Raw genomic sequence first — 114,090 nt, 5'->3', positions numbered from 1 at the left:
AGGACGGGACCCTGTGGTTCTTCACCCGCGCCGATTCCGAGAAGGTGTCCGAACTCGACCGCCACTGGCGCGTCAACCTCGCCTACGCCGACCCTGACAAGGAGGACTACGTCTCGCTGTCCGGCATCGCCGAGGTGGTGCGCGACCGCGACAAGATCCGCTTCCTGTGGCGCGACATCCTGTCGACCTGGTTCCCGCAGGGGCCGGACGATCCCGAGATCGCCCTGCTGAAGGTCAGCGTCGACCAGGCCGAGTATTGGGACAGCCCGTCGAGCGCGATGGTCTACGCCTATGGCTATGTGAAGGCCAAGATCACCGGCGAGGCGCCCGATCCGGGCGAGAACGTCAAGATCGCCTTCCAGTAAGCCCGCAAGGGCTCAGGCCAGCAAGCCCTTCAGCCCGTGGCGTCGTGGCGGGCGCACCAGCGCCGCCACAACGCCCGGTAGACCCGTTCGAACTGCCGGGCCTTCAGCCGCCCGTCGAGGAAGGAGGCGGCCTCCATCCGGCCGCGCAGCCCCGCGCGCAGGTCCGACAGCCGCGCCGGATCGGCGGCGAGGTCCGTCGCGATGCGGACATAGCCGTCGGGATCGACCGCGATCAGATCGGGCAGACCGATGGCCGACAGCAGCGAGGCCGACCAGCGGCTCATCATGTTGCCGCCCGGCAGCGTCACCACCGGCACCCCCATCCACAGCGCCTCGAAGCTCGTGGTGGCGCCGCAGAAGGGAAAGGGGTCCAGCGCGATGTCGACGCCGTTGTAGAGCGCCAGATGATGCTGGCGCTCCTGCACGGCGGCTGGCGTCAGCAGGCGGGCGGGATCGACGCCGGCGGCCTCCACGATCCGCCGCGCCCGTTCCGCCAGCGCCGGGGCCGCATAGAGATTCTTGTATTTCAGGACCAGCCGGGAGCCCGGCACCGCCGCCAGCACCCGCGCCCACAGGGCCAGCACCTCGTCGGATTGCTTGGCCGGGTTGTTGAAGCTGCCGAAGGTCACGCCACCATGCGCGAGGTGTGGCGGCGGCACGACCGGCGGGGCGTCGGCGATCGGCGCGTAGGCGAACAGCGTCGGCAGGCGGATGGGACGCTCGGCGAAGCGTTCCGGGCCATGGCGCGGCGTCATCACCCGGTCGGTCAGGATGGCGTCGATCGCCGACAGGCCGCTGGTCGCCGCGTCGTAGAGGCTGATCTGGACCGGAGCGGGACGATGGGCGGCCACCAGCGGCCGGTTGGCGTCGAACCGGCCGGCGAGGATCACCAGCACGTCGATGCGGTCGGCCCGAATCCGCTCGGCGACCGTCCGATCGTCCAGCCCGCCGATGGAACGCCAATCCTGGACATGGGCGCGGAAGCGGTCCGTCACCGCGTCGGGCCGGGCGACGTCGGCGTAGGCGGTGACATGGACGCGCTCGCGGTCGTGGTTGGCGAGGATCGGCTCCAGGTTGCGGGCGACCGGATGTTCGCGGAAATCCGCCGACAGATAGCCGACGCGCAGCCGGCGCCCCGGATCGGGATCGCAGGCCGGCGGCTTGGCCTGGGCATAGAGGGGAAGGGCGTGCAGCGCCTCGAAGCGGCGGTGCTCGGCGTAGCGCATCGCCTCGCTCCAGCCGGGATCGTAGAGGATCGAGGACAGCAGGTTGCGGTGCGACGCCACGCTGGCCGGCTGGATCGCCAGGGCACGGCGGTAACCGGCCGTCGCCTCCGCGTAGCGGGCCGACGCTCGCACGAGGCTGGCGAGGCTGCACAGCGCGTCGACATGGATCGGGTCAAGCGCCAGCGTGTGGCGGTAACCGTCGGCGGCCTCGGCGATGCGTCCGAGTTCCTGAAGGTCGAGCGCCCGGTTGAACGCCGCGGCGCCGTCATCCGGGCGCAGGATGATCGCGCGGCGGTAGGCGGCGACGCCGTCGGACGCCCGCTCCAGCCTGCGCAGCGTGTGGCCGAGATTGTACCACGGCTCCGCCAGATGCGGTCGCAGGGCCAGCACCATCCGCAGCGGGCTCAGCGCCTCCGCCAAGCGGCCGGCGGCGATCCGCAGCAGGGCGAGGTTGACCCAGGGACGATGGTCGGTCGGAAGCAGCCGCGCGGTGCGGCGGTAGGCGGTCTCGGCGAGGTCGATGTCGGTGCCGGTGCCGGTGCCGGCCTCGGCCTGCGCGGCGGCGACGGCCAGCGCGAACTGCGCCTCCGCGTCGTCCGGCTCGGCGACCGACCAGCGCCGGAAGGCGGACACCGCGCCCGCCGCGTCGCCGGCCGCCAGCCGGCAGGTGCCGAGCGCGTTCCACAGCACGGGCTCCCCTTCGCCATGGCGGAGCGCCTCGGCAAAGGCGTCGGCCGCATCGCGCGGACGGCCCTGCCGGTGCAGCTCCTGCGCCAGCCCGCGCCAAGCCCCGGTCTGCGTCGGATCGATCCGCAGCGCGTGGCGGTAATGACGGGCCGCCACGTCGGTGTCGGCGGCCTCCTGGGCGTGGTTGGCGAGGTTGACGTGCGCGCCGGCCAGCGACGGATCGCCCAGCACCGCCAGCCGGAGCGAGGCGGCGCTCTCCCGGCTCCGGCCGAGCGCCGACTGCGCCAGCGACCGGTGGTACCAGGCGGCGCCGAAGCCCGGATCGGCGCGGCCGGCCTGGGCGAAGCTGTCGATGGCCTCCTCGACGCGTCCCAGCGCGCGGAGCGCCAGCCCCCGGTTGTTGGCCGCCGCCGCGTGCCGCGGATCGGCCTCCAGCGCCCGCCCGTAGGCGATGGCCGCGGCGTCGCGCCGCCCCAGCCGGTCGAGCACGACGCCCAGGTTGAACAGCGTGTCGGCGTGGCCGGGCGCGAGTTCCGCCGCCGCCGCGTAGGCGCCCGCCGCATCCTCGGTCCGCCCCAGCCGGTCGAGCGCCATGGCGTGGTGGCGGTGGTACTCGGCGATCCCCGCATTGTGGCGGATCGCCTGGCCGATCAGATCGGCGGCGGCCTCGAAGGCGCCGCACTGCGCCGCCAGCACCCCGAGCCGGTGCAGGACGGCAGGATTTTCGGGGTCGGCCTCCAGGATGCGCCGGTAGAGCGTCTCGGCCTCGGCGAGGCGGCCCGCCTGATGATGGTCGGTGGCGATGGCGAGCGCTTCGGCGATGGTAGCCATGGAGGGGCTTCCTTGCGGTCCGGCCGGTCGGGGCTGCCGGCGTCACGAGATACACGCAGACACGCGGGGATTGCACGGATTTTGTGCCCCGGCGTCCCCACGCGCCGCGCCGGAATTCGCCACAGGCGCTTTGACTCGGGCTCCGGATGGGTGCAAGGTCGCGCCGCTTTTTCCCAGCGCTGACCGTCAGGACGTCACCCCATGAGCAACCAGCAGCCCGCCGTCACCTTCGAGGAAATCCGCGCGCTCTTGCGCAATCTGCCGGGTCCGGATCTGGATGCCGGCACGGCGGCCTTGCAGCGCGAACGGCAGCTCACCAAGCCGGCCGGCGCCCTCGGGCGGCTGGAGGAGCTGGCGCAATGGGTCGCCACCTGGCAGGGCCAGCACCCGCCCGACATCCGTCGCCCGCGCGTCGCCGTCTTCGCCGGCAACCACGGGGTCGCCGCGCGCGGCGTGTCGGCCTATCCGGCGGCGGTGACGGCGCAGATGGTCGCCAACTTCCAGAATGGCGGCGCCGCCGTGAACCAGCTCTGCGAGACGGCCGACGCCGATCTGCGCGTCTACGAGCTGGATCTCGACAACCCGACCGCCGACTTCACCCAGGGTCCGGCCATGGGCGAGGAGGAATGCTGCCGCACCATGGCCTACGGCATGATGGCGGTGGAGATGGGTGTCCAGATTCTGGCGCTGGGCGAGATGGGCATCGGCAACTCGACCTCGGCGGCGGCGCTCTGCCTCGCGCTGTTCGGCGGCGAGGCGGCCGACTGGACCGGGCGCGGCACCGGCGTGGACGACGAGGGGCTGGCCCGCAAGGTCGCCGCGGTCGAGGCCGGCCTGGCGGCCAACCCGCAGGCCAAGGAGGATCCCCTGGAGGCCTTGCGCCGCCTCGGCGGCTACGAGCTGGCGGCGATCGCCGGCGCCATCCTGGCGGCGCGCGTGGCGCGGGTTCCGGTTCTGCTCGACGGCTTCGCCTGCACGGCGGCGGCGGCGGTCCTGTTCAAGGCCGACCGGCGCGCGCTCGACCATTGCGTCGTCGCCCACCGCTCGGTCGAGCCGGGCCACGGCCGTCTGCTGGAAGCGCTGGGCAAGGAGGCGCTCCTCGACCTCGGCATGCGGCTGGGCGAGGGGTCGGGGGCCGCTCTGGCGATCAACATCGTGAAGTCGGCCGTCGCCTGCCACGCGGGCATGGCGACCTTCGCCGACGCCGGGGTCAGCAACCGGGAGGGGTGAAACGGCGCGGCGACCGCGCGAAACACCACCAAACGCCGCTGTATCTTTGCCGGCCCATGGGCCATGATCGGCGGCGCGGGGCCGGCGCGCGATCCGAACAGGCGCGCGCCCTTCGCCGTTCCCGCTTCCGGAGCCGTGCCGCCGATGCCAGTCGCCACCTTCGCCCTCACCGCCACCGGACGGATCGCCGGACGGACCGACGTCGGTCGCGCCCGCGCGCGCAACGAGGACAGCCTGCACGTCGATCCGGCGGGGCGCTTCGCCATCGTGTGCGATGGGATGGGGGGCCACGCCGGCGGCGACGTCGCCAGCCGCAAGGCGGTCGAGGTCATCGCCGGCCTGCTGGAGGACGCCGCCTCCGCCCCACCATGCGATTTCGGCGGGGTGGAGAGTGACGGTCCGGACGGCGGCGACACGGTCAGGACGCTGCCGGAACCGGCTCGGGAAGAGGCTGCGATCCGCGGCGCTCTGGGCCTCGTGCGATCGGCGGTGCGGCGGGCCAACGCCCGCATCCATGCGCTCAACCGGCAACGCGGCTTCGCCGACGGGCGCGGCATGGGGACGACGGTCGTCGGCTGGTGGCTGGTGCCGGACAGCAACCGGATCGTCGCCTTCCACGCGGGGGACAGCCGGCTCTACCGGCTGCGCGGCGGCGAGTTGCAGCCCCTGACCCGCGATCACAGCCTCTACCAGCTCTGGCTCGACAATGGCGGAAACGGCACGGCTCCCCACCGCAACATCATCCTGCGCGCGCTGGGCACCGGCGAGGAGGTCGAACCGGAGGCGGCGGCGCACCCCCTGCTTCCCGACGATGTCCTGCTGCTCTGCTCCGACGGCCTGAACGGGATGCTGCCGGACACGCTGATCGCGCGCATCCTGCGGCAGGAGCCCGAGCCCGAACGGGCCTGCGCCGCCCTGGTCGACGCCGCCAACACGGCCGGCGGGCAGGACAACATCACCGTCGCCGTCGCCCGCTTTTCCGCGACCTGAGGCAACGGCCGGTCACGGCGCCGTGGCGATGAAGCGCAGCACCGCGAGCGGCGCCGCGTCGGGACCGGCGGCGGCCAACGCCCGCTTCAGATCAGCCAGATAGACCACCGCCGGCTCCACCTCCGGACGGGGCGCCGCGAACAGCGGCGATGGGGTGGCGAGCGCCACCACCAGCTCCTGCCCGAACGGAGCGCCGATGCTCCAGAAACGGCCTCCGGCTCCGCGCTCGCCCAACCGGCGCTCCGCTCCGGCGTCGAGCTGGCCGTCGGGCTCCAGAGGGTTGGGCAGCAGATGCACGACGTTGCCATCGGAGGTGAAATAATCGACCTGCAACCGCGACGCGGCGGCCGGTCCGCCGATGTCGAGAATCAGCGGGTCGCCACCATGCAGCGTGCCGCCGCCGGCAATGCCCATGCTCAGCGGCGCCTCCAAAGCGGCGTTGGCGGCGACCGCCGGGGCCAGCAGCGTCAGGGGACCGCACAGGCCGGGGCGGGCGACGGCGACGTCGAGACCGTGATCCCAGCCGGAGGCGGCGCGGCCCAGCGCCTCGCTGATCGCCGGAAGAGCCGCTTCGCCCGCGACGGTGCCGGATATCAGCAGACGGCCCTGAACCTCCTCGACCGCCAGCAGGGCGCAGGGCAGGGGCTCCAGCGCCGCCCGGACCGCGGCCACCGGCGGGCGGGCCGGTTCGCGTGGCGCGGGTGGCGGAGAGTCGGGTGGCGGAGGAGAGTCGGATGGTTCGGGAGGAGGCGCGGACGGCTCTTCGGGTGGCTCCTCGGGAAGGGATGAAGAGGCAGGCGGCGGCGCGGCCGGCTCCGGCGCGGTCCCGGGCTCCGGCGGAGAGGGAGGCGGATCGGCGGGGGGCGTCTCGGCAGGCGTCGTCTCGGCCGTCGTTGTCTCGGCCGTTGTTGTTTTGGCCAATGGAGAGGGAGCCTCGGCCGGCGGAGGCGCGGTGGCGGCGTCAGGCAGCGGTAGCAAAAACCGCTGCTGCCACGCGAAGGCGCCCGCCACGCCGAGCCCGACCAGCAAGACAGCCGCGAGCTTGAGGCCGTGGCGCGGACGCGGTGCGTCGGGCGGCGAAGCCAGCGCGCGCACCGCCTCGCGGAAGGATGCGGCGTCGGTGAAACCCGAACCGTCCCCGTGGATGCGGGCGAGCAGCGCCGCCACGCCGGGCCGGCTGTCCTGTCCGGCCAGCAGGGTTTCCGCCAGGAGGCCGGCGTCCCGCAGATCATCGCTCTCGGTGGCGTCCGGTCTGTGCAACGCCGCGAGGCCGAAACCGGCGACCACCAGCCCCCCGCCGGTACCCAGCCGGATCACGGTGGCGTCGAGCGCGCCATGCACGACGCCGCCATGGTGCGCCCGTGCCAGGGCATCGAGCAGCGCGCCCAGGGTGGCGAGCGCCTCGCTCCAGGGCAGAGGGCTGGAACCGGACAGCCGCTCGTCGAGACGCCGTCCCTCCTCCGGAGGCAACGCGACATAGGCCATGCCGTCGATCTCTCCGGACGCCTGGATGGCGGCGATGTGCGGATGGATCAGACGGGTCGCCGCCCGCGCATCGCGACGGAAACGCTCCAGCGCGGCGTCGCGGCCGGCGAAGCGCGACAACGGCACGCATCTCAGCGTCACGGTCCGCCCGTTGTCCGGATCGACCGCCCGATAAAGCGTGTCCCCGTCCTCCCGCCGAATCGCGTCGAGCCATTCGTACTTTCCGAGCCTGCGCCCCACCATCCCCTCGACCGCCATCCCTGACCTTCGCACCAGCCATCGCGCCTTGCGTCCCGGCCCGGTATAGCGGCTGGATGCCGCGCGGGCCACGGCTTCCAGTGTGACGAGTCGGGAACATCGCCGGCGGCTGTGACGAATGCGTCTTGGTAACGGATCCTTAGCCCTAAGGCCGGAGGCTGTACCGCACCCCACGGGTGCGGAGTGTTCGGTCTTGATCCAGTCTTCCTCTTGGCGGCCAGCGTCCTGGCTGCGCGGTGCCGCCCTCTACCAGATCTACCCCTTGAGCTTTCGCGACCGCAACGGCGATGGCTGGGGTGACCTCGACGGCGTTCTGGACGGGCTTGAGCATGTCGCGTCGCTCGGCGTCGACGGTGTGTGGATCAGCCCCTTCTACCCGTCGCCCTGGAAGGATTTCGGCTATGACGTCGCCGATCACCGCGCGGTCGACCCGCGCATGGGCACGCTCGCCGGCTTCGACCGGGTGGTGGAACGGGCGCACGGGCTCGGCCTGAAGGTGCTGGTCGATCTGGTCTGCGGCCACACCTCCGACGCGCATCCCTGGTTCGTCGACAGCCGGCGCTCGCGCACCGGCGAGCGCGCCGACTGGTATGTCTGGGCCGACCCCAAGCCGGACGGCACCCCGCCCAACAACTGGCTGTCGGTCTTCGGTGGCGCCGCCTGGAGCTGGGAGCCGCGGCGGCGGCAATATTACCTGCATCATTTCCTGTCGAGCCAGCCCGCCCTCAACCTTCACTGCGAGGCGGCGATGCAGGCGGTGTGCGACACCGCCGCCTTCTGGCTGGAACGCGGCGTCGACGGCTTCCGCATCGACGCGGTGGATTTCTTCGCCCACGATCCGGAGCTGCGCTCCAACCCGCCGGCCTTGTGGGGGGAGGCCGAGCCGCCCCTGAAGCCCTTCGCCCTGCAACGCCATGTCCACGACATGATGCACCCGTCGGTGACGGAGATGCTCGCCAAGCTGCGCGCCGTGGCGGACCGCTACCCCGGCCGCGTGCTGCTGGGCGAACTGTCGAGCCAGCCCGGCGCCGGTCAGCGCATGGCGGCCTACTGCACCGGGCGCGGGCTCGACGCCGCCTACACCCTGTCGCTCGCCAAGCAGCCCTTCACCGCCAAGGGCTTCGCCCAGGCGTTGACCGGCACCCCGCGCCCCGAGGCGATCTGCTGGAGCCTGTCCAACCATGACGTCGAGCGGGCCGCCAGCCGCTGGCTGCCGCCGGGCGCCGACGCGGGCGACTTCAACGCGCTGCTTGCCATGCTGACGGCAGCGCTGCCCGGCACCGTCTGCCTCTACCAGGGCGAGGAACTGTCGCTGCCCAACGCGGTGCTGAAGCAGCACGAGCTGCGCGATCCCTTCGGCATCACCTATTGGCCCGATTTCGCCGGGCGCGACGGCAGCCGCACCCCGATTCCCTGGAAGGCCGCCGAACCCAACGCCGGCTTTGGCGTCGGAGAACCCTGGCTGCCGCTGGCGGCGTCGCACATCCCGCTGGCGATCGACCGGCAGGAGCGGGAGGCCGGCAGCCCGCTGTCGGTGTGGCGCGCGGCGCTGCGCCTGCGCCGGACCCAGCCGGCCCTGTCGTCGGGTTCGGTCGGCGCGGTCGAGGAGCGCGGCGGGGTGCTCGCCTTCGAACGGGCGGTCGATGGTCAGCGGCTGCTGGCGGTGTTCAATCTGACCGGCCAGCCGGCCGAGCATCCGATGAAGGGCAAGGGAGAACTGACCCCGCTGGCCCTGCCCCGCGCGCCGGGCGCCGCCGAGCCGGAGCGGTCCGCCGACGGGCGGACGCTGGTCCTGCCGCCCCTCTCCGCCTTCCTGGCGGCGTAGGGTTCCGCAACCTGACAGGCGGCGGCGACGCGCGGGAGCGATGCCTCGCCGCCCCCGTGCGTCCGCCGGCTTACGCCAGATAATTCAGAAGCGAGAGCTTCTTGGTCTGCCCGGCCACGGTGTAGGCCGCCTGGAGGGTGTTCATCGAGGTGGCGAGGCGCGCCGCGACCTCGGTCGGATCGACACCCTCGATGCCGGCGATCCGGTCGGTCAGGGTGGCGTTCGCCGCGGTGTGCGAGGTCTTGGTGCTCTCCATGGTCGAGAGGTCCGACGCCACCTTGGCGTGGATCGACCGCAGCTCGTCCGTCGCCTGGGCCATCAGTTCGCGCGACTTGCCGATGTACTCGGTGTATTTGCCGGGGTTGGTCGCCGCAACACGCGCCATGCGGAAGGCTTCCACCAGGGTCTGGAAGCCCTTCTCGTCGGCGCTCACCCCATAGGTGACGTTCAGCCCGTCGTCGATGCTGACCTGCGACTTCCGGTAGGCGTCCGGATTCTGCTTCTTGGTGAGATATTCGGCGTCGTAGAAGGGAAGGTCGGGCGGGTTGGTGTAGGGAATGTCGGTGAGCGGCGTGGCTTCCGGCGGCAGGGTCGCCACCGAAATCGTGTTCTCGATCGACCCGTTCGTCACCTTGGCGGCGGTCGAGAATTGCTGGATCCGGTCGGGATGGTTGGGATCGACCATCGTGTTGCTGGTCAGCGAGATGCCGGCGCCGCTGCCCAGCGCGTCGATGGTGACGGGCGGCTGCGGCTTCAGGTTGGCGAACTGGGCGCGCAGCTTGTCGGACACCGCGGCGACGTCGGTGGTGCCGGCGTCGTAATCGGTATCGCTGACCGTGTAGCTGACCGTGTAGGTCTGGTAGGGCGGCAGATCCTTCGGTTCGTTCGGATGGTTGGTGTAATAGCGCTGGTTGTAGGGATCGTCCGGATCGCCCACCGTCACCGTGAATTCGAAGGTGTCGCCGATGTCGACGTTGGCGCCGTTGAAGCTGAAGCGGTCGACCTGCGGCAGCGTCGCCGTCGCCGTCTGCTGCGTGTTCGGCAGGGTGGCGGAGTTCTGCACGGTCGCGGCGTTCTGGACGCGCGACGACACGGAGAAGCTCTGCCCCGGATCGTTGCCGACCAGCGTGATGATGCCGTTGCCCGTCGACACGGTCATCGGCAGCTTCGGGCTGGCCGCGTTCATCTGGGTGCTGAGCGTCTGCGCCAGGAAGGTCAGCGTCTTCGGGTCGCCGGGCTGGATCTGGTAGCCGAAGCTCTGGCCGTTGACCGTCACCTCGTAATAGTCGTCGGTGTTCACCAGGGCGCCGTTCAGCGTGATCTTGCTGGTCTGCTTGGTCGCCATCAGGTCGGTGACCGGCTCGGTGGCGTAACGCGAACCGGAGAACAGGAAGCGGTCGCCGAAGCGCTGGTTCAGCATCGCCTGGATGTCGCGCATGGCGCCCTCGGCGCGCTCCTTCATCTGGTCGGCCTGCGGCCAGGAAACCGTGAAGTTGCTGCTCGACGCCGCCTTCAGGCTGTCGAAGGTCAGGTTCAGGACGGCGCCGTCGCCGGGACCGCCGGACATCGTGAAGCTGTAGCCCTTGCCGTCGTTGGGCGGCGTCGTGCCGAGATTGATCGCGCGCGTGGTCTTGCCGCCCAGCCCGTCGGTCACCGTCACGTCGAAGGTGCCGTTGCCGCCCGTCTGCGAGGGGATGGCGGTGACGGTGTAGCGGGCGCCGACCGTCAGCGAGGATTTGTCGACGTTCAGCGTCGTCTTCATCGCGTCGGGGTTGGCGTTGAAGGCGGAGGTGACGCTCGGCGGGCCGGGCTCGAACGGCATCAGGTTGCTGGCCTGCCAGTCCGTCGCGATCTTCTCCAGCGAGGTCAGCACCTTGTCCGTCGCGGCGACGCGCGGGCTGGCGGTGTTGATGTTCTGGAGATAGTTGTCGCGCCGCGCCATCTCGGCCCGCAGGTCCAGAAGCTTCTGGGTGTCCGCGCCGTAGGCGTTGAGGTCGATGGACTTCTTGCCCGTCGTCATCTGGGTCGACAGCGTGTCGACGTTGTTCTGGCCGTTCGACAGGTTGCGGACCAGGCTCAGATACGATGCGTAGCTGCTGACTCCCGTTATCGAGCTCATCGGATCACCGCCTCCAGCGCGTCAAACATTGCATTGGCCACTTGCATGACCCGTGCCGAAGCCTGGTAGGAGGTCTGAAGCTGTTGAAGCTGCGCGATTTCCTCGTCGATGTTGACGCCGGTGCGGGAGTGGTAGCGTTCGGTCAGCAGCTGCGCCGATTCCTTGTCGGAGGTCTGCTTGTCGTTGACCGACTTGGCCGTCGCCATCCAGGTTCCGGTGATGCCGCTGACCATCTGGCTGTAGGTCGCGTCGGTCATCTTGAGGCCGTCGGCGGTCAGGGTACGGCCCGGCGCCTTCAGCGCCGCAACCACGTCGTTGATCGCCGAGCCCTTCACTTTCGCGGTGTTTTCCAACAGCTTGGCATTCACGGCGATGGTGAAGCGGTCGTTGCCGGTGAAGAACTGCTCGCCCTGCTCGCCATCCTTGGAGATGGCGGAATCATAGGCGTCCCGGAAGCTGGTCGGCTCGCCGGGCTTGGTGGCGCCCGTGAAGGCCTGGGCGAACTGGTCGAGCTGCGAGCGCAGCTTGCGGATCACCTCGGCCGTCGGGTCGCCGCTGGCCGCCGTCGGCGGGTCGGTCAGCGAGCCGTCCTGGCGCATCTTCAGCAGGGCGCCGAGCTTGCCGTCGCTCAGATGGCCGTTGATCGAGGTGATTTGATTGCCGACCTGTAGGTTGATATTGCCGCCATCGAAGGAAAGTTTTGCCGGTTCGGCATCGACCAGCCCGAGACCCGACGGCGTGAAGATGGCGATGCGGCCGTCCGGGCGCTCGACGGTCCGGATGTTCATGTAGCCGCTCAGCTCGCGGATCAGGCCGTCGCGCTTGTCGGCGACCTCGTTGGCGGCCGCACCCTGGCTCTTCAACGACACGATGTCGTTGTTGATCTGGTTGATGTCCTTCAGAAGACCGTTCACCTTGGTCAGTGAATCGTCCATGTCGGTCTTCATGCTGCGGTCCATCTGCTCCACGCCCTCCGACACGCGGCGGATCTCGCGCGCGAAGTTGTCGGCGGCCTGGACCAGCTGATACTGCGCCGTCTCGTCCTCGGGCGTGGTCGCCAGCGTGCTCCAGGCCGACTGGAACTTGGCGGCGTAGTCGTTGATCAGCGGCGTGCCGTTGGTGGTGCGCAGCAGGTCGCCCAGCTGCTGCATGTAGGTCGCCTGCACCGCCGAGCCGCCGGAGCGCGAGTTCAGTTCCTCGACCTGCGCCTTCAGCGCCTGGTCGACCTCGCGCCGGTACTGGGTGTTGATGATCTGGCCGCTGCCGTCGACCGTCTGCTGGACGGTGTGGCGCGTGCGGGTGGGGTCGTCGGCACGGGCGATGTTGTCCGAAACCAACTTCACGTTGGCCTGGACGGTGCGCAGCCCGGCGGTCGCACTGTTCAAGGCGCTGAAGAGGGAGGACATGGCCGTGGACCTTTCGCGGAACGGGAGGGGCGGGGCGGCGCCGTGGCCGCCCCGTCAGCTCAAAGCCGAGGGTGGCGCGTCAGCGCTTCAGCCCGAGGACTTCCTGGAGCATCTCGTCGGAGGTCGTGACGATCTTGGTGTTGGCGGAGTAGGTCCGCTGGGTGACGATGAGCTTGGTGAACTCGTCGGCGATGTCGACGTTCGAGCCCTCGACGCTGTTGGCGATCACGGCGCCGGCGCCGTTGGTCTCCGGATCGTTGAAGTTGGGCTTGCCCGCCTCCTCGCTCTCCAGGAAGACGCCGCCGGATTCGCGTTGCAGCGCGTTGGGGTTGTTGAAGGTGATGATCGGCACCTTGGCGATCACCTTCGAGCGGCCGTTGTCGTAGTTGACCAGCACGTTGCCGTCGTCGCCGAAGACCACGTCCTTGAACTGGCCTCTCGGCGCGCCGTTCTGGATGAGCTGGGTGACGTTCATCTGCTCGCCGGCGTACTGGGTAAGGCCGCCGGGCTTCTGGTACTTGCCCATGTTCAGCGTGATCTGCTGCGGGCCGAAGCCGTAATCCACCGTGAAGGTGATGTTGGCGTCGGCGCCGGCCGCCTGGGTCGCGGCGCTCACCGCCGTGCCGGTGCCGACCAGGGCCGTCGATATGTTGGTCAGCGTGCCCACCGTCTCCGGCGTCTTGCCGAAGGTCAGGCCGATGTGCGCCGGCGTCTGGCCGGCGACGCAGGTCTGCTCCAGGGTGAACTGGTTGGCCGTCGTTCCGTCCGCCGTCTTGGCGGTGATGGTGATGACGCCGCCCTGCGCGGTGGCGGTGACCGGAAGCGAGGTGTTGGAGTTGATCTTGTTGGCCAGCGCGGCGGTGATGTCCTCCATGGTCATCTCCTCGCCGGTGGTGCTGTAGGTCACCGGCGTGCCGTTGACGCTCAGCGAGTAGAGCGTGCCGACGTCGCCCGGCGTGCCCGTCAGGGTCACCGTGCGGCTCTGCCGGACGCCCGCCACGTTGGCGGTGGAGAAGACGCCGGTCAGCGTGTTCGCCGCCGAGCTGGAGTTCGTCACACCGCTGGAGGTGCCGACGGTTCCGCCGGCGACGTTCGCCTGGATGCTCAGCACGCCGCCGGTCGCGGTGGCGGTCACGTTGCCGAGCGAGGAGGAGGCGGCGTTGATGCGGTTGGCCAGTTCCTGCACCACGCCGGTCGCGTTGGCGTAGGTCGAGTAGGTCTGGGCGGTCACCGTCACCGCCACGACCGTGCCGTTGACGTTGATCCGGTAGACGTCGCCGACGTCGATCTGCGACTGCGGGAAGGTGAAGCGGTCGATCTGGCCGGCGACCGAGGTCGGGTTGGTGGTGGTCGGGCCGGTGATCGTGTTGGAGGTCGGGGCCGAGCCCTGGACGCTCTGGGAGATCTTGAACGGCGTGCCGGCGTTGCGGGCGGTGACGTGGATGACGTTGTTCGTCACCGTCGCCAGCACCGGCGCCGCCGGCGAGGCCGAGTTGATCTGGTTCGCCAGCGCGCCGGCGAGGCCCGAATAGGTGCGGACCGACGCGATGTTGTCGGCGGTGATCTTCAGGCTGTAGTTCGTGCCGTCCACCGAGACGGTGTAGACGTCGCCGATGCGCAGGTTGTCCTGGCCGTTCGTGTTCTGGCCGGTGATCACCACCGCGTTGACCTGGGCGATCGCCGTCACGCCGGCGGTGTTCTGGCCGAAGGTCGCGGTGGCCGGATAGCCGGCGAAGCTGCCATCGACCGGCTTGGTGTTGGAGCCCGGCGCGTCCAGCGTCAGCCGCCAGTCGCCGCCGGCCTGCTGGCGCCACTGGAAGTTGACGGTGCGCGGGTTGCCCTGGGTGTCGAAGATCTGGATGCTGGAATCGGGAATCTTCTGGCCCTTGGCCGGGGTCGCCGGCAGGTTGGCCGACAGATCGATGCCGTTGGTCGCCACCGGCTTGTCGATCAGCGAGTTCACCTGGATCGCCTGCACCTGATCCTTCTGCAACTGGCCGGTCACCGGATCGGCGACCCAGCCGTTCAGCGCGTAGCCGGCGCTGTTGACCAGATAGCGGTTCTTGTCCAGCTCGAAGTCGCCGGCGCGGGTGTAGTAGGCCGACGACGAGCTGACCGTCCCGGTCTGCGTCTGCACCAGCGTGTTGGAGCCCTGGGTGTTCAGTTTGGAGACGCTGAAGAAGCCCTGCCCCTGGATGGCGATGTTGGTCGGGCTCTGCACCTGGGTCAGGTTGCCCTGGATGTTGTTCATGAAGACCGGCTGCGCCGACACGCCGCCCGGCGCGTGGATCCGCGCGTTCGATTGGAGAACCAGTGTCTCGAAGGCCGAATCGACCCGCTTGTAGCCGATGGTCGAGGAGTTGGCGATGTTGTCCGAGATGTGGCCAAGAGCCTTCGACTGGGCATTCAGGCCGAGAACGGCGGTTGTCATCGAACCGAAGATGCTCATGGCCGGTGGTCTCCGAAAGAAAGGGCGAGCGTGTTGACGCCCTATCAAGCAAGGAGAGTGCCAACTTTCGGAAGAGCGGCAGGGCCTTGTTTTCCGAGGGTTTTTGACGGAACGGCAGGGACGGTGCCGGAAATTGCCGGGCGCTGGGAAAGTTTCGCCTAGTGACCGCCGCGTGAAATGGGGAAGAAAGCTCCCGTCCTTCCCCGGACGGCCCCCGCCGTCCCTTCGCCGTCGGACGGGTCAGCGCGCGGCGAAACGCTGCATCAGCGCGCGGCCGTAGGCCAGAAGCCGTTCGACGGCGGCGTGACGGGCATCGATGCCGGCGAACAGGCGGCGTGCCTCCTCGGACTCGCCCCGGCGGAAGGCGGGGTCGTGGGCCAGACGCCGCGCCCGCTCGGTGAAGGCGTCCCATTGGCTGGCGGCGCGCGACGGGCCGACCACCGCCGCCACGTCGCCCTGGTTCAGCGTGACCACCGGCAGGCCGTCGGCCAGGGCATAGGCGGCGCTCCCGCCGCCGCCCTGGCGGGGCGGGTTCAGATAGGCGTCGGCGACATGGTAGAGCGCGCGGATCTCCGGCACGAAGCCGAGGCTGCGCAGGCGCCCGGCGTTGCGTGCGGAGGCAAGCCGGCCGGGCAGGGTCGCCACCGGCCCGGCGAAGGCAACCAGCGCGTTCGGGCAAAGGTCGAGCAGGGCGTCGAGCCGCTCGATGAAGGCGGACGTCACCTCCTCGTCCAGCCGCCCTCCCACCACCGTGAAGACGAAGGCGTCGTCGGGCAGGCCGAAGGCGGCGCGGCGGGCGCCCGGAGCCTCCGGCGGGGCGGAGTAGCCGAAGCGGAAGGGGCGGAGACGCTCGGCGAAGGACGCGCGGTATTCCTCCGGCAGACCGGCGGTGGGATCACCGTCGTCGAAACTCAGCAGGATGTCGGCCATCGAGCAGGTCAGCCCGCTGGTCGTCGGGATGCAGATGGTCGGCCGCACTCCGGCGAACAGGTCGGCGGCGAGGACCGATCCGCCGAAGGAGACGACCAGATCGGGATCGAAGCCCTCGATGGTCTCGACAAGGCCGCGGATCTTCGCCTCCGAAAGGCTGCGCTCGACCGACGACCAGGTTCGGACGGTGGCGCCGTCCTCGCTCACCGCGACCGGGCCGGCAAGGCCGGGCGTCACCACCGCCTGGAAAGGCGGGACGAAGGCGGTCAGCACGGCGCTGGGCAGCAGGTTGCCGTTCACCAGCAGCACCGCGCAGCCGAAAGCGTCCTGAAGCCGGCGGGCGTAGTCGAAGGCGTCGCGCGACGGCTGGTGCATCGGCCGGGTGAACTGGTTGGTCACGATGGCGATGCGGCGAGGCTCCCCCGCCCGGACCGTGAAGGGCTTGGGCGCCACCGCGAAACGGCGCTTCACCTCCCGCAGGATCCAGCGGTAGAAGCGCGGCAGGTCGCCCGCCGTGAAGGCCGCGAGCCGGGTTCCGAGCGGACGGCCGAGAAAGATCTGCCGGCTGATCGACCAATAGACGGCCTGGGCGACGTCCAGCGGCCAGTCGGCGCCGTTGCCGATCACGGTGTGGATCAGCCGTTCATAGTGATAGAGGTCGCCGCTGAGCCGGAACTGCACCGAGGCGTCGAGGATCGGGTCGCCGCACAGCGGGTCCTCCTCGAGCGCGTCGAGCAGGCGCCGGGGCAGGGCGGACTGGCCGTTCAGCAGCGTGTCGCAGAGCTGCCCGATCACCGCCAGCCGCTCCGGCCCGCCCGGATTGCGGCACTGCGCCCGCACATCCGCGAGCAGCAGGTCCTGCCAGTCCGTCGGGGGCGCCGCCAGGGACGCAGTGGGGGAAACCTCCGGGCTTTCCGCCGCCACGCTGGCGGACAGCGCGTCGTGGCGCTGCCGGGCGTCGGTGTGGCCGGGTTCGTGGCGCAGGCACGCGGCGAACGCCTCCATCGCCTCCGACGCCCGCCCCAGAGCCTCGAGAGCCAGCCCGAGCCCATGCCAGGACGGCGCCGACGCCGCGTCGCGGGCCAGCGCGCGCCGGAAGCTGTCGGCCGCCGCCTGGGCGTTTCCGCGCGCCAGCTCGACCACCCCGAGATTGCGGTGGGCGTCGATGAATCCGGGGTCGAGGTCGATGGCACGGGCATGGCTCGCCGCCGCCTGGTCGAGGGCGCCGGTGACGCGCAGGGCTTCGCCGAGGTTGCTGTGATAGGCCGGGTTGCGGTCGTCGATGGCGATGGCGCGGCCGATGACGTTGATCGCCGTCAGCGGGTCGCCGGTCTGGTAGGCGATGACGCCGATGAGATGGATCGCGTCGGCGTTGGCGCGGTCCTGGGCCAGCACCTGCCGATAGAGCGCCAGCGCGCCCGGCAGGTCGCCCGCCTGATGCGCCGTCAGTCCCCGGTTCAGAAGGGAGGCGCCGTCGGTCATGGCGTGCCGCCCGCCGGCCCGTGGGTCCGCTGGGCCTTGGGGCGGGCCTTGAGACGGGCCTGGGCGGCCGCGGCCTGCGCCTTCAGCACGGCGGCGACCGTTCCCAGCACCGTCGCCCAGTCGCCGGGGCGCGGCTGGCGGAACAGCCGCAGCGACGGGTACCAGGGGCTGTCGCTGCGGTCGAGCAGCCAGCGCCAGTCGGGAACGAAGGGCAGCAGCAGCCAGACCGGCAACCCCATGGCCCCGGCCAGATGCGCGGCCGAGGTGTCCACCGCGATCAGCAGATCGAGGTTGGCGAGCAAGGCGGCGGTGTCGGCGAAGTCCCGCACGCCGTCGATCGGATCCTCGACACCGTCCCCCGGCAGACGGGCCAGGGCGGCGCGCGCGTCGCCGGTCTGCAAGCTGAGGAAACGCACCCCAGGCACCGCCAGCAGCGGGCGCAGGGCCTCGACGGGCAGGGAGCGGTTGCGGTCGTTGCGGTGGCGGGGGTTGCCGGCCCAGACCAAGCCGACCCGAAACTCCCCCTCCCGCCCGCTGTCCAGCCGGCCTTGCCAGCGGACGACGTCGGCGGGCTCCGGCGCGAGGTAGGGCACGCTGGCGGGGATGCGCTCCAGATCGGTGCCGAAGGCGCGCGGCAGGCTCATCAGCGGGCAGTGACGGTCATGCGGCGGCGGCTCCGATCCGCGCGGCCACAGCTCCACCGACGGGCCGAGGCTGGCGAAGAGGCGGTGCAGCGCCTCGTGGGTTTCCACCACCACCCGCCCGCCGGCCCGCGCCACCAGCGGGGCGTAGCGCGCGAATTGGATGGCGTCGCCGAAGCCCTGCTCCATGTGCAGCAGGATGGTGGCGCCGTTCAGCGGCTCGCCCGCCCAGGGCGGGGTGGTGAAACGGCGCCAGCGATGCTCGAACCCCTCCCAGCCGGCCCGCAGGTCGCCCCGCACCAGCCGCCCGACCGCCCGCGCCAGATGCGCGGCGCCATGGGACGGCTGCCGGGCCAGCACGGCGTCGAAGCAGGTTTCCGCCTCGGCGAAGCGGCGCAGGTCGCGCAGGACGGTGCCGAGATTGAGCAGGGTTTCCGCATGGCCGGGGCGCACCGCCAAGGCCCGCGCCAGCCAGAGCCGTGCCGGCGCATAGCCCGCCCGATCGTGCAGGAGCGCTCCCAGCGCCTCCAGCGCGTCGGCCGAAGCGGGCTGGAGCGCCAGGGCGCGGCGAAGCGCCGCCTCGGCATCGTCCGGCCGTCCGGCGGCCCGAAGGGCCGCGCCCAGATGCGCCCATGGCTGCGCCGCCGCCGGCCGGACCCGCGCCGACCGGCCGATGAGGGTGACCGCCTGGACCGGACTTCCACGCTGGGCGTGCAGCACGCCCAGAAGATGCAGCGCGTCGGGCTGCGCCGGGTCGGTTCCCAGGATCCGCCGGTACAGCGGTTCGGCCGCATCGGCGCGTCCGGCCATGTGGTGGTTGACGGCGGCGTCCAGAGCGTCCAGGAGTGTGGCCATGCCCTCATCTCTACACCGGCCGCCGCCGGTTAGGCGAGAGCCCTTTGCCGCAGGTGGATGGACGAGCATGGACGACCGGTTGCCGACGCATCTCTGGGTCATGGCCCACATCCGCAGCGCCGACGCGCAGGGCGTGCCGATGATGGTCGTGCGCAAGGGCGACCCCAGCCGCGGCACGGTGATCCTGAAATTGAACCGGCTCGACCGGACCTTCACCGTGCTGGTCCAGGCGCGGGACGGGGAAAAGCTGTTCTGGTCGCGCGGAACCGGCCCCGACCCGGTGACGGAGACCGACGCCGATGCCTACATCGCCCGCCAGACCCGCTACGACCCCGACGTCTGGGTGATCGAGATCGAGGACCGCCAGGGCCGACACTGGTTCGAGGGCGCCATCCGCTGAACGGGCAGCCGCCGACGGTTCCTCACGCGGGCGCCGTCACGCGCGGGAAGCGCAGGGTGAAGGCGGCCCCCCCGCCCGCCGTGCTCGTCACCGCGATGGAGCCGTGCAGGCGCCCGGTGACGAGGTTGTAGACGATGTGCAGCCCGAGCCCGCTGCCCCCGCTGCCCCGGCGGGTGGTGAAGAAGGGGTCGAAGATCTTCGGCAGCACGTCGGCCGGGATGCCGTGCCCGTCGTCGGCGACCGACAGCTCCACCACCTCCCCGTCGAGCTTGCGGGCGGTGATGTCGATCCGGCCCGGCCGGTCGGGATCCAGCGCGTGGACCAGCGCGTTCATGATCAGGTTGGTCAGGATCTGCGACAGGGCGCCCGGATAGCCGTCGATCTCGATGTCCGCCGGGCACTCCAGGGCGATGGTCAGCGCGGTGCGCGTCTTGTAGGTCGGGTGCAGGCTGCGCAGCAGTTCCTCGATGTAATCCCTCAGCAGGAAGACCCGGCGCTCGTCGCTCGACTGGTCGACGGCGACCAGCTTGAAGCTCTGCACCAGGTTGGCGGCGCGCGTGCTGTTGGCCAGGATCAGGGCGGCCATCTCCGAACCGTCGCCGAGGAAGCGCTGGAAGTCCGACTTCTTCAGCGTGTTCGCGCTGTGCTGCCGCCCCAGATCCTCGATCAGCGTCTGGAGCTGCGAGGCTCCGGTGATGGTGATGCCGATGGGGGTGTTGACCTCGTGCGCCACCCCGGCGACGAGCTGGCCGAGCGAGGCCATCTTCTCGGCCTGGATCAGGCTCGCCTGGGTCGCCTTCAGGGCGTCGAGCGCGCGTTCGGCGTCGTCGCGCGACTGGCGCAGGGCGTGCTCGGCCTCGACCTCGCGCGTCACGTCCACCACGACCGCCTGGATCGCCGGGCCGTCCATCCAATCGACCCGGCGGCCGGTCAGCTCGACCCACAGCCCGCCGCCGTCGGGGCGCCGGGCGCGGATGCGCCGCCGGCCGGTCGGCTGGCCGGTGCTCAGCAGATGCTCGGAATTGTCGAGCAGCGCCTGCCGCTCCTCGGCCGGAACCAGCGCGAGCAGCGAGGGCAGGGCCATGACGTCGGCCACCGCCACCCCGAACATGGCGGCAAAGGAATCGTTGGCGTAGAGCGCGCGGAAATCGCGGTGGATGATGGTCCCCTGGATCGACCCCTCGACGAGATCGCGGAACCGCTTCTCGTTGTCGGCGAGGTCGCGCTGCCGCCGGTCGATCTCGTCGATGAAGTAGCGGATGGAGGCACCGATGTCGGTGATCTCGTCGTCGCCGTCGACCGGAACGGCAACCTCCGGGCCGCCGCCCGACAGCCGGGCCACCACCGCCCGGTTCAACCCGACCAGACGCGACGACAGGAAGCGGCGGAAGACGAAATAGACCATCACCACCAGCAGGACCGACGCACCGGCCAGCGCCATCACCGCCTGCGTCCGCTCGGCGATCAGCAAGGCCAGCGCGTCGGTGCGGTCGGAGGATTGCGTGCGGATGGAATCGAACAGCGCACGGGTCGAACGGTCGACCGTCTCGACCAGCACGCGGGACTGGGCGGTCAGGGACTGGGCGCGGTTGCGCGCCTGCAACCGCTCGACCGCGCTCTCGAACAGCCCGCCAGGCGCCACCAGCAGGGAGAACAGTTCCTCCTGCATGCTCGACATCGCCGCTCCGGCGATGCCTGGGGTGACGGCGGCGATCCGCCCCAGCTCGCTCAACGTGCGCTCGGCCGCCCGCTGCTCACCCTTCAGCCGGCTGAGATGGTCGAGCTGGATCGAGCCGGCCGCCCGCGCCATCAGGGCGCCGACACGGGCGGCCCAGGGGCCGGCCTCCGCCCCCGGCAAACCCTCCAGCGTGCCGGACAGGCGGCCGAGCCCGCGCGCCGCCTCGGCCTGCCGTTCGGCGCCGTCGATCTGGCGAGCCACCTCGGCGTTGAGGTCGGCGACCGTCGCGGCCAGAATCAGCAACGTCGAACGGATCTGCTCCAGCAGCCGGATGTTTTCCTCCCCGGCGGGCTCCTGCCCGGCCTTCCGCTCGCCTCCGGCCTCCCCGGCCAGCAGGGCGCGCATGCGGGCGACCAGAAGCTGCATCGAGTCCAGCTCGGCGACGAGGCCGTCGTAGATCGAGCGGCGTTGCGGCGTCGAGCCGGCGCCGGCCAGCAGGGGAAGCTGCGCCACCAGCTTTTGCAGCGAACCGTGCAGCTCGGCGCTGGTGATGACCTCCGGCAGCGTGTTGGTGGACAGCGCCGACACCTCCGTCCGGAACAACCGGAAGGACGACATCGACACGCCGCCGATCAGCAGGACCAGCATCGCCATCACCGACAACCCCAGCGTGATCCGCAGGGCGATGCCGATCCGCCGTCGGCGGCGCGGCGGCGGCCGGTCCGTCGGCGCGGCATGGCCGGACGGTGCGGAGCGGTCTGGCGCCGGCCCCGCCGATGTCTGGGCCGGCCCCCGGTCCTGGACGGTGAGGGTCATGGGCCGCTACCGCCTCACCGTCATCCGCCCGTCGAGGCGGGGGGCGAAGGTCCCGGTGCGGGCGATGTGGCCGATGAGCTGGGTGGAGACGAAGTCGCTGTCGCGGTCCTCGACCAGACGGGGCGCCGTGCCGAGCGCCGCGTAGCCGTCGCCGCCGTTGGCCAGGAAGCTGCTGGTCGCCAGCCGGTAGCGCGCCTTGCGGTCGAGCGGGCGGTCGCCGACGCTGAGCTCCTGCAACCGCTGGCCGGGCGGCTTGGTCAGGTCGATCACGGCGCGGGCGTTCGACAGATGGGGAAAGCGCCCCTGCACCTGCTCGACCGCCGACACCCCGCTTTCGACCGCGTCCCAAAGCTGCTGCCCGGTGAGGTCGAGGACGACGCCGACGTCGTGGTAGGGCAGCTCGGAATAGATGTCGCGCCGGGTCAGGCGGGCGCCGTTGGCGTATTGCCGGTCGCCGCGGATGCCGCCGCCGGTGATCAGTCCGACGTCCGCGTCCAGGGCCGTGCGCAGCGTATCGACCACGGCGTTGGCGAAGGCGTTCTCGCCGCTGCGCACCGCCTCGCGCCGGGTGTCCATGACGCCGTCGAGCGTCCCCACCTCCATGCTCAGCATCGCGTCGAGGCGGGCCGCGTAGGCCTTTGCGCGGGTTTCCGTGTCCGGGTCGGGCGCGACCGTGGCGCTGTCGAGAAGCCGTGCCTCCGCCGACCAGACGACACGCGAATCCGGCTGGCGGTCGATGGTGACGTCCAGCGCCAGCGCCCAGGCCGCCTGCGGGGCGACGGTGGCGGACAGGAAGCGCCCGTCATACTCGACCCCGAAGCTGCGGCCGCGATCCTGGTAGAGCAGGATGTCGGTCGGCCGGGCCGCCAGCACGGTGCGGTGGGTGTCGCCGGCGCTGCCGGTCATCGCCACCACCAGATCGACCCCCGCCGCGCGCATCGCCCTGGCCTTGTCGGTGAGGGCCGTCACCGGATCGCGGAATTCGGTGCGCGGTGCCCTTGCGGTCTCCCGCGTCAGCGTCGGCGTCGCCGCCAGCACGCCGACCCGATAGGGACCGGCCTTCAGGACCACGGACTCCTCAAGCCCGTCGAGCGGCCCGCCGGTCGAGCGGTCGACCGCGTTGCTGGTGATCAACGGAAAGCCCGCCTCGAAGGCGCGGGTCATCAGGCGGTCGTCGCCGTGATGGAACTCACGGTTGAGGGCGGCCATCGCGTCGATGCCCATGCCGTTCAGCAGATCGATGATGTGGGCGCCCTGGTCGTAGAAGGCGAGAACCGACGGCGACAGCGATTGCCCGCCATGCAGGACCAGCAGGGTGCCGCGCTCGGCCCTCTCCCTGCGGATCAGCGCCGCCAGCCGGGCCATCCCGCCGCGCCCCTGGCTGTCCTCGAGATCGGTTGTGCCCTGGACATAAAGGATGGTGAAACGGTGGGGCTCGGCACGCGCGCCACCCGCCGGCAGGACGAACAGGGCGGCGGCGGTCAGCGCAAGGGTCAGGCACGCAAGCCGAACGATTCCTTTGCCCGACCCCATCCCGACTTCCCTTCACGCGCTGCCGACCAGCGAAACATGCCGATTATGCGCGTTTGCGGGCCGCTGTTGAAGCAAAGCCGCGTTACGGGATTGTCATATGGACGATGCCCGGCGGGGAAGGCTGCGTTTCAGCCATTCGTAGACACCAAGAGCCTGCAAAAGCCCGATCAGGCGCATGCGCAGCGGCGCCGGAACCCCGGCGAAGCGGGGGGCCAGTCCGGCCCGCCGGGTCTTCGCCAGTGCCGCCCGGCGGTCGTAGGCGACGCGGTGGAAGGCGACGCGGCCACGGCCGGTGTCGAGAATGGCGAAGCTCGCCCGGCTGTCGGCGCCGCGCGGCTCGCCGACGGTGCCGGGGTTGAGCAGATAGAGGGCATCCGGCCGCAACGTGACCATGTTCCCCTCCAGCGGCCTGACGACGCCGTCGCGCCGCTCCCAGACGCCCGCCCGGTGCGTGTGGCCGAACGCGCAGACACGGGCGCCCGACGGATGGGCGGCCAGCGCGTCGAAGCTCAGCGCCCGCTTGCCGTCGCTGTCGAGCCGCACCAGTTCGCAGCCCTGCTCCGGATGCAGGGCGCCATGAACGAGGACGAGCGCGTCGTCCACGACGGCCTTCAGCGGCAGGCCGGTCAGGAAGGCCCGGCTGTCCGCGTCCAGCCGCCGCCGGGTCCAGGCGATGGCGCGGCTTGCCGGCCCGCTGAAGCCCTCGGTCTCGATGGCGCCGACCGCCGCCCGGTCATGGTTGCCGGCGATGCAGAGGACGCCGGCCCGCCGCAGCAGGGCGACGCAGGCGGCGACGTCGGTGTTGTAGCCGACGATGTCGCCCAGGCAGACGATGCGGTCCACCCCTTCCGCCGCGATGCGGTCGAGCACCGCGCCCAGCGCCTCGGCGTTGGCGTGGAGATCGGAGATCAGCGCGATCCTCATGGCCTTGCGATCCTCATGGCGTCGCCAACCCGGTGGGCCGAGCGGTGCCTGGCCCGGCCGGCAGCAGCCGGGCCAGTTTCGGACGCAGGAAGGGCATGGGATCGTCGAGTGCGATGGCCTTCGCCTCGCAACGGGCGACCCAGGCCAGCCACCGGGCCGTCGGAATGCCGGCCTCGCGCGCCGCCATGCGGTCCTTGCTGATGTGGCACCAGCAGGCGCCGGGGCGGGCGGTCGCCGGGGCGGGGCGGGGCGCGCCGGTGAGGTCGGCCTGGACGATCGCCGACAGGTTGACGCCCGCCACCGCGCCCAGATGGTGCCACAGGGTGCTGCGCGGGTTGACCTCCAGCAGATGCAGGCCGCCATCGGGCGCGCGCTTGAAGTCGAACTTGGCGAGGCCGCGCAGCCCCATCCGTTCGCTCAGGGTCCGGCCGAGCGCCGCCACGTCGGCGCCCTCGCCCCGGCTGTCGGTGATGGTCAGGGCGGTGCTGTGGCCGTACTCGGCCGGGTAGGTGCGGATCTTGCGGCCGGTGAACTCGCCGGCGACGGAGCCCCGCGCGTCGATGTAGACGTGGTAGCTCTCGATGCCGGTCTCCGGGCCGGGGATCAGTTCCTGCGCCAGCAGGTCGATGCCGACCGGAATCAGACGCGGCCACAGGGCGCGCAGCTCGGCCGGGCTCTCGATGCGGATGGCCTTGCCCAGCCCCTCGATGGAATCCCAGGGCGGCCGGCGGGTCAGGGGCTTGACGATCAACGGGTAGCGCAGGTCGAGGTCGGGCGCCTCCGATCCGGGAGCGGGGTGCAGACGCCGGGTGCGCGGCACCGGCAGGTCGAGACGCTCCGCCATTGCCTGGAACCGGGCCTTGTCGACCAGCGTCTCCACCAGCTCGGCGTCCGCCAGGGCGAAGCGGAAGGCACGGGCCAGACGGTCGCGGTGGCGCGACACCATCAGCAGATGGGCGTCCTCCTCGACGTGGATCACCGGGCGCTCGCGCTGGGCGACACCGAAGCGCAGCAGCGCATCGACCAGCGCCTCGTCGCCGCCGGACTCCGCGCTCCAGGGCAGCAGCGTCTCGGTGAAGCGGGAGTAGGCGGCGGGGGAACCGGGCGGCGCCACCACGGCGCAGCGGATGCCGGCCAGCCCGAGCGGTCGGACCAGATCCATGTCGCCCAGCACGCAGGCCAGCGGAGCGTTCTTGCGCAGGTTCGTCATCGTCGCTTCCTCCCGTCAGGACCCTTTGGCGGGAGCGAACCAGCCCCGCATGGACCGTTTGACCGTCTCGGCCAGCGCGCCGCGCGCCTGCCGCCACTGGGCGTCGAGCCGCCGGCTCAGCCGGTCCGGCCCCAGCGCCAGCCAGTTCATCGGCTGTTCGGCGTTGGCGAGCAGCGGCTTGTGCCCGGCCGGCGTGGACATGAAGTCGTAGCAGTCCTCGCCGCGCCGCAGGCTGTCCTCGATGGCCAGCACATGGCTCAGCAGGCCGGGCTTCAGGCGGTTGTCCTTCTCGAAGGCGAAGCCGCCCTGATAATTCATCACCCGGTTGCGGTGGACCATGTTGTAGAGGTAGCCGATCGGCGCGCCGCCCGCGCTGATGCGGCAGAGCCGGATGGCGCCGCTCGGCACCCCGTCGGCGATCAGCCGTTCGTGGAAGGGACGGAAGGCCGGGTTGGCGAAGGCACCCGCCTCGCCGCGAGCCTGCCAGCTCGCCTGGTGCAGCACCTCCAGCGCGGCGAAATCCTCCAGCGCCTCCTCCACCGTGGCGGCCACGCGGTAGTCGAGGCCGCCGCGCTCCTGGTAGAGCCGTTCGGTGCGGTTGACGGCGGAGCGGGTGTTCCTCCCCAGCCCGGCGCGGTAGTCACCGCCTCCCCCGCCTCCTGCGGCGCGGATCCGGTCGAAATCGACCCATTGCGTCGTGTCGGCCAGCCGCACCTGCACCGCGTGGCCGGTCTGGGCGGCGGCGCGGCGGGCGGCGACCTCGGCCTTGTCGGTCAGGCCGGCGAGCACCAGCTCGTCGGAGCGGGTCAGCCGGGAGCCGAGCCAGCGCAGGCAGGCCGAGGCCACGGAGTCGGCGTGGCGGCGGTCGGCGAGGATGCCATTGTACTCGACGAACAGCCGGTCGAAGACCCGGTCACCCGTCTCGTGCAGCATCCAGCAACGGGTGCGCAGCAGCCCGAGCCGCCAGTGCACGCGCGGGCACAGCACCGCCAGCCCGACGACCTCGCCATGGAGGCGCGCGACCAGCAGATGCGGATGGACGCCGGGGGGAAGCAGGGCGAGCCAATGGCCGATCCACAGCCAGGACAGGAAGAAGGAACCGTCCGACCGCGCCTCCAGATCGCTCCACATCCCCGCCAGACCGTCGATGCGGTCGAGCGGGAGCAGATCGATGTCGATGGCTTCGTCGGTGTCGGTCGTGGGCCTGAAGGTCATCGGCGCGGCGTCTCCAGCAGGGACGAATCCATGCTGGAGAGAACACCATCCGGCCCCATCCGGGTATCTGTCCCGGCGGGGCTGTCCATCGGGGTTTCGGGGACGCAGAGGGTGCTCCGCTTGGAAGCCCTCCGCGTCCCTTTTTTGCCGGAAATCAGCGCTTGATCGTATCGGCCGATTGGCCGAAGAGAATCTTCCGGCTCTCGTCGTTCACGGTCGGCGTCCTGGCGGCGTTGACCGCCGAGCCCTTCTCGTAGGCGCGGACCGTCGCCGGACGACCCTGGATGGCGGAGAACCAGCGCTTCAGGTTCGGGAAATCGTCGAGATTCTGCTGCTGGCGCTCGTGCGGCACGACCCAGGGATAGGCGGCCATGTCGGCGATGGAATAGTCCGCGCCGCCGAGGAACGCGTTGGCGGCCAGCCGCGTGTCCATCACGCCGTAGAGACGGCCGGTCTCCTTGACGTAGCGCTCCATGGCGTAGGGGATGCGCTCCGGCGCGTACTGGACGAAATGATGGTTCTGCCCGGCCATCGGGCCGAGGCCGCCGACCTGCCAGAACAGCCACTCCGTCACCGTCTTGCGGCCCCGCAGATCGGCGGGAAGGAATTTTCCGGTCTTCTCGGCGAGATAGAGCAGGATGGCGCCCGATTCGAACACCGTGACCGGCTCTCCGCCGTCGGCCGGCGCCTGGTCGATGATCGCCGGCATGCGGTTGTTGGGGGAGAAGGCGAGGAACTCCGGCTTGAACTGGTCGCCGGCGCCGATGTTCACCGGCTTCAGGCTGTAGTCCAGCCCGGCCTCCTCCAGGAACATGGTGATCTTGTGGCCGTTCGGCGTCGGCCAGAAATAGAGGTCGATCATCCCAAACCCTCCGTTGATTTGCGCAGAAGGTTAATCGCCGCCGGCCGTCTGGCAAGCCCATCCTGACGCGGGGCAGGGTCGCCGAAGATCATGGACCGCGGCGGCGCGCCCGCGCTTTACTTCGCGCACGCACACACCAGCCCGCATGAGGACTTCCACGCATGACCGACCTGCTGAAAGGCGAATCCCCGTCCGGCTACCAGGAGCTTCTCGGCTACCGCCTGAGTCGCTGGGAGGAGGGAAGCGCCGAGATGGAGCTGCCGGTGGACGACCGGCACCTCAACCGGGCCGGCGTGGTGCATGGCGGGGTGCTGACGTCGCTTTTGGACACGGTTTCCGGATTCGCCGCAACATTCTGTCCCCATGAAGGGCGGGTGAGACGGGTCGTGACGCTGTCGCTCGCCACGAGCTTCCTCGGGCAGTCACGGAACGGTACGCTGGTCGCCACCGCACGTCTGCGCGGCGGCGGACGCAAGATCGTCGGGGTGGCGGCGGAAATCCGCCACCGCGAGACGGGCGCCCTGCTGGCGACGTCCGAGGGCATGTTCAAATACAGACCGGGCAGCGAGAACCGGGAGGGGATGGAGAGATGACGGGACAGCCGACCACGGGACGGTTGACGGCCGCGCGCGACGGGCGCGTGCTGGTGCTGACGATGGACGACGCGGCCACCAAGAACGCGCTGGGGCCGGAGATGATGGCGGCCGCGCGCGACGCCTTCCTCCAGGCGGCGGCCGATCCGGCGGTCGGCGCGGTGGTGCTGACGGGAGCCAACGGGACCTTCTGTTCCGGCGGCAACCTCGGCGCGCTGCTCGGCAACGCCAAGGCCGACCCGAGCGCCATCCGCGCGAACCTGGAGCAGTTCCATGGCTGGGTCCGCGCCATGCGCGCCTGCCCGAAGCCGGTGATCGCCGCGGTCGAGGGGGCGGCGGCCGGGGCGGGCTTCTCCATCGCGCTCGGCTGCGACCTGATCGTCGCGGCCGATGACGCGACCTTCACGCTGGCCTATGTCAGGGTCGGGCTCAACCCGGACGGCGGGGCCTCGGCCTTCCTGGCGCGCGCGGCGACGCCACAGCTCGCCGCCGAGATCATGTTCGAGGGCGGGCGGATCGGCGCGGCCCGGCTGGCGCAGCTCGCCATCGTCAACCGGGTGGTGGCGCCGGGAGGCGCGTTGGCCGAGGCGACGGCCTGGGCGGCGCGGCTGGCCGAGGGGCCGACGCTGGCCATCGGCCGTGCCAAGCGGCTGATCGAGGCCGGTTTCGGCGAACCCGACGCCCAGCTCGACCGCGAGGCCGACTTCTTCGTCGAGGCCCTGCACGGGGCCGAAGCCGCCGAGGGCATCACCGCCTTCTTCGAGAAGCGCCCCGCCAACTACCCGCGCGTTTGAGAGGGAGGGGGGCGCACCGGCCGACCTGCCGGCGGACTGGGCGCCCCCGTTTCCCGGATTGTGCCTGTCTTTCCCGAGCGGCCGGCTGAAGCCGGCGGGGCTCCGCGCCTTCATGAAGGTGGGGCGCGACGTGACGGCGCGGGAGCGGGAAAGCGGATGAGATCCCGGCGTCACGCCAGCAGCGACAGGGTGGGGTCGGCCGGCGCCGGGGCGGCGTCCTCCAGCGCGCGGGCAATCTCGTCGGGTTTTCCCGCCACGCGCAACGCTTCGGCCCGGCCAGCGAAATGCAGGTCCGTCTCGCCGTTCGCGGCACCGCGCAGGAACAGCACGGCGCCGGGGTTCACCAGAACGATTGCTCCGCTCGTGTCGGTCAGTTCAACGAATGCCATGGCGACCATCCTCTCTGCATCCACGTAAAACACACGGGAACATGGTAGGTTTCCTCCCAAGCCTTTGGTTCGGCCTTTCGGCTGAACCGACACCAAAGGCTGACCGGAAGAGGCTGCTCCTTCGGCCCCTTGAACGTCGGTGCCGTGCGACAAACATGGGCGGTTCAGCCCGGCCGGAACCGAAAGGCTTCGGCTTTGGGCGGCAACCGGCTATAAGCCCGGCCTGCAACAAAGGGAGCACCAAGACTTGAAGCTGCTCGTCGTCGAAGATGATCCGCTGATCGGTCCGGCCGTGAAGGCCGTGCTGGAAAACGCGGGCTACACCGTCGTTGGGCCGCTGCGCGACGCCAACAAAGCCGCGCGGGTCGGCGCGCGGGAGAATCCCGATCTGGCGCTGGTCGACGTCAACCTCGCCGGCGGCGAGAACGGGCTGACGCTCGCCCGACGCCTATGGGAGGACAACAAGATTCCGTCGCTGCTGATGACCGGCTTCGATCACCACGCCGAGGAAGCGCGCGAATTCGCCATGGGGCTGCTGCGCAAGCCGGTGATGCCCGACGCCCTGGTCGACGCGGTCGGCACGCTGGCCGAAATCCTGGGCGGCCTGCGCCCCTCCTCGGTGCCTTCGGCGCTGGAGCTGTTCCATTCCTCCATCGCCTCGGTCACCGCCGCGTCGCTTGCCGGGCCGCGCGTGCGCAGCGCCTGACGCCACCCCGCGCCGATCCGCCGCTTTCCGTCCGCAAGGCCCGCTCAACCGGCGGGCCTTTTCATATTGTCATGCCGGCGGGGGATTGTCCGCCGCCGTGGCCGCCGCCGCATCCTCGTCGGACGGGTCGTCGACCGGGGGGCCGCCGTTGTCCGGGTCCAGTTCGACCCATTGCCGAAGGGCGCTCAGCGGCGCGCCGGTCATGGGCGGAGCGCTTGTCGGACTGATCATCGCCATGTTCCTCCTGTCCTTGTCGTTGCGGGTGGATCAGTCCTCACGAACCAGCAGGGCAACCGGAAAGCCGTCGAACAGCGTCGCGGCCTTCACCGCATCCCCCCCTTCCACGGCACGCCCGGTGAAGACGCTGCGCCAGCGCGCGCCGCGCGGCAGCGGGATCGCCGTGTTGGACCAGTCCGGGTCCTCCTCCCCGAGAGCGCCCACCAGACGCGGCACCGCGACCACCACCGCGTCGTTCCCCGCCTTGCGGGCGAAGGCGACGACATGCTCGGCCCGGTCTCCCGTCGCCTCCAGCGGAACGTAATCGCCCGCCGCAAAGAGGTCCGGCTTCTCGGCCCGCAGAGCGAGGGTGCCGCGGGTGACCGCCAGCTTCACCGCCCCATCGGTCCAGCGGTCGAGCAGGGTGGGCGTCGTCCCCTGCTCCAGCGCCGCCTCCACCTCGCCCAGCAGCCGGCGCCGGATCCCGTAGTCCACCGGCAGCCGGTTGTCGGGATCGACGAGGCTGAGATGCCACAGCTCGCAGCCCTGGTAGAGGTCGGGCACGCCGGGGCTGGTCAGCTTCAGCAGGGTCTGGGACAGGCCGTTGACCATGCCCAGCCGGGCAACGCCCGCCTGGAACGGCAGGAAGGCGTCGAGGAAGGCGTTGCGGCGCGAGACGTCGAGCGCGTCGTGGATGAAGCCGATCACCGCCGACTCGTACGCCTCGTTGGGGGCCGCCCAGGTCGAATGGACCTTGGCCTCGCGCATCGACTTGGTCATGGCGCCGACGATGCGCTCGGCGAAGGCCGTCATCGCGGCGGGGTCGAGCCGGTCGGCGGCCAGCCCGGTCAGTTCGACCGGCCAGGCGCCGAGGATGAGCTGGTAGAACAGATACTCGTCGTTGCGATCGGGCGGGGCGGTTCCCTCGACGTCGCCGCGCCGGGCGCGCAGCAGGCGGCTCCAGGTCTGGATCTGGCGCTCCCACTCCTCGGGCATCTCCGACAGGACGTAGAGGCGGGCGCGGGTGTCCTCGCCGCGCTTGGTGTCGTGGGTGGTGCTGGCCAGCATGTTGCCCGGCCAGTTGCGGGCGCGGTCCTGGTTGGCACGGTGGAAGGCGGCCGGGCTGACCCCGAAATGCTCGGGATGGCCGCCGACCTCGTTCAGCGCGGCCAATCGGTTGTAACGGTAGAAGGCGGTGTCCTCCAGCCCCTTGGCCATCACCGGACCGCTGTATTGCTGGAACCGCATGGCGAAGCGGGTCACCTGCCGATGGCTGTAGCCGCTGCGCGGCGAAGCGACCAGATCGGTGGTCAGCAGGCGCTGGACGAAATCGTAGACCGAGCCGTCGGGCCCCTGTTCGGCCTTGCGGGCCTGGGACACCGCCCAGTCGATGTCGCGGCGGTCGAGATCCGACGGCACCCCGCCATCCACATAGGTGCGGTAGACCGGGAAGCGGGCGATCGTCTCCTTCAGCGCCTGATGCAGGATGTTGGCGGTGAAATCGGCCGTCGCCGGGTTGGAACGGGCGATGCGCGCCGCCTTGCGGGCGAGCACATGCAGCTCGCTCGCCATCTCGCTTTCCATGATGCGGATCTTGGACAGGCGGACGACGTCCTCGAAGCGGTCGGAGCGGCCGATGAAGCCGGAATAGAGGCGGTCGAAGGCGGCCTCTCCCCTGGGATCCACGAACAGCCCGCCCAGCAGGGTGGCGAACTCGTAGCCGGTGGTGCCGTCGATCGGCCAGTCCTCGCGCAGCCGCTCGTGACGGGCCAGGATCTTCTCGACCACGAGGTAGAAGGGCTTCGGCGACGCGGCGATCAGGCGCTGGCAATAGCCCTTGGGGTCGATCAGCCCGTCGATGTGGTCGATGCGGATGCCGTCCAGCGTGCCGTCCTCGACCAGCGTCAGCACCAGCCGGTGGGTGATGTCGAACAGGTCAGGCTCGTCCATGCGCAGGCCGGCCAGCTCGTTGATGTTGAAGAAACGCCGGTAGTTGATGTCGTCGGCGGCGACCTTGAAATAGGCGACCCGCCAGTTCTGTCCGGATATCAGGGCGTGCAGGTGGCTCCAGGTCTCCGGCTCGCCCTGGTCGCCGCGGAAGACGGAGAGGCGCTGGGCGATGGCGTCGGCCACGTCCGGGCGGTCGGCGACCAGCGCCGCCAGTTCCCGTTTCAGATCGGCGGCACGGCGGATCTGGTGGGGATGGGCGTAGGCGAGATGGGCGAAGATGTCGCCCAGCCGCTCCAGCTCCGGGTGGTCGGTGCCGAGGATGGTGCCGTAATCCTGCGGGCGGACCGGCAGCTTGTGGGTGCCGTAGGCCCAGACGGCGAAGCTGCCGGACGCGGCGTCGAAGCGCAGCTCCAGCCCGCCCGAGGCCAGCACGGCGCCATACTGGTCGCCCAGCACCGGCACCAGCAGCTTGCCCTGGAGGTAGCGGTAGTCGGAATCCCACTCGATGTCGAAATAGCCGGCGCAGGGGCTGTCCGGCCCCCATTCCAGCACGTCGAGCCACCAGCCGTTGTCGGCGCCGCCGACCCCCATGTGGTTGGGCACGAAATCGAGGATCTGGCCCAGCCCGTTGCGGCGCAGCGCCGCCACCATCCCCCGGAAGGCCGCCTCGTCGCCCAATTCGGGGTTCAGGGCGTTGTGGTCGACGATGTCGTAACCGTGCGTGCTGCCCGGCCGCGCCTTCATGTAGGGGGAGGCGTAGAGGTGGCTGACGCCCAGCCGTGCGATGTAGTCGGCGATCTCGGCCGTCCGGTCGAATCCGAAGGCGGCGTTCAACTGCACCCGGTAGGTCGCGCGGGGAAGCGGCTGGCCGGAGGCGGGGGGCATGGATCGTGCTCCTTGAAGGTCGGGTCGGTCAGAGGGCGGAGGCGTCGGATCTTGGGGTGTTGGGCCTTTGGACGTTGGGCCGGGCGGCGGCCAGGATGGCGGCGACGGCGGCCGGCTCGGGGGCGTCGGCCAGTTCCTCCAGCGTCAGCGACAGCTTGCGCCGCCAGTTGGGGTACTGGTCGACGGTGCCGGGCAGGTTGACCTGGGCGCGCTCGCCGGTCAGGTCGTCGAGCTGGACCATGGCCAGGGCGGAGCCGGTGCGGGCCAGGAAGCCGTGCACCGCGTGGCCGAGCGCGTCGTCATAGGGGCTGTCGGCGCCGAAGCCGGCGGGCAGGGGAATGGCGGCAGCCCGCAGGGCGTCGATCAGGGCGCCCCGGTCGGCGCGGCGGCGGTCGCGCTGCTTCCCGGCCTCGTCGGCGGCGGGGTAGAGGCCCTTCTCCTCCTTGAGCGCGATGTCGTGTCCCTCCCACCAGCCGCGCAGCGTGGCGAGGTCGTGGCTGCCGAAGGTCGCCAGCGCCAGGGACGGGTAATCGTCCGGCCCCTTGAAGCCGCCATCCTCCGTCCATTCGAACACGACCACCCGGTAGCTGAGAATGCCCGCCTCCGTCATGCGCTCGCGGAATCCGTCGGGGACGGTTCCCAGATCCTCCCCCACCACCAGACAACGGTTGCGCTGGCTCTCCAGGGCCAGGATTCCGACGAGATCCTCCATCGGGTAGGCGACATACGCCCCTTCGCCGGGGCTATGCCCCTCCGGAATCCAGTAGACGTGCTGGAGCGCCATGGCGTGGTCGATGCGCAGGGCGCCGGCGTGGCGCATGTTGGCGCGCAGAAGCTCGATGAAGGGCCGGTAGCCCGCCTCGCGCAGCGCGCGGGGGTGGAAGGGTGGAAGGCCCCAATCCTGCCCCGCCGGGTTGAACAGGTCGGGCGGCGCGCCGACGCGGGCCGTGCCCACGACCACCTCCGGCGCCATCCAGGTTTCCGCCCCGCCGCCGTCCGCCCCGACCGCGAGGTCGCGGTAGAAGCCGATGGCCATGCCGAGATCCGAGGCCCGCGCGGCGGCGGCGCGAAGCTGCTCGTCGGCGACCCATTGCAGCCAGGCGAAGAAATCGACCCGCACCCGGTTCTGCTCGGCGAAGCCCGCCACGGCGGGAGACGAGGCGTCGCGCAGCTCGACGGGCCAGCCCTGCCAGCCGGCCTTGCCCTCGGCCGCGAAGCGTTCGCGCAGCGCCTGGAAGACGGCGAAGCGCCGCAGCCCCTCGCCTGCCTCGGCGCGGAACGCCGCGAAGGCGTCCTTGCGCTCGGCGGGAGCGCCCGACTGGAAAACGGCGAACAGGCGTTCCAGCACCGGCAGCTTCAGCGCCGCGACCGTCTCGTAATCGACCAGGGGCGCGGCGCGGGCGGCATCGAGCACGTCGGTGAAATCCGCCGAGGCGACGCGGCGGCGCACCTCCTCGTCGGTCATGAACTCGGGAAGCGCCGTCACGTCGATGCAGAGCGGGTTGAGGAACAGCCGGCTCGCCGGGGAGTAGGGGCTGGCCTGGGCGGGAGCGTCGAGGAACAGGGCGTGCAGCGGGTTGAGTCCGATCACGGCGGCTCCGCGCGCGGCGGCGATGTCGGCGAGATTCTCCAGGTCGCCGAAGTCGCCGATGCCCCAGTTCCGGTCGCTCCGCAGGGTGTAGAGCTGGGCCGACAGCCCCCACAGCCTTTCGCCCATGGCGATGGGGGCGGGCAGGTGGCAGCGCTCCGGCACGGCGATGAGGCTGGTCTCGCCCGACTCACCCTCCGCCTCCACACGCAGGCGGTGATAGCCGGCGGGCGGAGCGTCACCGAGCGTCAGCCGGCGCAACGCCAGCGGTTTTCCATCCAGCGCGGCCTTGCGGATCAGCGGCAGTTCGGCGGCCTCGGCGTCGCCCCGGCGGGTTTCGCCGCTCTCCAGGGTCAAGGTCCAGCGAACGGCCCCCGCCCCGTCCGGCAGAGCAAGCGTCACGGCCGCGTGCCCCTGTCCGGTTCGCAGCACCACGGCGGGGGGAAGAACCCGCGACAGCTCCGCACGCTCCAGCGCCGCGAGTTGGGCTTCGGCCGCCGCCTCGTCGTCGGCCGCGACGCCCATCGCCGCCAGCAGCGCGCGGACGGTGCCGGTGCCGGCGCGCACCGTCTCGCCCGCCGCGTTCCGGAAGGAGCGCTCGATGCCCATGCGGTCGCCGAGCCGGTCGAGGGCCGTCGCCTCCTCCAGCGACACCACCACCGACCAGGGCGCCAGCGCACCGCCGCCGACGCCGGCCCCCTCCGTCCACAGCACGCGGCCGGCGGGTTCCTCGAAGCCGGCCGCCGGCCGGTCGCCGAGGTTGGCGATGATCCGCAGCCGGCTGCCGTCGCCGAGGCGCCAGCACAGCCGCAACCCGGTCCCGCCGACCACCTCGTGCGAGGCGCCGCCGCCCGGCGCGTTGTCCAGGCGCGGCACGATCTCGGCGTGGCGCACCGCCAGCGCGCGGCGATACCAGTCGAGCCACGCCGCGTGCTCCGGCCGGTCGCGGGCGTCCCAGTCGAGCTTGGCCGAGTCCATCGTCTCCGGGGCCGTCGGGTCGGGCAGGCGGTCGCGGAAGGCCGGGTCCTGGAATTCCGGGAACTTGGCGAACTCCTCGCGCCGGCCCTCGCGCACCGCCTGGGCCAGCTCCTCGCCGAAGTCGCAGAAGAAGGGGAAGGGCTTGGCCGAGGCCCACTCCTCGCCCATGAACAGCATGGGGATCGACGGTCCCAGCAGATACAGGAGGCTGGCGGCCCGCACGGCCTCTGGCTTGGCGATCTGCGCGATGCGCTCGCCGAGCGCGCGGTTGCCGATCTGGTCGTGGTTCTGGATGAAGCTGACGAAGGCGGTCGGCGGCAGATGGGCGGAGGGCTCCCCGCGCAACTCGCCGTCGCGGTAGGCCGACGGGTCGCCCTGGAAGGCGAAGCCCTCGGCCAGGGCGCGGCCCAGCCTGCCCGGATCGTCGGCGTAGTCGGCGTAGTAGCCGCCCTTCTCGCCGGTCGCCGCCGCGTGCAGGCAATGGTGCAGGTCGTCGTTCCACTGGGCGGTGTGCCAGCGGGGATCGCCCTCGGCGTGGCGCGCCAGGAAGCGTGCCTGGTTGGCGTCGTTCTCCAGCACCAGATGGACGTGGCGGCGGTGCTGGAAGCGCTCGCGCACCCGCTCGGCCAGCTCCTCCAGGACATGCTTGGGGCCGTCGTCGAGGATGGCGTGGACGGCGTCGAGCCGCAGCCCGTCGAGATGGAATTCCTCCAGCCAATAGAGCGCGTTGTGGATGAAGAAGTTGCGCACCGGCCCGCTGGCGGCGCCGTCGACGTTGATGGCCGCCCCCCAGGGCGTCTTGTGGCGGTCGGTGAAGAACTGTTCGGCGAAGGCGTGGAGGTAGTTCCCCTCCGGCCCGAAATGGTTGTACACGACGTCGAGGAAGACCATCAGGCCGCGCGCGTGCGCCTCCTGCACCAGGGTCTTCAGATCCTCCGGCCGGCCATAGGCGGCGTCGGGGGCGAAGGGCAGGACGCCGTCATAGCCCCAGTTGCGGGTGCCGGGGAAATCGGCGACCGGCATCAACTCGACGGCGGTGACGCCGAGTGCGACCAGATCGTCGAGCCGGCCGATGGCGGCGCGGAAGGTGCCCTCCTCGGTGAAGGTGCCGACATGCAGCTCGTACAGCACCGTCTCGTGCCAGGGCCGGCCGGCCCATTCCCCGTCGGTCCAGGGGTGCAGCCCCGGATCGATCACCTCGGACGGGCCGTGCACGTCGTCGGGCTGGAAGCGCGAGGCCGGGTCGGGAACGGCCAGACCGTCGGGCAGGGCGAAGCGGTAGCGCGTGCCGGCCTGCGCCCGCGCCGTGGTCAGCTCGAACCAGCCGTCGGGGCGCGCCGCCATCGGCAACCGCTCGCCATCCTCCTCCAGCACCAGCGACACCGCACCGGCCGACGGCGCCCACAGGGCGAAGCGCACCGAACCGTCGGGCTGGATCTCGGCGCCGAAGGGCATGGCGTGGGCCCGTCGCCCGCTTTCCTCGGGCGTGGCGCGCCGGGCCGCCTCGGGACCGGCCTCGGCCTTGAGGATGCCCATGGCGCCGGCCAGCGGGATGCCGACCCAGGCCGGGCGGTTGGCCAGTTCGTAGCCGATCTCGTAGAAGGCCTTCTCCAGCAGGAACAGCTTCAGCAGGCTCGTCGCCATCGCCGGATCGGACGGAAAACCGGGGCAATCGCCGATGGCCTCGCGGTAGCCGGCGACGAAGGCCGAGGCGGCCTCCCCCTCCCACCAGGACAGCCACGCGGCGCGGGCGTCGCGCTCGGCCTCGGCGAGGGTGGCGGGGATGGCGTCGCGCGCGGTGGCGGCGGCGTAGGCGATGGAGCGCAGCATTCCGGCGACATCGCGCAGGACGCAGTGCTTGGCCCGGCGCTCGGCCAGCGGGCGCATCGGCTCGCCCTCGAAATCGACGATGTGGACGTCGCCGCCGGACACCAGAACCTGACCGAGATGATAGTCGCCGTGCAGCCGCATGGCGTGGAGATCGGCCGCCGCCGGAGTCAGCGCGTCGATCTGCGCCAGCACGGCATCCCGCCCCTCGGCCAGCGACAGGGCGTAGGGCGCGATGGCCGGGTCGAGCGACGGCGCCGCCGCGCGCAACCGTTCCAGAACATTCCCGGCCATCCCGCGCACCCCGTCGCCCCAGGCGCGCAGGGTGGCCGGCGTCACCGGTTCCGGGGTGAAGGCGTCGCCGCCGCCGGGCGTGGCGAGGGCCCGGTGCAGTTCGGCCGTCCGCCGGCCGAGCCGGCGCAGGAAGGCCGGCGCCTCGATGTCGTCGGAACGGTCGGCGTCGGTGAAGCGGGCAACCCGCTCGGTCAGCCGCCCGGTGACATGGGCCCAGGCGTCCACCGCGTCCGGCACCAGCGCCTGGAGGATGCACAAGGTGGTCGAGCCGGAGCTGTTGGCGCGCTCCACCCAGCCCAGCAGGGCCGGTGTGTTGGCGAAGCCGGCGACCTCGGTCAGGAAGCGGCCGACCTCCAGTTCCGGGTGGGTTCCCGGCTCCAGCTTGCGCAATCCCTTGAGGATCGCGGCGTCGCCGACCCGGATCGAGGTGTTGGACTGCTCGCCGCTCAGTCTCCGCAGGGGCGCGTCGGGACCGAGCCCCGCCGCCATCGCGTCGCCGGCCTTCGTCCGGCCCACCGTCAGACCCGCCGTGTGGGGCTGGTCGGCGAGGATCGCGCCGAGCATCGCACGGACGACCGAATCGTCGGCGTAGCCGTCGCGCAGGCGTCCGGCCATCGGCAGGGCGCCGGCATCCGCGACGGTCGAATCGTCGGCCTTCGCCCCCGACCGGTCGAGCAGCAGCGGCAATTGGTACAGTTGCGCGTCGCGCCCCGGCGGCTCCACCCGCAGCAGGCAGAGCTGGGCCACGCCGTCCGCCAGCGGCAGGGGCAGCGCGTCGATGATCCGCACAACCGGACGGCCCGCGTCCTTCGCGGCGTACCAGCGGCGGGACATCAGATGGTCGGGCAGCAGATCATCCTGGAGGCGCGCGAGAAGCTCGCCCTCAAGCTCGCCTCCGAGGGGGCCGGGAAAAGCGTTCGTGTGTGGCGCGGTCGGCAAGAGGACTCTCCCGTGTTGAGCGCTTGGACGGCGTCTCGCTCAACACCGCAGGCGGGGGTTCCTCCCGCGCTTGCGAACCCGTCTCACCGAACGGTCAGCCGTCCTCCCCCAAAGAAATATCAGACGGTGCGCGGGTGGTGCGGCAGATGGGCAAGCCGGCCGATGCGCTCGGCGACCTGGAGCGCCTCCACCACGTCGTCCAGCCGGCCTTCCCGCATCAGATGATGGGCGTGCGTGTTCAGGGCGGCGACCACCGCGCGCTCGTCGCTGACGCTGCGGGCCGGGCGGCCTTCGGGGTCCAGCACCGTGGCGCCGAGGGCGGCCATCGCCTCGGCGGTCAGGTTGACCGCCTCGCACAGCGACTCCTCGTCGCCGTCCGCCGTGGACAGCAGCGGTTCCAACAGCTCCGCAAGGAGATTGGGTGTCATGGCGGTGATCCTCGGCGACATTCTCAGGGCATCCCCTTGAAAGGCCACAACAGCCGGGACGGACGATCCGTGCCGTTCCGATGAGAAGGAACGGCAGATGGGAAGCAGACCGATGGCCGGCAAGCGCCCATGCCCGTCAAGTCACCGGATGGGGGAGGCGCGTCCGGATCACGCCTCCTGCACCGTCTCCACCTCCGACAGGTCCGACAGGCGGCGGGCCAGCCGGTCGGTGCAGCGGATTTCCAGGATGCCGAAGCCGGCGTTGGGCGACAGGGAGTGCAGGTCGCCGGCCATGCCGTTCTCGCTGGCGAAGCGCTTCACCCGGTCCACCATGGCGTCGCGCTCCGGGCGGCCGGGACGCAGGCCGGGCAGGGGGCGGGTGAAGTGCAGCTTGTAGCGCTTGAAGATCGCGGGTGCCACGGATCGTCCTTCGGGGAATGCCGGTGCACCCGGATGTCGCACGGAGCGCGGGGCGGGCGCCAGCCTTTCCCGCGCGTCCTCCGGCCCCCGCTATTTCTTGCGGACCGGCTCGACGTTCTCGGCGCCGGCGCGGGTGCCGCCGAAACGGTCGGCCCCCTTGGCGTCGGGGGCGTCCGGCTTCTTGTGGTTGCCGGTGTTCTGCTCGCCCTTGCTGTGCTCGATGCTCTCCTCGGTGTGGGGCTGCTTGGCCATCGGGGGATCTCCTTGGCGGTTGGGTTCCCCTGACAACCGCCTCAGATCACGTTGGTTTCGAGCAGCGGACGGTTTTCGCTCAGGCGGCCGTAGCCGAACACCGACAGATCCAGGCTGCGGTAGCCGCCATGAACGATCAGTTCGGCCAGACCTCGGCCGACGCCGGGCGCCTGTTGCAGGCCATGGCCGCTGAAGCCGTTGCAGAACAGCAGGTTGCCGATCTCCGGATGCGGGCCGATGACCGCGTTCTGGTCGAGGTCGTTGTACTCGTAGAAACCGGCCCAGGCGTTGGTGACCTTGATCGCCTCGAAGGCCGGGACGCGGGCGGCGAGCGCCGGCCACATCATCTCGTCGAACAGATCATGCTCGACGGTCAGGTCGTCGGTGTCGGGGTCACGGTCGGCCGGAGGCGGGGCGCCGCAGATGAACTGCGCGCCTTCCGGCCGGAACCAGACGCCCGACGGGTCGATGACCAGCGGGCAGCCCGGCAACGCCTCCTTGCAGTCGAAGACGAAGACGCAGCGCTTGCGCGCCGACACCGGCAGGGGGATGCCGGCCATCTCCGCGACCCGGCGCGCCTTGGGGCCGGCGGCGTTGACCGCCGTCCCGCAGGCCAGCCGGTCGCCGTTGCCGAGCAGGACCGCCTCGATGCGGCCGCCGCTGCGCTCCATTCCGATCACGTCGGCGGTGACGAAGGTGACGCCGAGCGCCTTGGCCTTGCGGCGGAAGCCCTGCATCAGGCTGTAGCCGTCGAACCAGCCCTCGCCGGACAGGCCGAGCGAGCCGGAGACCAGCCCCTCGACCGACAGCCAGGGGAAGCGGGCCGACAGCTCGGCCGGGCTCATCAGGGCGACATCGACGCCGCAGGCCTTCTGGACGGCGTGGTTTTGCCGCAGGATGTCCGCCCCGGCCTCCGTAGCCAGATAGAGGTAGCCGGGCTCGCGCAGGCCGAGGTCGACCGGGTCGCCGTCGACCGAGAGCTTTTCGGTCGCCGCCTTCAGGAAGGACAGGCCGAACTGCGACAGGGCGATGTTGGCCGGGGTCGAGAACTGCTGACGGATCGAGCTGGCCGACAGGGCCGAGGAGGCGGCGCGGTAGGTCGGGTCGCGCTCCACCACGGCGACGCTGCCGCCGAAGGCCGGATCGGAGGCCAGGAAATAGGCCACCGAACAGCCCATCACGCCGCCACCGACGATCACCACGTCGAACCGACCGCTCATCATGCCTCCTGCCAAGGTCAAGGGGCGCGTGACGCGCCGCCGATGGCCGATTAAGGCATGGAAGCTCGGTTTGGAAAATAAGGGAAAATTATCGCCGCAAGCCGGTTATAAGAAATTGATTATAACTTATTTCGCTTGCGATATGGCTCGGGCGACGGCGATCCATTCCTGCCCCTGCTCAGCCTCGCGCAACGCGCGCAGGGGCGGCCAGACGCCGAGCCGGCTGCCACGGCGGGCGGCGAAGAATCGGTCGAGTTCCCCGGCATCGGGCAGGCGGTCGCCCTTGCGCTGGTTGCAGCGGCGGTGCGCCAGCACGACGTTGGACGGTTCATCGATCCCGCCGTAGGCTTGCGGGATCAGATGATCGAAGGTCGCCTTGGCGCCGACCGGCTCGCCGCAGTAGAAGCAGCGCCCGCCCTGCTGGACGTCCATCAGCGTGGCGTCGTCCGGCGAGACGGGCATGGCTTCGTCCTTTTCCGGTCCTGCGAAATCAGGCGTCGTCGCGCTCGACGCTGCCCCACAGATCATACTCGTCGGCGTGCTCGATGGTGACGTCGACCATGTCGCCCGGCTTCAGGCCGGTTTCGCCGTTGAGGAAAACGCTGCCGTCGATCTCCGGCGCGTCGGCGTAGGAGCGGCCGATGGCGCCGTCCTCGTCGACCTCGTCGATCAGAACCCCCAGGGTGAAGCCGACCTTCTGCTGGAGCCGCTCGGCGCTGATCGCCTTCTGGGTCTCCATGAAGCGTTCCCAGCGCTCCTGCTTGACCTCCTCCGGCACGGCGCCGGGGATGTCGTTGGCGACGGCGCCCTCGACCGGCTCATACTTGAAGCAGCCGACGCGGTCGAGCTGGGCCTCCTTCAGCCAGTCCAGCATGAACTGGAAATCCTCCTCCGTCTCGCCGGGGAAGCCGGTGATGAAGGTGGAGCGCAGGACCAGATGCGGGCACTCGTCGCGCCACTTGCGGATGCGGTCGAGCTGCTTTTCCTGGGCCGCCGGGCGGCGCATCGCCTTCAACACCGTCGGCGAGGCGTGCTGGAACGGGATGTCGAGATAGGGCAGAATCCTGCCCTCCGCCATCAGCGGGATGACCTCGTCGACGTGGGGGTAGGGGTAGACGTAGTGCAGGCGGACCCACAGGTCGAAGTTCGCCAGCTCCGTGCACAGGTCGAAGAAGCGGGTGCGGACCGAACGGTCGTACCACATCTCTTCCTTGAACTTGGTGTCGATGCCGTAGGCGCTGGTATCCTGCGAGATGACCAGCAACTCCTTGACGCCGGCCACCGCCAGCTTCTCGGCCTCGCGGAGCACCGAGGTGATCGGCCGGCTGACCAGATCGCCGCGGATCGACGGGATGATGCAGAAGGTGCAGCGGTTGTTGCAGCCCTCGGAAATCTTCAGGTAGGCGTAGTGGCGCGGGGTCAGCCGCAGCCCTTCCGGCGGCACCAGATCGGTGAAGGGGTCGTGGCGCGGCGGCAGCGCGTCGTGGACGGCGGTGACCACCTGCTCGTACTGGTGGGGGCCGGTGACGGCCAGCACGCCGGGATGGGTCTGCCGGATCACGTCCGGCTCGACGCCCATGCAGCCGGTGACGATGACCCGCCCGTTCTCCTTGATCGCCTCGCCGATGGCGTCCAGCGATTCCTTCTTGGCGCTGTCCAGGAAGCCGCAGGTGTTGACGAGCACCACGTCGGCGCCGTCGTAGGAGGCCGAAATCTCGTACCCCTCGGCGCGCAGGCGGGTGAGGATGCGCTCGGAATCGACGAGCGCCTTCGGGCAGCCGAGGCTGACGATGCCGACCTTCGGGGCGGACTTTGAAACGGACGATGCGGTCATCGCGCGCATATACAGGCGATCGGGGGACCAACGCCAGCAAAACCTGCGACGGAATGGCCGCCATGCCCGGCAAGCCGGGGCGGACGCGCGCCGTACGGGAACAGCGGGTGCGACAATTCGCAACCGGCGGCATGGCCGGGCGCTGTTCCGTTTTGCAGGCTGCCGAACTAAAGTACCGCCACGCGCCGTAGGGCTGACGGGTTTCAGAATCGAACATCCGTCCAGCCATAGTACGGACGTCAATCGTGCAGTGTCTGCACTTTGTAGAGTGACGCGGATGGAACGGACGGCATTGCGCAGAAGCGGAACGGACCGTGTGGTTTCCCTGGAGCCCATGCCGGCGATCCCGGTGGCGATGTCTCCGGTGGTCATGGCCCCGGCGGTCATGACCAAGAGCCCGTCCAACAGCGCGTCACCCCAGGCGATCGCCGAGGTGATGATGCACATCGGGCACATCGCCGACAGCCTGAGCTACACGCAGGGGCTGAAGCCGTCGCAATGGACGGCGCTGCGCTACTTCGCCGGGGCGAACGCCAGCCAACGCACCGTCTCCGCCTTCGCCGACTTCCACGCCACGACGCGTGGCGCCGCCTCGCAGATGGTCGAGGTGCTGGTGGGAAAGAAGCTGCTCGTCCGCGCCCCGGTGCCGGAGGACCGCCGTGTCGTTCAGCTCCACCCGACCTCGAAGGCCCTGGAACTGCTGCGTCTCGACCCGCTGGCCGAGTTTGCCGGCATCATCGCGGCGCTGCCGTCCGACGACCAGTACCAGCTTGCCGAAACCCTGACCACGTTGCTGCGCGGCCTTCTCGCGAAACGGCAATCGGCCTGACCGGCCGTTCCGACCCCCGGCCACCCCAGCGCAACAGCATCCGCCACGGTCGCAGCCGGGAATTGCGCGATCAGGAATCCGTGGTGGCCGGAACGCTGTCGAAGGGCGTGCTGACAAAGGGGTCGCCGCGACCATGGCCGGCACGGGCATGGCCGCGCTCGGTGGCCGCCTGACGGTAATAGCCGACCACGAAAACCCGCAACGCGTTGGCGAGCGACACGCCCGGCTGTCCGGAGCCGCGGCTGCCCGACCGGGACCGGCGGATCTGCTGCTCCATCCGCTCCTTCACGTCGGCGCACACCTCGTCCACCGTCAGGTCTTCCCGACGGCAGATCTCATCGAGCCCTTCCCAATAGGAGGGTTCAAGGCGGATTTGGACGGTCCTTCCGGACAACTCCAACGCGCGCCCGACCAAAGACGAAACTCCTCGGGATTGATTGTTGCGCGGCGTCTGTTTCCCTTCGCTCGCCATCACACTGCACCCTTTCCATACACGCTCGTCCTGCGCCCCCTTTCTACACTATAGCCCGAGTGCAAGAAATTTGGGGAACAAAACTTTTGGCAGGGCGCCGATGGATCAGGACAGACGCTCCGGATCTCCCGCCATATCGCGCAGAAGAGCCAGATCATTGATGACGATGAAGCCCTTGGCGTAGGTGACGATGCCGGTCTTGCGCAACGCCCCCAGGCTCTTGTTCACCATTTCCCGGGTGACGCCCAGCATGTTGGCCAGGGCTTCCTGCGACAGGGGCTGCGCGATGCGCAGACCCGCCGGCGACGGCTGGCCGTAGTTTTCGCTCAGCAGCAGCAGACGGCGGGCCAAGCGGCGGGGCACGTCGTGGAAGACGGCGTCCTCGATGTTCTCCGACACCCAGCGCAGGCGTTCGCACAGCACGATCATCATGCGGGTGCACAGGCGGGGGTGGCGCTCGAGGAAGGGAATGAAATCGATGCGGTCGATCCGGTAGAGGGCGGTCGGACGCAGGGCCACGGCGGCGGCGGTCCGCTCGCGCCCGTCGAGCAGGCCGATCTCGCCGAGGACGTCGCCAGCGTCCAGAATGTTCAGCAGCATCGTCTTGCCGTCGGCCGACGAGGTGCGGATGGCGATCTGGCCCTTCAGCACCGCGTAGAGGCAGTCCCCGGGATCGCCCTTGTCGAAGATGACCTGATCGGCGTCGAAGCGGAGCGTACGACCGAGCGACACCAGCTCCATCATCTGATCCGCGTCCAGTTCTCCCAGCAGACGGTTGCGCCGCAGCACCGCCGTCACATCCGTCAAGGCACTCATCCGTTCATCCCGCAGGCACGATGGCGCCCCGCGCGGGAGCGCCACGCGGGACGCGATCAGTGTAACGGAACCGTTCTCACATCGCGAGTGTTGCCGCCTCGCGCACGGCGCGCTCCCACAGGGCGGTGCGCTCGAAATGGAAGCGCGCGCCCGGTGCCGCAACGTCCTGCCCCAGATGGCGGCGCATGGTCCGCAGCATCCGCCGCGCGTCGTCGCGCTTCTGGTCGAAGCGGCCCGTCGGCAACCAGGCCTTGAAGCCCGCCAGCTCGTCGCCCGGCAGCCCGATGTCGGCGCCCAGCCGCAGGATTCGGCCATAGCCGCGTTCGCGGTAGGGCAGCTCCTTGGCGATGCCCTCCAGCCGGAAGGCCGTGTCCTGGGACAGGATACGCTCGACGGCGGCGTCGGCCAGGGTGCGGCGGATGTTGACCATCGCCTCGGACAGGGAGGGATAGCCGAGCTCCGCCGGACCATGGACGACGGCGACCTCGTCATCGTCCTCCAGCCGGCCGTCGCGGTACGCCTCGAAGATGGCCCCGACGCCGATCATGCCGAACGGATGCAGTTCCGCCGCGCGCAACGCCCCCATGCTCGACGCGCCGAACACCGGGATGCCCGCGTGGATGGCGAAAAGGATTTCCTTGTGCCAGACCGACGGAACGCTTTCGAAGAAGCCGTCGATGATGCCGATCGCCTTGGGCTTTTCCGAGCACAGGCGGATCACGTCGCCTTGCGCCACCGGCGGCAGGAAGGTCGCGTCGAGTTCGGACGCGGCGTCGCGGGCGGGAAGGGTGGGGCCGAGAAAAACGAAAATCCCGCTCATGCGGCCTTCTCCATCGATCGGCCGAGCGCGCGGCGGCCGCGGTCGCCCAGCAAATAGTCGGGGGACTCGTCCAGACCCTCCAGCCCCGGCACCACCATGCGGACCACGGGAATGCCGAACTCCGGCTTGGTCAGGTCGACCGCCACCGCCTCGTCGATGCCGCAGGCGCGCAACCGCGCGAGCTGGTGCTCCAGATCGGCCTCGATGGTCGGGGCGGCGCTTGTCGGGCAGTCGGTGAAATCGCGCAGCCCGACGCCGCCGGCGATGCGCGCCTTCCACTGGGCGTGGCGCGCCGGATCGAGATGACGGTCGTATTCGGTGCGGGGCATGTCGTCACGGGCCCCGGCGATGAAGGTCAGCCGGCTCTGGGCCGCCTCGGTCAGGGCGCGGGACAGCGCGATCTCGCGCGCCACATGGCAGCCCATGCCGCTGGCCGGACGGATCGACTGCTGCGGCAAATCCTCGCGCTCGACAATGCGGCAGAGGAAGGCCGGAAGGCCGACGTCGCTGGTGATCTCCCAGATCCCGACATCGACGCCGGCCGCCTCGAACCGGTCGATCAACGAGCGGCAGACCGGATCGTCGATGCTGTCGAGATCGATGCGGGTGCGCTCCTGCGCCTCGGCGCCGGACAACCGCCACATGGTGGTGGCGTCGCGCTCGATCAGTTCGGTGATGGCGTGGCTGATCGCCTCGATCCGGTGGTTGCCGGAGGCCAGCCCGTTGGAGCCGGCCAGGAAGCAGCCGTTGCCGGGGGCCATCGGCATGGTGAAATTCAGATGGACGCTCTCGAACGGCACCCATTTGCGGCCGCCGTTCAGCAGATCGTCGCCCTCGATCCACAGGATCGGGTTGTGCGGGTTGTAGGCGCTGGTCGACAGGCGGGGCAGGCGGTCGACGTCGACCACCGGATGGGTCCAGCGCATCTCCTCGAAGCTGGCGAACTTCAGGGGCAGCGTGATGCGTTCGGCGTGATAGCTCTCGATCGACTCCATGACGCCCGACGCCTTGGCGGCGGCCAGGGTCACGCCCTTGCCCTGCGACACCGAGATGGAGCGGGAGTTGGGCCGCGTCACCATCACCACGGGAATGCCGACGCTGTCCAGGCCGGTGACGTTGGCGACCCGCGTGATTCCCATGATCGGCAGGAAGGGGGTCACGCGCGCCAGGGTCTGTTCCGGCGCCGCGATCCGGTGGGTGCCGACGGTGTGGGCCTTCACCGCTTCCGCTGCGGCGGCTTGGACATCGAGAAGATCGAAGGGCATCGCGGCTCGCTCAATCTCAATCGCGACGGGGACGGGCTCGGCGCTGCTCCGTCCGGTTCATGGCCGGCCTTGCTTGGGTGGCGGCCACGAACCGGGACGGGAAGCCAGAAGGCGATCAGAAGCCGGAGGTGATGACCATCCGGCCCGATTCCAGATCGGTCGGATCGAAGGTGGCGCGGTCGCCGGCGCGCATCGCGGCGCGGACCGGGGTGGGGCGGGCCTCGCCGACTTCGGACACGCCGTCGGCGGTCACGACATACAGACGGCCGTCGGCGCCGCGGATCGTCGAGGTCTTCGAGAGGCTCATGGACATTGGCTGTTCCTCGGGTCACTGGGTTGTTGATGGGGAACAGCTTTGCATTCGAAGCTATGCACGGATGTGAAAAACTTCACATCGCGAGCTGGCGCCGGGAGGCTAGACAGGCCGGACAGCGCGCCCTCCCTCCGGGTCCGCGCGACCACCGAAGGGCATCGCCGATGATCCATCTCGAGAATTCCGCCGCCCGGAACGCGCCGTCCTCTCCCGCGTCCCCGGCTCCGGCCGATGCCGCCGACCTGATCTCCTGGCCGCTGGTCGTTGCCCGGACGATCCCGCTGGACGGGCGCCACGTCCGCCTGCGGCTGGAGACGGCGGTGTGGGACGGGCTGGAGGCCATCGCCGCCGAGGAAGGCCGCGGGGTCCGGGATCTGTGCGGTGAACTGGACGCTGCCCGGCCGGCCAACACCCCGCTGACCAGCGCGATCCGCAACCATGTCCTCGCCCATTTCCGGAACGCCGCGCAGCGGTGAACAGGGGACGGCGAACGGGCGGCGGCGAGGTGTCGAAAAGGGTAGGACCCAGCTCCTACCGCACGCGGAGACTGTGCAGCCGCGGCCGGTCAAGGCTGCGGCAGTCCTCCACCAGCCGTGGCATGTCGAGCGTCCGGGCAAGGTCGGTTGCGCGGGCCAGGGCGTCGGCGCAGCGTGAGGACTCCGCGCCGGCCGCCCGCAAGGCCATGGCGATGGCGAGGAGCGCGCGCGCCTGATAGGCGAGCTGGCCGGTTGCCGTGGCGTCGCGCAGGGCGTCCTGGGCGGTCGCCAGCGCCCCGGTGGGATCGCCCGCCAACAGCCGCGACTCCGCATCCCAGATGCGGACCTGCGGGACGCTGACACGGGGGTAGAGCGGATGGACCGCGTTGCCCTGTCGCCGGAACGCGTCGTAGCTGTCCTCGAACAGCGTCATCCCTTCGTCGACCCGGCCGAGACGGGCCAGGCAATGCCCGATCCCGGCGGTGACCAGCGGCAGCCAGAGAGAGGATTTGGTCGCGCGGCACAGCGCCCGCGCTTCCGACAAGGCGGACATGGCCTGTTCCGGCTGGCCGAGAAGCAGCAAAGCCCAGCCGAAATGCGAATAGGCGAATATCCGCGAAAAGATATGCCCGGACCGTTCGGCAAGCTCAACCGCCGCGCTGCCCTGCGCGACGGCATCCTGCGGCCGGGCCATCTCGGCCAGCGAACGGGAGGTGACGCTGCGGATCGTCACCTCGGCGGAGGCCGCGAGGCCGTAGCGCTCGTGCCGCGGATCGGCCCCCAGCAGGCCGGCCCCCTCTTCAAGGATGCGGCACGCCTTTCCGAACAGTCCCTTGTCGGCGAGAACGCCGCCGAGCCTGACGAGAAGCTGGACGCGGCTCCGCCGGCTGCCCGCCGCCGGCAGCACCGACAGCCCCTCCTCGCACAGCGCGATGGCCTCGTCCAATTTGCCGTAGGCCCAGGTGAAGGAGGCCAGCATGGACGTGGCATCGGCGTGGCCGCGCCAATCGCCATGATGGACCGACAGGGCCTTGGCCCGGTCGATCATGTCGTGGATGTTGGTCGCCCCCTGCGGCAGAAGCACGCGGGGCAGGGCGATGGACAGCCGGATCATACGGCCGATGCCGCGCGGCGACGTCGGCAGATGGGCCAGGGCGTTGATCGCCGTGCCGTACTTTTCGCTGGCGCTCGCCAGCTTGGAACGCTCCTCGGCCCGCCGCCCGGCCCGCCACCCGCAGGCGTAGGCATACGGCCAGTTCTCCGCCATGAAGGCGTGGTGGGCCATCAGATCGATCCGGTTGGGCAGATCATGCTCGCGCCGCTGCCGGATCGCCTGAAGCACCCGGGAGTGCAGAATCCGACGGTCGGCCTTGGTCAGGGTGGCGTAGGCGACCTCGCGGACCAGCGCGTGGTTGAAGGCGTATTCGAGATTCGGCAGCAGCCGGGCGCGCAGGATGAAGCCGGCCCGCTCCAGATAGGCGAGCTGGACCGGCAACGCCGTTTCCGAGACCGCCGACAGCGCGCGCAGCAGCCCGGCGTCGAAGGTCGGCCCCACCACCGCCGCGTTCATCAGCAAACGGCGCGGCTCGGTGTCCATCAGGTCGATGCGGGCGGCCAGCAGGCCGTGCAGCGAGCGCGGGAGATTCTGCACCGCCGCGGCGTTGGCCAGACGGTAGCCGCCGGGCGTGCCGGAGATCGCCCCGGTGGCCTCCAGCGTGCGCAGAATCTCTTCGAGATAGAGGGGAATGCCCTGGCTGCGCTCCGTCACCTGGATCTTCAGGTCGGCGAGCGACCAGTCCGGCCCCAGCCAGTGGTTCAGGAAACGCTGCACCTGCCCGTTGTCGAGGGTGTCCAGATCGATCCGGCGCGCGCCCTTGGGAACGCTCCAGCCCTCGGGAGCGGATTCGAGCCGCAGCGCCGGAGGGCGCATGGTGGCGAGCAACAGGATTCGCGCCCGGCTCCCCGGCAGGGCGGCGGCGAGGGCATCGAGCAGCCGCACCATCACCGGGCGTGCCCAATGGGCATCCTCGACGAGCAGCAGCATCGGGCGCGAGTCGGCCACATCGGGCGATGCCAGTTCCAAAACCGCGCCGACCAGCCCGTCGATTGCCAGACTCAGCTTCTGCGATGGATCCAGCCCGGGCCAGAGCGCATCCTCCGGCGGCAGGCCGAACAGGTCGCGCACCGCGTCGGCGGCGAGCGAGCCGCCCCGCCGCGCCGCCGCCGCCGCGACCCGGAGAGGCCCGTCGCCGCTCGCCGTGCCGGCGGTCTGGACGGCGAGGCTGAGCGCCACCGCCTCCAGATCGTCGGGATCGCCCAGCCGGCGGATCGGCATCTGCGGCCAGGGCAGGACGTTCCAGCGCCGGCTGCGCGGATCGCGGAAGAACTCCCCGACCAGCCGCGACTTGCCGATCCCGGCCTCGCCACGCAGGACCAGCAGGGCCGGCGAGCCCGCCTCCGCCATGTCGGCCATCGACAGCAACGTCGCCACCTCGGCCTCACGGCCCACGAAGGGGGCGTCGGACGACCGCAGCATGTCCGTCGCGGTGCGCCGCACCGCCCGCGCGCCATCCAGCGTGAAGGCCGGAATCGGCACGGCCCCCTTCGCCAGGGTCAGGCTGCCGACCGGGCGCGCCACGACTCCGACCGGAATCAGGTCGAGCGTGTCGCAACTGAACTGGGCGGTGTTGGGGTCGGCGCGTTGCTGGAGCTTGGCGGCGGCATGGACGCATTCGCCGACCATCCGGTAATCGGCCCACACGCCGCTTTCCACCACATGGGCGACGACGTCGCCCGAACTGATGCCGATCCGCACCTGGAAGGTGGGGAGGTCGGATTCCACCGTGGCGCGCACGATGTCCTGCGCGGCCAGACAGGCGCGCAGGGCGTGGTCCTCCTGGGCGTCGGGCGCCCCGAACACCGCCATGAAGCCATCGCCGAGCAGCTGGGACACCATGCCGTCATAGCGCGGGATCACATCGACCAGGGTGTTCAGGATCGACAGCAGGATCTCGTCGGCGTCCTCGGGGTCGCGGCCGGCCACCAGGGCCGAGGAACTGACGATGTCCACGAACATCGTGGTCAGAAGCTTGCGCTCCGGCCCCTTGCCGCGCACAGGGCGCGCAAGCTCACGAGGCGAACCGCCCCCGATGCCTCCCATCGTCGCCCCGGCCATCGGCCCGGTTATGGCCCGCCCGGCCACCGCCATGTCCGCCCCCTGCGGAGTTCGCGTTGACATATTAGAGCATGCATTTTGCCATTTGTGGATATCCAAGCGAGGCATTTGAGATTCTTTTTCGCCTCAGACCGGCAATGCATACGCGAGTATGGGAGGCTGAACAAAAAAGAAGCGCCACGTCCAGACGTGGCGCTTCTTTCCTTCCCGGCGAGAGCGTGTGCAGGGGCGCCGTCAGCGACGGACGGCGATGCCCTCGACCTGCGAGACGTCGCGAACGGCGCCACGGTCGGCGCTGGTGGTCAGGGCCGCGTAGGCGCGCAGGGCGGGGGACACCACACGGTCGCGGGCCGCCGGCTTCCAACCGTCCGCTCCCTTGGCGTTCATCGCGTCGCGGCGGCGCTGGAGCTCCTCGTCGCTGACCGCGAGACGGATGATCCGGTTGGGGATGTCGATCTCGACGCGGTCGCCTTCCTCGACCAGGCCGATGGCGCCGCCGCCCGCCGCCTCCGGCGAGACGTGGCCGATCGACAGGCCCGAGGTGCCGCCGGAGAAGCGGCCGTCGGTGACCAGCGCGCAGGCCTTGCCCAGCCCCTTCGACTTCAGATAGCTGGTCGGGTACAGCATCTCCTGCATGCCGGGGCCGCCGCGCGGGCCCTCGTAGCGGATGATGACGACGTCGCCGGCCTTCACCGTGTCGCCGAGGATGCCGGCGACCGCGTCGTCCTGGCTTTCGAACACGCGGGCCGGACCGGCGAAGACGAGATTGGAGGCGTCGACGCCCGCCGTCTTCACGATGCACCCCTTCTCGGCGATGTTGCCGAACAGCACGGCGAGGCCGCCGTCCTGGCTGAACGCCTTGTCGGCCTTGCGGATGACACCGGCTTCACGGTCGAGGTCGAGCTCCGGCCAGCGGCGCTCCTGGCTGAAGGGCACCACGGTCGGGATGCCGCCGGGGGCGGCCTTGTAAAGGGTGTGGACCGCGGGATCCTGGGTGCGCACCACATCCCAGCGGTCGATCGCCTCGCCCAGCGTCGGGGCGTGGACGGTCGGGACCGAACGGTGGAGCAGGCCGGCGCGGTCCAGCTCGCCGAGGATGCCGAAGATGCCGCCGGCGCGGTGCACGTCCTCGATGTGGACGTCGGAGACGGCGGGCGCCACCTTGCAGACGTTGGGAACGTGGCGCGACAGCCGGTCGATGTCGGCCATCGTGAAGTCGACCTCGCCTTCCTGAGCGGCGGCCAGGATGTGCAGGACGGTGTTGGTCGAGCCGCCCATGGCGATGTCGAGCGTCATCGCGTTCTCGAAGGCTTCCTTGGTGGCGATGCCGCGCGGCAGGGCGGTCGCGTCCTCCTCCTGGTACCAGCGGCGGCAGAGGTCGACCGCCATGCGACCGGCGGCGAGGAACAGCTCCTTGCGGTCGGCGTGGGTGGCCAGGATGGTGCCGTTGCCGGGCAGCGACAGGCCGAGCGCCTCGGTCAGGCAGTTCATCGAATTGGCGGTGAACATGCCGGAGCAGGAGCCGCAGGTCGGGCAGGAGCCGCGCTCCATCTCCGCCGCCTCCTCGTCGGACACGGTCGGATCGGCGGCGGCGACCATGGCGTCGATCAGGTCGACGGCCTTGGTCTTTCCGCGCCAGTTGACCTTGCCGGCCTCCATCGGGCCGCCCGACACGAAGATCGCCGGGATGTTCAGCCGCATCGCCGCCATCAGCATGCCGGGCGTGATCTTGTCGCAGTTTGAGATGCAGACCAGCGCGTCGGCGCAATGGGCGTTCGCCATGTACTCGACCGCGTCGGCGATCAGCTCGCGCGAGGGCAGGCTGTAGAGCATGCCGCTGTGGCCCATGGCGATTCCGTCGTCGACGGCGATGGTGTTGAACTCCTTGGCGACGCCGCCGGCCTTCTCGATCTCGCGGGCGACGAGCTGGCCCAGATCCTTCAGATGGACGTGCCCCGGTACGAATTGGGTGAAGGAGTTCGCGATGGCGATGATCGGCTTGCCGAAGTCACCGTCCTTCATGCCGGTCGCCCGCCACAGTCCGCGGGCGCCCGCCATGTTGCGGCCGTGGGTGGAGGTGCGGGAACGGTAATGCGGCATGGATTTTGTCCTCGACTGGTCGCGCGGATGCGGATTGGCGAAAGGATGGAACGAAACAGGTGGGCACCTTAGCAATCTCCTGTCGCGCTTTCCAGAGCCGCGAAGGACGCGTAGGCCAGCCATGCACACCGCACCAACCGCCGAGCGATACGCGCGCCCATCGACACGCGAATCGCCCGCAAGCACCCCGAAACCATGCCGCAATCCGGTGGACGCGCCGGTCGCCTCGGCGGGAAAGCTCCCGGAGCAGGCCCGAAGCGCCGCGCCGGCCCCTGGAGCGGATCATGTAAAACCGGAATCGGTTTGGAGCGTGAATCCGCTCGTCATCAAAAGGCTAAAGTTTCGTGCGTTTCTTATTAAACGCACGAAACTTTAGCTAGCGTGCCGCCGCCCCCTTGCCATTGTCCTTGCGCGACCCACGGGCCGCCTTCGGCTCGGCCGGCTTGCCGGCCGCGGCGGATTTCGCCGCCGGGGGCTTGTCGCCCTTCGGCGCCGCCTTGCCCGCCGCCTTCGTACCGGCGGCCACCGCCGACAATCCCTCGGCAGCGGCGCGGGTGCCCTTGGCGGCAGCCTTGCGGGAAGGCTTCCCAGCCGCGCCGCCGGACGTGCCGGCGCCGTCCTCGGCGCGGATCTCCGCTTCGGCCTGCGCCCAATGCTCGTCATGGCGGCCGTCCGGATGGCCCTCGCGCTCCCAGATTTCGTGGGCACGACGGCTGATACGCTCCTGAATATCCTGGGGATCGCTCATTGTTTCCTGCTCCTCGGCCAGAATCGCTTTGTGACAGCTTCCCGCCGACGTTGAGAAGCCGCTCCTATGGGGCACCCCGAATGACCGGTCACGCCGGCACCGGCCCCTTCTCGTCGAGGACCGGAGCCCGCGCATCCAGCCGGCGCTCGATCGAGCCGGCCAGTTCCTCCATGCCCATGCCGGTGGCCGCGGAGACCAGGAGGCTTTCACCGGCCTTAGCATCCAGCATCCGCAAGGCGAGCGCGGCCCGCGCGGTGCCCGCCAGGCGGTCGGCCTTGGTGAACACCTCCAGCAGCCGGGGGTCGTTCACCGGATCGATGCCGAGGTCGCGCAGCAGCGCGTCCACGGCCATGGCCCGCGCAGCCTGCTCCGGATCGGTGGCATCCCGCACATGCAGGATCAGGTCGGCCTCGCGCACCGCGTCGAACGTGGCGGCGAAGGCGGTGACCGCGCCATGCGGCAGATCGGCCAGAACGGGCACGCCCGTGACGAGATCGACGGTCAGGCCCGAAGGAAGCGACAGCCCGACCGCCGCGCCCGGCGCGGGGCGGCCGGACAGCCGGGCCAGCAGGGTCGAGACGCCGGCACCGGCATAGCCGACCAGCGCGACGGACGGGATGCCGGCCGCCTTGCGCCGCTCCCGGATCCGGGCGTTGCGCTGGCGGAGGTCGTCCAGACCGCGCTTCAGGCCGGCGATCCGCTCGGTCAGCAGGCGCCGGTGGCTTTCCAGCAACACGTCGCCGGGCACCCCGCCCGAGGTGGTCTGGAAACCCAGCCCGTCCCATCGCTTCTCCGGGCGGCTCCAGCAACGGACCAACCGCCCACGCTGGAAACGGAGGATGGCGAGGTCGGCCTGCATCCGCGCTTCGGCGTCGGCGCCCTGGGATTCCCCCAGCGCTTCAAGGATCAGACCGCATCGGTCCAGAACCTTGACGAGGCAGCCGCGCTCCAGCGTGCGCTGCTGCAAGGCGGTCAGCGGATGGTCGACCACCAGCAGGTCGGCGTGGAACGCCTCAACCAGCCCGCCGAGACGCTCCAGGCCCGGACGGCCGAACAGGGAATTGGCCTTCGGCTGCTCCAGGGAAACCGTTTCCGCGTGCAGCACCGCGGCCCCGATGCCACGGGTCAGCCGCACCGCCTCGTCCAGGCGCGCGGCTGGGGCGGGGGCAACCCGGTCGGCGGTCAGGATGGGGGTCACGACCAGCGCCCGGGCAACGGGTGCCGTGGGATCGGTTTCGGAAAACAGCGTCATGGGGTCTTCCCGGCTCTCTGGAAACGGCCGCGCGCCTTCAGGCGTCCGGATGGTACGGCGTGTGCGGGCGGCGCCTTATCAACAGAGCGCCTTCGGACACGGTTCCCAAGGGGACCGGACTCGTGTCACAACCCGGCGCTGCCGCCGACCGGATCAGAGCCCGACCATGCCGCCCGCCCCATCCCGTCCCTCACCGTTCCTTCGCCTTTCGCAAGCCCCCTGGTGGACCCTGTGCGCCGGCATCGCGACGGCCATTGCGCTTTCGGTGCTGATTTTCGGATTCCGGCTGCCCTACTGGATGCACGCCGACCAGGATCTGGTCCTGGTCTATCACGGGCTTCTGTTCGGCGACGGCTTGCCGCAGGAATATTTCGACCATCCGGGATACGGCTATTTCCTGGTCGTCGATGCCTGGTTCCAAGCGCTGCACGCGCTGGGGCTGCTGCCCATCGCCACGCTGTCGGCCTTGCCGCCCGCCAGCGATGCCGCCGCCACGGCGGCGGCCTGGCAGCATCTGGTCGAGGCCGGGCGGGCGCTGTCGATCGTGCTGGTCGCCCTGTTTGCCGTCGTCTACGCGACGCTGGTCCGCAGCCTCGTCGGCGACCGGCGGGTGGCCTTGCTGGCCGGGATCGTGATGGCGTTCGGAGTCGGGCTGACGGCGCAGGGCCGGCAGATGCGGACCGATCTGCTCTCCGCCGGTCTGGTCGTCACCGCCCTGCTGCTGGTGCTGGTCGCGGTGCGGCGTCCGCCGGGAGGAAAGCCGGTCCTGCTGCTCGGACTCGCCGGGCTGCTGGCCGGGCTGGCGATGGTCACCAAGGTGCAGGCGGTGTTCCTGGCGCTGGGCATTCCGGTCGCGGCCCTGCTGTTCGGGCAGCGGTTCGAGCACACCGACCGGGCGCGGGGTTCCCGGTCTCCGTGGGCTCTGGCCGCCGTAACGGCACTCCTGGCGGCCGCCGCCCTGGTTCCGGCTCTCGCGCTCGTCGCCGAGGGCATCGCCGGCTGGGGACAGGCCCTTTACCCCTACAAGCCGGTGGGCGGCGGTCTGTCCGGGCATTACCAGGGGCTGGTCGCCGGCTGGATCCTGCTGGGCATGGCGGTGGTCGCCACGGTCCGGCGGGTGCCGCCGGCCCACGCCGTGACGGCGGCGGCGGCGGTCCTGCTCGGGCTGGCGCTGGGGCTTCTGGCGCTCGACCTCCGCTACAACGCTCAGAACGTCATCGCCGTCGCCAACTTCGTCGAGCACATGTTCGTCTTCACCAGCTGGCGCCACGCCACCGCGTTGCAGGGACAGGAGCAGGTGGTGGGCGAGGGGCTGCTGACGCTGCTGCTGTCCGGGGTCGGCCGGACTCTGGCGATCCGCACCATCGTCCTGCATCCCGACAACATCCCGCAGACGATCATCGTCGAATGGTTTGCCCTGGCGGGCGCCGTGGCGCTGTGGCGGCGCGGCGAGCGGCTGGCCGCCGTCCAGGCTCTGTTCCTGCTGCTGGTCGCCTGGGGGCTGGAGGCGCTGTTCTCGCTGCGCGGCTTCCAGCGCGCCTACGCCGCCTACACCGACCCGCTGGCGATCCTGTCGGCGGCCTGGGTGCTGGCGCGGATGCCCGAGCTTCTCGACCGCACCCGGTCGCGGCGCGCCATCCTCGGCGGGGTGGCGCTGGTGGTCGTCGCGGCGCACGCCTGGCCGATCATCGAGAGCCGCCGCCTGCCCAACCCAGCGACCCATTGCGAGTGGATTCCCACCTACATGCCACGGGTCGGGCCGTTCCCCTTCTGCCGCTGACCGGACCGCAACGGGCAGGAATAAAGCGTCGCGGGGCCGTTCAGCCCCGCACGCGATCCAGCGCGGCCAGCACGCCGGCGCTGTCCATCTCGGCGAAGTCCGGCCGCCGGTGCATGACCACGCGCGGCCCCGAGGACTGGGTCGGCCCCGACGCGTTGGAATAGACGGCCACGGTCGGACACCCGACCGCGGCGATCAGCTGGGTCGGGCCGGTGTCGTTTCCCACCGCCCCCCAGGCCCGGCGCGCCAGCCCGCCCAGTTCGGGAACACTGGTCCGGCCGGTCAGATCCACGGTCTTGGGACAGGCTTCGGCGATGGAGCGGGCCAATTCGGATTCGATCCCGGTGCCAACGACCACCGGCGTCACCCCCCGCTCCGCCAGGGCGGTCGCCACCTCGGCGTAGCGGCGCACCGGCCAGCGCTTGTCGGGCCGGCCGGGCGATGAGCCGGGAACCAGCAGGGCAAAGGGCGCGGCGATGCCGAAATGGCCGATGTCGGCATCGAGCCAGGACAGGTCCGGCACCGGATCGGGCACGATGCCGAAGGGCGCCAGTTGCCGGGCGTAGCGTTCGACGGCGGCAACCCGCCGACGGCCCTCGTAGCGGTCGGGGTGCGAGGCTCCGCGCGCCGTGCCCGACCATTCGGGCCATGGGCCGGGAAACAGCAGCGGGAAATAGCGGTTGGTGCGGGACTGCGATTGCAGATCGTAGACACGGTCGAAGCGCCCGGCGCGCAGGATCCGCCGGACCGCCAGATAGGCCGCCAGCGAGCGCTCGCGCGGATCCTCCAGGACCTCGTCGAACAGGCCGCTGAGCCGGGCGAGAGGGGCCAGCGACGGCAGGGTCATGAGCGACAGATGGTCGGTCGCGTGGTGGCGCCGGATCGCCGCGAAAGCCGTCTGCGCCAGGAAGAAATCGCCGAAGGCCCCCAGCTTGATGACGAGGATGCGGCGGGGCCGGGCAGGGGGGGCGGCAGGGATCATCGCTCGTCCGCCGGAACGCGGGCGGCCAGCCGCAGCACCAGACCGGCGGCGAGGAAGCCGGCCATCCACCACGCCTGCCAGATGCCGTAGGCGGTGCTGCCCATCGCCAGCGCCGTCGCGAACAGCGCCAGCGCGAAGGGTTGGTCGCGCTCGGCCATGCGCCCGGTCCCGGCCAGAAGCATCAGGGTCGCGCCCAGCGCCAGCGCGGCCCCGGCCCCTCCCAGTTCCAGCCAGACCTGGAGGAAGGCGTTGTGCGGGTGCAGCGGCAGCAGGCTCTCGCCGATCTCCACGAAGCGGGACACCTCGCCCTGTGGCGTCAGCGCGCGGGAGGAATCGATCCCCTGACCGAGAAGAGGGGTTTGGAGCGCACGGTTCGCCGCCAGTCCCCAGATCTCGATCCGGTGCCGGGCGGAATGGAACAGCCAGTCCGCTCCTTCCAGGTTCAGGACACGGTCGAGGAACAGGGCCACCGGAACGACGGCGACGAAGGCGAAGGCCAGGATGGCCCCCAGCGCCTGCCGGGCGCGGCGGGCCGACCAGCAGGCCAGGGCGAAGGTGGCGATGCCGACGGCGATGCCGAGAATGGCCGAACGGCTGGTCAGCGGCAGACAGACCAGCGCGTAGGCCACCGGCACCAGCAGGGCGGCGGCGCGATGCCCGGCCCGGTCGACGACCAGCGCGGCCGGCCAGACCAGCAGGCAGAGCAGGGCGGCGGTGCGCTTGGGGACGTTGCTGTAGACGAGGTGGATGAGCTCCTCGTCGGGAATCGCGTTCCACCACCGATGCAGCGGGAAATCCAGCAGCGCCTCGACGCCGAACACGGCGACACCAGCCAGGAAGCCGGCAAGGAACAGGCCGGCGAGCCGCCGCGCCTCCACCCCCGGCATCTGCGACACCCAGGCTCCGCCGGCCAGGGCGCCCAACGCGATGTAGGCGATCTCCAACACCGTGACGCCGTCGCGTCCGGACGGGCTCCACAAGGTCGACAGCAGAGCCAGCAACAGAAAGGCGCCGACCACGGCGACCGCCGGCAGGGAGCGCGCCATCCGGCCCAGCGCGCGGCGGCGGGCCAGACCCGCCAGGGCGATGACGGTGAAGAGAATGGCCCACACCGGCAGGCCGCGCGGCGCCAGGGCCGCGAGCGGGCCGAGCAGACCGGCGACCGTTCCGGCCGCCGCCGCGAGCGCCGCATCGGGCAGGCCGGTCGAGGAATCGTGACGCGACGAGGAGATGGCCATGGGCTCAACGGGACAGCGAGGACCGGCGGCGACTTAACAGAAGTCCCGGCTTGAAAGCAACCGGCACCGCCCGCCGCCGGTGCGGACGCGGCCGGTCCGGACACAGGGGCCTCCGGGCGAAGCCGCCACAGGCGCGCGTCTGGAGCTTCCGCAAAACAGCCTGACGCCGTTCCGTTCAGGCCAGCAGGTCGGCGTGCTGCTTGTGCCGCTGAATCCACAGCGCGGCGTAGCTGCACACCGGCACCACCTTCAGCCCCTCCGCCCGCGCCTGTCCCATGACGCCCTCCATCAGCCGCCCGGCGGCACCGGTGCCGCGCAGCGACGGCGGCGCCTCGACGTAGGAGATCAGCAGGGTGCCGCCACTGCGCCGGTAGTCGGCGAAGACGGTCTGTCCGCCGACGGCCAACTCAAAACGGTTCTTCGCCCGGTTGTCGGAAAACGGTTCGCCGGAAAACGATTCGCTCATGGCCCTCATCCCGTGACGATGCCCAGGGCGGCCGGCTCCGTGCCGCCCGTCTCCGCATCGTAACACGCGGTTTCGGGATTTGGACCGGGGCTACCCCAACCGCATCCGGCCAGCGCATCGCGCATATGCTCCGGCGGCGGGGCCACCGCCGTGACCCTGGGGTATTGCAGCCCGAGCTGGAAGGACACCGAACGGGCCAGCAGATGCAGGTTGCCGAAGGGCAGCCGCTCCGGCCCGTAGAAGGGCTCGCCGGTCAACGGGCAGCCGATCGCCGCGCAATGGACGCGGATCTGGTGGGTGCGCCCGGTGCGCGGCGTCAGTTCCAGCCAGGAGCGGCCGTTGCCGGTGCCGAGCACGCGGTACTCGGTGACGGCGGGCTGGCCGGTCGGGTCGGGCAGGATGGTCCAGGCGCCGGGAACGTTGCGCTTCAGCAGCGGCAGGTCGATGATTCCGCTCGGCCGGTCGGGGATGCCGTCGGCGACGCCCCAATAGGTCTTCTCCACATGGCCGGCGGCGAACATCTGGCCCAGCCGCTTCAGCGCCCACAGCGTGCGCCCGAGGATCAGGCAGCCGGCGGTGTCGCGGTCCAGCCGGTGCGCCAGCTTCGGCGGCACGCCATCGGCGTCGGCGAGCGCCGGCAGATAGAGTTCGAGATGGTCGACGATCTTGCCGGCCTTGTGGACGGCCAGTCCGGCGGGCTTGTCGATGACATAGAGCCAGGGATCCTCGTAGAGGACGCGGGCGCGCAGCGAGTCGGGGGTCATGGCCGCACCATGGCCGCGCCGCGCCCGCGAGGCAAGCGCCAAGCCGCCCCGCCCCGGCCGGGCGGCCGTGTGACAAGGTTGGGGCGGCACGGTGTCGCGGCGGCCGGCGCCTACCCCAAACGATCGGGGTAGAAACCCTGCAACGGCGCGACGTTCGACCGGACCCCCGGCCGATCGGCCGGTCCTAGTATCGACGGGCAAGCCATCTAGCCTTTTGTCCGGCCCCGGAAGGTTTGTTGCGCGGCCCCGGAAGGCGTGGCAGAAAGCCCATCGGAATGGCCGCGCTTCCGGCGTGGCGGTTTCTTCCCATGTCTTGCCTTTCTCGCCTCAACCACAAGAGACTTCCTATGCGGAAACCCGTGCGCAAGGTGGTGTTCCCCGTCGCCGGTCTCGGCACGCGCTTCCTGCCGGCCACCAAGGCGATCCCGAAGGAGATGCTGCCCCTGGTCGACCGGCCGCTGCTGCAGCACGCCGTCGAGGAGGCCCGCGCGGCCGGCATCGAGGATTTCGTGTTCGTCACCGGCCGCTCCAAGCGCGCCATCGAGGACCATTTCGACGCCGACACCGAGCTGAACCGCACCCTGGAAGAGCGCGGCAAGGCCGACGCCCTGGAGGAGGTGCGCCACAGCGAGATCGCGCCCGGCCGCTGCTTCTACACCCGCCAGCAGGTTCCGCTCGGCCTCGGCCACGCCGTGTGGTGCGCCCGCGCCCTGATCGGCAACGACCCCTTCGCCATCGTGCTGCCCGACGATTTCGTCCAGGGCGACACCCCCTGCCTGAAGCAGATGGTCGAGGCCTATGAGGAAGTCGGCGGCAACATCGTCGCCGTGGTCGACGTGCCGCGCGAACGCACCAGCAGCTACGGCATCCTGGACGTCGAGAAGGACGACGGCCGCCTCGCCACCGTGCGCGGCCTCGTCGAGAAGCCCAAGCCGGAGGACGCCCCCTCGACCCTGTCGATCATCGGCCGCTACATCCTCCAGCCGGAGATCTTCGACCATCTGGAGCTGCAACAGCGCGGCGCCGGCAACGAGATCCAGCTCACCGACGCCATGGCGAAGCTGATCGGCAACCAGCCCTTCCACGGGCTGCGCTTCGAGGGCACGCGCTTCGACTGCGGCGACAAGGTCGGCTTCATCGAGGCGACCCTCGCCCATGCGCTGAAGCGGCCGGACATGGCCGACAAGGTGCGCGAGATGCTGCGCAAATATTGCTGACCGGCCGGCGGAATTGACGTCATGCAGCCCGCCGCCGTCCCTTGACCGGGGATGGCGGCGGGTTTGCCTGTTTCGGGGACTGGCCGGCGGGGGAAGCCGGCCGATGTGAGAGAGCACAGGGGATACACGATGCGGATAGCGATGATTGGCACGGGCTATGTCGGCCTGGTGTCGGGCGCCTGCTTCTCGGAATTCGGCGTCCACGTCACCTGCGTCGACAAGGACGCCGGCAAGATCGAGCGGCTGAGGCGCGGCGAGATCCCGATCTACGAGCCGGGCCTCGACGATCTGGTCGCCCGCAACGTCGCCGCCGGACGCCTGTCCTTCACGCTCGACCTCAAGGAGGCGATGCAGGGCGTCGACGCCGTCTTCATCGCGGTCGGCACCCCGTCCCGGCGCGGCGACGGCCACGCCGACCTCTCCTACGTCTATGGCGCCGCCGAGGAGATCGCGGCCAACCTCGACCACTACACCGTGGTCGTGACCAAATCGACGGTCCCGGTCGGCACCGGCCGCGAGGTCGAGGCGATCATCCGCCGCGTCCGCCCCGACGCCGACTTCGACGTCGCCTCCAACCCGGAGTTCCTGCGCGAGGGCTCGGCGATCGGCGACTTCATGCGGCCCGACCGCGTCGTCATCGGCGCCACCTCGGACCGCGCGGGCGAGGTGATGCGCCGGCTCTACCGGCCGCTCTACCTGATCGAGACGCCGATCGTCGTCACCTCGCTGGAGACGGCGGAGCTGACGAAATACGCGGCCAACACCTTCCTGGCGGCCAAGATCACCTTCATCAACGAGATCGCCGATCTGTGCGAGAAGGTCGGCGCCAACGTCCACGACGTGGCGCGCGGCATCGGGCTGGACGGGCGCATCGGCAAGAAGTTCCTGCACCCCGGCCCCGGCTATGGCGGGTCCTGCTTCCCCAAGGATACGCTGGCGCTGGTCCGCACCGCCCAGCAGGTCGGCAGCCCGTTGCGCATCATCGAGACGGTGGTCGACATCAACGACAAGCGCAAGAAGCAGATGGCCGAGCGCATCGTCACGGCCTGCGGCGGCAGCGTGGCCGGCAAGACGGTGGCGGTGCTGGGCGTCGCCTTCAAGCCGAACACCGACGACATGCGCGACAGCCCGTCGCTCGACATCGTTCCGGCGCTGATCGCGGCCGGCGCCACGGTGCGCGCCTACGACCCGGCGGCGATGCACGAGGCCGAAAAGCTGCTGCCCGGCGTCGAATGGTCCAAGGACGCCTACGGCACCTTGGAGGGCGCGGATTGCGTCGCCATCTTGACGGAATGGAACGAGTTCCGCGCGCTCGACCTGCGCCGCGTCAAGGCTCTGCTGAAGGCGCCGGTGATGGTCGATCTGCGCAACATCTACAATCCCGAAGACATGGCGCAAGCCGGCTTCGTCTACACATCGATCGGCCGGCCCACGCCGGCCAAGGCCTGACGGCCGGCCAAGATTTGATTTTCTGAGCGGTTGGGTTCGAGACGGCGTCCAAACGGAAGGACAAGAAGAACATGAGCGAAGCCCACACTTTCCATCCCACCGTGCTGCGCGAGTACGACATCCGCGGCATCGTCGGCAAGACGCTCAACCCGGCCGACGCCCGCGCGGTCGGCCGTTCCTTCGGCACCGTGGTGGTGCGCGGCGGCGGCAAGACCGTCTGCGTCGGCTATGACGGCCGCCTCTCCTCCCCGGCGTTGGAAGAGGCGCTGGTCGAGGGTCTGGTCTCCACCGGCCTGCACGTCCTGCGCATCGGGCTCGGGCCCACGCCGATGCTGTACTTCGCCACCCGCGACCGCGAGGCGGCGGCCGGCATCATGATCACCGGCTCGCACAACCCGCCGGACTACAACGGCATCAAGATGATGCTGGGCAAGGGGCCGGTCTACGGCCAGCAAATCCTCGAGCTCGGCACCATGGCCGCCAAGGCCGACTGGGCGACGGGCGAGGGCTCGTCGGAGACGATCGACGTCCAGGACGAGTATGTCGCGCGCCTGCTGAAGGACTATGACGGCACCCGCGACCTGACCATCGCCTGGGACGCCGGCAACGGCGCCGCCGGCGAGATCCTGCGCCGCCTGACCGCCAAGCTGCCGGGCAAGCACGTCCTGCTGTTCGACGACATCGACGGCAACTTCCCCAACCACCACCCGGATCCGACCGTCGAGGCCAACCTCGTCGACCTGAAGAAGGCGGTGGCCGAGCATGGCTGCGACCTCGGCATCGGCTTCGACGGCGACGGCGACCGCATCGGCGCCATCGACCACCAGGGCCGCGTGGTGTGGGGCGACCAGCTCGTCGCGCTCTACGCCGCCGACGTGCTGAAAAGCCACCCCGGCGCCACCATCATCGCCGACGTCAAGGCCAGCCAGGCCCTGTTCGACGAGATCGCCAAGCATGGCGGCACCCCGCTGATGTGGAAGACCGGCCACTCGCTGCTGAAGGCCAAGATGGCGGAAACCGGATCGCCGCTGGCCGGCGAGATGTCGGGCCACATCTTCTTCGCCGACAAGTGGTACGGCTTCGACGACGCGCTCTATTGCGGCGTGCGTCTGGCCGGTCTGGTCAGCAAGCTGGGCACGACCCTGGCGGCGCTGCGCGACGGCCTGCCCGACATGGTCAACACCCCGGAGACCCGCTTCCAGATCGACGAGGAGCGCAAGTTCGCCGTCGTCGACGAGGTCAAGGCGCGGGTCAAGGCGTCGGGCGCCAAGGTCAACGACATCGACGGCGTCCGCGTGACGACCGAGGATGGCTGGTGGCTGCTGCGCGCGTCCAACACCCAGGACGTGCTGGTCGCCCGCGCCGAGGCCTTCAGCCAGGAAGGCCTGGAGCGCCTGAAGGGGGCGCTGATCGAGCAATTGAAGGCGTCCGGACTGTCGGCCCCGTCCTTCGACGGCGGCGGCCACCACTGACGGTTGCTTCGCGTATCCCCTCTCCCCCCTGGGGAGAGGGTTAGGGTGAGGGGGATGCGTCCGCCGGACTGATTTCGGCTGCGCTGCCCCCTCATCCCGACCTTCCTCCCGGAGGGGAGAAGGAGAAGCTTCGAAAGTTTGGATTACCGGAACGGTGGCGCGTAGAGCATTCCGCCGCGCACCCACGGGCGGTTCAGCCCGCGTTCCATGCCGTAGGGCTCGCCCAGGTTGCGCTCGAAAATCTCGCCGTAATTGCCGACCTGCGCCAGCACCTGAAGCGCCCAGTCGTCGGGCAGCCCCAGCGCCTTGGCGGCGTTTCCGCCGTGGCCCAGCATGCGGTGAAGCTCCGGGTCGTCGGGCATCCGCCCGGCCTGCACGTCGGCGGCGGTGACGCCCCTGGCCTCCGCCAGGATCGTCGCGTGGATCACCCAGCGGCCGATGTCGTACCAGTTGCGGTCGCCCCGCACGACGTAGGGGGTCAGCGGCTCGCGCGAGATGACGTCCGGGTAGATGTGGACGTTCAGCCCGGCCTTGCGGTAGCCGGCCAGCGAGGTCACCAGCACCGTGCGGTCGGTGGTCAGCAGCCCGCATTCATGCGCCAGGAACGCCTGCAAGGCCTCGTCGAAGGTCTTGAAGGTTCGGATCGTCCAGGGCCGGTCGGTCTGCCGGATGTGGTCCTGCAAATTGCGCTCGGTGGTGGTCGAGGATTTCACGCAGACCGTCTGCGCTCCCAACCGCTCCAGCGGCGCAACCGGACCGTCGGCGAGGATGGCGAAGCCCTGCCCGTCGTAGAGCAGCGGCAGAAGGAATTCGACGTCGAAAGACACGTCCCGGCTGAAGGTCCAGGTCGTCGTCGTCAGCGCGATGTCGACCTCGTGCTTCTCCACCGCGTCGAACTCCTGCGGCTTGTCGGGGAGGCGGACGACGCGGATCGCCTGCGCGTTGCCCAGCGTCGCGGCGGCGTAGGCCCGGCAGAAATCCACCAGGAAGCCGTCGAGATGGCCCTGCGGATCGGTGAAGGAAATGCCGCTGAGGCCGCTGCGCAGGCCGCAGACCACCATCCCACGGTTGCGGATGCGCTCCAGCGTCTCGCCGTCCTCGGCGCGGGCGCCGGCCGTGGCGAAGACGCTCCCGGCCAGCAGAGCCAGCGTCGCGACGGCGCAAAAACGCCGTCCCCAGTCCCCCATCCGCATCGCCGACCCGCCCATGCCCCTCGCCAACGGCACGCGGATGCCGCGCCCGCCGGTCAGGCCGCCTGCTGGGCGCGCAGCGTGCCGAGCAGACTATGCAGCGAACCCGCTTCCTCGGCCAGCCTGTTCGCCGTCTCGGTCAAGGTGCCGGCGATGCCGCCGGTCCGCGCCGCCTGCCCGCTCACCTCCTCGATGATCGCCGCGACCTCGCCGGAGGTGGCGGCGATCTCGCCGACGCGCGCCTTGATGTCGGACGAGGAGGCGGTCTGCCGCGCCACCGCCTCGCCGATCAGGTCCTGCACCGTGCTGATGCGCTCCACCGCACCGGAGAGGCGGGCGAAGCTGCCGACCGTGCCCTGGATGCTGCCGTTGATGGCGCCGACCGAGCCGGCGATCTGCACCGTGGCGTTGGCCGTCTCCTCGGCCAGCTTCTTGACCTCGGCGGCGACCACCGCGAAGCCGCGCCCGGCCTCGCCGGCCACCGCCGCCTCGATGGTGGCGTTCAGCGCCAGCAGCTTGGTCTGGTGGGCGATGCCGGTGATGACGTCGACGATCCTGCGGATCTGGTCGGTGTTCTCGCCGAGCTGCTCGACCACGCCGCGCGCGGCGGTCAGTTCGCCGATGGTGGTGGCGACGACGTCCGCCGCCTCGTGGGCGAGGCCCGACACGGTGCCGATGGTGGTCATCAGCGTCTCGGCGCTGCCGTTGCAGGTGGCCGCGCTGCGGTTGCTCCCGGCGACGAAGCTGCCGGCGCTGACCGTGCTGTCGATGGTGCTGGCCGATTGCTGGCGCAGCGCGTCGGCCAGGGTGCGGAGCTGCCCGGACTGCCGCGCCACGCCCGAGGCGACCTGATGGACGTCCTCGATGAGCTGGCGGGCCAGGGCCGCGGAGCGGACCTGCTCGGTCACGTCGGTCCAGGACAGGGTCTTGCCCAGCACGTTGCCCTGGTCGTCGCGCACGCTGTCGACATGCGCCTCGACCGTCGTGTCGCCGACCAGCAGGGTGCGGCGGGGGATCGGCGGGCGGGCCGGATCGGCGCATTCGGCGGCGAAGCCCGGCCCCTGCGCCAGCAGGTCGGCCGAGGTCTCGTCGATGCCATGGCTGCGGCAGAAGTCCTGCGCCGCCGGGTTGACGAAACCGACGCTGCCGTCGGTGCGCAGCAGCGCGGTCGGCACCGGGCTGGAATCGACCATGCGCTTCATCAGCAGAACCTGCTCGACGCTGCCGCGCAGGCGGCGAAGCGCCGCGCCCATGACGCCCAGTTCGTCGCGGCCGGTGCGGGGAATTTCGATGGACAGGTCGCCGGCGGCGATCTGCTCCATGGCGCGGGCGAACTTGCGCAGGTTGGTGAAGACCGCCATGCGCAGCAGCGCCGCCGCCGCCACCGAGACGGCGAGCGCGAACAGCGCCACCATCTTGATCGCCTCGTCGCGAAGATGCTCGACGTTGCCGACGAATTCCCCGATGTCTCGGGAAATCTCGGCGGTCGCCCAGGGCAGGCCGCCGTCGCCACCGATGAGGACGCTGGTCGTGGAAATCTGCGCGTCGGCCGAGGGCGGCGTGCCGCTTTTCGATTCATACAGGACGTTGCCGGTGGCGTCCTTGAAACGGATGTCGGCGTTCAGCACGGCGCCGAGCGTCGACAGGCCGGGCAGGGGGTCGGTCACCACCTCCAGGAAGCCCAGCACGCGGAAACCGCCGATCGGCATGATCATGCTGAACAAGGGCCGCCCCTGCTCGTTGCGCCACAGCAGGGCGGCGGGGCGGCGCCTGTCGGCCAGCTCGCGGCCCTTCAGCGCCTCGAACAGGGCGGGGACCGTCGCGATCGTGTCCCTGGGCGTGCCGCCGGTTTCCGCCACCCGCTTCATGTCCGCGTCGAAGACGCCGACGGAGACCAGCCTGACCTCGCGGTCGACGACGATCGGCCGGGCCGAGATGTTCTTCAGCGCCAGCGTCGCCTTGGCGAACTCCTTCTGGCTGACGCTGTCGACGAGGAAACCGTCACGGCTCCATTCGTTGGCGTGGCCCTGGAGCCATTCCGTGTAGTTCTTGCGGATGCGGTCGTTGACCAGCACGCCGAGCGTCGCGGCGCCGCTGCTGTCGAAGGTCGCCACCGCGAAATCGGTGTAGCGTTGCGACACCCAGGCCTGGCTGCCGAACAGGGCCGCCACCAGCACGCCGACCACCGACACCATGGCCCGCCGCAGGGTCCAGAACCGGAAGCGCGCCCCGGACTCGTCCATGTTCGCGAATCTCTTCATGCCCAAACCCCTCGCCGCCGCCGCACGGTCTGCTGGATTGCAACATGGTCATCATCGCTACGTCTCTTGAACGGTTTAGCGTCTATATGTGAACAGACTGTGACGTTTCGTCGGTATTTGATGCGAAAGATCACAGCCAGTCACAGTCCGGCTCCAGATCCTGCTGAATAAATTTCAAAGATTGGTCACGCCTCAGCTGAAAAAATCGGAATCCGGACAACGCTCGGTTCCGATTTGTCTGCAATCCGGGCAGAATTTGGCGCCTTCTGCATAAAAATAAGCCACGGAGACGGTGGGAAATGTTTTCCCCGTGTCTCCGTGGCCCAGGCTGCCGAGCGCGTGGCCGCCGCTTGGAACGCTTGCGGCGGGGGAGGTGGCCCGGGGTCTCTCGGAGCGGTCAGGCGCCCTGAGTCACGTCCCCGGCAAACAGATAGCCGGTGCCGTGCACGGTGATGATCAGGCGCGGGTCGGCCGGGTCGGTCTCGATCAGGCGGCGCAGACGGCGCACCAGGCTGTCGATGGTGCGGTCGGTGGCGTCCGACTTGCGCCGGGTCGTCGCCGTCAGCAGGTAATCCCGGTTCATCACCCGGCCGGGGTTGCAGACGAAGGTCGACAGCAGCTCGAACTCCGCGCTGGTCAGCCGCACCGGCTGGTCCTGCGGATCGGTCAGCCGCATGCGGTCGAGGAACAGGGTCCAGCCGGAAAAGCAGCGCCGCCGGTCGTCGCGCGGGCTGCCGGGCGCCTTCAGGCGGCGCAGCAGGTTGCGCACGCGGGCCAGGATCTCGCGCGGCTCGAAGGGTTTGGCGATGTAGTCGTCCGCCCCCATCTCCAGCCCGATGATGCGGTCCAGCTTCTCGGCCCGGCTGCTGACCAGGATGATGCCGATCTCCGACACCGCGCGCAGTTCGCGGGTCAGCGTCAGCCCGTCCTGGCGCGGCAGCCGGATGTCCAGCAGCACCAGATCGATCGTCTCGGCGGCGAGAAGCGTCTTCAGCTCCTCCGCGCTTCCGGCCAGCCGGACGGTGAAGCCCTCGTCCGTCAGGTAGGACTTCAGCGTCTCGCGCGTGACCGCGTCGTCGTCGGTGATGGCAATGGTCGCCGCCATGCGCGGGACTCCTTACGCCCTGAACCGTCCGCCCGTCCTCAATGCTCCAGAATCTGGCCGAGGAACTGGCGGGTCCGTTCGCTTTTCGGGTTCTCGAAGAATTCGGCCGGCGACCCGCTCTCGATGATCGAGCCCTCGGCCATGAAGACGATAGAATCGGCGACCGAGCGGGCAAAGCCCATTTCATGGGTGACGCAGACCATCGTCATGCCCTCGTTCGCCAGCTCGATCATGACGTCGAGCACTTCCTTGACCATCTCGGGGTCGAGCGCCGAGGTCGGCTCGTCGAACAGCATGATCTCCGGCTTCATGCACAGCGCGCGGGCGATGGCGACGCGCTGCTGCTGGCCGCCGGAGAGCTGGCCGGGGAACTTGTGCGCCTGGTCCGGGATGCGGACGCGGCGCAGGTACATCATGGCGATCTCCTCGATCTCGGACTTCGCCATGCCGCGCACCCAGATCGGGGCGAGGGTGAGATTCTGCAACACGGTCAGGTGCGGGAACAGGTTGAAGTTCTGGAACACCATGCCGACCTGCTTGCGGACCTTCTCGACCGACTTCACGTCGTCGGTCAGCTCGGTGCCGTTGACGATGATGTGGCCGGTCTGGTGCGCCTCGAGCCGGTTGATGCAGCGGATCATCGTCGACTTGCCCGAGCCCGACGGGCCGCAGACGACGACCTTCTCGCCCTTGCCGATGGTCAGGCTGACGTCGCGCAGCGCGTGGTAGCTGTTGTACCACTTGCCGACCTTGCGGAGTTCGATGATGGCGTTGGACATTGCGGGTCTCCGAAAAGGCCGGTCAGCGGCGGTTGTAGCGGTTCGCCATGCGCTCCAGCCACTGGCTGTAGCGGGACATGCTGAAGCAGAAGATCCAGAACACCAGCCCGGCGAAGACATAGACCTCGGCGAAGAAGGGGCGCCATTCGGGGTCGGTGGTCGCCACGGTCGCGGCGGTCAGCAGGTCGTAGAGGCCGACGATGGTGACCAGCGAGGTGTCCTTGAAGCAGGAGATGAACTGGTTGACGATCGGCGGGATGACGATGCGCAGCGCCTGCGGCAGGACGATCAGCCAGGTCTTCTGCCAATAGCCGAGGCCGAGCGCGTCGGCCGCCTCATACTGCCCCCGGGGGATCGCCTGCAACCCGCCGCGCACGGCCTCGGCCAGATAGGCGGCGGTGAACAGCGTCAGCCCGGCCAGCGCGCGCAGCAGCTTGTCGATGGTGACGCCTTCGGGCAGGAAGAGCGGGAACATCACCGAGGCCATGAACAGCACGCTGACCAGCGGCACGCCGCGCATCAGCTCGATGAAGCCGACGCAGATGCTGCGGATCGCCGGCAGCGACGACTGGCGGCCGAGCGCCAGCAGGATCGACAGCGGGAAGGCGAGCGCGATGGCGAAGACCGACAGCATCAGCGTGATCGGCAGCCCGCCCCACTTGTCGTTGGGGACATGGGTCAGCCCCAGCACGCCGCCCCACATCAACACGCCCATGCCGACCAGCACCAGCGCCCAGGCGCCGACCAGCCAGGGCCGCCAGAAGGCGCGCACGCCGCTGACGCCCAGCATCGCCACGAACAGGCCGCAGGCCAGGAAGGGGCGCCACTGCTCATCAAAGGGGTAGGTGCCGAAGAAGATCAGCCGGTGCTTGACCACGATGACCGACCAGCAGGCGCCGACGGCCTCGCGGCACGCCTCCGACGAGCCGGTCCAGGTGGCGTCGAGCAGCACCCAGCTCACGACCGGCGGCACGGCAAACCACAGGATGACGAGGCAGACCAGGGTCAGGAGCGTGTTCAGCTTGCTGTTGAACAGGTTGTCCTTGGCCCAGCCGAAGGGCTTCAGCGCCGTCATGCCGCCGGGCGAAGGCGGAACCCCGGCCTGCGAGGGTTCCTCCTCGTAGGAGGCGGCCCAGGCGGCGGACGGTTGGGAGGGGTTGTCCTTGGTCATCGCGTCACCAGAGCCACTTTGCGGTTGTACCAGTTCATGAAGCCGGCGATGGCCAGGCTGATGACGAGATAGACGACCATCATCATCGCCACCGCCTCCACCACTTGGCCGGTCTGGTTGGCCGAGGTGTTGGTGACGCTGACCAGATCCGGATAGCCGATGGCGACGGCCAGCGAGCTGTTCTTGGTCAGGTTCAGGTATTGGCTGGTCAGCGGCGGCACGATCACCCGCAGCGCCTGCGGCAGGATGATCAGGCGCAGGATCTTCGCCGGGCTGAGGCCGAGCGCCAGACCGGCCTCCGTCTGGCCATGCGGCACGGCGAGGATGCCCGAGCGCACGATCTCGGCGATGAAGCCGGCGGTGTAGACCGACAGGCCGATCAGCAGCGCGGTGAATTCCGGCGAGACCGAGGAACCGCCCTCGAAGTTGAAGCCGGCCATCACCGGCACGTCGAAGGCGAAGGGGGCGCCGCTGGCGAGGAACACCGCGACCGGCGGCAGGACGATGGAGGCCAGCGCCGCGGGCAGGGTGGGGAAGGGCTTGCCGGTCGCCTCGCGATGGCGGCGGCCGTAGCGCACCACGGCGATGGCCCCGGCGATGCCGAGGAGAAGCGCCAGGAAGGCCCAGCCATGGCCGGCGTGCTCGACGAAGACCGGGTATTTCAGGCCGCGGTTGCTGAGGAAGATGTGCGGCAGCACCTCGATCGCCTCGCGCGGGCTCGGCAGCCGGTTCATGATGGTGTACCAGACCACCAGTTGCAGCAGCAGCGGCACGTTGCGCACCGTCTCGACGAAGACGGCGGCGAAGCGGCCGACCATCCAGTTCGAGGACAGCCGCGCCACGCCGACGGCGACGCCGAGGATCGAGGCGAGGATCACCGCGCCGGCCGACACGGTCAGCGTGTTCAGCAGGCCGACGACCAGCGCCTTCAGATAGGTGTCGGAGGCGGCGTAGGTCAGCAGGCTCTCGCCGATCTCGAAGCCGGCCTCGCGCTCCAGGAAGCCGAAGCCGGTGGCGACGCCCCGTTTGCCGAGGTTGGTCAGGGTGTTGGAAACCAGATACCAGCCGACGGCCAGGGTGCCCGACACGAACAGCGCCTGGTACAGCCAGCCCCGCACGCGCGCGGAGTTCAGCGCTTGGACAAGTTTCGACATCTCACGCTCCGTACGGGGGGAGGGGAGGCGGCGGAGCCTTCCGCCAGGGAAGGCCCCACCGCCGGTTCCAGTCCTGTACCGGCGTTACTTCAGGGGCGGGGCGTACATCAGGCCGCCCTCGCTGTGCAGCGCGTTCTGGCCGCGCGGCATCTTCAGCTTGGAGCCCGAGCCGACGTTGCGCTCGTAGCTCTCGCCGTAGTTGCCGACCTGCTTCACGATGTTGTAGGCCCAGTTCTCCTCGACGCCGAGCGCCTTGCCGTTGCCGGCGGTGACGCCCAGCAGGCGCTTCACGTCCGGATCGGGCGAGGTCATGGCGGCGTCGACCGTCTGCGCGGTGATGCCCTTCTCCTCGGCCTGGACCATCGCGTAGAAGGCCCAGGTCACGAGGTTGGTCCATTCCTCGTCGCCCTGGCGGATGGCCGGCGACAGCGGCTCCTTGGAGATCAGCTCCGGCAGGATGAGGTAGTCGTTGGGGTTCGCCGTCTCGGCGGCGCGGATCGCGGCGAGCTGCGAGGCGTCGGAGGTCAGGGCGTCGCAACGGCCGGCGAAGAAGGCCTTGTGCAGCTCCTCGTTCTTCTCGATGACGACCGGCTTGAAGTTCATCTTGTTGGCGCGGAAGAAGTCGGCGACGTTCTGCTCCGTCGTCGTGCCGGGCAGCACGCAGATGGTGGCGCCGTTGAGCTGCTTGGCGCTCTTCAGCCCCAGCTTGGACGCCACCATGAAGCCCTGGCCGTCATAATAGTTGGTCGGCGCGAAGTTCAGGCCGTTGGCGGTGTCGCGGGTCAGGGTGCGGGTGGTGTTGCGGGCCAGCAGATCGACCTCGCCGGATTGCAGGGCGGGCAGGCGCTGCTGGGCCGACAGGGGCGTGTACTTGACCTTCTCGGCGTCGCCGAACATCGCGGCGGCGACGGCGCGGCAGACGTCGACGTCCAGGCCGGTCCACTTGCCCTTGTCGTCCGGCGCCGAGAAGCCGTACAGACCGAGGTTGACGCCGCACTGGACGTAGCCCTTCTGCTTGACGCCGTCGAAGGTGGCGCCGGCCTGCGCGGTGCCCGACAGGGCGAGCGGAAGAGTCACAACAGCCGCGAGAGCCGCCGCCTGGAGTTTGCTGATCACCGGAAATCTCCTTGCCTGGAACCCGCCCGGACCGACCGGTAAGGACACCGGCGGAGGACCGAACGAACGATTCGACCGCCGAACCGTCCGAGGCCGACTTTCGGTTGATGCGATGAACAAATTAGGCCGCGATTGTGAACAGGATGAGGAGCGTTGTGGATGGCGGTGAGGACAACCACCCCCAAAGGGGGAAGATAATCACATAATTTGAATTATGGAAAATATGCACGAGCCCGACAGGAAAATGTCGCAGGCCGCGCAGGATCGCCGGGATGGCTTCGTATAACATCAGGACGGCAATCTGGAGCGGACGGACACGGGCGTGGAGCCTTGGGCAGACGATACGGCATCCGACGAGGCGTTGATGGCGGACGCCGCGGCCGGAGACCGAAAAGCGTTCGGAACTCTGACACGGCGCCATCTGCGCCGCAGCTTGTCCTTGGCGCAACGGGTCGTCGGCAACGCCAGCGACGCCGAAGAGATCGTGCAGGACGCCTTCCTGCAAATCTGGGCGAACGCCGACCGCTGGCGCGGCGACGGAACGCGCTTCACGACCTGGCTCTACCGCATCGTCGTGAACCGTGCCATCGACTACAAGCGCCGGCGGACCTTCGCGCCGCTCGACGCCGCCGAGGAGATCGCCGATCCGGCCTGGAGCGCCGAGACGATCGTCGACGGGCGGCGGATCGGCGCCGAGGTCGATGCCGCCATCGCGGCGCTGCCGGACCGGCAGCGCGCCGCGCTGAGCCTTTGTTATCATGAGGAGATGACCTGCGCGGAGGCGTCTGAAATATTGCAGGTGTCGGTTTCGGCAATGGAAAGTCTTCTCGTCCGGGCGCGCCGCGTGGTGCGCGCACGGCTTCAACCCCTGATCCGTCAGAAGGACGGCGTACGGCCATGACACTCAAAGAGTTCAAACGTTACGCCGCGGTCCATGGTGCCAACCTCGACCGCTGGCCGCCCCAGGTCGCCCCCGAGGCCCTGGCGCTCCTCGATCTCAACGAGGATGCCCGGCGGGAGCTGGCCGATGCCGCGCTCACCGACGGCCTGCTGGACGCGGCGACCGTTCCGGCCATCCCGACGGAGCGCGAGCAGCGCGTCCATGACCGGATCCTCGAACGGCTGGCCGAACGGACCGTGCCGGAGTTTGTTCCATGGTTCCTCGCGAAACCACCCATCCGCATCGCGCCGACCGCCGGCTTCCTGGCCATGATGGGCGTACTGGGCTTCCTGTCCTACAACCAGGGCGTCCTGACCACGCAGAGGGCGAACTCCCTGGATTTGTCCGGCGCGATGATCGTCAGCTATCTGGGAGAGACGCGATGACGCCGTCGGTCCGGCGCCGTTGGCCTTGGTTCCTCCTGGTCGGTTCGCTCGCGGTCAACATGCTGGCCGGCGGCTTCGCCGTCGCCCACATGCTGCGCCCTCCCCCGCCTCCCGGTCCGGAAGGCGCGCTGGCCCATCTCGTCGACCATGTGGCGAAGGATCTGCCGGCCGCCGACGTGGCGATCCTGCGCCGCGCCATGGACGACGCGCGGCCGCTGTTCGTCCGCATGCGCGCCACCCATGAGGAGTTCGGTCCGCGCCTGCGCGAGGAGCTGGTCGCCCGGCCCTTCGACGCCGATCGTCTCGCCGCGCTGTTCGTGGGACGGCGCGCCACCGACGAGGCGCTGCGCAACGAGATCGAAGCACGCGTCATCGACACCCTCAAGCGCCTGTCCCCGGAAGCGCGCCTGCGTCTGGCCGAAAGCCGCCTTCCCTGATCCAGTGTGTTCGGTCGGATCGGCGCATCCGCTTTCCGGGGAGGACCGGGACGGCCACTCCGTCCCGGTCCTTTTCCCGTCCGGCCGGCGCCCTGCCTTGCCCTATCCCGCCTTCCCCTACCCTGCCCGCCAAAAAGAGAAAGGCGGCTCCGCCGTGATGGGCGAGCCGCCTCAAGTCTAGGTTCGGGAGGAAACGCAACCAAGTTGCACGCAAAGATATAGGGCCAACATGGTTAACGTCCGGTGAAGACGGCGAAGGAATACGCCCCTACCACCTTTTTGCGAAACACCGCCCGGCAACCGGTCCGACCCCGCTGACCATCAGGGGGCTGGCCGGATCGCCCCCACCGCGCTATAGGAGCCGCCTTCGGGTCTCCATAGCCGGCACGGTTCATCCTCATGCTGTCCATCAGCCAGCGCATCGCCGACGAACTGTCGGTCCGCGAATCCCAGGTCGCCTCGGCCGTCGCCATGCTCGACGAGGGCTCCACGGTGCCCTTCATCGCGCGCTACCGCAAGGAAGCGACCGGCGGGCTCGACGACACCCAGCTCCGCACCCTGGAGGAGCGCCTGGGCTACCTGCGCGAGCTGGAGGACCGCCGCGCCACCATCCTGGCGACCATCGGCGAGCAGGGCAAGCTGACGCCCGAGCTGAAGCGCCAGATCGAGCAGGCCGACACCAAGACCCGGCTGGAGGATCTCTACCTCCCCTACAAGCAGAAGCGCCGCACCAAGGCCCAGATCGCCCGCGAGGCCGGGCTGGAGCCGCTGGCCGACCTCCTGCTCGCCGACCCGTCGCGCAGCCCGGAAGGCGAGGCCGCCGGCTTCGTCGACGCCGACAAGCAGGTCGCCGACGTCAAGGCGGCGCTCGACGGCGCCCGCCACATCCTGGTCGAGCGCTTCGGCGAGGACGCCGAGCTGGTCGGCCGCCTGCGCACCGCCATGGCGGACAAGGGCGTCATCACCTCCAAGGCGATCGAGGAGAAGAAGGCGGAAGGCGCCAAGTTCTCCGACTATTTCGACTTCACGGAGAACTGGGCCAAGGTGCCGTCGCACCGGGCGCTGGCGCTATTCCGCGGCCGGAGCCAGGGCGTGCTCGACATCCGCCTCGATCTGCCGGTCGAGGAGGGGCAGCCGCACCCGGCCGAGCGGACCATCGCCGCCCACACCGGCATCCGGGACCAGGGCCGGCCGGCCGACAAATGGCTGTCCGACGTCGTCCGCTGGACCTGGAAGCTGAAGATCGGCCCGCATGTCGAGACCGACCTGATGGGGAGCCTGCGCGAGCGGGCGGAGGACGAGGCGATCCGCGTCTTCGCCCGCAACCTGCACGACCTGCTGCTCGCCGCCCCGGCCGGCCAGCGCGCCACCATCGGCCTCGACCCCGGCATCCGCACCGGCGTGAAGGTCGCGGTGGTCGACGCCACCGGCAAGCTGGTCGAGACGACCACAATCTACCCGCACCTGCCGCGCAACGACTGGGACGGCGCCATCGCCGTGCTGGCGGCGCTGGCCCACCGCCACAAGGCCGAGCTGATCTCCATCGGCAACGGCACCGCGTCCCGCGAGACCGACAAGCTGGCGTCGGACCTGATGAAGCGCCACCCGGAGCTGTCGCTGACCAAGCTGGTGGTCAGCGAGGCCGGCGCCTCGGTCTATTCGGCGTCGGAGACGGCGGCGCTGGAATTCCCCGGCCTCGACGTCAGCCTGCGCGGCGCCGTCTCCATCGCCCGCCGCCTCCAGGATCCGCTGGCCGAGCTGGTGAAGATCGAGCCGAAGTCGATCGGCGTCGGCCAGTACCAGCACGACGTGGCCGGCGGCAAGCTGGCCCGCTCGCTGGACGCGGTGGTCGAGGATTGCGTGAACGCCGTCGGCGTCGACCTCAACACCGCATCGGTGCCCCTGCTGACCCGCGTGTCGGGCCTGAACGAGACCATCGCCCGCAACATCGTCGAGCACCGCGACCGCAACGGCGCCTTCCGCTCGCGCAAGCAGCTGCTCGACGTGGCGCGGCTGGGGCCGAAGACCTTCGAGCAGGCCGCCGGCTTCCTGCGCATCCGGGCCGGCGACAACCCGCTCGACGGCTCGGCCGTCCACCCGGAAGCCTATCCGGTGGTGGAGCGCATCGTGAAGACGACCGGCAAGGATCTGGGCAGCGTCATCGGCGACGCCCGCTTCCTGCGCGGCCTCCAGGCCGAGGACTTCACCGACGCGCGGTTCGGCGTGCCGACCGTCGAGGACATCATCAAGGAACTCGAGAAGCCCGGCCGTGACCCGCGCCCCGAATTCAAGACCGCCACCTTCAAGGACGGCGTCGAGCAACTGAAGGATCTCCAGCCCGGCATGATCCTGGAGGGGGTCGCCACCAACATCACCGCCTTCGGCGCCTTCGTCGACATCGGCGTCCACCAGGACGGGCTGGTCCACATCTCGCAGCTCTCCACCAGCTTCGTGAAGGATCCGCACACGGTCGTGAAGGCCGGCGACGTGGTGAAGGTCAAGGTGCTGGAGGTCGATATCCCGCGCAAGCGCATCGCCCTGACCATGCGCCTGACCGACGAGGCTCCGCGCCCGGCGGCGCGAGGCGGACAGGGCGAACGGACGAATGGCAACGGCCGGCCCCAGGGAGGCCGTCCGCAAGGGGAGCGCCAGGGAGAACACCCCCGGCAGGGCAACCGCCCCGCCCCGTCGCCGGCCGCCGCCTCCAAGCCTTCCGCGCCCAAGCCGGCCAAGGCTCCGGAACCGCTCAACAACGCCTTCGCCGAAGCCTTCGCGCGGGCGCAGGCCGGGAAGAAGAAGTAGACGATGCCCTGCCCGGCCCGCCCCGAACGGCGGGTCAGGGCGCGGGGGTGGCCGCGTCGGCAACCAGCCGCAGACCCAGAGCCCCGATGGCGGTCGCCGCGACGCGGTCTATCCAACTCTTGAAACGCAGATAGGCGGCGCGCGGGCGCCCAGCCGAGAAGGCCAGCGCCACCGCCGCGTACCATCCCGCCTCGATCAGGAAGACCGACGGCGGCAGGACGGAAAGCAGCCAGCCCGGCGGGTTCGCCGGCAGCAGGGCCGCGAAGATGCTGCCGTAGACGATGGCCGTCTTCGGGTTGCAGAGCTGCGTCGTCAGCCCGAAGATGAAGGGTCTGGCGAGCCCGGCGGGCGCGGTGTCGCCTTGCTCCGCCACCGCCAGCGGTTCGGCCGCGCCGCGCCAGATGCGCACGGCCAGCCAGACCAGATAGACCCCGCCGGCCAGCTTCAGGACGGCATGGAGCCAGCCGACCTGCATCAGCAGCGCGTGCAGGCCGAGCAGCGCCAGGGCCGCGAAGACCACCCCGCCGACGCCCATGCCGAGGGCGGCGGCGAGGCCGGCGCGCCGCGACACCGCGACCGAGGTGCGGGCAACCAGCACGAAGCTCGGCCCCGGGCTGGCGGCACCGACCGCCAGCGCGCCGAGAATTCCCGCCAGAGCGAAAGCCGGTTCCATCAGCGTCCCCCTCAAAAGACCATATCCCCGAAAAGGCTATCCCACACCCGATCCGGCGTCATGATGAAAAAAGCCCCTCGTTCGCGGGGGGAACGAGGGGCGAGAGCCGATGGCCGTACCGGTTACGGGGATGTCATTCGGCGGCCATCAGCGCCGGAGCCTCGGCGGACGCGGGCGCGGCGGCCTTCCGATTGGCCGCCACGTAACGGTCCAGCGCCGCGAGGCAATCCGCCACCGTCCCGGACCCCACCGCCCGGCAATCCTCGAAGGCGTGCGGGTCGGGACGGAACCAATGAGTGATGTAGCAATCCTCACGCCCGTTCAGGGTGAGGGTGAGGGCGAAGCGGCCCTCGCGCCCGATCTGGGCTTGAGCGGCGCGCAGACGCGCCTGGACCTCCTCGATCATCATGACGTCATGTCCTTTTCGGTCAATGGGCGACCGGTCGGGCCACAGGGGGTCAGGCCGCGTGGCGCAGCGGGTCGCGGTGCGTGTCTTCCTCGGGATCGTCCTCTTCCAACCGCCGGGCCCAGTCGATGTCACGGGCGAGCGACTCGATCAAAAGGCGGGCCGGCCCTGCACTCTCCGCCGGAGTGTCGGGGCGCAGCAGCCCCGACAGCCGCAGGGCGAGCGTCCCAGCCTCCGCCTCGACCCAGCGCGCGTAGTGGCGCCGCCGCCGGTCATGGTCCCAATACCAGCGCGGAATCTGGGCGTTGGTCCGTTCGAACTCGCTTTCCCAGGCGCTCATGCGGAACAGGCCGCTGGGCGAATGGGTCGCTGGTCCTGTCGTCCGTGCCGTCATGCCAACCTCCACGGGATCGCACCCCCAAGATCGCCCTCCACGCTCGCCCTACTAGGATCAGGCGGCTTCCCGGCCGTCCTCCTCCTCGCGCTTGAGGATTTCCGCCTTCTTCTGCGCGAAGAGGCCGGTGATGCGGTGCTGCGCCGCCCGATCGATCGCGCCGATCTCGCGCAGGCGGGTGCCGACGCCGCCGCGCCAGACCTCCTCCAGATCGTCGAGATCAAGGCATCCGTTGAGCCGCCGCTTCACCTCCGCCTCGAAGGCCTCGATGGCCTCCGGCTGAAGATCCGGATTGGCCTTGGCGGCATAGAAAGCCTCCGATTCCTCGCGATACTTGCTGTCGTCGAACTGGCCCATGTAGATGTCGGCGGCCAGACCGAGTTGCAGCAGGCATTTGCCGACCGCGTCGGTCATCGACATCTTGAAGCACTCGTCGTCCGGCATCTCCATCCCGTTGCGGCGGCGCACCATCTCGGTGCCGCCCCACTGCGGTCCGGTGAAGCATTTCTCCTTGGTCTCCGGGTCGATGTACCAGACGCGTGCGCAGATGAAGACCATCCGCTCCGCGATGGTCCAATCCATCTGCTCGTAGCCCCAGCCCTTGCCGACCGGCCCAAACTGCTCGGTCATCATCATCAGCCGCCAGGTCGGGTCGATCTGCGTGCCGCGGAAACCGCCGGAGCGGGTGAAGGGCTTGGTCGCCTTCGGGTCGGTGCGCTTCAGCCGGTTCCACAGGAACAGGGTGTCGATGCGCTGGGGCGGGCCGTCGGCGGCCTCGACGCGGGGCGCCGCGCGGCCCTTCGCCGGTTCGGCCTTCGCCTCCGTCGAGGGTTGTGCCGTGGGCTGGGCCGGCGTCTCGGCGGTCTGGTTCTCGGCGACGACACTGTCGGTCTTGCTCATGCGTCCCATAGATCGCGTCCTTTTTGTCCAGTCGTTTCGGCACTCCCCTCACCCCAGCCGGCGGCCCAGCCGTCGCTCAGCACGGCCTCCAGGCTCGGGTCAGCGGAGGGCACCCAATCCTGCGCGTCGGCCAGGGCCCGGCGCGGCGGCGCGCCGTAGCGCAGGCTGAGCCGCCCGTCGCGGTCGCGCGCCAGATACAGGCCCCGCCCCGGCTCGTCGGCGCCGACGAAGGCCAGGCGGGCGTCGTCCGGCATCAGCGCCTTGATGGCCGCCTCGGCCTCCCGCACCTCCAGCGCCGCCGCCCGGCGGTCGACCAGCGCGTCGGCGAGCGCGCGGAAGCGGTTGTGGCGGCTCATGTCGAACACCCGCCGCGTCTCGTAGGACGGGCCGTCCATCGGCAGCGGATCGGAGGGCTCGACGTCGTTGAGGACGTGCCACCAGAAGGCCTCCAGCGTCTCGACCAGCCGTTCCACGTCGTCGGCGCGGCGCGGGACCGCCACCATCGCGTGGCCGGTCGGCCGCAGGATCGACAACAGCCCGCGCTCCAGCCCCATCACCGCCAACTGGTGCTGAAGCTGCCAGTGGTAGCGGCGCGCGAGATCCAGATCGCTCTGGAAGCCGCTGTTGAACTTGGCCTCGACGATGGTGTCGAGATCCCCGTCCGGCGCGCTGCGCGTCAGGAAATCCGGGTGCGCCACCATCCAGTCATGCTCGGCGTGGACGTAGCTGTCGGTCGCCGCGACGCACGCGAGGCCGGTCGCGTGCTCGACGAAACGGGGGTGCAGGGCTTCGGTCGCGATGCCGATCTGCACGGCGGCGACGAGGTCGAGGTTGTCCCGCTCGGCCCGTCCGGTCTTCTCGCGCCACAGCGCCAGCCAGTCGCCGGCCATCACACGCGTCGCGTCCGAGGATCCGATCCGCCCCGCCCGCAAGGCACGCTGCGCCTCCGTGATCGCCATGTGCACCGCCCCGTTCGCTGTTCCCCTGGGTCGCTGCGGCTTCGCAGCGCATCCGGCGCACACCGCCGCCGGACCCTGAATATGGGATGCGAACATGCAGCTTTCAAGAACAAAAGCAGAACCTATAGCTTAGCCATATCTCACTTGAAAGAATTTGAACAGGTTTTTTCTTTAAGACATTAACCGGCTTCTTTCAATAACCGGATCTATCGGGGTAGATTTGTCGTTGTTCTTTTGTTCTTTGAGCGTTCGATTCAATGATGTGATAATTTTAGGCGATGCCCAAGGGGTGGAAAGCTTGGTCAGGACGGCTTGAGCGCCCGCACCACCTGGACCGCCACCCCGGCCAGCTGGGCGTGGTCGATCAGCGTCGGCCGGCAATCGGGATCTGTGGACACCGGCAGCAATTGCGGCGGAAAGAAGCGGTAGCCGCAGACCGTTCCGTCGCCCACCGTCACCACCATGTCGCCGGCACGCGGCGCCAGCACGTCGAGCGGTTCCAGCACCACGCAGTCGCGCGGCAGCACGCCGGCCGCGTTCAGGCTTTTCGAGACGATGCGCAGGGCGAAGGCACGGCGCGACGCGGCGCCGTCGAGCAGGATCGAGGCGCTGCCCTCGCGCAGCGCCCCGGCAAGGAACGCCTCCCCCGCCCCGCGCCCGAGGGCGAGGAACACATGGGCCTGCTCCGGCGTCAGCACCGGCACCCGCGCCACCGGCGGGTAGGCGCGCTCGTCGAGGAAGCGCGGTTCCGACCCGGCGACGCGGGCGAGGCGGGCCAGCGTGTCGGCGCTCGGCACGCTGCCCAGGACCGGGTCGCGCAGGAAGCGCGTCAGGTTGGTGGCGGTGACGCCGGCCCGGCGCGCCCAGGCGCCGGCGCTCCAGGTCCGCGCCTCCATCACTCCGGTCATCCAGCGCAGGATGGCCCGCCGCGTCTCGTCCATGGCGCCTGTCCCCAGTGAGAATGCCTCGGCAGCGGAACGGACAGGGTGCCCGCATGGGCGCGGCGCGGGGGAGGCGCTTTGGACTCAAGCGGCCTGCGATTTTGCAGTGCCGCCTTGGACTCGGCCGTTTGCACCGCCATCTGTACGGCGCCATCCGCCAACGGGAGACACCGGAATGATCATCACCACCACCGACAGCGTCGAAGGCCGCCCGGTCCGCCAGTATCTCGGCATGGTCGCCGGCGAGGCCATCATGGGCGTGAACGTCTTCCGCGACCTGTTCTCCTCGATCCGCGACATCGTCGGCGGCCGGGCCGGCGGCTACCAGGCGGCGCTCCGCGAGGCGCGCGAGGCCGCGCTGGCCGACATGACGGCGGCGGCCCAGGCGCTGGGGGCGGACGCCATCGTCGGCGTCGACGTCGATTACGAGGTTCTGGGCAAGGAAAACGGCATGCTGATGGTCTCGGTGAACGGGACCGCCGTGCGGCTGTGAGCGTTCCGTCAGCGAACGGCGCTGGACAGGGGCACAGCGTGCCGTAGACTTTCCGCACAGAAAAGCAACCGGTCAAAAAATCGGGAGGACGAGTTCATGCGTTGTCTTGACACCAGCGCCGCCGCGCGCTGGGCCGGCCGCCTCGGCGGCCTCGCGTTCGCGGCCTGCCTGCTCGGCCTGACATCCCCCCTGGCCCCTGCGTTGGCGCTGGACGGCATCGTCGAGAAGAAAACCTTCGAGATGCCCTCCTACACCACCGTCGGCGGCGGGACGATCAAGAATGTCCGGATCGGCTGGGAAAGCTACGGCACGCTGAACGAGGCCAAGGACAACGTCATCCTCGTCACCCATTTCTTCAGCGGCAGCAGCCACGCCGCCGGAAAATACAAGGCGGACGACCCAGCCCCCGGTTACTGGGACAGCATCATCGGGCCGGGCAAGCCGCTCGACACCGACAAATACTTCATCATCAGTTCCGACACGCTGGTCAACCTGTCGCCCAAGGATCCGACCGTCGTCACCACCGGCCCGGCCAGCACCAACCCGGACACCGGCAAGCCCTACGGCCTGAGCTTCCCGGTCGTCGCCATCCGCGACTTCGTGAACGTGCAGAAGGCGCTGCTCGACAGCCTCGGCGTGACATCGTTGCAGGCGGTGATGGGCGGTTCGATGGGATCGCTCCAGGCGCTCGACTGGGCCACCGCCCATCCCGACATGGTCAAGCGGGTGATCGCCGCCATCGGCGGGGCCGAGGCCGATCCCTTTCTGATCGGCTGGCTGAACCTGTGGGCGGCGCCGATCAAGCTCGACCCCAACTGGAACAACGGCGACTATTACGGCAAGGCCGAGCCCAAGGCCGGTTTGACCGAGGCGTTGAAGCTGGTCACCCTGCACGCCCGCCACTGGAAATGGGCCGACGCCGCCTTCGGCCGCAAATGGGCCGAGGAGGGCAAGGATCCACGCGCCGCGCTCGGCAACCAGTACGCCATCGAGGCGTGGCTGGAAAAGGCGGCGGCCAGCCGCGCGGCGGTCAGCGACGCCAACCACTTCCTCTATCTGGTCAAGGCCAACCAGACCTTCGTGGCCGGCAACGGCGGCTCGCTGGAGGATGGCTTGGCCAAGATCAAGGCGCCGGTCCTGCTGCTGCCCTCGGCCGACGATCTGGTCTTCCCGCCCGACCGCAACATGCGGCCGCTGAAGGAACGGTTGGAGAAGCAGGGCAACGCCGTGGAATACAGCGAGGCGGTCACCTCCACCCTCGGCCATCTCGACGGGGTGGCGAACATCGCCAAGGCCGGCGACAGCATCGCCGCCTTCCTGGCGAAGTGACTGCCCGGCTCATCCCCGGAAGTTCAGCAGGCTCGGCGCCTTGTCGATGATCTCCTCCAGGATCAGGGAGGCGGTCTCCAGATCCCGGTCCAGTTCCGGGCCGAGCTTGCCAACATAGCTCGGCCGCTTCAGCTTCTCGCTGGCGTCGTGCAGGCTGCGCAGCTCCGCCACGAAGATTTCGCGGGCCCCCATCGGCAGGATCGGGTTGGCCGACAGCACGAAGAAGAAGCGCATGCTGGCGCGCACCAGAAGCGCCAGCATCACCGTGTCCAGCCGCTCGAACTGGTCGCGCAGGTCGTCGGACCGGTTGTCCACCAGATTGCGCAGGCGCTGCTCGATCAGGATGACCAGCGCCTGGAATTCGCCGACCTTGTCGCGGAACTCGCGGTAGGCGCCGAAGCTGTGCTTGCTCGCCTCGACCTCGGCCTGCTGGGCCAGCTTGGAGGCCTCACGGCACTGGCGCTCCAGGGCGCCCAGCAGCTCCTTGACCTCGCCTCGGGTGTATTGACGCTTGCTCATGCGGACCGGGTGGGGATCGGAGGATGGATGGTCGGGCGCTTATAGCACAACCGGAGCGGCCCGTCCCATCCCGCTCAACCCTGATCCGCCCGTCCCTTCCCCGCTCAATGGTCCGCCTTGACCATGCCGCCCGGCCGCCGCACCAACGGCATGAACAGCAGCGCCGCGAAGAACACGCCGGACATCAGCAGCAGGCAGTCGTTGAAGGTCAGGATCATCGATTCGCGCTGCACCAGCCCGACCAACTTGGCCATCGCCGCCGCGTTGGCGTCGGACACCAGCCCGTCGAAGCTCGCCGCCAGCCCGTCCAGCGTCTGCTGCACCTCCGGCCGCGCGAGGTTGAGGTTGTCGCCCAGCCGGTTGGTGTGCAGGGCGCCGCGCTCGATCAGCACGGTGTTGATCACCGCCAGCCCGATGGCGCCGCCGAGATTGCGCATCAGATTGTACAGGCCCGATCCGTTCTTCAGCTTGTCCGGCGGCAGGGTCCCAAGCGCGATGCTGTTGATCGGGATGAAGCACAACATCAGCGACAGCCCGCGCACCGCCTGCGGCAGGAACAGCTCCCAGAATCCGGTGTCGGCGGTCAGGTGGCTGTTCAGCCAGACTCCGCTGCCGAACAGCACCAGCCCCATCGCCAGCATGACGCGCAGGTCGAGCCGCTTGGACAGGGCGCCGGCGATCGGCGCCGACAGGAACTGGAAGGCGCCGGTCACGAACATGATGGTGCCGATCTGAAGGCTGTTGAAGCCCCGCACCCGCGCCAGGAACAGCGGTTGCAAATAGACCGACCCGTAGAGCCCGATGCCGATGATGAAGCTGTAGAGCGACCCGATGGCGAAGTTGCGGTCGGCGAAGGCGCGCAGCTCGACCACCGGGTTGCGGTAGCTCAGAACCCGCCAGAAGAAGCCGATGCCGCCGACCACCGCGACCACCGCGAGGATCGCCACCGATTCATCGGCCAGCCAGTCGTTTCGCGGCCCTTCCTCGACCACATACTCGAGACTGCCGAGGAAGGCGGCCATCAGCGCGAGGCCGATGAAGTCGAAACCCTTGCGAAGCTCCAGGTTCGGCTTGTCGACGTCCACCAGGGTCCAGACCAGCGAGGTCACGACGATGCCGGGCAGAACGTTGGCGAGGAACAGCCAGTGCCAGGACAGGCTCTGCGTCAGCCAGCCGCCCAGCGTCGGGCCGATGGTCGGGGCCATGGTGGCGACGAGGCCGATCATCACCGACACGCCGGCCCGCTTCTCCGGCGGAAAGATGGCGAAGCTGGTGGCGAAGACGGTCGGGATCATCGCCCCGCCGATGAAGCCCTGCAACGCCCGCCAGACGATCATCGTCTCGATGCCGCCGGAGAAGGCGCAGGCGATGCTGGTCAGGGTGAAGCCGGCGGCGGCGATGGTGAAGAGAATGCGGGTGGAGAGGATGCGCGAGAGGATCCCGGACAGCGGGATCATCACCACCTCGGCGATCAGGTAGGAGGTCTGCACCCAGGAGATCTCGTCGGCGCTGGCCGCGAGGCCCGCCTGGATCTCCGACAGGGAGCTTGAGACGATCTGGATGTCCAGGATCGCCATGAACATGCCGACCACCATGGCGAGGAAGCCGATGCGGTCGCGTGCGGTCAGCGGACGCATCGCGTGCGCCGCACCGGGTGCCGGTGTCGCCATGGGATGATGCCCCGTCCGGGAAACAGGCGGCCGTCGTCGTGATCGGCCGCCACTCTGTCTCTGGAAGCCGCCCTTACTTGGCGGCCACCGCCTGCTTCGCGTTCAGCGCGCCGAACACGCCGCCGGCCTCGACATGCGGGCGGCTGTCGGCACCGCGGGTGTCGACCTCGGCCTCCACCGACAGGCCGGGACGCAGCAGCCCGGCGAGCGCGCCGTCGCGCGGCAGGGCGATGCGCACCGGCACCCGCTGGACGATCTTGGTGAAGTTGCCGGTCGCGTTCTCCGGAGGCAGCAGCGAGAATTTCGACCCCGAGGCCGGGGCGAAGCTTTCCACCTTGCCTTCCAGCTTCTGGCCGGGGAAGGCATCGACCGAAACGGTCACGCTCTGGCCCGGACGCATGCGGCCGATCTGCGTTTCCTTGAAGTTCGCGACCACATAGACGTCGGGCAGCGGCACCAGCGCCAGCAGCTGCACGCCCGGCCGGGCGTACTGGCCGACCTGGACGCCACGGTTGCCGACGACACCGTCGACCGCCGCACGGATCACCGTGTTGTTCAGGTCGTTGCGGTCGGTTTCCAGCACCGCCTGGGCCTGGGCCAGCCGGGCCTCGGTCTCCGTCCGGGTGGCGCGCAGGACGGCCACCTGGTCGTTCTCGGCGGCGAGCGCCGCGCGGGACTTGGCGACCTGGGCCACCGCCTTGCGCAGGTCGGCGTCCGACGTCTCCAGCTTCTGCCGGCTGGTCCAGCTGTCGCTGGCGAGCGAGCGGTTGCGGTCGTAATCCTGCTGGGCGCGGCGCTGCTCGGCCTCGGCGCTCGCCAGCGTGGCGGCGGCCTGGTCGATGATCGCGCGCTGAAGCTCCAGCTTGCTGTCCAGCGTGCCGAGCGCCGCCCTCTGGGCGGTGACGGCCGCCTCGGACTCCGCGACCTTGGCGCGGAAATCGCGGTCGTCGAGCAGCGCCAGCACGTCCCCCGCCCGCACCTGCTGGTTCTCCGCCACGCGAACCTCGCGCACATAGGCGGACACCTTGGGGCTGACGATCGTGATGTCGCTCTGCACATAGGCGTTGTCGGTCGATTCGATGAACCGGCCCTCGGTCCACCAGCCATAGCCGGCGTAGCCGCCGCCCGCCAGGGCCGCGGCCGCGATCACCGGCAGGACGATCTTGCGGACATTGGTTGCCATTGCCTGAAACCCTCATGCCCCTGCGGCCGTCGTTCCGCCGGTCGGCCCCGCCGCCGAAAGAACTGAACCGTTCAGTTTAGTGTTGCCTGAAGATGCGCGATCACCTATCTGTTGTCAACACCGAACTGAACGGTTTAGTTTCGATGAGAGGGTTGCCGTCCGATGCGGAACGCGGTAGGGGCGAAGAACACAGTCGCAGATGAGGCACGCATGACCACGCTGGTTGCCCCCACCCCAGAGGCGGGATCGAAAGCCGCCCAGATTCTGGAGGCTGCCGGCGCGCTGTTCCTGGAGAACGGCTATGGCGCGGTCAGCATGGACGCGGTGTCCAAGAAGGCCAACGTCTCCAAGGCGACGCTCTACGCGCATTTCGGCAGCAAGGACGAGCTGTTCCGCGCGATGGTCGCCTGCGAATGCGCCAACTCCGCCCTGGCCGAGGTGTGGGAGGAGGCGCGCCCCCTGCCGGCCGCCGAGGGGTTGCGCCTGATCGGCCTGAAGTTCGTCTCCTTCGTGATGTCGTCCAAGGCGCTGTCCGTGCACCGCGTGGTGCTGGGCGAGGCGCACCGCTTCCCCGAGCTGGCGCGCGCCTTCTACGACGCCGGCCCGGCCCTGACCTTCGCCCAGGTCCGCGCCCACCTCGACGAACTCGTGCGTCGGGGCGAGTTGTCGATCCCGGATCTCGACCTCGCCACCCACCAGTTCTTCGGGCTGGTGAAGGCCAATCTCCACCTGCAACTCATGCTGTGTCTGGAAGACCGACCGAGCGACGAGAAAATCGAGCGCTTCGTCAACGCGGCCGTCGCCTTGTTCGTCAAAGGCTATGCCCCGGCGGAAAAACCGTAATCACACCCCGGTCATCCCGGGTTCTTTCCTGCTTGTCACGTGAACATTGCTCCGTTAGCGTCACGCTGCATACTGCCGTAATCACGCGTGACGACAGGGCGCATGAATCTCGACACCGCCTTCATCGCCCAGATGACCACCATCATCGCCTTCGCGGTCGGTGTGTCGGTCCTGCTGGCCTCGATGAAGTACCCGAGTTACATCCGGCGCTCGCTGCTGTCATTCGCCTACGGCAAGTTCCTGGTCGGCGCCGGCTTCCTGGTGGCGTCGATGCGCGGCGGGATGATGCCGGAACTGCTGGCGGCGCTGGCCAACGGCCTCGCCATCGCCGGATTGAGCCTGAACTACGTGTGTGCCCGGCAGGTGCAGGAAAAATCCGTGCCGCGCCATTTCGCCCTCGTCTGCGGAAGCGTGGTCGGCGTCGGCGCCTTCCTGCTGCTGCTCGGCGGGCCGTCGGACCTCTCGCGGGTCCGCCTGCTGTCGAGCGTTGCCGCCACCCTGCTCCTGCTGCTGATCGCCGCCGAACTCCTGCTGTTCTACCGCGGACGCGGCGCCGCCCACTACCTGTCCGGAGGGGTGACGCTGGTCGTGGCCGGCGCCTTCATCGCCCGCATCGGCGCGGCGCTGGCCCAGCCGGCGGTGCCGCTCGACCGTATGGTCAATGACGGGACCGAACGCCTCGTCTTCATCCTGGCCTTCCTGAGCACGGCGGCCGGCGCCATCAATTTCGTTTTGCTCGCCAGCGACGAGTTCAACAAGGAGCTGACCAAGCTCGCCCACACCGACGGGCTGACCGGCGTCCTCAACCGCCGCCGCTTCTTCGAGGTGGCGGAGACGGAATTCCAACGCTCCCGGCGGCACGATCGGCCGATGACCCTGCTGATCATCGACATCGACCGCTTCAAGACGATCAACGACCATGCGGGCCACCCTTTCGGCGACCGCGTGATCCAGGCCGTCGCCGACTGCTGCGCCCGCCAGCTCCGGCCGGGAGACGCGATCGGACGCCTGGGCGGCGAGGAGTTCGCCATCCTGCTGCCGGACGCGGGGCCGGACACCGGATGGGACATCGCCGAGCGCCTGCGCGCCGCCATCGAACGCGAGGTGACGCCGCTCGGCGCCGAGCTGGGGCTGCGCATCACCGGCAGCGTCGGCGGCGTGGCGATGAACGCAAGCCACGGGGGTTTCTCCGACCTCTTCGCGCAATCCGACGCCGCCCTCTACATGGCCAAGAACGACGGCCGCAACCGGGTCCGCTTCGCCGGATCGGTCGGACCGGTGCCGGTCACGGCCTGAGCCCGGCCATCGCAACGGCCCCGGCCATCGGAACGGAACGGTGAGAAAAAGGGCGCCGCACCCGCGCCCGGCTTTACCGCCGTGGTCCCTTGCCGCATTATCCGCCGCATCCGCCCGGCCGGCGCCGCCGGGCCCCATCGACGAACACGGCACATGGTCGCGGTCCTATCCAACCTCGGTTCCGGCGGGCTGGAGCCCCAGCGCTCCCAGCTTACCCTCGGCACGAAATTCCGGCTGATCAACTGGGGGCTGGTGCTGCTGGTCGCCATCATCACGGCGGTGGGCGTCGCCCTGCTCTATTCCGCCGCCGGCGGCCACTGGAAGCCCTGGGCGCAGCCGCAGCTCGTCCGCGCCATTCCCGGCTTCGTCCTGATGCTGGGCATCGCGCTGATCGACGTCCGGCACCTGATGAAGTCGGCCTACGTCATCTTCTTCCTGGTGCTGTGCCTGCTGCTCGCGGTGGAGCTGATGGGCCGCATCGGCATGGGCGCCCAGCGCTGGATCGACCTCGGCTTCTTCCAGCTCCAACCGTCGGAGCTGATGAAGCCGGCGCTGACGCTGGCGCTGGCCCGCTATTTCCACGGCGTCACGCTGGACCAGATCGGCCGCCCGCTGCTGCTGATTCCGCCCCTGCTGCTGGTCTTCACGCCGGTGGCCCTGGTGCTGATGCAGCCGAACCTCGGCACCTCCATGCTGCTGATCATGGGCAGCGGCGCCGTCTTCTTCGCGGCCGGCGTGCGGATCTGGAAGTTCCTGCTGGTGATCGGCGGCGGTCTCGGCGCCATCCCCGTCGCCTGGGAGTTCCTGCACGACTACCAGAAGCAGCGCGTCTACACCTTCCTCGACCCGGAGACCGACCCTCTCGGCGCCGGCTACAACATCCTGCAATCGAAGATCGCGCTGGGATCGGGCGGACTGTTCGGCAAGGGCTTCATGTCCGGTTCGCAGAGCCAGCTCATGTTCCTGCCGGAAAAGCACACCGACTTCATCTTCGTCGTGCTGGCCGAGGAGTTCGGCATGGCCGGGGCGCTGGCGCTGCTCGCCCTCTATCTGCTGCTGCTGATCTACGGCTGGGTCATCGCGCTGAGCTGCCGCAGCCAGTTCGCCCGGCTGGTGGCGGTCGGGATGACGGCGCAGTTCTTCCTCTACGTCTTCGTCAACGTCGCGATGGTGATGGGTCTGATCCCGGTGGTCGGCATCCCGCTGCCGCTGGTGTCCTACGGCGGGTCGGCGATGCTGACGCTGATGATCGGCGTCGGCCTGCTGCTCAGCATGTCGGTCCACCGTGAAATCCGCATTCCCAAGAGCGGCGTGACCGATGTTTGAGGGCGCCGCGCCGGAACCGCCGCCGGAGGTACCCCGCCGCCGCCGGCACGGGTAAGCCGCCCGACCGTCGGTCGCACCCCTGACGCGCCATTGCCTCCTTCCCTCCCCTCCGCGATATCGGGTAGGCGGACGCCCGACGGTGGAGGCGTCCCTTCCCGTCGATGGAGGTGGACATGCGGGTTCGCAGACAGGCCGCGATGGTGGCGATGGGCGTCGGACTGGCGGCCGCGCTCGCCAGCCAGACGGCGCGGGCGGAGACGGCCTTCAGCCGCCAGGGAGGCAGCTTCGAGGAGCGGTTCGCCACATTCGACAGCACGCGCTGGCAGAAATCGAACGGTTGGAGCAACGGCAGCTACATGGGCTGCGGCTGGAACGAGGGCAATCTGGCGATCCAGAAGGGCAAGCTGACCCTGTCCGTCACCAACCAGCCAAGCGGCCGCGAGGCGATGTCCTGCGCCGAGTACCGCACCCACCGCTTCTACGGGCCGGGCACCTACAGCGTGAACCTGAAGGCGGTGAAGGCGGAGGGGGTGATGACCTCGGTCTCGCACTACACCGGTCCGCCCTTCGGCGATCCGTGGGACGAGATCACCATGGGCATCGCCGGCAAGGACACCACCAAGCTGGAGATCAGCTACGTCGCCAACGGCGTCGGCCACCGCGACACGGTGATCGACCTCGGCTTCGACGCCGCCAAGGAATTCCACACCTACGGCTTCGAGTGGAAGCCCGACCGCATCGTCTGGACGGTGGACGGCAAGGCGGTGCACACCGCCACCGGCAAGCCGGACGAGCTGCCGCGCCTGCCCGGCCGGCTCTATCTGCAATTCTGGAACGGCGCCGGCGATACCGCCTGGCTGCACCGCTTCCAGTATCCGGGCAAGCCGCTGACCGCCGAGATCGCCTGGGTCCGCTTCCGCGAGGACAGCTCGACCCTGAACAACTGACACACGCCCGAAGGACGCTCAGCCCTCCTCGGCACCCAGGTAGGATTCCACGACGCGGGGGTCGGCGACGACCTCCGCCGGGGTCCCTTCGGCGATCTTCTCGCCATGGTCCAGCACGACGACCTGATCGGACAGCGCCATCACCGCCCGCATGACGTGCTCGATCATCAGGATCGTCATTCCCTCCCGGCGGTTCAGCTCGCGCAGGACCTCGACCATGCGGTCGACCTCGGTGGGCCGCAGGCCGGCCAGCACCTCGTCGAGCAGCAGCAGCGTCGGCCGGGTGGCGAGCGCGCGGGCGACCTCCAGCCGCTTGCGGTCGGGCAGCGTCAGGCTGCGCGCCGGACGGGCCGCCTGATCGAGCAGCTCCAGCCGTTCCAGCACCGCGCGGGCCTGGCTGCGGGCGACCGCGACCGAGCGCTCGCGGGCGAGCGCGCCGACGACGACATTCTCCTCCACCGTCAGCTCGCCGAAGGGCTTGACGATCTGGAAGGTGCGGCCGATCCCGGCGGCGCAGACCTGGTTGGGCTTAAGCCCGGTCAGCCGCACGCCCTTCAGGGTGACGGTGCCCTCATCCGGCGGGAACACCCCGGCGATCAGGTTGAAGGTGGTGGTCTTGCCGGCGCCGTTCGGGCCGATCAGCGCCAGGATGCGCCCCTCCGGCACCTCGAAGGAGACGTTGGAGACGGCCTTCAGCCCGCGGAAGCGCTTGGACAGGCCGGAAACGGTGAGCAGCGCGGTCATTTCAGGCTCCCTCACCCGGCTGGCGGACCAGGCGCAGGCGGCGGGCCAGCCAGGGCCACACGCCCTCCGGCCGGAACACCACGATCACCACCAGCGCCACGCCGTAGAAGAGCTGCTTCAGGCCGGGCAGGTCGAAGCCGCTCTCCTCGAGCACGAAGGTGAGCGCCTCGCCCATCGGCGTCAGGATGAAGGCGCCCAGGATCGGGCCGATCAGCGTGCCGATGCCGCCAACGATGGCCGGCAGGATGATCTCGATGGAGCGTCCCATGGAGAACACCTGCTCGGGAAACAGGTTGTTGAAATAGAAGGCCTGGAACACGCCGCCGAGCGCGGTCAGCGCCGACGACACCGCCACGGCGGTCATGCGGGCGCGGAACAGGTCGACGCCGACCGCCTCCGCCGCCTCCGGCTCCTCGCGGACGGCGAGCCACTGGTAGCCGAGCCGGCTGTGCAGCAGCACCCGCGACAGGGCGAGCGCGCCGACCACCAGCGCCAGGATCACGTAATAGAACAGCAGCGGCGAGCCGCGCAGGTTCAGCGGGTCGCTGACCCCCGCCTCGACCGGCAGGAAGAACCCGCCCGAGCCGCCCAGCCACTGGATGTGGTCGAAGCCGATCCGCGCCACCTCGGCGAAGGCGATGGTCAGCAGGGAGAAATGCACCCCCTTCACGCCGAAGCGGAAGCCCAGGAAGCCGATGAAGGTCCCGACCGCGACCGCCACCAGCATGGCCGGCACCATCCCGGCCCACGGCCCGACGCCGTAATGCACGAACAGCGCGGCGCTGACATAGGCGCCCAGGCCGACATACAGCGTATGGCCCAGCGACAGCAGGCCGGAAAAGCCCATCATCACGTTCCACGCCTGCCCGACATAGGCGAACCACAGCACGGTGGTCAGCACCGAGACGACGTAGCGGTCGCCGACCAGCGGCGCCACGACCAGCAGCAGGCCGGCCAGCGCCAGGAGAACGAGGCCGCGTCCGGTCATGACCGCTTCCCCAACAGCCCTTGCGGGCGCAGCAGCAACACCACGATCAACACCGCGTAGCTGAACAGAGACTTGAGCGAGGGCATCAGCAGGAACCCGGCCAGCGCCTCCGACACGCCGATCAGCATGCCGCCGAGCAGCGCGCCGGGCAGGCTGCCCAGACCGCCGACGATGACGATGATGAAGCTGAGCAGCGTGTATTCCGGGGCGAGCTGCGGCCGGGCGTCGACCAGCAGGCTCATCAGCGCGCCGGCGATGCCGACGACGGCGGCGCCGATGCCGAAGGTCAGCGCGTAGAGCCCGTCGATGTTCAAGCCCACCACGCGGGCGCCCAGCGGGTTGTCAGCGCAGGCGCGGATCGCCTTGCCGGTGCGGCTGAAGCGGAAGAAGGCGAACAGCGCCGCCGCGACGACGATCGCCGCGGCGCCGGCGCGCAGCCGCACCGCGTCGAGCAGCAACGGCCCGACCTCCACCGTGTCGAAGCTGTAGGGGACGGAGACGTTGCGCGCGTCCGGCCCGAACATCATCAGCATGGCGTTGACGAGGATGCTGGCGATGCCGAGCAGCAGGATGAACTGCATGTGCTCCGGCCGTTCGACGAACTTGTTGACCAGGCCGCGCTGCAACATCCAGCCGCAGCCGAACAGCAGCACCGCGACGATGGGCGCCGACAGCAGCGGATCCAGCCCCAGGAAGCCGGCGAGCAGAACGGCGCCGTACATGCCGGCGACCATCATCTCGCCATGGGCGAAATTGACGACGCGCACCACGCCGAAGATGACCGACAGCCCCAGCGCCGCCAGCCCATACACGAGGCCGGTCAACAGGCCCGAGGCGGCGATGTTGAGATAGTAATCGATGGGCATGGAGCGGCGGCGACCCGAAAGAGTGAAGCCCTGCGGGTTAGCAGCCCAGCCCGGTCCAGGCAAGAGAAGATCGAACGGATTGTTGATGGAATCGGCGAAACGCGCCGCTCAGCGGCCCGCCACGCGGCCGCCGCCCTGCAATTCGGCGATCCGCTTCGCCACATCCTCGAGACGGCCGCTCAGCGCCCCGGCCAGACAGGATCGCGCGGCGGCGGCGACCGCCGGGTCGCTCTCGCTTCCCAGACGGATCCAGCACAGCGCCGTGATCCGGTCGTCGAACCGCCGCTCGTCCCGGAGGAGGGCGTAGGCGGCGTCGGCGCGGTCCGGCAGACCCGCCAGAAAGCGCTCCTGGAGCCCCCGCGCCCGCCCGTCGAGCACCGACAGGGCCGGCGTGTCGCAGATCAGGCGCCGCAAGGGGGCCGTCGCCGTCGGACAGCGCGGGTCCGGCACCGGCGAGGGCGGCGGGTCGGGCACCGTCGAGGATGGCGGGGGCACGGGCGGCGGGAGCGGAGATGGTGGGGAAACCGTTGCCCGCACGGGCGCCGTGGCGGAAACGCCCGCCGGCCGCACCGTGGGCGCGGCCCTCGCCTCGACCGTGGGGTGGATGCCGGTCGAGTCGCGCTGGACCCGCACCGGCGTGCCGACCGGCACCGCGTCGAACAGCGCCTCGATGTCGGCCGGCAGCATGCGGAAGCAGCCGGCGCTCGCCCTCCGCCCGACCGAGTCCGGTTCGTTGGTGCCGTGGATCGCGATGGCGGCCCAGCCGAGATCCAGGGCGAACCTGCCCAGCGGATTGCCAGGTCCCGGCGGAACGGACAAGGGCAGCGACGGCTTGGCCCGGCGTTGCGCGGCGGTCGGCCGCCAGGTCGGGTTGCGGCGCTTGCGGATCACGGCGCTGTCGCCGAGCGGGATCGCCACCCCCGGCCGCCCGATGGCGACCGGAAAGCTGCGCACCTCCCGCCCCGGCTCCAGCAGATGGAGCCGGCGGTCGGCAAGGCTGATGACGATTCGGGCCGCGGGCGTCCCCACCGGATCCTCCCGTGAACCGCTGGCGCAGGCGGGCTCCGAGGCGACCAGGAGGATCACCGCCGACAGTGCTTTCAAGGATGCCCAACGTGGGGTCGAAAAGCCGCGCATGCGGAAAGTTGACCGCACATCCCCTAAAACAGGATAAAGATCGACCGAGCACCCGCGCGAACGACACCCGGCAGGGATCACACAGGGTCCGCCGACCCGGCAACAGGAACGCCACCATGGACATGATCGAACAGACGTTGGCCGTCGCGACCGAGCATCACCGCGCCGGCCGCACCGACGAGGCGGAACGCCTGTACCGCGACGTGCTGGCGGCCTCGCCCGGCCATCCCGACGCGCTGCATCTGCTGGGTGTAATCGCGCTCCAGACCGGCCGGGCGGAGGATGCCGTGGCGATGATCGGGCAGGCGGTGGCGGGTGACGGCGGCTCCCCCCTGTTCCACGCCAATCTCGGCCATGCCCTGCACGCCTGCGGCCGCACCCGCGAGGCGGCCCTGAGCTTCGCCCGCGCCCTGACCCTGCTGACCAACGAGGGCGAGAGCTGGGGCAATGTCGGCGCCCTGGCCAACCTGATCCGGCGTTACGACGACGACACCCGCAAGGCGGCGGCGGCGGAGGTCGACGCCAACTACAGCATGGGCGACGTGATGCGCCGCTATTCCCTGCTGTTCCTGCTGGACGGCGACATCGCGCATTACCGCCATCTTGTCCAGACCGCGCTCGACGATCCGCTGCGCTTCTCCATCCCCTCGCTCCATTACGCCTATTGGGGCATAGCGATGCGCCTGTTCCAGGGCGAGGCGCGCTCCGGCGACATTGACAGCTTCAAAACTGGAGAGTTCCGCCGTTTCCACCGGCTTCTGGTGGAGGAAACCACGCGCCGCTACGGGTTGGCGGCACAACTGCGCCCCGCCCTGCCCCGCGACAGGATCCGCAAGGTCGCGCTCATCACCAACCAGATGCTGGGTCATGACCACCAGCCGACGGCGGATGCCTTCGACTATGCCCGCCGCATCCAGGACGTGCATGGCTGCGAGGTGGTGATCGTCAACCCCAACGCCATGGCGATCGTCGGGGAGAACGGCTTCGTCCCCGAATACAGCCACGATGTCAACGAGGGGTATGACGGCGACCAGACCATCGCCACCTCCGGCTCGCGGCTCCGCATGCTCTCCTTCCCGCAGAAGCATTTCGACGAGGACAAGCTGCGGGCCATCGTCGGAGCGGTCGAGCGCTTCGATCCCGACGCGATCATCGCCTTCGGCGGATCGAATCTCGTCGCCGACCTGTTCGCGCGCACCCGGCCGGTCGTCTGCCTGCCGACCTCCGGCGGCTTGCCGCCCTCGCTGGCCCGCCTGATCCTTGGCCATGGCCCCGAGGACAGCGCCGCCGGCTGGCCCGACGACATCCGGGACCGCTTCCGCCCCTTCTCCTTCGGCCGGTCCCTGTCCTCGGGCGACGCCGGCGCGGAAGGCGACCGGACGCGCTCGGCGGAGCGGCTGCTCGCCTATGCGCTTGAGGCCCAGCGGGCCTGACGGCTTCCGGTCTCCCCGGAAGGGGCACTGTGCTTCTGCGCACCCGCCCCCGACCGGCAACCGGCGCACACTGTCCCTTCCGACATGACGGCACGACGCCCCCCGACCGCCCACAAGACGGTGCGGGGGTGTCGTGCCCTTGTCCGTTCGCACAGGGAGGGGCACATGGATCGCCAGCAGGTGTATCAGGAGATCGAAGGGATCTTCGGTCTGGTCCCCAGCTTTTTCAAGGAACTGCCGGACAACACGGTGGAGGCGGAATGGCGCCTGTTCCGGGCCGTCCAACTGGACGAGGGCCCGCTGCCGGTGAAGGTCCGCGAGTTGATCGGCCTCGGCATCGCCGCGGTGACGAAATGCCGCTACTGCGTGTTCTACCACACCGCCATCGCCAAGCTGTTCGGCGCCAGCGACGCGGAGATCGAGGCGGCCGTCCATTACGCGAAATCCTCGGCGGGATGGAGCGCCTACCTGAACGGCCTCGCCATCGATTACGACAGCTTCACGCGGGAGGTCGGGCAGGCGTGCGACTTCGTCCGCGCGCAGCAGGACCACAAGCGGGCGGCGTGATGATTTACCGGTAAAGGAAAGCCGCCCTCCGGTGGCTTTCCCTTTTCCCGGATTGCCTCACAGCCCCAGATAGGCCTGCTTGACCGCCGGATCGGCGAGCAGCGCCTCGCCGGTCCCCGACAGGGCGACGCGACCGTTCTCCAGCACATAGGCGTGCTGCGCGATCCTCAGCGAGGCGGCGACGTTCTGCTCGACCAGGATGATGGTCATGCCGTCCGCCGCCAGCGCGCGGATGATGCGGAACAGTTCCTGCACCAGGGCGGGCGACAGGCCGAGCGACGGCTCGTCGAACATGATCAGGTCCGGCTTGCCCATCAGGCAGCGGCCGATGGCGAGCATCTGCTGCTCGCCGCCGGACAGCGTGCCGGCCGCCTGATCGAGCCGCTCGCGCAGCCGGGGAAACATGTCCAGCACCCGCTCGAAGGTCTGCCGGGCGCCGGCGCGGGCGCGCGGGATGACGGCGCCCATCTCCAGATTCTCGCGGATGCTCAGGCTCGGGAAGATCTGCCGCCCTTCCGCCACCTGCCCGATGCCGAGGTCGCAGACCAGATGGCTGGGCATCCCGCCGATCTCGCGGTCGCGGAAGCGGATGCTGCCGCGCGCCGGCTTCAGGATGCCGGCGACGGTGCGGATCAGCGAGGTCTTGCCGGCCCCGTTGGCGCCGACGATGGCGGTGGTCGCCCCCTCCGCCACCGCCAGCGAAACGCCGTCGAGCGCCTGGGCGTCGCCGTAGAACAGGTCGAGGTTTGAAACGGTCAGCATGGCGGGACGCACGCGGTCGGTGGAGGGGCTGCGCACTCTATAGCGCGGCCCCCGCCCTTCATTTCAAGAAAAACAGCAGGCTCATCGCCAGCCCGACGGCGATGATGCCGCCGCGCAGGACGGCCGATGGGATTCGCCGCCCGACCCGCGCCCCGACATAGCCGCCGGCCACCGCCGCCAGGATCATCAGCGCCGCCTTGGGCCAGTCCACCGCGCCGCCCGCCGCATAGGCCACCACCGCGATGGCGGTCAGCACGGCGGAGAACAGGTTCTTCAGCCCGTTCATCGCGTTGAGGTCGGTCATGCCGAACAGACTGAACTGCGCCAGCAGCAGGATGCCGAGCCCACCGTTGAAATAACCGCCATAGACCGACACGACGAACAGGGTCGCCAGCAGGGCGCCCCGCCCGTGCAGCCCGACCGAGCGCAGCCGCGCGGCCAGCGCTCCGCCGAAGGCGAACAGCCCGGTCGCGAGCAGCAGCAGCCAGGGCACGACGCCGCGGAACACCTCATCCGGCGTGACCAGCAGCAGCCCCGCCCCGGCCAATCCGCCGACGAGGCTGACCAGCGCCATCACCGGCAGGCCGAGATCGCCGACCGGCGCCAGATCGTTGCGATAGCCGTAGACCCCGCTGGCGTAGCCCGGCAGCAGGGCGACGGTGCCGGTGGCGTTGGCGGCGACCGGCGGCACCCCGGCATAGATCAGGGCCGGCAGGGTGAGGAAGCTTCCCCCGCCGGCAACGGCGTTCATGGCCCCGGCAAGGAAGGCGGCGACAAGCAACAGGGTCTCGGTCATGATGCGGTACGGTCACGCAGTTCGCGGCGGATGATCTTGCCGGTGGTGGTCATGGGAAGCTGATCGAGAAACTCGATGGCGCGCGGGTATTCGTGGGCGGCCAGCCGGGTCTTCACATGCTCCTGGATGGAGGCGACCAGCGCGTCGTCGCCCGTCACCCCCTCCTGAAGCACGATGAAGGCCTTGACGATCTCGGTGCGCAGGGGATCGGGCACGCCGACGACGGCGGCCATGCGCACGGCCGGGTGACCGATCAGGCAATCCTCGATCTCGCCGGGCCCGATGCGGTAGCCGGCCGAGGTGATGACGTCGTCGTCGCGTCCGACGAAGCGGATGTAGCCGTCCGCGTCCAGTTCCCCCTGGTCGCCGGTGACCAGCCAGTCCCCGATGAATTTCGCCGCCGTGGCGTCCGGGTTGTTCCAATAGCCGAGGAACATCACCGGGTCGGGCCGGTGCACGCCGATCAGCCCGACCACGCCGGGAGGCAGCCGGTCGCCGGCGGAATCGATCACCGCCACGTCATGCCCGGGGGCCGGGCGGCCCATGATGCCGGGCTTGGGTGGCATCAGCGTCGCCGCCGACGAGACGATCATGTTGCATTCGGTCTGGCCGTAGAACTCGTTGATGGTGACGCCGAAGGTCCGGCGCCCCCAGTCGAGCAGCCCTGCCCCCAGCGTCTCGCCGCCGCTGGCGACCGAACGCATGGAATAGGCATGGCGCGTCTGCGGATCGGCGACCGAGCGCATCATCTTCAGCGCGGTCGGCGGCAGGAAGGCGTTGCGGACGCCGAACTCGGCCAGCAGGCGGAAGGCCTCCTCCGGATCGAACTTCTCGAAGCGGTGCGAGACCACCGTCACGCCATGGTGCCAGGCGGGCAGCAGCACGTCGAGCAACCCGCCGATCCACGCCCAGTCGGCGGGGGTCCAGATGCGGTCGCCCGGCTGCGGAAACAGGTCGTGCGACATCTCGACCCCCGGCAGATGGCCGAGCAGCACCCGGTGCGCGTGCAGCGCGCCTTTCGGCTGGCCGGTGGTGCCGGAGGTGTAGATGATGACCGCCGGATCGTCGGCCGCCGTGTCCACCGGGGTGAAGCCGTCCGACGCCGCGTCGGTCAGGGCGTGCCAGTCCAGGCAGTCCGGCGTGTCCTCGATGCCGTCGATGCGGAAGACGGCGCGCAGGTCCGGCAGCCGGTCGCGGATCCGCGCCAGCTTGGCGGCGCCCACGGCGTCGGTGACGACCGCCCGCGCGCCGCAGTTGGCGAGGCGATACTCCAGCGCCTCCACCCCGAACAGGGAGAAGAGCGGCACGGCGACGCCGCCCATCTTGTAGACGGCGACGTGCGAGACGGCGGTTTCGGGCGCCTGGGGCAGCAGGATGCCGACCCGGTCGCCGCGCGCCACGCCATGGGCGGCCAGCACGTTGGCGAAGCGGTTGGACAGGGCGCGGATGTCGGCGAAGCGATACTCCTCCACCCCGCCGCCGCGGCGCTTGTGGATCAGGGCGAGCCGATCCGGCTCGCACTCCGCCCACTTGTCGCAGACGTCGACGCCGATGTTGTAACGCTCGGGCACGCGCCAGACGAACTGGTCGCGCATGGTCTCATAGCGGTCCGCCTGGGGCAGCATCGCAAGTCTCCTCCCATATCTTCGCCGGCCCGTTCACGGGATCCGTTGCCGGCGATCATAGGGGCAGAGGGGGAGCCCGTCACGCGGACGGAATAATTCGCGGGTCTGCCATGTTGATGGTGCTGGAACCGACCGTTCGAAGACGTCCTTTCAAGACAGACGAGAGCCGATCATGAAAGCCAAGCCCTTCCTCGCCGTCGCCCTGTCCGCCAGCCTGCTCGCGGCCCCGCTCGCCGGCTGCGCCCAGCCGGGCTACGGCGATTCCTACGGCGGCATCGCCGCCAACAAGCAGACCGCCGGCACCGTGCTGGGCGGCGTGGCCGGCGGTCTCGCCGGGTCGCGCTTCGGCGGCGGGAGCGGCAAGCTGGTCGCGGTCGGTGTCGGCACGCTGCTGGGCGCGGCGCTCGGCAACATGGCGGGCGCCTCGCTCGACCGCGCCGACCAGACCTACGCGCTTCAGGCGGCCAACAACGCCTACGCGGCGCCGACCGGCAGCACCATCCGCTGGAACAACCCGCAGAGCGGCAACTACGGCAGCTACACCCCGGTGCGCGACGGCACCGGCGCGTCGGGCGAGCTGTGCCGCGAATACCAGACGACCATCGTCGTCCAGGGCCGCACCCAGCAGGGTTTCGGCACCGCCTGCCAGCAGCGCGACGGGACGTGGCGGATGGTGAGCTGACCGGTCACGTCACGACGGGCGGCGTGAGGCGGGCGGCGGCGAAGGCGCGGGCGATCCGGCAGGCGCCCTCGCCGTCCAGCGGCAGCGCCGCGGCCGCGGCCGCCATCGCGCCACGCCGCGCCGGCTCCCTCCACAGGGCCAGAACCGTCTCCACGATGGCCGGAACCACGTCGCCACGCCGGGCATCCACCGCGTCGCACCAGCCGAGCCTCGCCGCCTCGGCGCTGGCCGGCGCCTGGTTGTCGGCGGTCACCACCAACAGCGTCGGCACCGCCAGCGCGGCCAGTTCCCCCATCGTTCCGCCGCCGGCCGACACCGCCAGCCCCGCTTCGGCCATGAGCGTCCCCATGCGCGGGCAATCGACCTCGACCGACACCCCCGGCCCGAGCCGGGCCCCCAACGCCGACACCTCGGCGGCTCGCGGGTTGCTGCCGCCGACCACGGCAACCAGCCGGCAGCCGGACGGCCGACGGACGGCCAGCGCCTCCAGCAGCGGGCCGGTCAGCCCCAACGGATCGGAACCACCGAAGGTCAGCAACAGGACCGGGCGCCCCGCGATCGGGCGCCGGTCGACACGCGCCGCCTGCCGGATTTCCCGCCGCAGCGGCGCGTAGGCCGGACCGAGCAGCAGCAGCGCCCCCGGCGCCATCCGGTCGTAGGGCAGCCGGTGCGCCTGGGGCGCGGCGTTGACCACCAGATCGGCGTGCAGCGCGCTTCCGTCCCCCAGATCGTCCCAGGCCAGCACCCGCGCACCCGCCGCCCGCAAGCCGGCGCGGTAGGCATCGCCGAAACGGTAGCCGTCGAGCATCACCGCCGACGCATGCTCCCGCCGCAGGGCGGCGCGGGTCGCCGCAAGGTCCGCCGCCTCGCCGACCGGTCCGGCGATGGCGATTTGGCGGAATCCTTCGGCCGCCAGCCGCCGGTCGATGGCCGGGGTCGATTCCGCCGCCGCGAACATCACCTCGTGACCGTCCTCGCGCAACGCTTCGGCGACCGCGAGGCAGCGCATCACATGCCCTGTTCCGATGGCGGGCGACGCGTCGGCGCGGACGAGGATGATGGCCATGGGGTGGTTATCGTCGGACAAAAGCCACGGAATTGAATTCGATGGTCGAGTTTGCCCCGCTCCGGATCGGGAGTCCAGGCCGGTTCCCGCGGGCCCGCCAGCGCGCGGACGGGGCGCGGCCCCTTCGCACCTGGAGCCGCCCTCGGCAGCGCGATCAGGCTCGGCGGCGGCGTTCGAAATCGTCCGGCTCGTAGACGACGATCTTGCTGCCGCCGGAATCGAAACGGAAGGTCACGGCGGTCAAATCCTTCAGCCGCTCGCGCACCGCCGCCTGACGCTCCGGCGGAATGAACAGCAGCAGGAAGCCGCCGCCTCCCGCCCCCAGCAGCTTGCCTCCGAGCGCACCGGCATCGAGCGCCGCCTGATAGAGCGAGTCGATGAAGGCGGTCGAGACGTTGGACGCCAATTCGCGCTTCAGCATCCAGCCATCGTGCAGAAGCCGGCCCAGTTCGGCCAGATCACGACGCGGATCGCCAAGGATCGCGGCGGACTCGTCCACCAGGGCGCGCAAACCATGCAACTGCTCCTCGCACCGGGCGAGGTTCGCGATCTTGTCGCCTTCGATGTCGGAGGCGAAGCGCGACAGACCGGTGAAATACAGGACGAAATGATTTTGCAGCGCGTCGCGCCGCTCCCGGCCGATGATCAGCGGGGTGACGTCGATGCCGCCATCGGTCTGGAAATCGATGCGGTTCAGCCCGCCGAAGGCGGCCCACACCTGGTCCTGCGACCCGACATTCTCGCCGATCACCTCCTGCTCGATGCGGATGGCCTCCTCGGCCAGTTCCCGACGGCTCGCCATGTGGCCGCGATAGGCGTGGAGCGCGTTCAGCAGCCCGACCGTGAAGGACGAACTCGACCCCAGCCCCGACCGCGCCGGCAGATCGCCATCGTGATGGACTTCCAGCCCAGCTTCGATTCCCATCTCCGCAAGGCAGGCGCGGACCGAGGGATGCCGGATCTCCGACGTCCGCCGCACCAGTTCGATGTTCGAATAGACGATGCGGTGCTTGTGCTCGAAGAAGGGCGGCAGGGTGCGCAGGCTGATGTAGCAGTATCTGTCGATCGCCCCGCCGATCACGGAGCCGCCGTTGCGGCGGTACCATTGCGGAAGGTCGGTGCCTCCTCCGAACAAGGAGACACGGAAAGGGGTGCGGCTGATGATCATGCGTCTCTCACGCCGATCACCCCGCCGGCCGCCGCAAGGCTTTCCGGCGTGCCAATGTCGATGAAGCGCGCCTTGGCGACGTGGGCGTTCAGGCTGCCCGGTGGCGCCTTCTCCAGCACGTCGCGCTCCAGCGACACCGCTCCCTGGGCGATCACCCGGTCGAGGAAGGCGGCGGAGAACAGATAGACCCCGGCGTTGATGGTGCCGCTTCCCGGCGCCTTCTCGATGAAGCGGCGGATCCGGCTGTCGGCCCCGATCTCGACCCGGCCGTACCGGGAGGCATCGTCGACGGCGACGCAGAGCACCGACGCCTCCGCCCCGGACAGCCGGTGAGCGGCGACGAACGCGCGCAGGTCGGCGTCGAGGAAGGTGTCGCCGTTCATCACCAGGATGGTGTTCGACCGCAACTCCTTGCGGACATAGCCGAGCGCCCCGGCGGTCCCCAGCGGCTTCGGCTCGATCTGGCAGACGACGTCCATCGCACCGGCCGAATCACCGCGCGCCAGCCAGGCGGTCACCCGGTCGGCCAGATGCCCCAGGCACAGCACCACCCGGCGCGAACCGTGGGTGGAGAGATAGTCGAGCAGATGCCCCAGGAACGCCCGACCCGCCACGGGTGCGAGAACCTTGGGGGTGTCGCCCAGAACTCCCCGGATGCGCGTGCCGAGCCCACCGGCCAGCACCGCAACGTCAATGTTGGCAAGAGCGTCCTCAGACCTCAACCGACCGCCCTTTCCTGCAAGCCCATGTCGTCATCACGCAGCAGCTTACGACGAAGCGTGAGCCGGGTCACCGCACGAATGCGCCGCCCCGCCCCCTCGCCGCAAGGCTGGCCGATCATCCCCGGCTGCGCCGCAAACAACCGCCCCAGGTTGGGAGCGGCGCCCATTAATAAGGATTTCATGGTGTTTGGAAAGCGCGGCGTCGCCGAACGACCGCTCAGACGAACAGGTTGAAGCTTCCCATGAGCTTCTGCGTGCCGGTCTGGCCGCTGGGAATGGAGTTCATGTTGCTGATCGCCTGATTCAACCCGTCCAGCATCTTCTGCTGGTTGTCCGAGAGCTGGAACGGGCTGTCGCCCTTCCTCGGCTCCTTGGCGATGGTGTCGTAATCCTGGGAATAGCTGGAGCCCATGGTGAACTGGAGCGCGTAGTTCTTCTGCTCCCTGGCCGACTCGCCCTTGGCGCGGCTGACCCGCACGGTGTAGTCGCCCCGGTCGAGCGTCAGCTCGCCGCGTTGCAGGCTGCGGAAGGAATCGTAGGCCTTGCCCGCCTTCTCGTTGCTGTCGGCGACCACCTGCCCGGTCTTGCTCATGACCTGGATCTGCATCCCCGGATCGCCGACCTGCCCGATCGTCGCCTCACCCTTGGTGGTGACGCGGAACTTGTAGAAGTCGACGTTGTCGTTGGGAGCCAGCGTGCCGACCACGTTCAGCCGGCTGACGTTCTTCGACAGCACCCCGATGTCCGTCGCGAACATGCGGCTGTCGGAGGAGGATTTCCGGACGGTCTTCTCGTAGCTCTTCACGTCGCCCGTCGCCGCCGCCGGGGCCGCGGCCTCCTGCGCCGCGGCGATGGCCGCGTTGAGGGACTTGTTGAGGTCCGACACCATTTGCTTGACGCCAGACACGCTGCCCGACATGGCCTTCCCTCCCTCGCGACCAAGCCCTCACCACGATCACGGTACCGGCCATCCGGTTAACCGACAATTAATTTTTGCCCTTCGCCCTTATTCGGCGCAGGAGACGACACCATCCCCCGTAGGCACCGGGCGGCGGCGGCGATCGTGTCGGCGTGGCCGCGCCCGTCGCGCCCCAGCACGGCCATGGCCGGAAACCAGGGACGCACGCCGGCCCCCAGCGCCGACCAGTCGTTCGCTCCGCCCAGGCGCCACACCGGGGTGCCGACCGCCGCCGCCAGTTCACCGACCGAGGTCGGGGCCGTGATCACGAGGTCGAGGCCGGCCATCAGCGCCGCCACCGCATCCAGATCGTTGCGCAGATCCAGGTCCGGCCACGTCGCGACGGCGACACCGAACCGCCGCCGGGCGTCCGCCAGTTCGGCGGCGCATTCGTCGTATTGCAGATTGACGAAACGCAGGCCGGGCACCGCGAACAGCGGCCCCCACTGGTCGAGCCGGCTGTAGGCGCCGGCCCGTTCCGCCGTGATCCGGCTGCTCCGCCAGCAGACGCCGACCGTCGGGCCGGGACCAAGCGCCGTCAGCCGGTCGCGCCAGCGCGCCGCTTCCAGCGGGTCGGGAACGAGGAAACCGGGATGGGTGGGAAAATCCCCCAACCGCCGCCGCAGGATCGCCGCGACGCTCCCCATCGCGGCGTGACGGTCGCAATCCTGCGGATCGCCGGTCGGCGCCCGGACCTCGGCGCCCGGAAGGACGCGGGCGAACAGGCGCACGAGACGGGCGTCGCACTCGACGACGACCCGGCCGGCCCGGCGGACCAGATCGGGCAAGGCGGTGCCGAACATGATCTCGTCGCCCAGCCCCTGCTCCCCCCACACCAGGATGCTCAGGCCCGACGGATCCTCGCCCAGCCATTCCGGCATCGCGAAGCGCCGCCCCCGTGACTCGCCCGCCGGGAAACGGGCGGCGTAGTCCCGCCAACCGCCGTCCAGGTCGCCCGCCGACAGACGCAACAGGGCCCGGTTCATCCGCGCGTCGGCGCGGCCCGGCGCCAATCGGATCGCCCGCTCGGCGTGCCGCCGCGCCGCGCCGCTCCGGCCGAGCACCTGCTCCGCATGACCGAGGTTGAGATGGGCGTCGGCGAGCGCCGGGGCGAGGGCCAGCGCGCGACGGTGCGCCGTCAACGCCTCCCCCCAGCGCGAGAGACCGGCGAGCGCGGTCCCGAGATTCGACCAGGCCTTGGCGTGGCCCGGCGTCACCCGCAAGGCCCGCCGATGGTCGCGGGCGGCGTCGGCGAAACGCTCCATGCTCTTCCGCGCGGCACCTCCGGTGGTCAGCGCGCCGGTCAGGGACGGAGCCAGCGCCACCGCGCGGACGGCGCACACCAGCGCCTCGCCGGGGCGCTTCAGGGTCAGCAGCGCCGCCGCCAGATTGCCCCAGCTTTCCGCCGAGGCCGGAGCCAGCCGCACCGCCCGGCGGTGGCAGGCAACCGCCGGCTCCCCCGCTCCCAGCCCCTGCAACGCCACCCCAAGGTTGTTGAGCGCCTCGGGAAAGGCGGGCGAGAGGGCCAGTGCCTGGCGGTGCCCGACGGCGGCCTCGCCCAGGCGCCCCTGCGCACCCACGGCCAGACCGAGGTTGGTCCTTGCGGCCGCCCGCAACGGCTCGGCCGCCACCGCCGCCCGGTGCCAGCGCTCGGCCGCCGCCGGATCGCCCAGCAGGCGATGCGCCGCGCCCAGCAGATCCAGCGTGGTGCCGCGGCGGTTGCCGAGGCCGACGGCGCGCTCCAGGCTGCCGGCGGCCTCGGCGTGGCGTCCGCGCTTGAACAGGGCGGCCCCCAGCCCGGCATGGGCGTCGGAATCGGCGTCGTCCAGGGCCAACGCCGCGCGATACTGAATCTCCGCCTCGGCGGCGCGTCCCAGATCGTTCAGCAGCGCTCCCAGCCCGAGCCGCGCGTCGAGCGCCGCCGCATCGCGGGCCACCGCATCGGCGAGGCAGGCGAGCGCTTCCGTCCGTCGCCCCATGGCGTGCAGCGCGGTCCCGAGGTTGGCGAGCGCCTGGACGAAGCCGGGCCGCTGGGCCAGCGCGGCGCGGTAGCGCGCCTCGGCCTCGGGCAGGCGGCCGAGCGCCTGGAGGGCGCTTCCCAGATTGTTCAGCGCGTCGGGGTATGCCGGACGCAGCCGCAGCGCCGTTTCATAGCAACCCACCGCCTCCGGCAACCGTCCCAGCGCCTGGAGAACGGACCCGCGGTTGCCGTGATACTCGGCAACGTCGCCGCGCCGGGCGATGGCGCGGGCGATCAGCGCCGCCGCCTCCTCGTTGCGGTTCCGCTGATGGGCGGCGACACCCAGCAGATGGAGGGCGTCGGGATGCTCCGCGTCGGCGGCGAGGATGGCGCGATAGACCGTTTCCGCCTCGTCGAGCCGACCCGCCTGATGCAGCCGCAACCCGTCGCCGAGACTGACGGTCAGGCTTTGCGGATCGGGCGGGGGGACGAAGGGCGGGCTGGCGTCCCGCGTCGGCGGCGCCAAGGCGCGCAGGTGCGCCGCCATGCGGGCGAGCGTCCCGGCCAGCTCCTCTCCCGGACGGGGCTGGAACAGCCGCATCGACGGGAACCAGGGGCGGACGCCGCTGCCGAGTTGCGTCCAGTCCCGATGGCCGAAGCGCCAGACCGGCGTGCCCAGCGCGCCCGCCAGTTCCCCCACCGACATGGCCGGCGAGATCACGAGGTCGAGCGTGGCGATCAGCGCCGCCACGCCGTCGAAATCATCCTTGCGGTCCAGATCGCCCCAGCGGTGCAGGCGGACGCCGAAGCGCCGCTCCGCCTCGGCGATGTCGGTTTCGCAGTCGCCATATTGCAGAACCACCCAGGTGACGCCCGGCACGGCGAACAGCGCCCCCCAACGCTCCAGGCCGACATAGGCGGCGCTGCGCTCCATCGTCAGAAGCTGGCTGCGCCAGCCGATCCCGACGGTCAGCCCGGATCCCAGCGCCGCCAGCCGGTCCCGCCACCCGGCAACCCGCGCCGGATCGGGAACCAGCCAGGAGGCGCCGGCGGGAAAGGACGACAGCTTCCCGCGCAGCACGCGCGGCAGCGACCCCATCGGGACATGGCGGTCGTAATCGGCGACCGCCATCGTCTCGCGGCCCTGCGCATCGATGGCTTCAGCCCGCACGGTCAATCCGGGGAAGGAGCGCGCGAACAGCGGCACCAGCCGGTGGTCGACCTCCAGGATGGCGGACCGGGTGCGCACGGCGATCTCCGGGACGAGGGCGGAAAACAGGATGCTGTCGCCGACCCCCTGCTCGCCCCAGACCAGCAGGCGGCGCCCGGCCAGATCCTCGCCACGCCACGCCGGCGCGCGCGGCTGGCGGCCGGCCCCGACCTGCCCCGCCGCGAAACGCCACGCATAGCCCGGCCAGCCGGCCGTCAGGTCACCAGCCTCCAGGCGCAGCAGCCCCTTGTTGAAATGGGCCAGCGGCAGGTCCGGACGCAACCGCAGGGCACGGTCGTAGCAACGCTCCGCCAGGGCGTCGCCCTGCCGTTGCCGCGCCAGCCCAAGGTTGCTCCACGCCTCGGCGTAGGCCGGGTCGAGCGCCAGGGCGCGGCGAAACCAGCCCGCGGCCTCGGCGAAAAGAAGCCGGCCCTGCAAGGCGTGACCATGGTTGTTGTTGGGAACCGCCTCACCGGGGGCCAGTCGGACGGCACGGCGGTGGCAGAGGTCCGCTTCCGCGAAACGCTCGTCCTCCCGCAGGCCGTTGCCGAGGTTGGACTGGAACTCGGCCCGTCCAGGCTCCAGGGCGATGGCGACGCGCCATGCCGGAAGCGCGGCCGGCCTCCGCCCCAGCGCCTTGCGGGCGTTGCCCAGATTGTTCCAGGCGCCGGCCAGATCCGGTTTGTGGCGAAGCGCCGCGCAATGCAGCGCCTCGGCCTCGGCCAAACGCCCCTGTTTGGCGCGCAACGTGCCGAGATTGTCGCGAGGCTCCGCGAAATCGGGCTTCAGGGCAAAGGCCGCATCGAAGCAGACGGCGGCCCGATCATGTTCATTCAAATCCTGAAGAAGAAGACCAAAATTATTGAGAACAATCGGATTTTTCTGATCGAACCGCAGGGATTCAGCGTAGCGCTCCGCCGCCTCCCGCAAGCGTCCCTGCCCGTGCAGAGTCGCCGCGAGCATGGCGAGGGCCGCCGCTTCGCCATCCGGCCCCCGGCCCCCGAACGCCGCGGCCTGCCGGGCAGCGGCGGCGGCCTCGTCCAGACGTCCCAGATGCCGCAGGCTGATGGCGCGGTTCATCCAAGGACGCGGGTCGCCGGGCATCAGGGCCGCCGCGCGCTCATGGGCGGCGAGCGCCTCGTCCGCCCGCCCCAGGTCCTGGAGGATGGCCCCAAGATTGAGGTGGGCATCCGCGAGGTCGGGTGACAGGCGCGCCGCCTCGGCGTAATGGACCGCCGCCGGCTCGCGCTTTCCGACGGCGACCAGCGCCAGGGCAAGGTTGAAATGGGCGCCGGCGTGATCGGGGTTGCGGGCAATGGCCCGCTCCTGGGCGGCAACGGCATCCTCCAGCCGCCCCAACGCCTGCAACGCCAACCCGAGATTGCCGTGAAAATCGGCGGGGGTGTCGTCGATCGCCAGAGCCTTTTCAATCAATTCAATGGCTTGTAGACTTTCTCCCATCTGATGTTTCAAGACGCCAAGCAGATGAAGCGCATCGGCATGAGTCGGCTCGGCGTCGAGAAGCTTCCGGTACAACGCTTCAGCCTCGGCGAGTTTCCCCTCCCGATGGTGGCGCAGAGCGGCGGCGAATCGATCCTGAACATTCATCTGGAATCTCCAGAGAACTTCACAATCGATTGAGAAATATGAACAAGTGCATCCGACAACGTTTCTCCCCGACGTGGATGGACACAGCGCATGCTGGGAAACCAGGGCCGGGTCGGAGCACCCAGATGGGTCCAGTCCGGCCAGCCGAGCCGCCACACCGGAACCCCGAGCGCACCAGCCAGTTCGCCCGCCGACGACGCCACGGTGACCGCCAGATCCAGACCGGCAATCAGAGCCGCGGTGGCCTCGAGATCGGCCATTTGATCGAGATCGTCCCAGCGATGGATGCGCACGCCGAACCGTTCCTCGGCGGCGGCGATCTCCTCGCCGCGCCCGTCATATTGCAGGCTGACGACATGAACGTTGGGCAGGCGGAGAATGGGCCCCCATTGGTCCAGCGTGGTGTAGGCGGACCGCCGTTCCGTGGTGATCCGCCGGCTGGTCCAGGCGATGCCGACGGTCAGGCCGGGGCCGAGCGCCGTCAGCCGGTCGCGCCACAGGGCGGCCCGCGCCGGCTCCGGACACAGCCAGCCGGACCGGGCCGGGAAGTCCGCCAGCCGGCCGCGCAACCGGCGCGGCAGCGACCCGAAGGGCGCGTGGCAGTCGGCGTCGCGCGGCCCCTCCGTCGGCGGACGCACCGTGGCGGTCGGAAAGGAGCGCTGGAACAGCGGAACGAGGCGGGCATCGCACTCCAGGATCGCCGACCCGGCCCGCGCGATCACGTCGGGCAGGATGGAGCCGAACATCAGCTCGTCGCCCAGCCCCTGCTCCGCCCACAGCAGGATGCGGCGACCCGACAGATCCTCGCCGTTCCACTCCGGAATCGGCAGGCTGCGGGGACGGCTCAACCGGCCGGAGGCGAAACGGTCGGCGTAGTCGGCCCAGCCCTCCGCCAGCCGCCCCCGGCGCAGCCGCAGGATGCCGCGGTTGAAGCGCGCGACCGATTCACCGGGATCGAACTCCAGCGCCCGGGTGAAGCTGGCCTCGGCGCCCCGGTCATCGCCCAGATCCTGCAACGCCTGTCCGAGATTGGCGTGGGCCGCCGCGTAGTCGGGCCGCAGGTCGAGCGCCCGTCGTTGCAGGGCCGCCGCCTCGACGCTGCGCCCTTGCAGGCGGCGCGCGTTGCCGAGGTTGGTCAGCGCCTCGGTCATCAGAGGGGTGAGCCGCACCGCGCGGGCGAAGGCGGCGGCGGCGGCGTCGATGCGGTCGGCCTTCTGCAAGCCGAGGCCGTAACCGTTCCACGCCTCGGCGTCCGCCGGCTCGACCGCGCAATAGCGGGCGTAGATCGGCAACGCGTCGTCGCCCCGGCGCTGGACCACTCCGGCCAGCGCCAGCCAGGCGCCGGCATGGTCGGGGCGCTGGGCCACCACCATCTTCAGCGTCGTCACGCCCTCCTCCACCCGGTCCAGGTCGAGCAGGGCGAGGCCGAGCGCCGCGCGCGCCTCGACCAGATGCGGGTTGCCGGCCAGCGCTTGGCGCAGCAGCGGTTCGGCCTCGCCCGAGCGCTCCAGGGTGCGCAGGACGGCGCCGAGGTTGCCCTTGGCCTCCGCGTAGTCGGGACGGGCGCGCAGGGCGTCGCGGTAGGCTGCGGCGGCCTCGGCGAACTTGCCTTGCGCGTTCAACGCGTTGCCCAGCGTGTTCGCGGCCTCCGGAAAGGCGGCGCGCAGGCGCAGCGCGGCACGGGCCGCCGCTTCCGCCTCCGCCGAACGCCCAAGGGACTGGAGGGCGAAGGCGAGATTGGCGTGGTAGTCGGGAACGTTGCGGTTGGCGCCGACCGCCTGCCCGATCAGTTCGGCGGCGTCGGCGAAGCGCCCGGTCTGGCAGGCGATCATGCCCAGCAGATGCAGCGCGTCGGGCTGGCGTGGCTGGGCGGCCAGCGCCTGCCGGTAGAGCGCCTCGGCCTCGGCCAGCCGCCCGGCCTGATGCAGGGGCACCGCCTGCGCCAGCAGGTTCGCCGCCGCCGTCGCAGCGGCGGCGTTGCCCTTCGCGCTGGTGGCGCCGGCGGTCCTGCGCTGGTTCCGGTTCATCATGCCGCCCCGTCTGCCCGTTCCGGCTTCAGGGAATAGCACGAATCGCGCGCGGAACCAGAGCCCGGCGGATCAGATCTCCCCGGCCACCGGCGGGCGGGGAGCGGCGTTGACCGGCTCGGCGAGCTGCGCGTCGACCACCGCGACGGCGGTCATGTTGACCAGACCGCGCGTCGTCACCGACGGGGTGACGATGTGGACCGGGCGCTCCACCCCCAGCAGGATCGGTCCGACATTCTGCGCCTCGCCCAGGATCTTCATCATGTTGAAGGCGATGTTGGCGGCGTCCAGCGTCGGCATGACCAGCAGGTTCGCCTCGCCCTTCAGGCGGCTGTCGGGCAGAACCTCCTTGCGGATCGCCTCGGCGAGCGCCGCGTCGGCGTGCATCTCGCCGTCGATCTCCAGGTCGGGCATCTCGGCCGAGGCCAGCTCGTAGGCCTGGCGCATCTTGCGGGCCGACGGGGTGTCGGCGCTGCCGAAGTTGGAGTGGGAGAGCAGCGCCACCTTCGGCTCGATGCCGAAACGCTTGACCTCGTCGGCGGCCAGCCGGGCGATCTCGGCCACCTGCTCGGCGGTCGGGTCGGGATTGACGTAGGTGTCGGTGATGAAGTGCACGCCCTTCTGCGAGATCAGCGCGTTCATCGTCGCCGCGACCTTCACCCCCTCGCGCAGCCCGATCAGGCCGGCGATGTGGGCGAAATGCTCGTTGAAGCGGCCCGACGTGCCGCAGACCAGCGCGTCGGCCTCGCCGCGGCGGACCATCAGGGCGCCGAAGACGGTCGGCTGGGTGCGCACGACGTTGGCCGCGTGGCTCGGCGCCACGCCGCGGCGGCCCATGACCTTGCGATACAGCTCGGCGTAATTGTGGGTGCGCAGGTCGCGGACGGTCTCGATCACCTCGACGTCGCGGCCGATCTTCAGGCGCAGGCCCATCTCGCCGATGACCCGCTCGATCACCTCGCGGCGGCCGAGCAGGATCGGCTGGGCGATGCCGTCGTCGACCACCACCTGGGCGCAGCGGATGACGCGCGCGTCCTCGCCCTCGGCGTAGACGACGCGCTTGGGCGCGGTCTTGGCCTTGGTGATGACCGGCTTCATGAACAGGCCGGAGCGGATGACGTACTGGTTCAACTGGTCGCGGTAGGCGCGGAAATCGGCGATCGGCCGGGTGGCCACGCCGGATTCCATGGCGGCCTTGGCGACCGCCGACGACACCTCGACGATCAGGCGCGGGTCGAAGGGCTTGGGCAGGATGTAGTCGGCGCCGAAGCGCAAGGATTCGCCGACATAGGCCGCCGCCACCACGTCCGACGGCTCGGCGCGGGCGAGGTTGGCGACCGCGTGGGTCGCGGCGATCTTCATCGCCTCGTTCACCGTCGTCGCACCGACGTCGAGCGCGCCGCGGAAGATGAAGGGGAAGCACAGCACGTTGTTGACCTGGTTCGGGAAGTCCGACCGGCCGGTGGCGATGATCGCGTCGGCGCGCGCCTCGCGCGCCAGGTCCGGCATGATCTCCGGCTCCGGATTGGCGAGCGCCAGGATCAGCGGCTTCTCGGCCATGCGGGCCAGCAGCTCCGGCTTCAGCACCTTGGCGCCCGACAGGCCGAGGAAGATGTCGGCGCCGTCGATGACGTCGGCCAGCGTGCGGGCGTCGGTCGCTTGCGCGTAGGCGTCCTTGTACTCGTTCATCTGCTCGTTGCGGCCCTTGTGGACCACGCCGGCGATGTCGACCAGCCAGACATTCTCGCGGCGGACGCCGAGGCTCAGCATCAGGTCGAGACAGGCGATGCCCGCCGCCCCGCCGCCGGTGGAGACGACCTTCACCGTCGAGATGTCCTTGCCGACCAGGGCGAGGCCGTTGAGGACGGCGGCGCCCACCACGATCGCGGTGCCGTGCTGGTCGTCGTGGAAGACCGGGATCTTCATCCGCTCGCGGCAGCGGCGCTCGATCTCGAAGCAGGCCGGGGCTGCGATGTCCTCCAGGTTGATGGCGCCGAAGGTCGGCTCCAGCCGGACGATGGTCTCGACCAGCGCGTCGACGTCCAACTCGTTCAGTTCCAGGTCGAAGCAGTCGATCCCGGCGAATTTCTTGAAGAGGACGGCCTTGCCCTCCATCACCGGCTTGGCGGCCATCGGGCCGATGTTGCCCAGCCCCAGCACGGCGGTGCCGTTGGTCACCACGGCGAC

General features: G+C 69.9%; 94 protein-coding genes (2 of these 94 running past the window's edge). 27 read left to right on the top strand and 67 right to left on the bottom strand.

Annotated features, from left to right (window positions below; translation table 11 throughout):
• Positions 1-365: the 3' portion of a pyridoxamine 5'-phosphate oxidase family protein gene (locus JN22_RS11265; protein ID WP_085554016.1), read on the top strand. It extends 151 nt beyond the left edge of the window; the window shows 365 of its 516 coding nt (coding positions 152-516); its start codon lies off the left edge, out of view; its stop codon occupies positions 363-365.
• Positions 366-394: 29 nt separating this feature from the next.
• Here the strand turns inward: JN22_RS11265 and JN22_RS11260 are convergent, their stop codons facing one another.
• Entirely contained in the window at positions 395-3,109 is a 2,715-nt protein-coding gene (locus tag JN22_RS11260) for an O-linked N-acetylglucosamine transferase family protein (protein WP_085554015.1), read from the bottom strand.
• 201 nt (positions 3,110-3,310) lie between these two features.
• Between JN22_RS11260 and cobT the strand changes: the two genes are divergently transcribed.
• Positions 3,311-4,339 (top strand): nicotinate-nucleotide--dimethylbenzimidazole phosphoribosyltransferase, encoded by a 1,029-nt coding sequence (gene cobT / locus JN22_RS11255; protein ID WP_085554014.1) that lies wholly within the window; start codon positions 3,311-3,313, stop codon positions 4,337-4,339.
• Between the two features lie 144 nt (positions 4,340-4,483).
• Positions 4,484-5,329 (top strand): PP2C family protein-serine/threonine phosphatase, encoded by an 846-nt coding sequence (locus JN22_RS11250; protein ID WP_085554647.1) that lies wholly within the window; start codon positions 4,484-4,486, stop codon positions 5,327-5,329.
• A 12-nt stretch (positions 5,330-5,341) separates the two neighbouring features.
• Here JN22_RS11250 and JN22_RS11245 read toward each other — a convergent pair whose 3' ends face one another.
• Positions 5,342-7,072 (bottom strand): DUF4384 domain-containing protein, encoded by a 1,731-nt coding sequence (locus tag JN22_RS11245; RefSeq protein WP_223677682.1) that lies wholly within the window; start codon positions 7,070-7,072, stop codon positions 5,342-5,344.
• A gap of 193 nt (positions 7,073-7,265) precedes the next feature.
• Here JN22_RS11245 and JN22_RS11240 point away from each other — a divergent pair, with 193 nt between their 5' ends.
• Positions 7,266-8,897 carry an alpha-amylase family glycosyl hydrolase gene (locus tag JN22_RS11240; RefSeq protein WP_223677681.1) on the top strand — a complete coding sequence of 544 codons (1,632 nt, stop codon included), beginning with the start codon at positions 7,266-7,268 and terminating at the stop codon, positions 8,895-8,897.
• A 70-nt stretch (positions 8,898-8,967) separates the two neighbouring features.
• Here JN22_RS11240 and JN22_RS11235 read toward each other — a convergent pair whose 3' ends face one another.
• From JN22_RS11235 to JN22_RS11215, 5 genes are all read right to left on the bottom strand, one after another.
• Positions 8,968-11,016, bottom strand: a complete 2,049-nt coding sequence (locus JN22_RS11235) for a flagellin (RefSeq protein ID WP_085554012.1) — start codon at positions 11,014-11,016, stop codon at positions 8,968-8,970.
• Positions 11,013-12,422 carry a flagellar hook-associated protein FlgK gene (flgK, locus tag JN22_RS11230; RefSeq protein WP_085554011.1) on the bottom strand — a complete coding sequence of 470 codons (1,410 nt, stop codon included), beginning with the start codon at positions 12,420-12,422 and terminating at the stop codon, positions 11,013-11,015. The genes JN22_RS11235 and flgK overlap by 4 nt, the downstream gene beginning before the upstream one ends.
• 79 nt (positions 12,423-12,501) lie before the next feature.
• Positions 12,502-14,871 carry a flagellar hook-basal body complex protein gene (locus JN22_RS11225; RefSeq protein ID WP_085554010.1) on the bottom strand — a complete coding sequence of 790 codons (2,370 nt, stop codon included), beginning with the start codon at positions 14,869-14,871 and terminating at the stop codon, positions 12,502-12,504.
• Between the two features lie 240 nt (positions 14,872-15,111).
• A complete protein-coding gene (locus JN22_RS11220; RefSeq protein WP_085554009.1) occupies positions 15,112-17,283 on the bottom strand; it encodes a tetratricopeptide repeat protein in 2,172 nt (723 codons plus the stop codon).
• Complete coding sequence (locus JN22_RS11215) at positions 17,280-18,779, bottom strand: tetratricopeptide repeat protein (RefSeq protein ID WP_085554008.1); 1,500 nt, start codon at positions 18,777-18,779, stop codon at positions 17,280-17,282. Before JN22_RS11215 ends, JN22_RS11220 begins: the two co-directional genes overlap by 4 nt.
• Before the next feature lie 67 nt (positions 18,780-18,846).
• On the opposite strand from JN22_RS11215, the gene JN22_RS11210 reads away from it, so the two are divergent.
• Positions 18,847-19,179 carry a DUF1491 family protein gene (locus JN22_RS11210; RefSeq protein ID WP_085554007.1) on the top strand — a complete coding sequence of 111 codons (333 nt, stop codon included), beginning with the start codon at positions 18,847-18,849 and terminating at the stop codon, positions 19,177-19,179.
• A 22-nt stretch (positions 19,180-19,201) separates the two neighbouring features.
• Here JN22_RS11210 and JN22_RS11205 read toward each other — a convergent pair whose 3' ends face one another.
• The 6 genes from JN22_RS11205 to JN22_RS11180 all read right to left on the bottom strand — a co-directional run bounded on the left by JN22_RS11205 (position 19,202) and on the right by JN22_RS11180 (position 27,417).
• Positions 19,202-21,673, bottom strand: a complete 2,472-nt coding sequence (locus tag JN22_RS11205; protein WP_085554006.1) for an ATP-binding protein — start codon at positions 21,671-21,673, stop codon at positions 19,202-19,204.
• Positions 21,674-21,679: 6 nt separating this feature from the next.
• Entirely contained in the window at positions 21,680-23,206 is a 1,527-nt protein-coding gene (locus tag JN22_RS11200) for a bifunctional metallophosphatase/5'-nucleotidase (RefSeq protein ID WP_085554005.1), read from the bottom strand.
• 93 nt (positions 23,207-23,299) lie between these two features.
• Positions 23,300-24,130, bottom strand: coding sequence for a metallophosphoesterase family protein (locus tag JN22_RS11195; protein ID WP_085554004.1), 831 nt, complete (start codon positions 24,128-24,130; stop codon positions 23,300-23,302).
• 13 nt (positions 24,131-24,143) lie between these two features.
• Positions 24,144-25,340, bottom strand: coding sequence for a carboxylate--amine ligase (locus JN22_RS11190; protein WP_085554003.1), 1,197 nt, complete (start codon positions 25,338-25,340; stop codon positions 24,144-24,146).
• Positions 25,341-25,355: 15 nt separating this feature from the next.
• Positions 25,356-26,555, bottom strand: coding sequence for a GNAT family N-acetyltransferase (locus JN22_RS11185; RefSeq protein ID WP_085554002.1), 1,200 nt, complete (start codon positions 26,553-26,555; stop codon positions 25,356-25,358).
• A gap of 154 nt (positions 26,556-26,709) precedes the next feature.
• Positions 26,710-27,417, bottom strand: a complete 708-nt coding sequence (locus JN22_RS11180) for a glutathione binding-like protein (RefSeq protein ID WP_085554001.1) — start codon at positions 27,415-27,417, stop codon at positions 26,710-26,712.
• Between the two features lie 161 nt (positions 27,418-27,578).
• Between JN22_RS11180 and JN22_RS11175 the strand changes: the two genes are divergently transcribed.
• Together JN22_RS11175 and JN22_RS11170 are read left to right on the top strand one after the other, a co-directional pair.
• Positions 27,579-28,010, top strand: a complete 432-nt coding sequence (locus JN22_RS11175; RefSeq protein WP_085554000.1) for a PaaI family thioesterase — start codon at positions 27,579-27,581, stop codon at positions 28,008-28,010.
• The gene (locus JN22_RS11170) at positions 28,007-28,804 is read left to right on the top strand and encodes an oxepin-CoA hydrolase, alternative type (protein WP_085553999.1); all 798 of its coding nucleotides are present in this window, start codon (positions 28,007-28,009) and stop codon (positions 28,802-28,804) included. Before JN22_RS11175 ends, JN22_RS11170 begins: the two co-directional genes overlap by 4 nt.
• Positions 28,805-28,974: 170 nt before the next feature.
• Here the strand turns inward: JN22_RS11170 and JN22_RS11165 are convergent, their stop codons facing one another.
• Entirely contained in the window at positions 28,975-29,193 is a 219-nt protein-coding gene (locus tag JN22_RS11165; RefSeq protein ID WP_085554645.1) for a hypothetical protein, read from the bottom strand.
• Between the two features lie 247 nt (positions 29,194-29,440).
• On the opposite strand from JN22_RS11165, the gene JN22_RS11160 reads away from it, so the two are divergent.
• Positions 29,441-29,899, top strand: a complete 459-nt coding sequence (locus tag JN22_RS11160) for a response regulator (RefSeq protein ID WP_085553998.1) — start codon at positions 29,441-29,443, stop codon at positions 29,897-29,899.
• A 69-nt stretch (positions 29,900-29,968) separates the two neighbouring features.
• Here the strand turns inward: JN22_RS11160 and JN22_RS11155 are convergent, their stop codons facing one another.
• From JN22_RS11155 to rimO, 9 genes are all read right to left on the bottom strand, one after another.
• A complete protein-coding gene (locus JN22_RS11155) occupies positions 29,969-30,130 on the bottom strand; it encodes a hypothetical protein (protein ID WP_179166123.1) in 162 nt (53 codons plus the stop codon).
• Between the two features lie 36 nt (positions 30,131-30,166).
• Positions 30,167-32,950, bottom strand: coding sequence for a malto-oligosyltrehalose synthase (gene treY, locus JN22_RS11150; protein WP_085553997.1), 2,784 nt, complete (start codon positions 32,948-32,950; stop codon positions 30,167-30,169).
• A gap of 28 nt (positions 32,951-32,978) precedes the next feature.
• Positions 32,979-38,576 (bottom strand): malto-oligosyltrehalose trehalohydrolase, encoded by a 5,598-nt coding sequence (gene treZ / locus JN22_RS11145; protein WP_085553996.1) that lies wholly within the window; start codon positions 38,574-38,576, stop codon positions 32,979-32,981.
• Positions 38,577-38,695: 119 nt separating this feature from the next.
• The gene (locus JN22_RS11140) at positions 38,696-39,004 is read right to left on the bottom strand and encodes a hypothetical protein (protein ID WP_085553995.1); all 309 of its coding nucleotides are present in this window, start codon (positions 39,002-39,004) and stop codon (positions 38,696-38,698) included.
• 168 nt (positions 39,005-39,172) lie between these two features.
• Positions 39,173-39,424: a hypothetical protein gene (locus tag JN22_RS11135; RefSeq protein ID WP_085553994.1), complete on the bottom strand. Its 252-nt coding sequence runs from the start codon at positions 39,422-39,424 to the stop codon at positions 39,173-39,175.
• 90 nt (positions 39,425-39,514) lie between these two features.
• Positions 39,515-39,676, bottom strand: coding sequence for a hypothetical protein (locus JN22_RS11130; protein ID WP_179166122.1), 162 nt, complete (start codon positions 39,674-39,676; stop codon positions 39,515-39,517).
• Positions 39,677-39,717: 41 nt separating this feature from the next.
• Positions 39,718-40,899 (bottom strand): NAD(P)/FAD-dependent oxidoreductase, encoded by a 1,182-nt coding sequence (locus tag JN22_RS11125; protein WP_085553993.1) that lies wholly within the window; start codon positions 40,897-40,899, stop codon positions 39,718-39,720.
• Between the two features lie 123 nt (positions 40,900-41,022).
• Entirely contained in the window at positions 41,023-41,358 is a 336-nt protein-coding gene (locus JN22_RS11120; RefSeq protein ID WP_085553992.1) for an HNH endonuclease, read from the bottom strand.
• Positions 41,359-41,386: 28 nt separating this feature from the next.
• A complete protein-coding gene (gene rimO / locus JN22_RS11115; protein WP_396021918.1) occupies positions 41,387-42,730 on the bottom strand; it encodes a 30S ribosomal protein S12 methylthiotransferase RimO in 1,344 nt (447 codons plus the stop codon).
• A 334-nt stretch (positions 42,731-43,064) separates the two neighbouring features.
• Between rimO and JN22_RS11110 the strand changes: the two genes are divergently transcribed.
• Positions 43,065-43,559: a MarR family winged helix-turn-helix transcriptional regulator gene (locus JN22_RS11110; RefSeq protein ID WP_223677680.1), complete on the top strand. Its 495-nt coding sequence runs from the start codon at positions 43,065-43,067 to the stop codon at positions 43,557-43,559.
• Between the two features lie 70 nt (positions 43,560-43,629).
• Here JN22_RS11110 and JN22_RS11105 read toward each other — a convergent pair whose 3' ends face one another.
• From JN22_RS11105 to JN22_RS11085, 5 genes are all read right to left on the bottom strand, one after another.
• Positions 43,630-44,031, bottom strand: coding sequence for a ribbon-helix-helix domain-containing protein (locus JN22_RS11105; protein ID WP_085553990.1), 402 nt, complete (start codon positions 44,029-44,031; stop codon positions 43,630-43,632).
• 105 nt (positions 44,032-44,136) lie between these two features.
• Positions 44,137-44,847, bottom strand: a complete 711-nt coding sequence (locus JN22_RS11100; protein ID WP_085553989.1) for a Crp/Fnr family transcriptional regulator — start codon at positions 44,845-44,847, stop codon at positions 44,137-44,139.
• A 76-nt stretch (positions 44,848-44,923) separates the two neighbouring features.
• A complete protein-coding gene (locus JN22_RS11095; RefSeq protein WP_085553988.1) occupies positions 44,924-45,667 on the bottom strand; it encodes a TfuA-like protein in 744 nt (247 codons plus the stop codon).
• On the bottom strand, positions 45,664-46,932 hold the full coding sequence (locus JN22_RS11090) for a YcaO-like family protein (protein ID WP_085553987.1): 1,269 nt from the start codon (positions 46,930-46,932) through the stop codon (positions 45,664-45,666). Before JN22_RS11090 ends, JN22_RS11095 begins: the two co-directional genes overlap by 4 nt.
• A gap of 115 nt (positions 46,933-47,047) precedes the next feature.
• Positions 47,048-47,239, bottom strand: coding sequence for a hypothetical protein (locus tag JN22_RS11085; protein WP_223677679.1), 192 nt, complete (start codon positions 47,237-47,239; stop codon positions 47,048-47,050).
• A 170-nt stretch (positions 47,240-47,409) separates the two neighbouring features.
• On the opposite strand from JN22_RS11085, the gene JN22_RS11080 reads away from it, so the two are divergent.
• The gene (locus JN22_RS11080) at positions 47,410-47,721 is read left to right on the top strand and encodes a ribbon-helix-helix domain-containing protein (RefSeq protein WP_085553985.1); all 312 of its coding nucleotides are present in this window, start codon (positions 47,410-47,412) and stop codon (positions 47,719-47,721) included.
• Between the two features lie 55 nt (positions 47,722-47,776).
• Here JN22_RS11080 and JN22_RS11075 read toward each other — a convergent pair whose 3' ends face one another.
• The 4 genes from JN22_RS11075 to JN22_RS11060 form a co-directional block, all read right to left on the bottom strand.
• Entirely contained in the window at positions 47,777-50,929 is a 3,153-nt protein-coding gene (locus tag JN22_RS11075; protein WP_211099631.1) for an ATP-binding protein, read from the bottom strand.
• A gap of 201 nt (positions 50,930-51,130) precedes the next feature.
• A complete protein-coding gene (gene ilvD, locus JN22_RS11070) occupies positions 51,131-52,996 on the bottom strand; it encodes a dihydroxy-acid dehydratase (RefSeq protein ID WP_085553984.1) in 1,866 nt (621 codons plus the stop codon).
• Positions 52,997-53,372: 376 nt separating this feature from the next.
• Positions 53,373-53,744, bottom strand: coding sequence for a DUF2934 domain-containing protein (locus tag JN22_RS11065; protein ID WP_085553983.1), 372 nt, complete (start codon positions 53,742-53,744; stop codon positions 53,373-53,375).
• Between the two features lie 88 nt (positions 53,745-53,832).
• On the bottom strand, positions 53,833-54,996 hold the full coding sequence (locus JN22_RS11060) for an HflX-like GTP-binding protein (RefSeq protein ID WP_085553982.1): 1,164 nt from the start codon (positions 54,994-54,996) through the stop codon (positions 53,833-53,835).
• 265 nt (positions 54,997-55,261) lie between these two features.
• Between JN22_RS11060 and JN22_RS11055 the strand changes: the two genes are divergently transcribed.
• Complete coding sequence (locus JN22_RS11055) at positions 55,262-56,776, top strand: hypothetical protein (protein ID WP_223677678.1); 1,515 nt, start codon at positions 55,262-55,264, stop codon at positions 56,774-56,776.
• A 40-nt stretch (positions 56,777-56,816) separates the two neighbouring features.
• On the opposite strand, the gene JN22_RS11050 is transcribed toward JN22_RS11055, so the two are convergent.
• From JN22_RS11050 to JN22_RS11035, 4 genes are all read right to left on the bottom strand, one after another.
• Positions 56,817-57,758, bottom strand: coding sequence for a glycosyltransferase family 9 protein (locus JN22_RS11050; RefSeq protein ID WP_085553980.1), 942 nt, complete (start codon positions 57,756-57,758; stop codon positions 56,817-56,819).
• Entirely contained in the window at positions 57,755-58,996 is a 1,242-nt protein-coding gene (locus JN22_RS11045; RefSeq protein ID WP_085553979.1) for an O-antigen ligase family protein, read from the bottom strand. Before JN22_RS11045 ends, JN22_RS11050 begins: the two co-directional genes overlap by 4 nt.
• Positions 58,997-59,171: 175 nt before the next feature.
• On the bottom strand, positions 59,172-59,462 hold the full coding sequence (locus JN22_RS11040) for a GNAT family N-acetyltransferase (protein ID WP_085553978.1): 291 nt from the start codon (positions 59,460-59,462) through the stop codon (positions 59,172-59,174).
• 5 nt (positions 59,463-59,467) lie between these two features.
• Positions 59,468-60,226, bottom strand: coding sequence for an RluA family pseudouridine synthase (locus tag JN22_RS11035; RefSeq protein ID WP_085553977.1), 759 nt, complete (start codon positions 60,224-60,226; stop codon positions 59,468-59,470).
• A gap of 347 nt (positions 60,227-60,573) precedes the next feature.
• Here JN22_RS11035 and galU point away from each other — a divergent pair, with 347 nt between their 5' ends.
• The 3 genes from galU to pgmG all read left to right on the top strand — a co-directional run bounded on the left by galU (position 60,574) and on the right by pgmG (position 64,364).
• Positions 60,574-61,443 (top strand): UTP--glucose-1-phosphate uridylyltransferase GalU, encoded by an 870-nt coding sequence (galU, locus tag JN22_RS11030; protein WP_085553976.1) that lies wholly within the window; start codon positions 60,574-60,576, stop codon positions 61,441-61,443.
• A 129-nt stretch (positions 61,444-61,572) separates the two neighbouring features.
• Complete coding sequence (locus tag JN22_RS11025) at positions 61,573-62,892, top strand: UDP-glucose dehydrogenase family protein (RefSeq protein WP_085553975.1); 1,320 nt, start codon at positions 61,573-61,575, stop codon at positions 62,890-62,892.
• 71 nt (positions 62,893-62,963) lie between these two features.
• On the top strand, positions 62,964-64,364 hold the full coding sequence (gene pgmG, locus JN22_RS11020; protein WP_085553974.1) for a phosphoglucomutase/phosphomannomutase PgmG: 1,401 nt from the start codon (positions 62,964-62,966) through the stop codon (positions 64,362-64,364).
• A gap of 143 nt (positions 64,365-64,507) precedes the next feature.
• On the opposite strand, the gene JN22_RS11015 is transcribed toward pgmG, so the two are convergent.
• From JN22_RS11015 to JN22_RS10985, 7 genes are all read right to left on the bottom strand, one after another.
• Positions 64,508-65,590: an amino acid ABC transporter substrate-binding protein gene (locus JN22_RS11015; RefSeq protein WP_223677677.1), complete on the bottom strand. Its 1,083-nt coding sequence runs from the start codon at positions 65,588-65,590 to the stop codon at positions 64,508-64,510.
• Between the two features lie 20 nt (positions 65,591-65,610).
• Entirely contained in the window at positions 65,611-67,815 is a 2,205-nt protein-coding gene (locus tag JN22_RS11010) for a methyl-accepting chemotaxis protein (RefSeq protein WP_085553973.1), read from the bottom strand.
• Positions 67,816-68,212: 397 nt separating this feature from the next.
• A complete protein-coding gene (locus JN22_RS11005) occupies positions 68,213-68,920 on the bottom strand; it encodes a response regulator (protein ID WP_085553972.1) in 708 nt (235 codons plus the stop codon).
• Positions 68,921-68,958: 38 nt separating this feature from the next.
• Entirely contained in the window at positions 68,959-69,699 is a 741-nt protein-coding gene (locus tag JN22_RS11000) for an amino acid ABC transporter ATP-binding protein (RefSeq protein WP_085553971.1), read from the bottom strand.
• 22 nt (positions 69,700-69,721) lie between these two features.
• Positions 69,722-70,870: an amino acid ABC transporter permease gene (locus tag JN22_RS10995; RefSeq protein ID WP_085553970.1), complete on the bottom strand. Its 1,149-nt coding sequence runs from the start codon at positions 70,868-70,870 to the stop codon at positions 69,722-69,724.
• On the bottom strand, positions 70,867-72,024 hold the full coding sequence (locus tag JN22_RS10990) for an amino acid ABC transporter permease (protein WP_085553969.1): 1,158 nt from the start codon (positions 72,022-72,024) through the stop codon (positions 70,867-70,869). The genes JN22_RS10995 and JN22_RS10990 overlap by 4 nt, the downstream gene beginning before the upstream one ends.
• Before the next feature lie 84 nt (positions 72,025-72,108).
• Complete coding sequence (locus tag JN22_RS10985) at positions 72,109-73,140, bottom strand: amino acid ABC transporter substrate-binding protein (RefSeq protein ID WP_085553968.1); 1,032 nt, start codon at positions 73,138-73,140, stop codon at positions 72,109-72,111.
• A 364-nt stretch (positions 73,141-73,504) separates the two neighbouring features.
• Between JN22_RS10985 and JN22_RS10980 the strand changes: the two genes are divergently transcribed.
• The 4 genes from JN22_RS10980 to JN22_RS10965 all read left to right on the top strand — a co-directional run bounded on the left by JN22_RS10980 (position 73,505) and on the right by JN22_RS10965 (position 77,705).
• A complete protein-coding gene (locus JN22_RS10980) occupies positions 73,505-74,041 on the top strand; it encodes a sigma-70 family RNA polymerase sigma factor (protein WP_211114867.1) in 537 nt (178 codons plus the stop codon).
• Positions 74,038-74,466, top strand: coding sequence for a hypothetical protein (locus JN22_RS10975; protein ID WP_085553966.1), 429 nt, complete (start codon positions 74,038-74,040; stop codon positions 74,464-74,466). The genes JN22_RS10980 and JN22_RS10975 overlap by 4 nt, the downstream gene beginning before the upstream one ends.
• Entirely contained in the window at positions 74,463-74,903 is a 441-nt protein-coding gene (locus JN22_RS10970) for a periplasmic heavy metal sensor (RefSeq protein ID WP_085553965.1), read from the top strand. The genes JN22_RS10975 and JN22_RS10970 overlap by 4 nt, the downstream gene beginning before the upstream one ends.
• Before the next feature lie 399 nt (positions 74,904-75,302).
• Positions 75,303-77,705, top strand: coding sequence for a Tex family protein (locus tag JN22_RS10965; RefSeq protein WP_085553964.1), 2,403 nt, complete (start codon positions 75,303-75,305; stop codon positions 77,703-77,705).
• A gap of 34 nt (positions 77,706-77,739) precedes the next feature.
• Here the strand turns inward: JN22_RS10965 and JN22_RS10960 are convergent, their stop codons facing one another.
• From JN22_RS10960 to JN22_RS10935, 6 genes are all read right to left on the bottom strand, one after another.
• Positions 77,740-78,378, bottom strand: a complete 639-nt coding sequence (locus JN22_RS10960) for a LysE family translocator (RefSeq protein ID WP_085553963.1) — start codon at positions 78,376-78,378, stop codon at positions 77,740-77,742.
• A 133-nt stretch (positions 78,379-78,511) separates the two neighbouring features.
• Positions 78,512-78,787: a hypothetical protein gene (locus tag JN22_RS10955; RefSeq protein ID WP_085553962.1), complete on the bottom strand. Its 276-nt coding sequence runs from the start codon at positions 78,785-78,787 to the stop codon at positions 78,512-78,514.
• A 49-nt stretch (positions 78,788-78,836) separates the two neighbouring features.
• Entirely contained in the window at positions 78,837-79,178 is a 342-nt protein-coding gene (locus JN22_RS10950) for a hypothetical protein (protein WP_223677676.1), read from the bottom strand.
• Between the two features lie 57 nt (positions 79,179-79,235).
• Positions 79,236-80,078, bottom strand: a complete 843-nt coding sequence (locus tag JN22_RS10945; RefSeq protein WP_085554641.1) for a hypothetical protein — start codon at positions 80,076-80,078, stop codon at positions 79,236-79,238.
• Positions 80,075-81,037: a YqaJ viral recombinase family protein gene (locus JN22_RS10940; protein WP_085553960.1), complete on the bottom strand. Its 963-nt coding sequence runs from the start codon at positions 81,035-81,037 to the stop codon at positions 80,075-80,077. Before JN22_RS10940 ends, JN22_RS10945 begins: the two co-directional genes overlap by 4 nt.
• Positions 81,038-81,339: 302 nt before the next feature.
• Positions 81,340-81,978 (bottom strand): LexA family transcriptional regulator, encoded by a 639-nt coding sequence (locus JN22_RS10935; protein WP_085553959.1) that lies wholly within the window; start codon positions 81,976-81,978, stop codon positions 81,340-81,342.
• A gap of 175 nt (positions 81,979-82,153) precedes the next feature.
• On the opposite strand from JN22_RS10935, the gene JN22_RS10930 reads away from it, so the two are divergent.
• Together JN22_RS10930 and JN22_RS10925 are read left to right on the top strand one after the other, a co-directional pair.
• Positions 82,154-82,471, top strand: coding sequence for a heavy metal-binding domain-containing protein (locus tag JN22_RS10930; protein WP_085553958.1), 318 nt, complete (start codon positions 82,154-82,156; stop codon positions 82,469-82,471).
• A gap of 96 nt (positions 82,472-82,567) precedes the next feature.
• Positions 82,568-83,800, top strand: coding sequence for an E22 family MetX-like putative esterase (locus JN22_RS10925; RefSeq protein WP_085553957.1), 1,233 nt, complete (start codon positions 82,568-82,570; stop codon positions 83,798-83,800).
• A 9-nt stretch (positions 83,801-83,809) separates the two neighbouring features.
• Here JN22_RS10925 and JN22_RS10920 read toward each other — a convergent pair whose 3' ends face one another.
• The 3 genes from JN22_RS10920 to JN22_RS10910 form a co-directional block, all read right to left on the bottom strand.
• Positions 83,810-84,319, bottom strand: a complete 510-nt coding sequence (locus JN22_RS10920) for a hypothetical protein (protein WP_085553956.1) — start codon at positions 84,317-84,319, stop codon at positions 83,810-83,812.
• Positions 84,320-84,423: 104 nt separating this feature from the next.
• A complete protein-coding gene (locus tag JN22_RS10915; protein ID WP_085553955.1) occupies positions 84,424-85,989 on the bottom strand; it encodes a DHA2 family efflux MFS transporter permease subunit in 1,566 nt (521 codons plus the stop codon).
• 73 nt (positions 85,990-86,062) lie between these two features.
• The gene (locus JN22_RS10910; protein WP_085553954.1) at positions 86,063-87,172 is read right to left on the bottom strand and encodes an HlyD family secretion protein; all 1,110 of its coding nucleotides are present in this window, start codon (positions 87,170-87,172) and stop codon (positions 86,063-86,065) included.
• Between the two features lie 210 nt (positions 87,173-87,382).
• Between JN22_RS10910 and JN22_RS10905 the strand changes: the two genes are divergently transcribed.
• The 4 genes from JN22_RS10905 to JN22_RS10890 all read left to right on the top strand — a co-directional run bounded on the left by JN22_RS10905 (position 87,383) and on the right by JN22_RS10890 (position 91,584).
• Positions 87,383-88,015, top strand: coding sequence for a TetR/AcrR family transcriptional regulator (locus JN22_RS10905; RefSeq protein WP_223677675.1), 633 nt, complete (start codon positions 87,383-87,385; stop codon positions 88,013-88,015).
• 102 nt (positions 88,016-88,117) lie between these two features.
• The gene (locus JN22_RS10900) at positions 88,118-89,311 is read left to right on the top strand and encodes a GGDEF domain-containing protein (RefSeq protein WP_085553952.1); all 1,194 of its coding nucleotides are present in this window, start codon (positions 88,118-88,120) and stop codon (positions 89,309-89,311) included.
• A 153-nt stretch (positions 89,312-89,464) separates the two neighbouring features.
• Positions 89,465-90,637, top strand: coding sequence for a rod shape-determining protein RodA (rodA, locus tag JN22_RS10895; RefSeq protein WP_085553951.1), 1,173 nt, complete (start codon positions 89,465-89,467; stop codon positions 90,635-90,637).
• Positions 90,638-90,810: 173 nt separating this feature from the next.
• Positions 90,811-91,584: a family 16 glycosylhydrolase gene (locus tag JN22_RS10890; RefSeq protein ID WP_223677674.1), complete on the top strand. Its 774-nt coding sequence runs from the start codon at positions 90,811-90,813 to the stop codon at positions 91,582-91,584.
• Between the two features lie 18 nt (positions 91,585-91,602).
• On the opposite strand, the gene JN22_RS10885 is transcribed toward JN22_RS10890, so the two are convergent.
• The 4 genes from JN22_RS10885 to JN22_RS10870 all read right to left on the bottom strand — a co-directional run bounded on the left by JN22_RS10885 (position 91,603) and on the right by JN22_RS10870 (position 95,211).
• On the bottom strand, positions 91,603-92,328 hold the full coding sequence (locus JN22_RS10885) for an ABC transporter ATP-binding protein (RefSeq protein ID WP_085553949.1): 726 nt from the start codon (positions 92,326-92,328) through the stop codon (positions 91,603-91,605).
• Between the two features lies 1 nt (position 92,329).
• Positions 92,330-93,316, bottom strand: a complete 987-nt coding sequence (locus tag JN22_RS10880; protein ID WP_085553948.1) for a branched-chain amino acid ABC transporter permease — start codon at positions 93,314-93,316, stop codon at positions 92,330-92,332.
• On the bottom strand, positions 93,313-94,182 hold the full coding sequence (locus tag JN22_RS10875) for a branched-chain amino acid ABC transporter permease (protein ID WP_085553947.1): 870 nt from the start codon (positions 94,180-94,182) through the stop codon (positions 93,313-93,315). Before JN22_RS10875 ends, JN22_RS10880 begins: the two co-directional genes overlap by 4 nt.
• 108 nt (positions 94,183-94,290) lie before the next feature.
• Positions 94,291-95,211: a L,D-transpeptidase family protein gene (locus JN22_RS10870; protein ID WP_223677673.1), complete on the bottom strand. Its 921-nt coding sequence runs from the start codon at positions 95,209-95,211 to the stop codon at positions 94,291-94,293.
• 224 nt (positions 95,212-95,435) lie between these two features.
• Between JN22_RS10870 and JN22_RS10865 the strand changes: the two genes are divergently transcribed.
• A complete protein-coding gene (locus JN22_RS10865; protein WP_085553945.1) occupies positions 95,436-96,752 on the top strand; it encodes a tetratricopeptide repeat protein in 1,317 nt (438 codons plus the stop codon).
• A 165-nt stretch (positions 96,753-96,917) separates the two neighbouring features.
• Positions 96,918-97,319, top strand: coding sequence for a carboxymuconolactone decarboxylase family protein (locus JN22_RS10860; protein WP_179166120.1), 402 nt, complete (start codon positions 96,918-96,920; stop codon positions 97,317-97,319).
• Positions 97,320-97,376: 57 nt separating this feature from the next.
• Here the strand turns inward: JN22_RS10860 and JN22_RS10855 are convergent, their stop codons facing one another.
• From JN22_RS10855 to JN22_RS10845, 3 genes are read right to left on the bottom strand one after another with little or no spacing between them, the layout of a single operon-like run.
• Complete coding sequence (locus JN22_RS10855; protein WP_085553943.1) at positions 97,377-98,081, bottom strand: ABC transporter ATP-binding protein; 705 nt, start codon at positions 98,079-98,081, stop codon at positions 97,377-97,379.
• 58 nt (positions 98,082-98,139) lie between these two features.
• A complete protein-coding gene (locus tag JN22_RS10850; protein WP_085553942.1) occupies positions 98,140-98,877 on the bottom strand; it encodes a sulfite exporter TauE/SafE family protein in 738 nt (245 codons plus the stop codon).
• Positions 98,874-100,502: an acyl-CoA synthetase gene (locus JN22_RS10845; protein WP_085553941.1), complete on the bottom strand. Its 1,629-nt coding sequence runs from the start codon at positions 100,500-100,502 to the stop codon at positions 98,874-98,876. The genes JN22_RS10850 and JN22_RS10845 overlap by 4 nt, the downstream gene beginning before the upstream one ends.
• A gap of 172 nt (positions 100,503-100,674) precedes the next feature.
• On the opposite strand from JN22_RS10845, the gene JN22_RS10840 reads away from it, so the two are divergent.
• Entirely contained in the window at positions 100,675-101,184 is a 510-nt protein-coding gene (locus JN22_RS10840) for an RT0821/Lpp0805 family surface protein (protein ID WP_085553940.1), read from the top strand.
• 4 nt (positions 101,185-101,188) lie between these two features.
• On the opposite strand, the gene pseG is transcribed toward JN22_RS10840, so the two are convergent.
• The 8 genes from pseG to JN22_RS10795 form a co-directional block, all read right to left on the bottom strand.
• A complete protein-coding gene (gene pseG, locus JN22_RS10835) occupies positions 101,189-102,250 on the bottom strand; it encodes a UDP-2,4-diacetamido-2,4,6-trideoxy-beta-L-altropyranose hydrolase (protein WP_085553939.1) in 1,062 nt (353 codons plus the stop codon).
• Positions 102,251-102,404: 154 nt separating this feature from the next.
• Positions 102,405-103,418 carry a GHMP family kinase ATP-binding protein gene (locus JN22_RS10830; protein ID WP_085553938.1) on the bottom strand — a complete coding sequence of 338 codons (1,014 nt, stop codon included), beginning with the start codon at positions 103,416-103,418 and terminating at the stop codon, positions 102,405-102,407.
• Positions 103,415-104,140 (bottom strand): nucleotidyltransferase family protein, encoded by a 726-nt coding sequence (locus JN22_RS10825; protein ID WP_085553937.1) that lies wholly within the window; start codon positions 104,138-104,140, stop codon positions 103,415-103,417. The genes JN22_RS10830 and JN22_RS10825 overlap by 4 nt, the downstream gene beginning before the upstream one ends.
• A complete protein-coding gene (locus JN22_RS10820) occupies positions 104,137-104,307 on the bottom strand; it encodes a hypothetical protein (RefSeq protein WP_179166119.1) in 171 nt (56 codons plus the stop codon). The genes JN22_RS10825 and JN22_RS10820 overlap by 4 nt, the downstream gene beginning before the upstream one ends.
• A 50-nt stretch (positions 104,308-104,357) precedes the next feature.
• On the bottom strand, positions 104,358-105,059 hold the full coding sequence (locus JN22_RS10815; RefSeq protein WP_085553936.1) for a hypothetical protein: 702 nt from the start codon (positions 105,057-105,059) through the stop codon (positions 104,358-104,360).
• Between the two features lie 56 nt (positions 105,060-105,115).
• The gene (locus JN22_RS10810) at positions 105,116-109,876 is read right to left on the bottom strand and encodes a tetratricopeptide repeat protein (protein ID WP_085553935.1); all 4,761 of its coding nucleotides are present in this window, start codon (positions 109,874-109,876) and stop codon (positions 105,116-105,118) included.
• Positions 109,873-111,906, bottom strand: a complete 2,034-nt coding sequence (locus JN22_RS10800; RefSeq protein ID WP_223677672.1) for a tetratricopeptide repeat protein — start codon at positions 111,904-111,906, stop codon at positions 109,873-109,875. Before JN22_RS10800 ends, JN22_RS10810 begins: the two co-directional genes overlap by 4 nt.
• A 69-nt stretch (positions 111,907-111,975) precedes the next feature.
• Positions 111,976-114,090, bottom strand: partial view of an NADP-dependent malic enzyme gene (locus JN22_RS10795; RefSeq protein WP_085553934.1) — the 3' portion only. It continues 198 nt past the right edge of the window; only the last 2,115 of its 2,313 coding nucleotides appear in the window; its start codon lies off the right edge, out of view; the stop codon is at positions 111,976-111,978.

Source organism: Azospirillum agricola, from assembly GCF_020005195.1.
GTDB classification, from domain to species: domain Bacteria; phylum Pseudomonadota; class Alphaproteobacteria; order Azospirillales; family Azospirillaceae; genus Azospirillum; species Azospirillum agricola.
Note: the sequence above shows the minus strand (reverse complement) of the source record. Positions and strands in the feature narration are given on the sequence as shown.

Excerpts from the sequence above, each read along its gene's own strand:
- JN22_RS11260 (WP_085554015.1), bottom strand. The coding sequence starts at position 3,109 with ATGGCTACCATCGCCGAAGCGCTCGCCATCGCCACCGACCATCATCAG.
- cobT (WP_085554014.1), top strand. The coding sequence starts at position 3,311 with ATGAGCAACCAGCAGCCCGCCGTCACCTTCGAGGAAATCCGCGCGCTC.
- JN22_RS11250 (WP_085554647.1), top strand. The coding sequence starts at position 4,484 with ATGCCAGTCGCCACCTTCGCCCTCACCGCCACCGGACGGATCGCCGGA.
- JN22_RS11245 (WP_223677682.1), bottom strand. The coding sequence starts at position 7,072 with ATGGCGGTCGAGGGGATGGTGGGGCGCAGGCTCGGAAAGTACGAATGG.
- JN22_RS11235 (WP_085554012.1), bottom strand. The coding sequence starts at position 11,016 with ATGAGCTCGATAACGGGAGTCAGCAGCTACGCATCGTATCTGAGCCTG.
- flgK (WP_085554011.1), bottom strand. The coding sequence starts at position 12,422 with ATGTCCTCCCTCTTCAGCGCCTTGAACAGTGCGACCGCCGGGCTGCGC.
- JN22_RS11225 (WP_085554010.1), bottom strand. The coding sequence starts at position 14,871 with ATGAGCATCTTCGGTTCGATGACAACCGCCGTTCTCGGCCTGAATGCC.
- JN22_RS11220 (WP_085554009.1), bottom strand. The coding sequence starts at position 17,283 with ATGACCGACGGCGCCTCCCTTCTGAACCGGGGACTGACGGCGCATCAG.
- JN22_RS11215 (WP_085554008.1), bottom strand. The coding sequence starts at position 18,779 with ATGGCCACACTCCTGGACGCTCTGGACGCCGCCGTCAACCACCACATG.
- JN22_RS11210 (WP_085554007.1), top strand. The coding sequence starts at position 18,847 with ATGGACGACCGGTTGCCGACGCATCTCTGGGTCATGGCCCACATCCGC.
- JN22_RS11205 (WP_085554006.1), bottom strand. The coding sequence starts at position 21,673 with ATGACCCTCACCGTCCAGGACCGGGGGCCGGCCCAGACATCGGCGGGG.
- JN22_RS11200 (WP_085554005.1), bottom strand. The coding sequence starts at position 23,206 with ATGGGGTCGGGCAAAGGAATCGTTCGGCTTGCGTGCCTGACCCTTGCG.
- JN22_RS11195 (WP_085554004.1), bottom strand. The coding sequence starts at position 24,130 with ATGAGGATCGCGCTGATCTCCGATCTCCACGCCAACGCCGAGGCGCTG.
- JN22_RS11190 (WP_085554003.1), bottom strand. The coding sequence starts at position 25,340 with ATGACGAACCTGCGCAAGAACGCTCCGCTGGCCTGCGTGCTGGGCGAC.
- JN22_RS11185 (WP_085554002.1), bottom strand. The coding sequence starts at position 26,555 with ATGACCTTCAGGCCCACGACCGACACCGACGAAGCCATCGACATCGAT.
- JN22_RS11180 (WP_085554001.1), bottom strand. The coding sequence starts at position 27,417 with ATGATCGACCTCTATTTCTGGCCGACGCCGAACGGCCACAAGATCACC.
- JN22_RS11175 (WP_085554000.1), top strand. The coding sequence starts at position 27,579 with ATGACCGACCTGCTGAAAGGCGAATCCCCGTCCGGCTACCAGGAGCTT.
- JN22_RS11170 (WP_085553999.1), top strand. The coding sequence starts at position 28,007 with ATGACGGGACAGCCGACCACGGGACGGTTGACGGCCGCGCGCGACGGG.
- JN22_RS11165 (WP_085554645.1), bottom strand. The coding sequence starts at position 29,193 with ATGGCATTCGTTGAACTGACCGACACGAGCGGAGCAATCGTTCTGGTG.
- JN22_RS11155 (WP_179166123.1), bottom strand. The coding sequence starts at position 30,130 with ATGATCAGTCCGACAAGCGCTCCGCCCATGACCGGCGCGCCGCTGAGC.
- treY (WP_085553997.1), bottom strand. The coding sequence starts at position 32,950 with ATGCCCCCCGCCTCCGGCCAGCCGCTTCCCCGCGCGACCTACCGGGTG.
- JN22_RS11140 (WP_085553995.1), bottom strand. The coding sequence starts at position 39,004 with ATGACACCCAATCTCCTTGCGGAGCTGTTGGAACCGCTGCTGTCCACG.
- JN22_RS11130 (WP_179166122.1), bottom strand. The coding sequence starts at position 39,676 with ATGGCCAAGCAGCCCCACACCGAGGAGAGCATCGAGCACAGCAAGGGC.
- JN22_RS11125 (WP_085553993.1), bottom strand. The coding sequence starts at position 40,899 with ATGATGAGCGGTCGGTTCGACGTGGTGATCGTCGGTGGCGGCGTGATG.
- JN22_RS11120 (WP_085553992.1), bottom strand. The coding sequence starts at position 41,358 with ATGCCCGTCTCGCCGGACGACGCCACGCTGATGGACGTCCAGCAGGGC.
- rimO (WP_396021918.1), bottom strand. The coding sequence starts at position 42,730 with ATGACCGCATCGTCCGTTTCAAAGTCCGCCCCGAAGGTCGGCATCGTC.
- JN22_RS11110 (WP_223677680.1), top strand. The coding sequence starts at position 43,065 with ATGCCGGCGATCCCGGTGGCGATGTCTCCGGTGGTCATGGCCCCGGCG.
- JN22_RS11105 (WP_085553990.1), bottom strand. The coding sequence starts at position 44,031 with ATGGCGAGCGAAGGGAAACAGACGCCGCGCAACAATCAATCCCGAGGA.
- JN22_RS11100 (WP_085553989.1), bottom strand. The coding sequence starts at position 44,847 with ATGAGTGCCTTGACGGATGTGACGGCGGTGCTGCGGCGCAACCGTCTG.
- JN22_RS11095 (WP_085553988.1), bottom strand. The coding sequence starts at position 45,667 with ATGAGCGGGATTTTCGTTTTTCTCGGCCCCACCCTTCCCGCCCGCGAC.
- JN22_RS11090 (WP_085553987.1), bottom strand. The coding sequence starts at position 46,932 with ATGCCCTTCGATCTTCTCGATGTCCAAGCCGCCGCAGCGGAAGCGGTG.
- JN22_RS11085 (WP_223677679.1), bottom strand. The coding sequence starts at position 47,239 with ATGAGCCTCTCGAAGACCTCGACGATCCGCGGCGCCGACGGCCGTCTG.
- JN22_RS11080 (WP_085553985.1), top strand. The coding sequence starts at position 47,410 with ATGATCCATCTCGAGAATTCCGCCGCCCGGAACGCGCCGTCCTCTCCC.
- JN22_RS11075 (WP_211099631.1), bottom strand. The coding sequence starts at position 50,929 with ATGGCGGTGGCCGGGCGGGCCATAACCGGGCCGATGGCCGGGGCGACG.
- ilvD (WP_085553984.1), bottom strand. The coding sequence starts at position 52,996 with ATGCCGCATTACCGTTCCCGCACCTCCACCCACGGCCGCAACATGGCG.
- JN22_RS11065 (WP_085553983.1), bottom strand. The coding sequence starts at position 53,744 with ATGAGCGATCCCCAGGATATTCAGGAGCGTATCAGCCGTCGTGCCCAC.
- JN22_RS11060 (WP_085553982.1), bottom strand. The coding sequence starts at position 54,996 with ATGACGCTGTTTTCCGAAACCGATCCCACGGCACCCGTTGCCCGGGCG.
- JN22_RS11050 (WP_085553980.1), bottom strand. The coding sequence starts at position 57,758 with ATGATCCCTGCCGCCCCCCCTGCCCGGCCCCGCCGCATCCTCGTCATC.
- JN22_RS11045 (WP_085553979.1), bottom strand. The coding sequence starts at position 58,996 with ATGGCCATCTCCTCGTCGCGTCACGATTCCTCGACCGGCCTGCCCGAT.
- JN22_RS11040 (WP_085553978.1), bottom strand. The coding sequence starts at position 59,462 with ATGAGCGAATCGTTTTCCGGCGAACCGTTTTCCGACAACCGGGCGAAG.
- JN22_RS11035 (WP_085553977.1), bottom strand. The coding sequence starts at position 60,226 with ATGACCCCCGACTCGCTGCGCGCCCGCGTCCTCTACGAGGATCCCTGG.
- galU (WP_085553976.1), top strand. The coding sequence starts at position 60,574 with ATGCGGAAACCCGTGCGCAAGGTGGTGTTCCCCGTCGCCGGTCTCGGC.
- JN22_RS11025 (WP_085553975.1), top strand. The coding sequence starts at position 61,573 with ATGCGGATAGCGATGATTGGCACGGGCTATGTCGGCCTGGTGTCGGGC.
- pgmG (WP_085553974.1), top strand. The coding sequence starts at position 62,964 with ATGAGCGAAGCCCACACTTTCCATCCCACCGTGCTGCGCGAGTACGAC.
- JN22_RS11010 (WP_085553973.1), bottom strand. The coding sequence starts at position 67,815 with ATGAAGAGATTCGCGAACATGGACGAGTCCGGGGCGCGCTTCCGGTTC.
- JN22_RS11005 (WP_085553972.1), bottom strand. The coding sequence starts at position 68,920 with ATGGCGGCGACCATTGCCATCACCGACGACGACGCGGTCACGCGCGAG.
- JN22_RS11000 (WP_085553971.1), bottom strand. The coding sequence starts at position 69,699 with ATGTCCAACGCCATCATCGAACTCCGCAAGGTCGGCAAGTGGTACAAC.
- JN22_RS10995 (WP_085553970.1), bottom strand. The coding sequence starts at position 70,870 with ATGACCAAGGACAACCCCTCCCAACCGTCCGCCGCCTGGGCCGCCTCC.
- JN22_RS10990 (WP_085553969.1), bottom strand. The coding sequence starts at position 72,024 with ATGTCGAAACTTGTCCAAGCGCTGAACTCCGCGCGCGTGCGGGGCTGG.
- JN22_RS10980 (WP_211114867.1), top strand. The coding sequence starts at position 73,505 with ATGGCGGACGCCGCGGCCGGAGACCGAAAAGCGTTCGGAACTCTGACA.
- JN22_RS10975 (WP_085553966.1), top strand. The coding sequence starts at position 74,038 with ATGACACTCAAAGAGTTCAAACGTTACGCCGCGGTCCATGGTGCCAAC.
- JN22_RS10970 (WP_085553965.1), top strand. The coding sequence starts at position 74,463 with ATGACGCCGTCGGTCCGGCGCCGTTGGCCTTGGTTCCTCCTGGTCGGT.
- JN22_RS10965 (WP_085553964.1), top strand. The coding sequence starts at position 75,303 with ATGCTGTCCATCAGCCAGCGCATCGCCGACGAACTGTCGGTCCGCGAA.
- JN22_RS10960 (WP_085553963.1), bottom strand. The coding sequence starts at position 78,378 with ATGGAACCGGCTTTCGCTCTGGCGGGAATTCTCGGCGCGCTGGCGGTC.
- JN22_RS10955 (WP_085553962.1), bottom strand. The coding sequence starts at position 78,787 with ATGATGATCGAGGAGGTCCAGGCGCGTCTGCGCGCCGCTCAAGCCCAG.
- JN22_RS10950 (WP_223677676.1), bottom strand. The coding sequence starts at position 79,178 with ATGACGGCACGGACGACAGGACCAGCGACCCATTCGCCCAGCGGCCTG.
- JN22_RS10945 (WP_085554641.1), bottom strand. The coding sequence starts at position 80,078 with ATGAGCAAGACCGACAGTGTCGTCGCCGAGAACCAGACCGCCGAGACG.
- JN22_RS10940 (WP_085553960.1), bottom strand. The coding sequence starts at position 81,037 with ATGGCGATCACGGAGGCGCAGCGTGCCTTGCGGGCGGGGCGGATCGGA.
- JN22_RS10935 (WP_085553959.1), bottom strand. The coding sequence starts at position 81,978 with ATGGACGAGACGCGGCGGGCCATCCTGCGCTGGATGACCGGAGTGATG.
- JN22_RS10930 (WP_085553958.1), top strand. The coding sequence starts at position 82,154 with ATGATCATCACCACCACCGACAGCGTCGAAGGCCGCCCGGTCCGCCAG.
- JN22_RS10925 (WP_085553957.1), top strand. The coding sequence starts at position 82,568 with ATGCGTTGTCTTGACACCAGCGCCGCCGCGCGCTGGGCCGGCCGCCTC.
- JN22_RS10920 (WP_085553956.1), bottom strand. The coding sequence starts at position 84,319 with ATGAGCAAGCGTCAATACACCCGAGGCGAGGTCAAGGAGCTGCTGGGC.
- JN22_RS10915 (WP_085553955.1), bottom strand. The coding sequence starts at position 85,989 with ATGGCGACACCGGCACCCGGTGCGGCGCACGCGATGCGTCCGCTGACC.
- JN22_RS10910 (WP_085553954.1), bottom strand. The coding sequence starts at position 87,172 with ATGGCAACCAATGTCCGCAAGATCGTCCTGCCGGTGATCGCGGCCGCG.
- JN22_RS10905 (WP_223677675.1), top strand. The coding sequence starts at position 87,383 with ATGACCACGCTGGTTGCCCCCACCCCAGAGGCGGGATCGAAAGCCGCC.
- JN22_RS10900 (WP_085553952.1), top strand. The coding sequence starts at position 88,118 with ATGAATCTCGACACCGCCTTCATCGCCCAGATGACCACCATCATCGCC.
- rodA (WP_085553951.1), top strand. The coding sequence starts at position 89,465 with ATGGTCGCGGTCCTATCCAACCTCGGTTCCGGCGGGCTGGAGCCCCAG.
- JN22_RS10890 (WP_223677674.1), top strand. The coding sequence starts at position 90,811 with ATGCGGGTTCGCAGACAGGCCGCGATGGTGGCGATGGGCGTCGGACTG.
- JN22_RS10885 (WP_085553949.1), bottom strand. The coding sequence starts at position 92,328 with ATGACCGCGCTGCTCACCGTTTCCGGCCTGTCCAAGCGCTTCCGCGGG.
- JN22_RS10880 (WP_085553948.1), bottom strand. The coding sequence starts at position 93,316 with ATGACCGGACGCGGCCTCGTTCTCCTGGCGCTGGCCGGCCTGCTGCTG.
- JN22_RS10875 (WP_085553947.1), bottom strand. The coding sequence starts at position 94,182 with ATGCCCATCGATTACTATCTCAACATCGCCGCCTCGGGCCTGTTGACC.
- JN22_RS10865 (WP_085553945.1), top strand. The coding sequence starts at position 95,436 with ATGGACATGATCGAACAGACGTTGGCCGTCGCGACCGAGCATCACCGC.
- JN22_RS10860 (WP_179166120.1), top strand. The coding sequence starts at position 96,918 with ATGGATCGCCAGCAGGTGTATCAGGAGATCGAAGGGATCTTCGGTCTG.
- JN22_RS10855 (WP_085553943.1), bottom strand. The coding sequence starts at position 98,081 with ATGCTGACCGTTTCAAACCTCGACCTGTTCTACGGCGACGCCCAGGCG.
- JN22_RS10850 (WP_085553942.1), bottom strand. The coding sequence starts at position 98,877 with ATGACCGAGACCCTGTTGCTTGTCGCCGCCTTCCTTGCCGGGGCCATG.
- JN22_RS10845 (WP_085553941.1), bottom strand. The coding sequence starts at position 100,502 with ATGCTGCCCCAGGCGGACCGCTATGAGACCATGCGCGACCAGTTCGTC.
- JN22_RS10840 (WP_085553940.1), top strand. The coding sequence starts at position 100,675 with ATGAAAGCCAAGCCCTTCCTCGCCGTCGCCCTGTCCGCCAGCCTGCTC.
- pseG (WP_085553939.1), bottom strand. The coding sequence starts at position 102,250 with ATGGCCATCATCCTCGTCCGCGCCGACGCGTCGCCCGCCATCGGAACA.
- JN22_RS10830 (WP_085553938.1), bottom strand. The coding sequence starts at position 103,418 with ATGATCATCAGCCGCACCCCTTTCCGTGTCTCCTTGTTCGGAGGAGGC.
- JN22_RS10820 (WP_179166119.1), bottom strand. The coding sequence starts at position 104,307 with ATGGGCGCCGCTCCCAACCTGGGGCGGTTGTTTGCGGCGCAGCCGGGG.
- JN22_RS10815 (WP_085553936.1), bottom strand. The coding sequence starts at position 105,059 with ATGTCGGGCAGCGTGTCTGGCGTCAAGCAAATGGTGTCGGACCTCAAC.
- JN22_RS10810 (WP_085553935.1), bottom strand. The coding sequence starts at position 109,876 with ATGAATGTTCAGGATCGATTCGCCGCCGCTCTGCGCCACCATCGGGAG.
- JN22_RS10800 (WP_223677672.1), bottom strand. The coding sequence starts at position 111,906 with ATGATGAACCGGAACCAGCGCAGGACCGCCGGCGCCACCAGCGCGAAG.